General features: G+C 66.9%; 87 protein-coding genes, 3 tRNA genes and 3 pseudogenes (1 of these 93 cut by a window edge). 44 read left to right on the top strand and 49 right to left on the bottom strand.

Annotated features, from left to right (window positions below):
• Window positions 1-109: 109 nt before the first annotated feature.
• Both F7O44_RS26865 and F7O44_RS26860 read right to left on the bottom strand, forming a co-directional pair.
• Window positions 110-268 carry a hypothetical protein gene (locus F7O44_RS26865; RefSeq protein WP_162453400.1) on the bottom strand — a complete coding sequence of 53 codons (159 nt, stop codon included), beginning with the start codon at window positions 266-268 and terminating at the stop codon, window positions 110-112.
• Between the two features lie 300 nt (window positions 269-568).
• Window positions 569-641 (bottom strand) — tRNA-Phe (locus F7O44_RS26860).
• Between the two features lie 118 nt (window positions 642-759).
• On the opposite strand from F7O44_RS26860, the gene F7O44_RS26855 reads away from it, so the two are divergent.
• Both F7O44_RS26855 and F7O44_RS26850 read left to right on the top strand, forming a co-directional pair.
• A complete protein-coding gene (locus tag F7O44_RS26855; protein ID WP_162453399.1) occupies window positions 760-1,041 on the top strand; it encodes a metal-sensitive transcriptional regulator in 282 nt (93 codons plus the stop codon).
• Between the two features lie 79 nt (window positions 1,042-1,120).
• Window positions 1,121-1,327 carry a heavy-metal-associated domain-containing protein gene (locus F7O44_RS26850; protein WP_162453398.1) on the top strand — a complete coding sequence of 69 codons (207 nt, stop codon included), beginning with the start codon at window positions 1,121-1,123 and terminating at the stop codon, window positions 1,325-1,327.
• Window positions 1,328-1,380: 53 nt separating this feature from the next.
• Here F7O44_RS26850 and F7O44_RS26845 read toward each other — a convergent pair whose 3' ends face one another.
• The 4 genes from F7O44_RS26845 to F7O44_RS26830 all read right to left on the bottom strand — a co-directional run bounded on the left by F7O44_RS26845 (window position 1,381) and on the right by F7O44_RS26830 (window position 5,829).
• The gene (locus tag F7O44_RS26845) at window positions 1,381-3,390 is read right to left on the bottom strand and encodes a bifunctional copper resistance protein CopD/cytochrome c oxidase assembly protein (protein WP_162453397.1); all 2,010 of its coding nucleotides are present in this window, start codon (window positions 3,388-3,390) and stop codon (window positions 1,381-1,383) included.
• Window positions 3,391-3,396: 6 nt separating this feature from the next.
• Complete coding sequence (locus F7O44_RS26840; protein ID WP_162453396.1) at window positions 3,397-4,050, bottom strand: copper resistance CopC family protein; 654 nt, start codon at window positions 4,048-4,050, stop codon at window positions 3,397-3,399.
• 47 nt (window positions 4,051-4,097) lie between these two features.
• On the bottom strand, window positions 4,098-4,640 hold the full coding sequence (locus F7O44_RS26835; RefSeq protein WP_162453395.1) for a hypothetical protein: 543 nt from the start codon (window positions 4,638-4,640) through the stop codon (window positions 4,098-4,100).
• Window positions 4,641-4,719: 79 nt separating this feature from the next.
• The gene (locus tag F7O44_RS26830) at window positions 4,720-5,829 is read right to left on the bottom strand and encodes an FAD-dependent oxidoreductase (protein ID WP_162453394.1); all 1,110 of its coding nucleotides are present in this window, start codon (window positions 5,827-5,829) and stop codon (window positions 4,720-4,722) included.
• Window positions 5,830-5,909: 80 nt separating this feature from the next.
• On the opposite strand from F7O44_RS26830, the gene F7O44_RS26825 reads away from it, so the two are divergent.
• The gene (locus F7O44_RS26825; RefSeq protein WP_162453393.1) at window positions 5,910-6,461 is read left to right on the top strand and encodes a TetR/AcrR family transcriptional regulator; all 552 of its coding nucleotides are present in this window, start codon (window positions 5,910-5,912) and stop codon (window positions 6,459-6,461) included.
• Between the two features lie 11 nt (window positions 6,462-6,472).
• On the opposite strand, the gene F7O44_RS26820 is transcribed toward F7O44_RS26825, so the two are convergent.
• Entirely contained in the window at window positions 6,473-7,714 is a 1,242-nt protein-coding gene (locus tag F7O44_RS26820; RefSeq protein ID WP_162453392.1) for a bifunctional alpha/beta hydrolase/OsmC family protein, read from the bottom strand.
• Between the two features lie 156 nt (window positions 7,715-7,870).
• On the opposite strand from F7O44_RS26820, the gene F7O44_RS26815 reads away from it, so the two are divergent.
• On the top strand, window positions 7,871-8,587 hold the full coding sequence (locus F7O44_RS26815) for a class E sortase (protein ID WP_162453391.1): 717 nt from the start codon (window positions 7,871-7,873) through the stop codon (window positions 8,585-8,587).
• 13 nt (window positions 8,588-8,600) lie between these two features.
• Here the strand turns inward: F7O44_RS26815 and F7O44_RS26810 are convergent, their stop codons facing one another.
• Window positions 8,601-9,341, bottom strand: a complete 741-nt coding sequence (locus tag F7O44_RS26810; RefSeq protein WP_222851743.1) for a DUF3152 domain-containing protein — start codon at window positions 9,339-9,341, stop codon at window positions 8,601-8,603.
• A gap of 265 nt (window positions 9,342-9,606) precedes the next feature.
• Here F7O44_RS26810 and F7O44_RS26805 point away from each other — a divergent pair, with 265 nt between their 5' ends.
• The 3 genes from F7O44_RS26805 (at window position 9,607) to F7O44_RS26795 (ending at window position 13,431) form a co-directional block, all read left to right on the top strand.
• A complete protein-coding gene (locus tag F7O44_RS26805) occupies window positions 9,607-10,527 on the top strand; it encodes a hypothetical protein (RefSeq protein ID WP_162453389.1) in 921 nt (306 codons plus the stop codon).
• 227 nt (window positions 10,528-10,754) lie between these two features.
• Entirely contained in the window at window positions 10,755-12,110 is a 1,356-nt protein-coding gene (locus tag F7O44_RS26800) for a dihydrolipoyl dehydrogenase family protein (RefSeq protein WP_162453388.1), read from the top strand.
• 118 nt (window positions 12,111-12,228) lie between these two features.
• Window positions 12,229-13,431 carry a hypothetical protein gene (locus F7O44_RS26795; RefSeq protein ID WP_162453387.1) on the top strand — a complete coding sequence of 401 codons (1,203 nt, stop codon included), beginning with the start codon at window positions 12,229-12,231 and terminating at the stop codon, window positions 13,429-13,431.
• A 69-nt stretch (window positions 13,432-13,500) separates the two neighbouring features.
• Here F7O44_RS26795 and F7O44_RS26790 read toward each other — a convergent pair whose 3' ends face one another.
• Window positions 13,501-14,694 (bottom strand): Gfo/Idh/MocA family protein, encoded by a 1,194-nt coding sequence (locus tag F7O44_RS26790; protein ID WP_162453386.1) that lies wholly within the window; start codon window positions 14,692-14,694, stop codon window positions 13,501-13,503.
• Between the two features lie 266 nt (window positions 14,695-14,960).
• On the opposite strand from F7O44_RS26790, the gene F7O44_RS26785 reads away from it, so the two are divergent.
• The gene (locus F7O44_RS26785; protein WP_222851742.1) at window positions 14,961-16,001 is read left to right on the top strand and encodes a hypothetical protein; all 1,041 of its coding nucleotides are present in this window, start codon (window positions 14,961-14,963) and stop codon (window positions 15,999-16,001) included.
• 66 nt (window positions 16,002-16,067) lie between these two features.
• Here F7O44_RS26785 and F7O44_RS32135 read toward each other — a convergent pair whose 3' ends face one another.
• The gene (locus tag F7O44_RS32135; protein WP_162453384.1) at window positions 16,068-17,069 is read right to left on the bottom strand and encodes a VldE C-terminal domain-containing protein; all 1,002 of its coding nucleotides are present in this window, start codon (window positions 17,067-17,069) and stop codon (window positions 16,068-16,070) included.
• Between the two features lie 293 nt (window positions 17,070-17,362).
• On the opposite strand from F7O44_RS32135, the gene F7O44_RS26775 reads away from it, so the two are divergent.
• The gene (locus F7O44_RS26775) at window positions 17,363-17,710 is read left to right on the top strand and encodes a hypothetical protein (protein ID WP_162453383.1); all 348 of its coding nucleotides are present in this window, start codon (window positions 17,363-17,365) and stop codon (window positions 17,708-17,710) included.
• Window positions 17,711-17,799: 89 nt separating this feature from the next.
• Here the strand turns inward: F7O44_RS26775 and F7O44_RS26770 are convergent, their stop codons facing one another.
• The 3 genes from F7O44_RS26770 to paaI are packed head-to-tail and all read right to left on the bottom strand — an operon-like array spanning window position 17,800 to window position 20,183.
• Entirely contained in the window at window positions 17,800-18,432 is a 633-nt protein-coding gene (locus F7O44_RS26770; RefSeq protein WP_162453382.1) for a TetR/AcrR family transcriptional regulator, read from the bottom strand.
• Between the two features lie 23 nt (window positions 18,433-18,455).
• The gene (gene paaK, locus F7O44_RS26765; RefSeq protein WP_162453381.1) at window positions 18,456-19,793 is read right to left on the bottom strand and encodes a phenylacetate--CoA ligase PaaK; all 1,338 of its coding nucleotides are present in this window, start codon (window positions 19,791-19,793) and stop codon (window positions 18,456-18,458) included.
• Window positions 19,794-20,183: a hydroxyphenylacetyl-CoA thioesterase PaaI gene (paaI, locus tag F7O44_RS26760; RefSeq protein ID WP_162453416.1), complete on the bottom strand. Its 390-nt coding sequence runs from the start codon at window positions 20,181-20,183 to the stop codon at window positions 19,794-19,796.
• A gap of 130 nt (window positions 20,184-20,313) precedes the next feature.
• Here paaI and F7O44_RS26755 point away from each other — a divergent pair, with 130 nt between their 5' ends.
• Together F7O44_RS26755 and F7O44_RS26750 are read left to right on the top strand one after the other, a co-directional pair.
• Entirely contained in the window at window positions 20,314-21,534 is a 1,221-nt protein-coding gene (locus F7O44_RS26755; protein WP_162453380.1) for a thiolase family protein, read from the top strand.
• A 43-nt stretch (window positions 21,535-21,577) separates the two neighbouring features.
• Window positions 21,578-22,471 (top strand): 3-hydroxyacyl-CoA dehydrogenase family protein, encoded by an 894-nt coding sequence (locus F7O44_RS26750; RefSeq protein ID WP_222851740.1) that lies wholly within the window; start codon window positions 21,578-21,580, stop codon window positions 22,469-22,471.
• 77 nt (window positions 22,472-22,548) lie between these two features.
• Here F7O44_RS26750 and F7O44_RS31380 read toward each other — a convergent pair.
• Window positions 22,549-22,886: pseudogene (locus F7O44_RS31380) on the bottom strand (thymidine kinase).
• Entirely contained in the window at window positions 22,886-24,262 is a 1,377-nt protein-coding gene (locus F7O44_RS26740; protein ID WP_162453379.1) for a serine hydrolase domain-containing protein, read from the bottom strand. Before F7O44_RS26740 ends, F7O44_RS31380 begins: the two are co-directional and overlap by 1 nt.
• Before the next feature lie 142 nt (window positions 24,263-24,404).
• Between F7O44_RS26740 and F7O44_RS26735 the strand changes: the two genes are divergently transcribed.
• From F7O44_RS26735 to F7O44_RS26700, 8 genes are all read left to right on the top strand, one after another.
• Complete coding sequence (locus F7O44_RS26735; RefSeq protein WP_162453378.1) at window positions 24,405-24,815, top strand: hypothetical protein; 411 nt, start codon at window positions 24,405-24,407, stop codon at window positions 24,813-24,815.
• Window positions 24,816-24,955: 140 nt separating this feature from the next.
• A complete protein-coding gene (gene paaZ / locus F7O44_RS26730; RefSeq protein WP_162453377.1) occupies window positions 24,956-26,992 on the top strand; it encodes a phenylacetic acid degradation bifunctional protein PaaZ in 2,037 nt (678 codons plus the stop codon).
• A complete protein-coding gene (gene paaA, locus F7O44_RS26725) occupies window positions 26,989-27,936 on the top strand; it encodes a 1,2-phenylacetyl-CoA epoxidase subunit PaaA (RefSeq protein ID WP_162453376.1) in 948 nt (315 codons plus the stop codon). Before paaZ ends, paaA begins: the two co-directional genes overlap by 4 nt.
• A gap of 69 nt (window positions 27,937-28,005) precedes the next feature.
• Window positions 28,006-28,308, top strand: a complete 303-nt coding sequence (gene paaB, locus F7O44_RS26720; protein ID WP_162453375.1) for a 1,2-phenylacetyl-CoA epoxidase subunit PaaB — start codon at window positions 28,006-28,008, stop codon at window positions 28,306-28,308.
• An 8-nt stretch (window positions 28,309-28,316) separates the two neighbouring features.
• A complete protein-coding gene (paaC, locus tag F7O44_RS26715; protein WP_162453374.1) occupies window positions 28,317-29,246 on the top strand; it encodes a 1,2-phenylacetyl-CoA epoxidase subunit PaaC in 930 nt (309 codons plus the stop codon).
• Between the two features lie 5 nt (window positions 29,247-29,251).
• Window positions 29,252-29,770, top strand: coding sequence for a 1,2-phenylacetyl-CoA epoxidase subunit PaaD (gene paaD / locus F7O44_RS26710; RefSeq protein WP_162453373.1), 519 nt, complete (start codon window positions 29,252-29,254; stop codon window positions 29,768-29,770).
• A complete protein-coding gene (paaE, locus tag F7O44_RS26705; RefSeq protein ID WP_162453372.1) occupies window positions 29,771-30,853 on the top strand; it encodes a 1,2-phenylacetyl-CoA epoxidase subunit PaaE in 1,083 nt (360 codons plus the stop codon).
• Window positions 30,854-31,029: 176 nt separating this feature from the next.
• A complete protein-coding gene (locus F7O44_RS26700; protein ID WP_162453371.1) occupies window positions 31,030-31,569 on the top strand; it encodes a GNAT family N-acetyltransferase in 540 nt (179 codons plus the stop codon).
• Between the two features lie 107 nt (window positions 31,570-31,676).
• Here F7O44_RS26700 and F7O44_RS31375 read toward each other — a convergent pair whose 3' ends face one another.
• A complete protein-coding gene (locus F7O44_RS31375) occupies window positions 31,677-32,216 on the bottom strand; it encodes a DinB family protein (RefSeq protein ID WP_162453370.1) in 540 nt (179 codons plus the stop codon).
• Window positions 32,217-32,440: 224 nt separating this feature from the next.
• On the opposite strand from F7O44_RS31375, the gene F7O44_RS26690 reads away from it, so the two are divergent.
• The gene (locus F7O44_RS26690; RefSeq protein WP_162453369.1) at window positions 32,441-36,760 is read left to right on the top strand and encodes a cation-translocating P-type ATPase; all 4,320 of its coding nucleotides are present in this window, start codon (window positions 32,441-32,443) and stop codon (window positions 36,758-36,760) included.
• Between the two features lie 81 nt (window positions 36,761-36,841).
• Here the strand turns inward: F7O44_RS26690 and F7O44_RS26685 are convergent, their stop codons facing one another.
• Genes F7O44_RS26685 through F7O44_RS26670 form a run of 4 tightly spaced genes read right to left on the bottom strand, consistent with a single transcriptional unit; the run spans window position 36,842 to window position 38,653 of the window.
• A complete protein-coding gene (locus F7O44_RS26685; RefSeq protein ID WP_162453368.1) occupies window positions 36,842-37,483 on the bottom strand; it encodes a septum formation family protein in 642 nt (213 codons plus the stop codon).
• A gap of 56 nt (window positions 37,484-37,539) precedes the next feature.
• On the bottom strand, window positions 37,540-37,989 hold the full coding sequence (locus F7O44_RS26680) for an SRPBCC family protein (RefSeq protein ID WP_222851737.1): 450 nt from the start codon (window positions 37,987-37,989) through the stop codon (window positions 37,540-37,542).
• Window positions 37,986-38,300 (bottom strand): ArsR/SmtB family transcription factor, encoded by a 315-nt coding sequence (locus F7O44_RS26675; RefSeq protein WP_162453367.1) that lies wholly within the window; start codon window positions 38,298-38,300, stop codon window positions 37,986-37,988. Before F7O44_RS26675 ends, F7O44_RS26680 begins: the two co-directional genes overlap by 4 nt.
• Window positions 38,297-38,653, bottom strand: coding sequence for a VOC family protein (locus F7O44_RS26670; protein WP_162453366.1), 357 nt, complete (start codon window positions 38,651-38,653; stop codon window positions 38,297-38,299). Before F7O44_RS26670 ends, F7O44_RS26675 begins: the two co-directional genes overlap by 4 nt.
• Window positions 38,654-38,860: 207 nt before the next feature.
• Between F7O44_RS26670 and F7O44_RS26665 the strand changes: the two genes are divergently transcribed.
• On the top strand, window positions 38,861-39,553 hold the full coding sequence (locus tag F7O44_RS26665; protein ID WP_162453413.1) for an N-acetyltransferase: 693 nt from the start codon (window positions 38,861-38,863) through the stop codon (window positions 39,551-39,553).
• A gap of 197 nt (window positions 39,554-39,750) precedes the next feature.
• A complete protein-coding gene (locus F7O44_RS26660; protein WP_162453365.1) occupies window positions 39,751-40,365 on the top strand; it encodes a hypothetical protein in 615 nt (204 codons plus the stop codon).
• Window positions 40,366-40,531: 166 nt separating this feature from the next.
• Here the strand turns inward: F7O44_RS26660 and F7O44_RS26655 are convergent, their stop codons facing one another.
• From F7O44_RS26655 to F7O44_RS26640, 4 genes are all read right to left on the bottom strand, one after another.
• Window positions 40,532-41,203 (bottom strand): GTP pyrophosphokinase, encoded by a 672-nt coding sequence (locus F7O44_RS26655; protein WP_343073926.1) that lies wholly within the window; start codon window positions 41,201-41,203, stop codon window positions 40,532-40,534.
• A 246-nt stretch (window positions 41,204-41,449) separates the two neighbouring features.
• Complete coding sequence (locus F7O44_RS26650; protein WP_162453363.1) at window positions 41,450-42,115, bottom strand: ArsR/SmtB family transcription factor; 666 nt, start codon at window positions 42,113-42,115, stop codon at window positions 41,450-41,452.
• Window positions 42,108-43,415 (bottom strand): MFS transporter, encoded by a 1,308-nt coding sequence (locus tag F7O44_RS26645; protein WP_222851734.1) that lies wholly within the window; start codon window positions 43,413-43,415, stop codon window positions 42,108-42,110. The genes F7O44_RS26650 and F7O44_RS26645 overlap by 8 nt, the downstream gene beginning before the upstream one ends.
• Window positions 43,412-44,770 (bottom strand): MBL fold metallo-hydrolase, encoded by a 1,359-nt coding sequence (locus F7O44_RS26640; protein ID WP_222851733.1) that lies wholly within the window; start codon window positions 44,768-44,770, stop codon window positions 43,412-43,414. Before F7O44_RS26640 ends, F7O44_RS26645 begins: the two co-directional genes overlap by 4 nt.
• Before the next feature lie 280 nt (window positions 44,771-45,050).
• Between F7O44_RS26640 and F7O44_RS26635 the strand changes: the two genes are divergently transcribed.
• Complete coding sequence (locus F7O44_RS26635; protein WP_162453362.1) at window positions 45,051-45,341, top strand: YrhK family protein; 291 nt, start codon at window positions 45,051-45,053, stop codon at window positions 45,339-45,341.
• 66 nt (window positions 45,342-45,407) lie between these two features.
• Here F7O44_RS26635 and F7O44_RS26630 read toward each other — a convergent pair whose 3' ends face one another.
• The 6 genes from F7O44_RS26630 to F7O44_RS26605 all read right to left on the bottom strand — a co-directional run bounded on the left by F7O44_RS26630 (window position 45,408) and on the right by F7O44_RS26605 (window position 51,032).
• Window positions 45,408-46,331, bottom strand: coding sequence for an RNA polymerase sigma-70 factor (locus F7O44_RS26630; protein WP_162453361.1), 924 nt, complete (start codon window positions 46,329-46,331; stop codon window positions 45,408-45,410).
• Window positions 46,328-47,260, bottom strand: coding sequence for an NAD-dependent epimerase/dehydratase family protein (locus F7O44_RS26625; protein WP_162453360.1), 933 nt, complete (start codon window positions 47,258-47,260; stop codon window positions 46,328-46,330). Before F7O44_RS26625 ends, F7O44_RS26630 begins: the two co-directional genes overlap by 4 nt.
• A gap of 141 nt (window positions 47,261-47,401) precedes the next feature.
• Complete coding sequence (locus F7O44_RS26620; protein WP_162453359.1) at window positions 47,402-49,762, bottom strand: ATP-binding cassette domain-containing protein; 2,361 nt, start codon at window positions 49,760-49,762, stop codon at window positions 47,402-47,404.
• A gap of 47 nt (window positions 49,763-49,809) precedes the next feature.
• Window positions 49,810-50,085, bottom strand: coding sequence for a hypothetical protein (locus F7O44_RS26615; RefSeq protein WP_162453358.1), 276 nt, complete (start codon window positions 50,083-50,085; stop codon window positions 49,810-49,812).
• 82 nt (window positions 50,086-50,167) lie between these two features.
• On the bottom strand, window positions 50,168-50,578 hold the full coding sequence (locus F7O44_RS26610; RefSeq protein WP_162453357.1) for a VOC family protein: 411 nt from the start codon (window positions 50,576-50,578) through the stop codon (window positions 50,168-50,170).
• A gap of 10 nt (window positions 50,579-50,588) precedes the next feature.
• Window positions 50,589-51,032, bottom strand: a complete 444-nt coding sequence (locus tag F7O44_RS26605; protein ID WP_162453356.1) for a helix-turn-helix domain-containing protein — start codon at window positions 51,030-51,032, stop codon at window positions 50,589-50,591.
• A gap of 271 nt (window positions 51,033-51,303) precedes the next feature.
• Between F7O44_RS26605 and F7O44_RS26600 the strand changes: the two genes are divergently transcribed.
• The gene (locus tag F7O44_RS26600) at window positions 51,304-51,678 is read left to right on the top strand and encodes a nitroreductase family deazaflavin-dependent oxidoreductase (RefSeq protein ID WP_162453355.1); all 375 of its coding nucleotides are present in this window, start codon (window positions 51,304-51,306) and stop codon (window positions 51,676-51,678) included.
• Window positions 51,679-51,731: 53 nt separating this feature from the next.
• Here the strand turns inward: F7O44_RS26600 and F7O44_RS29800 are convergent, their stop codons facing one another.
• Both F7O44_RS29800 and F7O44_RS29795 read right to left on the bottom strand, forming a co-directional pair.
• Window positions 51,732-52,397: an MFS transporter gene (locus tag F7O44_RS29800; protein WP_343073923.1), complete on the bottom strand. Its 666-nt coding sequence runs from the start codon at window positions 52,395-52,397 to the stop codon at window positions 51,732-51,734.
• Window positions 52,364-53,176: an MFS transporter gene (locus F7O44_RS29795; RefSeq protein WP_222851731.1), complete on the bottom strand. Its 813-nt coding sequence runs from the start codon at window positions 53,174-53,176 to the stop codon at window positions 52,364-52,366. The genes F7O44_RS29800 and F7O44_RS29795 overlap by 34 nt, the downstream gene beginning before the upstream one ends.
• Window positions 53,177-53,268: 92 nt before the next feature.
• On the opposite strand from F7O44_RS29795, the gene F7O44_RS26590 reads away from it, so the two are divergent.
• From F7O44_RS26590 to F7O44_RS26580, 3 genes are all read left to right on the top strand, one after another.
• Complete coding sequence (locus F7O44_RS26590) at window positions 53,269-53,856, top strand: helix-turn-helix domain-containing protein (protein ID WP_162453354.1); 588 nt, start codon at window positions 53,269-53,271, stop codon at window positions 53,854-53,856.
• A gap of 184 nt (window positions 53,857-54,040) precedes the next feature.
• Entirely contained in the window at window positions 54,041-55,024 is a 984-nt protein-coding gene (locus tag F7O44_RS26585; RefSeq protein WP_162453353.1) for an ATP-binding cassette domain-containing protein, read from the top strand.
• On the top strand, window positions 55,021-55,848 hold the full coding sequence (locus F7O44_RS26580; RefSeq protein WP_162453352.1) for an ABC transporter permease: 828 nt from the start codon (window positions 55,021-55,023) through the stop codon (window positions 55,846-55,848). The genes F7O44_RS26585 and F7O44_RS26580 overlap by 4 nt, the downstream gene beginning before the upstream one ends.
• A 16-nt stretch (window positions 55,849-55,864) precedes the next feature.
• Here the strand turns inward: F7O44_RS26580 and F7O44_RS26575 are convergent, their stop codons facing one another.
• A complete protein-coding gene (locus F7O44_RS26575) occupies window positions 55,865-56,635 on the bottom strand; it encodes a thioesterase family protein (RefSeq protein WP_162453351.1) in 771 nt (256 codons plus the stop codon).
• Window positions 56,636-56,784: 149 nt separating this feature from the next.
• On the opposite strand from F7O44_RS26575, the gene F7O44_RS26570 reads away from it, so the two are divergent.
• Both F7O44_RS26570 and F7O44_RS32380 read left to right on the top strand, forming a co-directional pair.
• The gene (locus tag F7O44_RS26570; protein WP_222851730.1) at window positions 56,785-57,207 is read left to right on the top strand and encodes a tyrosine-type recombinase/integrase; all 423 of its coding nucleotides are present in this window, start codon (window positions 56,785-56,787) and stop codon (window positions 57,205-57,207) included.
• A gap of 45 nt (window positions 57,208-57,252) precedes the next feature.
• A pseudogene (locus F7O44_RS32380) lies at window positions 57,253-57,462 on the top strand (type IV toxin-antitoxin system AbiEi family antitoxin domain-containing protein); the annotation flags it as partial.
• Window positions 57,463-57,534: 72 nt separating this feature from the next.
• Here the strand turns inward: F7O44_RS32380 and F7O44_RS30725 are convergent.
• Entirely contained in the window at window positions 57,535-57,972 is a 438-nt protein-coding gene (locus F7O44_RS30725) for a hypothetical protein (RefSeq protein WP_246221487.1), read from the bottom strand.
• Window positions 57,973-58,016: 44 nt separating this feature from the next.
• Here F7O44_RS30725 and F7O44_RS26560 point away from each other — a divergent pair, with 44 nt between their 5' ends.
• Window positions 58,017-58,913, top strand: a complete 897-nt coding sequence (locus F7O44_RS26560) for a nucleotidyl transferase AbiEii/AbiGii toxin family protein (protein WP_162453349.1) — start codon at window positions 58,017-58,019, stop codon at window positions 58,911-58,913.
• A 211-nt stretch (window positions 58,914-59,124) separates the two neighbouring features.
• On the opposite strand, the gene F7O44_RS26555 is transcribed toward F7O44_RS26560, so the two are convergent.
• The 3 genes from F7O44_RS26555 to F7O44_RS26545 form a co-directional block, all read right to left on the bottom strand.
• Window positions 59,125-59,202, bottom strand: a tRNA-Asp gene (locus F7O44_RS26555).
• 54 nt (window positions 59,203-59,256) lie between these two features.
• A tRNA-Glu gene (locus F7O44_RS26550) sits at window positions 59,257-59,329 on the bottom strand.
• Window positions 59,330-59,399: 70 nt separating this feature from the next.
• Window positions 59,400-60,953, bottom strand: a complete 1,554-nt coding sequence (locus tag F7O44_RS26545) for a metallophosphoesterase (protein WP_162453348.1) — start codon at window positions 60,951-60,953, stop codon at window positions 59,400-59,402.
• 99 nt (window positions 60,954-61,052) lie between these two features.
• Between F7O44_RS26545 and F7O44_RS26540 the strand changes: the two genes are divergently transcribed.
• The gene (locus F7O44_RS26540; RefSeq protein ID WP_343073925.1) at window positions 61,053-61,409 is read left to right on the top strand and encodes a metallopeptidase family protein; all 357 of its coding nucleotides are present in this window, start codon (window positions 61,053-61,055) and stop codon (window positions 61,407-61,409) included.
• Between the two features lie 340 nt (window positions 61,410-61,749).
• On the opposite strand, the gene F7O44_RS26535 is transcribed toward F7O44_RS26540, so the two are convergent.
• Both F7O44_RS26535 and F7O44_RS26530 read right to left on the bottom strand, forming a co-directional pair.
• The gene (locus tag F7O44_RS26535; protein WP_222851728.1) at window positions 61,750-62,379 is read right to left on the bottom strand and encodes a hypothetical protein; all 630 of its coding nucleotides are present in this window, start codon (window positions 62,377-62,379) and stop codon (window positions 61,750-61,752) included.
• On the bottom strand, window positions 62,376-63,005 hold the full coding sequence (locus tag F7O44_RS26530) for an MBL fold metallo-hydrolase (protein WP_162453347.1): 630 nt from the start codon (window positions 63,003-63,005) through the stop codon (window positions 62,376-62,378). Before F7O44_RS26530 ends, F7O44_RS26535 begins: the two co-directional genes overlap by 4 nt.
• 123 nt (window positions 63,006-63,128) lie before the next feature.
• Between F7O44_RS26530 and F7O44_RS26525 the strand changes: the two are divergent.
• Both F7O44_RS26525 and F7O44_RS26520 read left to right on the top strand, forming a co-directional pair.
• Window positions 63,129-63,804: pseudogene (locus F7O44_RS26525) on the top strand (response regulator transcription factor).
• 9 nt (window positions 63,805-63,813) lie between these two features.
• Window positions 63,814-65,211 carry a HAMP domain-containing sensor histidine kinase gene (locus F7O44_RS26520; protein ID WP_162453346.1) on the top strand — a complete coding sequence of 466 codons (1,398 nt, stop codon included), beginning with the start codon at window positions 63,814-63,816 and terminating at the stop codon, window positions 65,209-65,211.
• A gap of 48 nt (window positions 65,212-65,259) precedes the next feature.
• Here F7O44_RS26520 and F7O44_RS26515 read toward each other — a convergent pair whose 3' ends face one another.
• Window positions 65,260-66,216 (bottom strand): TAXI family TRAP transporter solute-binding subunit, encoded by a 957-nt coding sequence (locus F7O44_RS26515; protein ID WP_222851727.1) that lies wholly within the window; start codon window positions 66,214-66,216, stop codon window positions 65,260-65,262.
• 198 nt (window positions 66,217-66,414) lie between these two features.
• Between F7O44_RS26515 and F7O44_RS26510 the strand changes: the two genes are divergently transcribed.
• Window positions 66,415-67,950, top strand: coding sequence for an SLC13 family permease (locus tag F7O44_RS26510; protein ID WP_222851726.1), 1,536 nt, complete (start codon window positions 66,415-66,417; stop codon window positions 67,948-67,950).
• Between the two features lie 73 nt (window positions 67,951-68,023).
• On the top strand, window positions 68,024-70,216 hold the full coding sequence (locus F7O44_RS26505) for a DUF6351 family protein (RefSeq protein ID WP_222851725.1): 2,193 nt from the start codon (window positions 68,024-68,026) through the stop codon (window positions 70,214-70,216).
• 78 nt (window positions 70,217-70,294) lie between these two features.
• Here the strand turns inward: F7O44_RS26505 and F7O44_RS26500 are convergent, their stop codons facing one another.
• Entirely contained in the window at window positions 70,295-70,912 is a 618-nt protein-coding gene (locus F7O44_RS26500) for a cob(I)yrinic acid a,c-diamide adenosyltransferase (protein WP_162453343.1), read from the bottom strand.
• 81 nt (window positions 70,913-70,993) lie between these two features.
• Here F7O44_RS26500 and F7O44_RS26495 point away from each other — a divergent pair, with 81 nt between their 5' ends.
• Window positions 70,994-71,524 (top strand): hypothetical protein, encoded by a 531-nt coding sequence (locus F7O44_RS26495; RefSeq protein ID WP_162453342.1) that lies wholly within the window; start codon window positions 70,994-70,996, stop codon window positions 71,522-71,524.
• 80 nt (window positions 71,525-71,604) lie between these two features.
• Window positions 71,605-72,345, top strand: coding sequence for a YcnI family copper-binding membrane protein (locus tag F7O44_RS26490; RefSeq protein WP_162453341.1), 741 nt, complete (start codon window positions 71,605-71,607; stop codon window positions 72,343-72,345).
• Between the two features lie 102 nt (window positions 72,346-72,447).
• Here the strand turns inward: F7O44_RS26490 and F7O44_RS26485 are convergent, their stop codons facing one another.
• The 6 genes from F7O44_RS26485 to F7O44_RS26460 all read right to left on the bottom strand — a co-directional run bounded on the left by F7O44_RS26485 (window position 72,448) and on the right by F7O44_RS26460 (window position 81,242).
• The gene (locus F7O44_RS26485) at window positions 72,448-74,250 is read right to left on the bottom strand and encodes an IucA/IucC family protein (RefSeq protein WP_162453340.1); all 1,803 of its coding nucleotides are present in this window, start codon (window positions 74,248-74,250) and stop codon (window positions 72,448-72,450) included.
• 72 nt (window positions 74,251-74,322) lie between these two features.
• Complete coding sequence (locus tag F7O44_RS26480) at window positions 74,323-75,642, bottom strand: lysine N(6)-hydroxylase/L-ornithine N(5)-oxygenase family protein (protein ID WP_162453339.1); 1,320 nt, start codon at window positions 75,640-75,642, stop codon at window positions 74,323-74,325.
• Window positions 75,639-76,418, bottom strand: coding sequence for a GNAT family N-acetyltransferase (locus F7O44_RS26475; protein ID WP_162453338.1), 780 nt, complete (start codon window positions 76,416-76,418; stop codon window positions 75,639-75,641). The genes F7O44_RS26480 and F7O44_RS26475 overlap by 4 nt, the downstream gene beginning before the upstream one ends.
• Window positions 76,418-78,208, bottom strand: coding sequence for an IucA/IucC family protein (locus F7O44_RS26470; protein ID WP_162453337.1), 1,791 nt, complete (start codon window positions 78,206-78,208; stop codon window positions 76,418-76,420). Before F7O44_RS26470 ends, F7O44_RS26475 begins: the two co-directional genes overlap by 1 nt.
• Complete coding sequence (locus tag F7O44_RS26465; protein ID WP_162453336.1) at window positions 78,205-79,773, bottom strand: pyridoxal-dependent decarboxylase; 1,569 nt, start codon at window positions 79,771-79,773, stop codon at window positions 78,205-78,207. Before F7O44_RS26465 ends, F7O44_RS26470 begins: the two co-directional genes overlap by 4 nt.
• A complete protein-coding gene (locus tag F7O44_RS26460; protein WP_162453335.1) occupies window positions 79,770-81,242 on the bottom strand; it encodes a diaminobutyrate--2-oxoglutarate transaminase family protein in 1,473 nt (490 codons plus the stop codon). The genes F7O44_RS26465 and F7O44_RS26460 overlap by 4 nt, the downstream gene beginning before the upstream one ends.
• A gap of 278 nt (window positions 81,243-81,520) precedes the next feature.
• Here F7O44_RS26460 and F7O44_RS26455 point away from each other — a divergent pair, with 278 nt between their 5' ends.
• The 5 genes from F7O44_RS26455 to F7O44_RS26435 all read left to right on the top strand — a co-directional run bounded on the left by F7O44_RS26455 (window position 81,521) and on the right by F7O44_RS26435 (window position 88,579).
• Window positions 81,521-83,236, top strand: coding sequence for an ABC transporter ATP-binding protein/permease (locus tag F7O44_RS26455; RefSeq protein ID WP_222851724.1), 1,716 nt, complete (start codon window positions 81,521-81,523; stop codon window positions 83,234-83,236).
• Entirely contained in the window at window positions 83,233-85,083 is a 1,851-nt protein-coding gene (locus tag F7O44_RS26450; protein ID WP_222851723.1) for an ABC transporter ATP-binding protein, read from the top strand. Before F7O44_RS26455 ends, F7O44_RS26450 begins: the two co-directional genes overlap by 4 nt.
• A 192-nt stretch (window positions 85,084-85,275) precedes the next feature.
• Window positions 85,276-86,148 carry a nicotianamine synthase family protein gene (locus F7O44_RS26445; protein WP_162453332.1) on the top strand — a complete coding sequence of 291 codons (873 nt, stop codon included), beginning with the start codon at window positions 85,276-85,278 and terminating at the stop codon, window positions 86,146-86,148.
• Window position 86,149: 1 nt separating this feature from the next.
• Entirely contained in the window at window positions 86,150-87,508 is a 1,359-nt protein-coding gene (locus F7O44_RS26440; RefSeq protein ID WP_162453331.1) for an ATP-grasp domain-containing protein, read from the top strand.
• A gap of 171 nt (window positions 87,509-87,679) precedes the next feature.
• A complete protein-coding gene (locus F7O44_RS26435; protein ID WP_162453330.1) occupies window positions 87,680-88,579 on the top strand; it encodes an aminoglycoside phosphotransferase family protein in 900 nt (299 codons plus the stop codon).
• A gap of 114 nt (window positions 88,580-88,693) precedes the next feature.
• On the opposite strand, the gene F7O44_RS26430 is transcribed toward F7O44_RS26435, so the two are convergent.
• The gene (locus F7O44_RS26430) at window positions 88,694-89,854 is read right to left on the bottom strand and encodes a substrate-binding domain-containing protein (RefSeq protein ID WP_162453329.1); all 1,161 of its coding nucleotides are present in this window, start codon (window positions 89,852-89,854) and stop codon (window positions 88,694-88,696) included.
• Window positions 89,851-91,794, bottom strand: a complete 1,944-nt coding sequence (locus tag F7O44_RS26425) for a heparinase II/III family protein (RefSeq protein WP_162453328.1) — start codon at window positions 91,792-91,794, stop codon at window positions 89,851-89,853. Before F7O44_RS26425 ends, F7O44_RS26430 begins: the two co-directional genes overlap by 4 nt.
• Before the next feature lie 221 nt (window positions 91,795-92,015).
• Here F7O44_RS26425 and F7O44_RS26420 point away from each other — a divergent pair, with 221 nt between their 5' ends.
• Together F7O44_RS26420 and F7O44_RS26415 are read left to right on the top strand one after the other, a co-directional pair.
• Window positions 92,016-92,996 (top strand): NAD(P)-dependent oxidoreductase, encoded by a 981-nt coding sequence (locus F7O44_RS26420; protein WP_162453406.1) that lies wholly within the window; start codon window positions 92,016-92,018, stop codon window positions 92,994-92,996.
• Between the two features lie 11 nt (window positions 92,997-93,007).
• Window positions 93,008-94,605, top strand: partial view of a DUF2264 domain-containing protein gene (locus F7O44_RS26415; protein WP_222851721.1) — the 5' portion only. 439 nt of this gene lie beyond the right edge of the window; the window shows 1,598 of its 2,037 coding nt (coding positions 1-1,598); its start codon is at window positions 93,008-93,010; its stop codon lies beyond the right edge, outside the window.

Genomic DNA, 94,605 nt, shown 5'->3' with positions numbered 1-94,605 from the left:
GATGCCACCCGCCGAGACTACCGACCAACCGAATATTTAGTGACCCCTCCACCCCACCCCAGCAACCAAACCCGCACGTCAACACCCCACTGACCCATCGATGAACACCTCAGTGGGTGAACTCGGGGGAGAGCAGCCGCGCGTGAACGTCGATGCGAGGTTGACTGGCGCGGCGGATGAGCCAGCGATTCCCGTCGCGAATCGCTGTGCATGTGTAGACAAGATCACCGTCACCGGAGATCGTGACGGTGTGTAGGTTGGGTTCCACGGCTGAACCTCCTTGCAGGTTCGGTCCAGGCCCCGTCGCGGAGGTTCCAGCTCCCGGCGGGGCCGCCTAGAAGATCACAAGTCCGGGCTCGGACTCGAAGGGGCCGATCGTTAGGCCTTCAGGAGTTCAACGAATCAAGGTGCCACGGCGCCAGGTTCGGCCGGGGCGGCACCGCTCACCGTTCTAGGCCACGTCTCACGGTGGTCCGCGTGCAGCCTGCGTGCAACAACGGTCGGTGAATGGCGGGCAAGGTGGGTAAACGACAGCTGGCCAGCGACAGTATTGCCGCTGGCCAGGCTGTGGACAGGGCCGGCATCGATCCGGCGACCTTCCGCTTTTCAGGCGGACGCTCTACCAACTGAGCTACCTGTCCTGTTGAAGCGTGAAGAGTCTAACGCACGGCTTCGCCTGGGTCGAAATCCACTGCCGCCTGTGTGCGGAAATACGGTAGGGGGGTAAGGTGTTAGTGCTGAAGACGGAGGGATGAGGCAATGGTCGGATACATCAGCGACATGGATGAGCTTCTGGCACGGCTACGGAGGGTCGAAGGGCAGATCCGTGGCCTCCAGCGAATGGTGGAGTCGGAGACATACTGCATCGACATCCTGACGCAGGTGTCAGCCGCCAAGAAGGCGCTCGATGCCGTGGCGCTGGGTCTTCTCAGCGACCATATGAAGCACTGTATGGCTGACGCGGCGAACGAGGGTGGCGAACAGCTCGACGCCAAAGTGAAGGAAGCTGCCGACGCGATCGGCCGGCTGGTCCGCTCCTGACATCTCGCAGCATCGGCACGTGGCGCGCCGGGTGCCGGGTGAACACCTGTAGGCCAAGACGTACGTGAAAGGGATCTCGATGAGTACCGCCACCTACACCGTGCAGGGTATGACCTGCAGTCATTGCGTTTCTTCGGTGACCGAAGAGGTCAGCGAGATCGCGGGCGTGACCGACGTGGACGTGGATCTCGCCACTGGTCGGTTGACCGTCACCAGTGCCCAACCGATCGAACGCGAATCGATCGGCGCCGCGGTCACTGAGGCTGGTTACGAACTCGTCAGTTGAGGATCCGGGCCGGCGGGGCGCGGCAACGACCTCCGTCGGCCCGGTTCTCAGCCTCACGGTGTGCCTGAGCGGCGTTTGCTGCGCTCGTCCAGACTCTGCAGGTATTCGTTGTATGCCAGACGCTCGGCCTCGGCCTTGCTCTCCTTGCGGTCGAATCGACGCGCGTCGCGCTCGTCGGAGCGATACCACTGCACGAAGATAATGCCGATGATCACGAGGGCAGGTAGCTCGCCGAACGCCCACGTGAGTTGCCCTGCCAAGACCTGATCACTCAACGGGTCGGGCAGCCAGCCGATCTCCTCACCCAGCTCGCGGTAGTAGGAGCCGGCGATCAGCCTGGACGACTCCATGATCGCCAAGCCGAACAGCGCGTGGAACACCATCGCCAGGAACTGCAGGACGATGCGTGCGGGGAACGGCGGGCGCTTGGGCAACGGATCGATGCCGATCAGCATCGTGTAAAAGATGTAGCCGACCGTCAGGAAATGCAGGCTCATCAGCATGTGCCCGGTATGGTTGCGCATCGCCGCTTCGAACAGCCCGCTGAAATACATCATGAACGAGCCGGAGATGAACAAGCTCAGGGCCACGACCGGATGCGTCAGAACCTGAGCCACGCGGCTCTGAACACCGGCGATGAGCAGCTCGCGGATACCTGTCTCACCGCGGCGGGCCGGCTTGATGGCCCGCAGCGCGAGCGTGATCGGCCCGCCCAGCACCAGTAGCACCGGGCTGACCATCATGAGGGTCATGTGCTGCACCATGTGCACTGAGAGCATCGTCATGCTGTAGGTCATGACGCCGGAGAGTTCGACGAATGCCACGGTGGCGACGCCGGAAAGCCAGGCGATGCTCCGCCCGACCGGCCAGCGATCACCGCGGCGGCGCAGCCGGATCACCGCGCCGAGATACAACAGGACCGCCGCCAGGCAGCCGATGGCGAACAAGGCGTCCGGGTAGAACTCGGTCACGAGCCGGGACGCGGTGAACTCCGGCGGAATGGGGAAGCCCAGCAGTTCGCGTACCCGGGAGATGCCCGGGATCTCGTCCGGCACAGGTGGTTCGGTGCGGCTGAGCGCTACAGCGAGTCCGAGCGCCACCGCCATGACGAGGATCTCGCCGGCCGCGAGTCGGCGAAACGTCCTCGGCTGGCCCGAGTCGAGCTGTCGCAGCGTTCGCTGCCGATGGGTATGACCGAAGAACCCGAGTGCGACCAGCGCCACCACCTTGCCCAGAAGCAGTAACCCGTATTCGGTGGTGAAGAGCTCGCTGATCGAACTCATCCGGACCCAGGCGTTGAGCACGCCGCTCGAGGCGACCAGGAAGAAGCATCCCAGCGCCACCGCGGAGAAGGCGCGCGCCACCCGGGGAAGCTCGCGGCCACGTTCGCCGGCATACCAGGACACCGCTACCAGGCCGCCGACCCACAGCGCCATCGCCACCACGTGGATCAGGATCGAGGTGGTCGCGGAGTGGTGATAGTCGCCACTGGACGAATGGCCGACGAGCGCCGGCGGCGCCATCGTGGCCAGCGCCAGGCACAACAGCGCGATGGCGCCTCCGTGGCCGAGCGTCAGGCGGGCCGCGGGGATGAGTGCGAGTGCGAGCACCACCACCGCGGCATAGGCCTGTCCCTGGGCGACACTGGCGGTATACGACCTGAACCCTTCGCCGCCCAGGGCCTGCTGTATCGGCTGGCCGATGAGATCGGACAGCGTGAGCAGGTGCACGCCCGCCGTTCCCAGCGCCCATACCAAGGCACTCCAGGAAGCTCCCCTGAGAGCGCGTAACGCGTCTCGTCCGAGCTCACCCTTGTGCGCAGGCAGGATGACGGCCAGCCCGATCAGCCCGACCGTGACCGCGGCGGCGCCGTTCATGACGAGTCTCGCCACCGGCAGACCCCACCTGGTCAGCTCGCCGGGGTCACCCAGCCCGGGAACGGCGAGGGCGGTTCCGCCCCCACCGATTGCCAAGGCGGCCAACAAAGCGAGCAGGGCGATGGCCACGGCGGCGGCACCCCACCGGCTGGTGGCCGGCGGCGCCGCGGGTGTGTTCACGGTCATCGAGCTTCAGTCTCTCTGAGAATCGGGTGCGCCGCCATTCCGGGCCGGATCTGCTGTTTCCCTCCGGCCGCGGCGGTGGCGGATGAAGTACGCGGCGACGGCGGTAACCACGGCGACGATCACGACGACACTGACCAGCGGGCTGATGCCGCCCGTGGTTTCAGGCTCGGCTTCGTCGGCACCGGCTTCCTCGTCGACGGCGGTGTCGTCGTCGTTGTTCGCCGGAGCGACCGCCTCATCTGAATCGCCGGCCGCCATGGTGAAGGTGAAGGTTCCGCTGACCGGATGCCCGTCGGCCGAGATGACCCGGTAGGAGACCGTGTACTCGCCGTCCGGCAGGTCCTCGACGGCCTGGGTGACGGTGTTGTGGTCCACCTCCGGCTCACCGGCGTGGTACGGATTCTCGTCCGCGTCGAGGACGGCCACCTGAGTGAATTGGTCTTGGACGAACTGGTCGTAGACCAGCTCGACCGTTCCGGGCTGAGTGCTCACTGTCGATCCGTCGTCCGGGCTCGTGTCGATGAGCGCGTTGTGTGCCGATGCCTGTGGAGCGGCGATCAGAACCGATCCGGCCAGCGCGCCGGCGACGGCGGCTCCGATCCGGGCACGTGTGGTTCGGGCGCTGTGTGGGCGTGCACGTGTGCGGCAAGAAGTGATCATCTGTCTACCTGTCGTGTTGAGCTGTTCACGGGGCCGTGCGGGTGTCGTCAGAGAACAGCTGCCGACGGCGGCCCACGCCGCGGTGCCGAGGTTGCCACGAACATGGTGCTCAGAGAAGGCGCATCGCACAGCGTGTTCGGTACGCAGCGTTTCGCCGCGGAGATCGGCTGCGAACGCAGGAGCTGACGGGCTCGGCTGAACAGGATGGTCGTGGACAACGCCGCGAATGCCCACACCACAGCCTCGGCGCCACAGAGCAGGACCGCCATGCAGGCGGCGGCCACGATGTGTGCGACCAGCATGGCCCCGGTGCCGACCGCAGTGGGGTGGTCGTGTCCGGCCAGGCTGAACAGGAGATGTAACAGCGGTTGCGTCAGGAACACAACCGTGGTGATCTCGGCGGGATTGCGCCGGCGGTCCGCCAGCGCGACACACGCGATACTCAGTAGCCCGGCCGCGAAAACGAACTCGAGCTGGATGGGTGCGCTGCCGCCGGCCGCCATGTGCGCAGCAGCAGGCAGCAGCAGGCAGGCTGCCGCCATGACCAGCCCGCGTGCCGCGCGTACCTTTCCGCGGCCGGGTTCGTGCACAGCGCCAGAGTATGCGACGCAACGTCGTAGTTGGTGGGCGGCATGGGGCGGAGTGGAACCGGTGACCGGGCCGCCCGGCTCATACGCTCCAGTTCAGGATCGGCGCGAGGGAACGGTAGAAGGACGAAGCCGGCGCCAGCCGCATCGCGGCGTTGCGCAAGACCACGGCTGGCGGCGAGGACCACTGCCCGACCGAGCCGATCCGATCAGCGCTGCGAGCGATCATCTGGGTCCGCGGCCGACGGGCGTGGTCGTACTCCTTCAGGGCGCTCGCGACGGAGTCGCTACCGGCCAGGAGCCCCGCCAGAACCACCGCGTCCTCGAGAGCTTGGCAGGCGCCCTGTCCCAGGTTGGGCGTCATCGCATGCGCGGCGTCGCCGAGCAGAGCGATCTTGTCCGAGACATACGTGGTCAGCGGCGGCAGCGCGTGAATGTCGTGGTGGAGCACTGCATCGTCGGCGGTGGCGTCCAGGAGCGCCGGGATCGGCTCGTGCCAGTCTCCGAAGCGCTGCCGAAGTTCGGCGAGGCCGGTGCTGGACGTCCCCTCGGGCGCGCTCGCCGTGGCGTAGCAGTAGACCCGTCCGTCTGGGAGCTGCGCGTAGCCGACACGCTGCCCGCGGCCCCAAGACTCGACCCCTTCGTCGATCGGCATCGGCTCGGTCACCATCCGCCATGCGGTGTAGCCCGCATAACGCGGCGACGGGGCGTCCGGCCAGACGGACCTGCGCACGATGCTGTGGATGCCGTCTGCCGCGACCACCAGGTCCGCCGTGGAGACACCGTCGGTGTGCAGCACTGTGCCGTCGGGCTGGACCTCGTGAACGGTGACGCCGGCCCGGAGGGAACCGCTGGGTGCGGCGGCGCTCAGGATGTCGAGGATGTCGGCGCGGTGAACCATGGCGAGCCGGCCGAAACGTCGTTCCAGCTCGTCGGTGTCCGTGCGCGAAAGCCATGAGCCGGACGCCGTCCTGATGCCGGCCTGGGCGCTCATGAGGGCCCGTTCCCGGATCGAATCGCCCAGCCCCAGTGCGTCCAGGGCGCGCAAGGCGTTGGGCCACAGCGACAGCCCCGCGCCGACTTCGGTGAACTGTGCGGCGCGTTCGAGGACCTCGACGTCCCATCCGCGCTGGGCCAGCGCCGTTGCGGCACAGAGGCCGCCGATACCGCCGCCGATGATGATCGCCTTCATGTGAACTCCTCTACATCTGTAGCAGCCTCTACAATAGTAGAGGCGATGGGCCGCGCGTAGGCCGGATCAGGGGGTGATGTGTGTCTCGTCGTGTCGAGATCGCGGAAGCGGCTATCACCACGCTGGCCAGGGAAGGCATGCGCGGGCTGACCCACCGCGCCGTCGACCGCACAGCCAGGCTGCCAGAGGGGTCGACGTCGTACTATTTCCGCACGCGCTACGCATTGCTGCGCGCGATCGTGGACCAACTCGTCGAACACGACGCCGTCGAGATTCCCGCGCTCACACCCGGAGACCTTGATCAGTTTGCCGACGCCGCCGCCGTGCTGGTCCATCAGTGGCTGACGGTCGGCCGAGACCGGCAACTGGCTCGATATGAGCTGAGTGTCGAGTCCACCCGGCGCCCGGAACTTCGAGCGCCTTTCGTCGTGGCCGGAGCCAGAATCCGGGCCATGGTAGCCGCCCAGCTCGAAGCCGCCGGCGTCGGCGAAGCCGAAGAAAAGGCCGACGACTTCAGCGCCTTCCTGGACGGTCTGGTGTTCGACGAGATCGCGGGCGCCGGCCGTCGTGGTCTCAGCGTCGACCGGCTGCGGGGCAAGATCCAGGCGATGTTGAACGCCGTGACCAGCTGACCCGGCCGCCGTCAGGGCGCCGCCGACGCGTCGTCTTCTGACGTCTCGATGACGATCTCAGAGTCGAGCGTCCGGTGCACAGGACATTTGTCGGCGATCTCGAGCAGCCTAGCCCGCTGGTCGTCGTCGAGGTCCCCCTCCATGCTGATGGCGCGCGTGATGTGGTCCAGCTTTCCCTGTCTGGTCTCGCAGTGTGTGCAGTCTTCGGCGTGGATCCGGCTGTGCTGGAGCTTGACGGTCGTCGACTCCAGCGGCCAGCCCTTGCGCTGGGCGTACATGCGCATCGTCATAGACGTGCAGGATCCGAGGGCCGCGAGCAGCAGGCCGTACGGCGTCGGACCGAGGTCGTCTCCACCGGCGGACGGCGGCTCATCGGCGATCACGATGTGCTTGCCGGCTTGAATGCGCTGAGTGAAGCCTGTGTCGCTCATATCGGTCACCACGACCGTGCCCGGCTCTGCGTCCGGAACATCGGTGTCCCGGGCCGGAGCCGGTGGGAGATACCGGTCGGCCCATCCGGCGATCACCTTGGCGGCGTACATCGCATCGGCACGGTCGGAGAGCAGGTGGTCTGCGTCGTCAAGGCTGACAAAAGACTTCGGGTGCCGGGCGGTATCGAAGATCTGCCGTGCGTTGTCGATACCGACCAGCTGGTCACCGGGGGCATGCAGGACCAGCAACGCCCGTCCGAGCTCGGCTATTCGGTCAGTTTGCGGCTGGGCAGCGATGTCGGACAAGAACTCGCGACGGACCCGGAAAGACCGGCCGGCCAGGCGCACGGTGGATACGCCGGCCGCCTCGATCTCGGCGTGCTCGGCGGTGAACAGATCGGCTACGTGTGCCGGATCGGCCGGAGCGCCGATGGTGACCACCGCGCGGGACTCCGGGATCTCGCTCGCTGCCGCGATGACGGCGGCGCCGCCGAGCGAATGACCGATGAGCAGACTCGGCGCGGCCAAAGTGGTGCGAAGATGGCTGGCGGCCCGGACCAGATCCTCGATATTGGAGCTGAACGTCGCGTTGGCGAACTCGCCATCGGACTCGCCGAGCCCGGTGAAGTCGAACCGGAACACCGCGATGTCGAGCTCGGTCAGCGCCCGCGAGATCCGAGAAGCGGACACCACGTCCTTGCCGCAGGTGAAACAGTGGGCAAACAGGGCGACCGCGCGTGGCGGACCCGGAGGTAGGTCCAGCCGGCCGGCCAGCTCCTCGCCTCCGGTGCCGGTGAAGGTCATACGTCGCGATTTCGGCATGGGCTGCAACCTCGTGGGGTCGTTGGTGAACAGGTGCGTAGGTGCCGAGCGTACGACGCTTGCTGGCAAGGAACTCGGGCTGCCCAGCGGGCGTTATCCGGACGATTGGTGGGACGTGATCCGAGAGCCGCGTCGCGGAGGAGAGGCAGTGTGGACATGGAACGAGAAACGGAGCCCAAACGACGTGGAGCTCGCCGCGCCGCACCACGCCGGGGCCCCGTGGGCATGGTCGTAGGTTTCTTCGGCGAACTCCTCATGACGGCGGGCGTCGTCGTTCTTCTGTTCGTCGTCTATGTGCTGTGGGGCACCGGCCTCCAGACCGCGGCCGCCCAGAATGATCTGCGCGGTGAGCTCAGCTTCGACGTCGACTCGAGCGAAACCGACGGTGAGGCCCTGGCGCCCGACGACATCGATATCGGCGAGGCCTACGGCGTGATCCGGATTCCGCGTTTCGGCGAGGACTGGGAATGGGTCATGGTGCAGGGTGTCGAAGACGAGGACCTGAAGAACGGCCCGGGCCATTACCCGAACAGCGCGAACCCCGGTGAGCTGGGCAATTTCGCCGTCGCGGCGCACCGGTCCGGGCACGGCGAACCGTTCGCGAAGTTTCCCGAGCTCCACGTGGGTGACATCATCGAAGTGGTCATGGCTGACGGCACCTACGTCTACGAGATAGACGACGCACCCAACGGCGATCCCGATGGCAACAAGATCGAGATTCAAGACACCTGGGTCGTCGATCCGGTTCCGGGTGAGCCACGAAGCACTGAGCCGACCGAGCGGCGGATCACCCTGACGACCTGCTGGCCGCGATTCGGCTCCTCGCACCGGATGTTCGCCACCGGGGTACTGATCAGCGAAGAGGCGAGGTAGGCCAGCTGACGGTTCAGCGTGCCGGCCACGGGTTGGGGGCGCACCCCTGGAGCGACTTCGTCTGCTGAACCATTGTCGGAGCTGGTTCCCCCGCGGCCGGGCAGCTCACATGGCCATGGCCCAATGCGTGCCCGACCTCGTGGTTGATCAAGTACTCCCGGTAGCTGAGGATGTCGGCACCGTATGTCTCGGCGCCGACGCCCCAGCGCTGAGCGTTGATGATCGCGCGCGAGCCGTTCCAGCACGAGACCTCGCCGCGGGTGAGCAAGGGATAACACTGCTCGTCGGTGAGATCGGGACTGGACAGGGACACCCGAAACGCTGCTGAGCTGTCGTCGACTCGTTCGAATCTCATGCTGCCGTCGTGTCCCCAGCCTCTTTCGTCGTTGAGGATCGTATGTACCTGCTCCGCGAACTCCTCAGCCTCGAACGGCAGGCCTTCTTCCACCTCGACCAAGTAGCGGACGGTATCGCCGGACATCCGTTCTGGGGCGGCGTCACCGCCGGGGACCACGAGGTAGTGCCCGCTGGCTGAGTCCGGCGAGTCGACCGGCGCTGGCTGAACGCGGCCGCCGGCCGTCGGGCCGGACACGGTGACCTCGGCAGTAGGTTCGGTGATGGGCTCGCGGTCTCCGCCTGTGCCCCGCGACGGAATGGAGTCGCGGTCGAGGGAATCAGGGCTGGGCTGATGTGCTCCGGGATTGTCGAGGGTGATCGGTTCCGAGCCAACGGGCGCATCCTCGCGGAAAGCCACCACATAGAGGGTCGAGGCCGCTAAAACCGTCGCCGACATAGCCACGGCTAGAGGCCGAAGCCGACGACGTTGGACTGGGCTGCGACGGTAGCGGCCCGTGGTGTTTCTACTCATGAGTGGTCACAGCCTAGTGGCCGGGGACGCCGTGATTCGCAGCGGCCGCTCATATCGCGCTGAGTCCGTGGTCGCCGACGATGTGAATGGTAGGTAATCGTGACTGACGAGCGAACTCACTGGTGAATGAGTTCGGGTACTCTCTTTTCCCATGCCTCGCCAGCTGGAACACGAGACCGCCGATGAGCAGCTGAATCATCCCGGCGCGACGGGCGGTCATACCGGCGTGGACACGGCCGGCCGCCCAGCCGATGGCGGCGACGGCCGCTGGCCGGTGTTGTTCCGCATCCGGCCGCGGTACCTACTCCTGGCCGTCGCGGCTTTTGTCATCACCGCGTGGACTCTGTTCATCGCGGTGGACATCGTCAACGTGAACGGATTCGGCGACCGCATCGCGATGCCGATGTGGACGTACTTGTTCAACGACCACGTGGTCGAGGTCAGCCAATGGGTGATGCTCGCCGTCGTTATCGCCGTCGCTGGGTACCTGGGCGGCCGGTTGGCCGGCACGGCGTATAGGGGGGCTTCGACGTTCTTCTTCCTCCTCGCTGTAGGCCTCGGCCTGATGCTGGTGGAGGAGGCCGGCGATGTCCGCCACGGGATCAGCGGGGCGGTTCGGCTGCATTTCGGCTCGGAAGTGTTCGGCCTGCCATACCAGGTGGTGTCGGACTTCCCGTACTTCGCGGCGCTGGCCGCGATTCCGCTCTACGCCGTCCTCCGGTACGGGCGATACGCCTGGGAAGCCGTGTCCGCCCGGCCGTATCTGGTGGTGGCGGTGGTGCTCTACGGCATGGCTGCGATCGGCTCTGGCCTTCGGCATCTCGGCAGCCTCTACGTCAATCTCGGCTCCGCGGTCGACCAGACCTTCTTCGGAGGGCGATTCCCGCCTTCGCCGGGTATGAGCCAGGAGCGGGCACATTATTTCGTGGTGGACGGACCGATCGAAGAGACTGTCGAGCTTTTCGCGGTGACGTGCATGCTCGCGATGGTGCTCGCCTTCGCGGCGGAGCTGCGCTCGGGGCGCCTCGTTCAGCGGAGCACCGTCGTGGACTCTGCCGTTACCGACGGCTGAGTTCACAGAAAGCCAGCAAGCACCTACTCCCGCGGGTTGTCAGGCTCCGTCGCAGTTACTCGCGTTCGTTCGCGCCGTTGCCGGGTATTGCGTCCTACTACGTGCTTTTGGTGGACGTGGCCGTGCCGCTGGATGCAGCCTGGACATAGCTGATGCCGCTTTCAGCGGTCCGGACCCGAATCGCTGCCGAGACGGCGGCGTCAACCTCTGAACGAGGAGAAGAAGTGATGAGCGAGCAGGCCGACGTTGTTGTGGTCGGGATGGGTGTCGGGGGTGAGAGCGTCGCCGGTTCGCTGGCCGATGCCGGGCTGGACGTGGTGGCGGTCGAAGGCCAGCTCGTCGGAGGCGAGTGCCCGTACTGGGGATGTATCCCTAGCAAGATGATGATTCGTGCCGCTGACCTCTTGGCCGAGGCACGCCGGATCGACGGTATGGCCGGCCACTCTCATGTGACACCCGATTTCGCGGTCGTGGCCGCGCGGATCCGGGAAGAGGCGACCACGGACTGGAACGATCAGATCGCCGCGGATCGGTTCACCGACAAGGGAGGCCGCCTGGTTCGCGGCTGGGGGCGCCTCGCTGGACCCGGCCGGGTGGAAGTCGACGGCACCACTTACGAGGCTCGTCGCGGCGTGGTGCTCGGAACCGGAACCAAGCCGGTTGTCCCGCCGATCGACGGGTTGGCCGATACTCCGTACTGGACCAACCGCGAGGCTCTCGAGACCAAAGAAAGGCCGGGGTCTCTGCTGGTGCTCGGCGGCGGGGCGATCGGGCTGGAATTGGCTCAGGCATTCGCCCGGTTCGGTTCACGGGTCACCGTGGTCGAGGCGGCCGACAGGCTGTTGGCCATGGAGGAGCCAGAGGCCTCCGAAGTCGTGCAGTCTGCGCTGGAAGCGGACGGGATCAGCATCCACACCTCCAACGGCGTGGAACGAGTGCGGCACGGCGATCAGTTCACGGTGACCCTCGCGGATGGCACGGATCTAGCTGTGGACCGCTTACTGGTCTCCGTCGGGCGGCGAGCGGATCTCAGCACGCTCGGCGTGGACTCGGTTGGGCTGGATCCGTCCGCACGGGCGATCGCCGTCGACGACTGGATGCGAGCCGGTGACAAACTCTGGGCGGTAGGTGACGTGACGGGGCTTGGGGCGTTCACGCACGTCGCCACTTACCAGGCGGGCATCGTCACGCGCGACATTCTCGGGCAGATCGGACCGCCTGCGGACTATCGGGCATTATCCCGGGTGACTTTCACCGATCCGGAGATCGGCGCGGTCGGACTGACGGAGGCCCAAGCCCGGGCCAACGGACTCAACGTCCAGGTCGGTACCGCTCAGGTGCCATCCACGGCTCGCGGCTGGATCCACAAGGCGGGCAACGATGGTGTGATCAAACTGATCAGCGACGCTGATCAAGGTGTTCTCGTCGGCGGGACGTCGGCCGGGCCGAACGGTGGTGAGGTGCTCGGCGCACTGGCCGTGGCCGTGCACGGCAGGGTGCCCGTGGAACGGCTGCGGCACATGATCTATGCGTATCCGACATTCCACCGCGGAATCGAAGACGCGCTGCGTGATCTGTCCTGAGCACGAGCGGGCTGTGGGCGCGACTTATCAACAACCTGGTGCCTCCGAGAGGCAGAGTTGTCCACAGTTAGCGTCCGGATGCTTGTGTTTGTGAACTCTTGGGTCGAGCATCTTCTGCATGCCTAAGTCGAAATCTCGCTCTCGCAAGCGCCGCGCGCAGCGGCGGTCCACCCAGTCCCGTCGGGCACCCGACCATCTCGTCGAAGAATGCGCCGGTGGTGCCCATCCGATGTACACCGAGCAGCACCTTCAATTGTTCGGCGAGGCTATGGCTGCCGAGCAACATGGCGATCTGAAACATGCCTTGGCTTGCCTGTGGGGTGTCCCGTGGCTGGGCGGCACCGAGTGGGAAGCCCAACTGATCGACATGCTTGAGCTCGGTGAGGAGGCCGAGTCCTGGCATTGGGCGCGTTTCACCATTGCCGCAGCCGGTCGATGGATCGAAACCCTCCCACTCCCGCTGGTCGCACGGGTGCAAAGGGAGATCGCTGAAGCGGCTGAAGGCGTGGCGGGTTCAATTCATCCAGAATATTCCGGATGGGTGGCGGGTCGGTCGGCGTTGCGGAGCGCGGTGAACGGCTGCTTGCTGTTCGACGAGCTGATGCTCGAAGTGTTTCTTGTTCAGTACGCCCCTGGGCTGGCCAAGTTCGGTGGTGGTGGGCGGTCGTGGGCAGAGACGCCGGGCCGCGTCTACCAGCTGTGCCGCGTCGAAGGCACTGAGCTTTTTGTTCGCGATCACGTCACCGGAGAGGAGAAGTCACTCCGGCACCTGAGCGAGGCCGTCGGGCTCAGCCCTGGCGACCTGGTATACGGCCACCTTATCGAAGTGGCCGGCGACCCCGGCCTGATCTTCGCCGCTCCCCCCATCGTTGTCGACGAGGTGGTCGCCCGCAAGTTGGCCGGTTCGAGTATCGAGGACGCATATCTGCTCGAGCCGCTGGAAGATCGGTGCGCGCGACTTGGCGCCGCGGTTCGCTCCGGCGAGCAATATTGTCAGCCACCGGTGACGTCGGAGCATGAGCCCGCACCACGTATTCGTGAGTTCATGGACGACGGCCTGAGCCGAGAAGAAGCGGAGCAGCTCGGTATTGTCGAGATGGCGACGCTGTCGCCCGACATCACGGAAAGCTCGGCGCCGGTGTTCGCCTACCACGCAGGAGCAGCTCTGCGTGACCCGCGAGTGCGGAGGGAGGCCGCGGATCGTTACACCGAGCCGGAACACGAGCGTGCCTGGCAGTTGCTCGCGGCCGCGGCGGACGGCCGCGACCGGACTCAGTTCCTCGCCCTGGCCGAAGCCTGTCGGGACGAGAACCCGCGCTGAACTCCGCCAAGCGTTCGTCTCCGTATTGCCGTCCGGTTGCTCGCGAACAGCGAGAAAGGCACCCCTGGTTCAGTGCGGCGGAGGCGTCCTCACTTGCCCGCCGTCGAAGTAGTCGACCAGGTCGCTGGGCAGCGGCGCGACCTCCACCGGAGTGCCGCCGCTGCGCAGCGACTCTGTGGCAGCCATGCCGGCGGCGACGGCCTGGCGGGCCGCCACCGGCGAGGTTTCGGTGGCTCCGCCCGAGCGGGCGAAATGAAGGAATTCGCTGACAATGCGTGGATCCGCGCCGCCGTGGCCGCCCGTGGCGGTGTCGACGGTGATCTCCTGATCGGCATCCGGACGGTACCCCGATCGGCGCTTGTTCCAGACCTTGACCACGGCGCCGTCACTGTCGCCGAAGTTCTCCAGCCTGCCCTCGGTTCCGATGACTGTGTAGTTGCGCCAGTAGTCCGGCGTGAAATGGCACTGCTGGTACGTGGCGAGGACACCGTTGTCGAGGCTGAGGTTGACCACGCTGAGGTCCTCCACGTCGATCACCGGGTTCAGCCCCCGGAGGGACGTAGGCGGCCAGTTGCCGTCCGGGTCGAACCAGTCCCGCATCGTGTGCCCGGTGCGGTCGGTCCGGTCGGTGATCCCGCCGTATACCGCGAGATCCCCGAACGCGCTGGTGCGCGTGGTGTATCCCTCCGCGAGGGCGTGGATCACGTCCAGGTCGTGAGCGCCCTTCTGTAGTAGCAGTCCACCAACGTAACGACGGTCGGCATGCCAGTCCTTGAAGTAGAAGTCACCGCCATGACCGACGAAGTGCCGGCACCACACGGTTTTGACCACGCCGATGTCGCCCCGGGCGACGATGTCCCGCATGGTCTGCACGACGGGCATGTGTCGCATGTTGTGCCCGACGTAGAGCCGCGAACCGGTCTCTCGCGCGGCGCGGAGCATCGTGTCACAATCTTCAGTGCTGATGGCCAGCGGCTTTTCCACGTAGACAGCCGCACCGGCCCGCATGACGTCGAGACTGATCTCGGCGTGGGTGTGATCCGGCGTGATAACGAAGACCGCGTCGAGCTCGTCCTCCAGCAGCTTGCGGTGGTCGTCGGTGGCGCGGACGTCGGCTCCGAATGTGTCAGCGGCGCGTTCGGTACGTGCGGCGACCGGATCACAGACCGCGACGACGCGCGAGCCTTCGCCCGGGCGATGCGCGTGGGCGGCTAGTCCGCTGCGAGTACCGAGTCCGATGACACCGATCCTGAGATCCGACATATCTCCATCCTTCTTGCCGCTCATTGGTGAGTGGCCGGGTCGGCTTCGCGTAGCCACGGGAGCCGCCGGCCCGCCCGGCCGGCACAGGGCGACGTTCAGTCGCCACCTTCACGGTACTGTCAGGGGGCTCGATGTCCGCCCAGGGGTGAGCCCGTGGGTTTATGACAGGTGCCGCAGGCGAAACTCGGTAGACAGGCGCGTGTTCGCCGGGTGGGATGGGTTGGGAGAGGCCTTCGCGCATCACGCTCCAGTTGAGGAGATGCTCTTTGGTCACCGGTGCCGTGCCGAGTAGCTGCCTTCTCGAGGTTGCTTGCGACGAGTCCGGTTCGGAGGGGGAGCGGCTCGTCGGCGGAAACACCGACGTGTTCGCGCATTCAAGCGTCCACCTCGGGGCGGAGGCGGCTGCGTGGTGCATTCGGGAGATCCGGGCCCGCATCGGTTCGCCCGCGCTGGAGTACAAGGCGAATCACTTGCTGCGGGAGAAGCACCGCGCTGTCTTGACGTGGCTCCTCGGCCCGTCGGGACCGATCTTCGAGCATGGCCGCGTCTACTTGGCCGACAAGGCGTTCTTCGTCGTCAGCCGAATCGTCGACGTGCTTGTGGTGGGTCGGGACGAGTCATGGCTGGCAGTGCCCGGAACCGATCAGCGCAACGGCTCCGCAGCTGTGACGCTCTATCGGGACGGCGAGCGCGCGTTCGGGCGAGCGCAGTGGCAGGTGTTTCTGGAATCAGGCAACGACCTGCTGCGCGCGAAGAACCGCCCTGGTGTGTTGGCGCCCGTCGAATCGTTCTTCCACATGATCGACATCATGCGTTCGGCCGGTGGATCCGGACGCTGCGCCGAGGTGGTCGAGCTGCTGGGCGCCGCCAAGGAACGGGCCGCGTCTTTCCGGGCGGGCGCCGTCGACGGAACGGCTATGCCGCCAGCAGCGGACCCGCTTGTCCCCGCCATCCTCTGCGCCGTGGCCTTCTGGGGCCGGCACGGACAGCCCATCTCGATCATTCACGACGAGCAGAACGTGTTGAGCCGTGAGGTCGTGGCGCGGCTCCAGCGAATGGCCGGCGGCTCATCCGCTTGTGATCATCTGGTGCCGGGCCGGGGGCGGCTGGCCGCCTTACGGCTGGTCGACTCCCGTGCCGATCCGCGAGTTCAACTAGCCGACTTCCTGGCCGGGGTTGCCCGCAAGATCGCCTCGGACGCGCTCAACCACCGGGCCGACACCGAACTGACCGAGCTGTTACGGCCGTACGTGGACCCGGCGTCGGCCTGGGCGGACGAACGCAGCTGGAGCCAGCTACTGCCCTGATGCCGGCGCGGGCTCCGGCATCAGGGCCGCGGGGCAACCCGGCCTGAACGCACTGTTCGGGTGTGATCAGGTGGTGCCGCGGTCCCCGTAGACGGTCACGTGGACGTGGTCGTAGTGGTTGTCAGTGTCGGACCCGCGGTCTTCCATCGGGCGCCAGCCTTCACTGCTGCGCTGCACCGTCCAGATCCGCTGCGCCCAGATCACTTCACTGACACCGAGCTCGCGGTGGTTGGCCCGCACCCATTCGGCGATCTCGTCGCCGAGGGATCCCCGGACCATGACGTCCAGGGCTCGGCCCTCGCTGTGTGCGCCCCCGCCGGATCGCACGCCGTGGTAGGTGTCGATCTGCGGGAACCGTGCGCACACCGCGCGGTGAACCCGGATGGCGTCCGGTGTGAGTCCGGACTCCACAGCCGACCCGGTCGGGCATTCAGCGGATGAGATGCCGTTGTCGGTGTCATCGGAGCCGGTGTCATCCGAGCCGGTGTCGTCGGTGTCCTCGGAAGGCTCTTCTTCGGACAGGTAGTCACTGCTGACCCACGCCACGGCGCCGTCATGGAGAATCTGGGTCCAGTCGCCGTCTGTCTCCCCGGTGACGTCGACCTCACTACCGGCGGCGAGGATGGTCAGGGAATCGGCGCTGGTAGCCGGACCGGTTCGGACGTTGAGGGAGGTGGTGACGTACATCTGGCCGGCTACGGTGGGCTCCGGCTCGGGTGTCTCCGAGGGTTCCTCGTCCGGCGGCTCGGTGGGCTCCGGCTCGGGTGTCTCAGCCGGCTCTTCCTCTTGCGTCTCGTTGGCCTCGACGTCCGGCGTCGCGGTGAACGCGTCGGGTGTTGCCGAGGGCCTCGGCGTCCGGTCGACCAAGCCTCGCCCCAGGGCGGCCTCCCGGTCGATGTTTCCGTCTCCGGCCCCGAGTTCGATGGTCTCGGGAGCAGTCGTGCTCCCGGGCCACGCGACCAGTGTGGCGGGTACCGAGACCGCCATCGCCACGGGCAATGCGTAGGTGGCGATACGGCGGCTCCGTGGACGTCGCGTCCGGACGTGCTTGTGGCGGGCTTTCGACACCTAGCAATCACCCAAATCGTCGTTATTGTCCCGTTACCATCGAGAAGGGAAACACACGCCCGACCAAGAACGCAACCGTTGCGCTCCGGTCTTTCTCTGGGTCAGTCGCCAGGTCGGAGCCCGCGCTGATCGCCACGCCCGGGCCGCTACGCGGTGCCACGCGAGTGCGCGATGCGATGCGGGACGCCCGGGCTCTGCTCGGATCGAACAGCGCCGCATCCGATGACGAGACGGACCGGGATGCCCCTGGGAACGCAAAGACTGCGCGAGCAGGCCGACGGTGACCTCGGCTGGTGAGAACCGACGGCCACGACGCCGTCAGAGGGGCGGGTGCCGACCGGCCGGGCATCGAGTCTGGGGGCATCGTGGCAGGTCAGTTCGCCGGTTCGGGTGGTGTGCTACCTGTCGCGACGTCCGGTGGGACCGGAGCGGCGGTCGGCGCGTCATCGGTCCCGGATTCTCGTGCCGGCTTCTCCATGTTGACCCGCGCGCCGGCGGAGCTACGGGGCGGACCCGTGCGCGAACTCAGGCAGGCCGAGCCCATTGTTGTGGTGGGTCCTATGTTCACTCGCCGGCATGTCGCTCCCCGGGCGGCGCCCCGGGCTGGCGGCGTTCTCACGTCGCCCACGCACGGCAGGTAGCGGACGCGGCACTGTGACGTAAATCAAACCGGCAGCGGTGGCGCCACGCTTGGCAACGGCGCGCGAATGATGGGTGGCGGCCGCTGCCGTCAATGCTCGCGATCACTACGGGTGGGCCGGACACGCATCCCGTCGAAGGTGATCTTGCAGACGGCATCGGCGAGGTCATCGGCGTTTGTGCCCCGGCCCGGCCGGTACCACTCGATCAGAGAGTTGATCAGCCCGAACAGCAGGCGCGCGGTCATCGCCGGATCGATGTCCGGGCGGATGTCGCCTTCGGCCTCCGCCTGCTTGACCAGTTCGGCGGCAAACCGGTCGAACTCCCGCCGGCGGGCCAACGCGTCGCGCTCCACCTTGGTGTTGCCGTGGACGCGCAGCAACAACGTGACGAAAGGCAGGCGGTCGGTCAGGACACCGACGCTGCCGCGCACCAGCGCCTCGAGCCGTTCGATCGCCGGTCCGGGCATGGACTCCACGTGCCGGGCGACATCGAACAAACCGTCCAGCGCCCGATTGACCGCCAGCCGGAGCAGCTCCTGCTTGCTGGGCACATGGTGATAGATGGCCGACTTGGTGATGCCCAGCTTGCGGGAGAGATCTTCCATGCTTGTGCCGTCGTAGCCGCGTTCGTTGAACAGCTTGGCCGCCACCTGCAGGAGGGATTCGAGATCGTAGCCAGGGCGGCCACGACGCCCGGCTCGGGGCGGCTGCGCGACGGTCATGATGGCGAGTATCCCAACGTCATCTAATCCTCACCGCGAAGGTCTTTGATCCGGCGCAGTTTGCCGGCCGAACGCTCCAGGGTTTCCGGCTCGACGACGTCAACCTCGGTGTTGACTCCGATAGTGTCCTTGACGGTCCGCACCACGTGTGCGGCCGCATCGTGACGGGTGGCTGGTCCGACGCCGGGACTGGCTTCGACCTGCACGGTGAGATGGTCCATCCGGTTATGGCGGGTCAGCACCAGTTGGAAGTGCGGGGACAAACCCTCGGTCCGGAGCACGATCTCTTCGATCTGGGTGGGAAACAGGTTCACGCCGCGCACGATGATCATGTCGTCGCTGCGGCCGGTGACCTTCTCCATCCTGCGGAAGGCTGGTCGTGCGGTGCCAGGGAGCAGCCGGGTCAGATCGCGGGTACGGTACCGGATCACCGGCATCGCCTGTTTGGTCAGCGAGGTGAAGACCAGTTCACCCTTCTCGCCGTCATCGAGCACTGTGTCTCGCAACGGGTCGATGACTTCCGGGTAGAAATGGTCTTCCCAGACGTGTAGTCCGTCCTTGGTCTCCACGCACTCCTGGGCGACCCCTGGGCCCATCACCTCGGACAGCCCGTAGATGTCCACGGCGTCGATGCCGGCGCGCTCTTCGATCTCCTCGCGCATGGCGGGGGTCCACGGCTCGGCGCCGAAGATGCCGACGCGAAGCGAGGAGGTCTTCGGGTCGATGCCTTGCCGCTCGAACTCGTCGAGCAGGGTGAGCATGTAGGTCGGCGTGAGCATGATGACGGTCGGCTTGAAGTCGGTGATGAGCTGAACCTGCCGCGCGGTCATCCCACCGGAAACGGGCACGACGGTGCAGCCCAGCTTCTCCGCGCCGTAGTGCGCGCCGAGCCCGCCGGTGAACAGCCCGTACCCGTAGGCAACGTGGACGATATCTCCGGGCCGGCCGCCCGCGGCACGGATCGACCGCGCGACCACCGTCGCCCATGTCTCCAGATCATCTGCCGTATAGCCGACGACGGTGGGTTTACCGGTGGTGCCGCTGGACGCGTGGATCCGGCTGACCTGCTCTCGCGGCACCGCGAACATCCCGAACGGGTAGTTCTCGCGGAGGGAGTCCTTGGTCGTGTACGGAAACCGGGCGAGGTCGGCCAGCGTCCTGCAGTCGCTGGGGTGGATGCCCGCTTCGTCGAACGTGCGCTTGTAGTACGGCACGTTTTGATACGCGTGGTGCAATGTCGATTTCAGCCGTTCGAGCTGAAGGTCGCGAAGCTCAGCGGAGCTGAGCCGTTCCGCGGCGTCCAGCCCGTCCTGGGCCGGACTCTGGTCGCCGGTCGAGGCATCGTCGGACGTGACGGTCATCTATCCACCTTCTCGCTGGATGGTTCGGCTGCGTCCGCGAAACTCGAGCACGACGTCATGCCCTTGCGGCGTCTCGCGGTATACGGTGACGTCATAGATGCCGTTGCGGCCGTAGCGGGTGCGTTCCTGCGCGACAGCGACGAGTACGTCGTCGACGCGGGCCGAGTCCACGAACGACACTTCGGCGCCCGATGCGACGGTCATCGGGCCGTAGCTGTTGCACGCACAGGCGAACGCGGTGTCGGCCAGCAGGAAGAGGTAGCCGCCATGGGCGATGTCGTGACCGTTGACCATCGTGGGTACCACCCGCATTCGGGCGGTGGCACTGCCTTCCCCAATCTCGATCAGCTCGATTCCGAGGGCCCGAGACGCGACATCGGCGTCGAGCATCTCCACAGCGGGGTTGCGGCTGCTGGATGTCTGTGGCAATGCGCCCACCATCCTTGCTTACTGACCGAATGGCCGGTTAATAATATGGCCAGTAAATGCAGCACCCCAGTCGATGTCAAGAGGGAGCGCCATGCCCGAGGTATACCTCGTCGACGGAGTACGCACACCACAGGGTCGCTACGGCGGTGCCCTCAGCGCCGTTCGCCCCGACGACCTTGCGGCGCTCGTCGTCGGTGAGTCCGTGCGCCGGGCCGGCGTGCCGCCCGAGTCGATCGACGAGGTCATTCTCGGCGCCGCGAATCAGGCGGGCGAGGACAACAGGAATGTGGCCCGGATGGCCGTCCTGCTCGCGGGGCTGCCGGACGAGGTCCCGGGCTTCACGGTGAACCGGCTCTGTGCCAGCGGGCTGACGGCGGTCGCCTCGGCTGCGCAGAGCATCCGGTCCGGTGACGCCGACGTCGTCGTGGCCGGCGGGGTCGAGTCGATGACCAGGGCGCCCTGGGTGATGGCCAAACCAGGCACCCCCTGGGCCCGGCCGGGGGAGGTGAGCGACACCTCGCTCGGGTGGCGGTTCACCAACCCCCGCTTCGCTGCGGCCGACCGGGACGTGCCCGCCGAAGCCGGGCCGGAGACAAGAAAGTTCACCCTGTCGATGGGTGAGACAGCCGAAGAGGTGGCTGTTCTCGACGGTCTCAAGCGGCAGGAGTGTGACGAGTTCGCGCTGCGCAGCCATCAGCGGGCCACGGCTGCCATCGACGCCGGCCGGTTCGCCACTGAGATCGTGCCGGTGCCGGTCAAGGATGGCGAGGTCAGCATCGACGAGGGGCCGCGCCGCGACACCACGTTGGACAAGCTCGGGCGGTTGCGGCCGGTGTTCCGCCCCGGCGGAATGGTGACAGCCGGATCGTCGTCGTCACTGGCCGACGGCGCTGCGGCCCTCGTCCTCGCCAGCGAGGACGCGGTGCGGCGGTACGGCCTGCTGCCCCGAGCGCGCGTGCTGGCTCACGCGAGCGCCGGCGTGGCGCCCAACGTCATGGGGCTCGGGCCGGTGCCGGCCACGGAGAAGGTACTAGCCCGGACCGGGCTGGCGACGGGCGACGTGGGCGCGGTCGAGCTGAACGAGGCGTTCGCCGCTCAGAGTCTCGCGGTGATCCGGCGTTTAGGGCTCGACGAAGACAAGGTGAACGCCGATGGCGGCGCGATTGCACTAGGGCACCCGCTCGGCTGTTCGGGCGCGCGTATCCTCCTGACGCTGCTGGGGCGGATGCAGCGCGAAGGCGCGCGGCGTGGGCTGGCCACGCTCTGCGTCGGGGTGGGCCAGGGCGTGGCGATGCTGGTGGAGGCGGCGTGACCCGGAGCGGTCATGGCGTATTGGAACGCAGGCAGGATGGGGCATGGCGATGACGGCAGCGGAAGAGACGGCAACGGATCCGCAGGTGGCGTCGGCGCCCCGATCGGTGGGTGTGATCGGCGGCGGAACGATGGGCGCCGGCATCGCGCACGTTTTCGCCGCCGCCGGTGCGTACGTCTGCGTGGTGGAAAGTGATCCCGACAACGTGACCGCGGCGCATCGGCGCATCCGCGACAGCCTGAGCCGAGCGGCCGAGCGGGGCAAACTGGACAGCACGCCCGACCAGGTTCTGGGGCGCGTCGCTATGTTGTCCGATATCGAAGAGCTGCCGGCTGACGCCGAGCTCGTGGTGGAGGCCGTGCCGGAGAAAGCTGGGCTGAAAGCCACCGTGCTGGCCACGGCCGAGCTCGCAACCGGCGAAGCGACGGTGCTGGCCAGCAACACGAGCTCGTTGTCGATCACCGAACTGGGCGCCGCTCTGGCGGACCCGGCCCGGTTCCTGGGCATGCATTTCTTCAATCCGGTGCCGGCGTCGAAGCTGGTCGAGATCGTCCTCGCGCCCCAGACCGCGGATCTGGTCCGGGACCGGGTCGTCGCCTGGGTCCGGGCATTGGAGAAGACGGATGTGGTTGTCCGCGATTCGCCGGGCTTCGCCACCAGCAGGTTGGGCGTGATGCTGGGCCTGGAGGCCATCCGGATGCTCGAAGAGGGGGTCGCGGAGGCCGACGCTATCGATGCCGCCATGGAACTCGGCTACCGGCATCCCATGGGCCCGCTCCGGTCGACGGACCTGGTTGGACTCGACGTGCGCCTGGCCATCGCTGAATACTTGCAGGGCACGCTCGGCGAGCGGTTTGCCCCGCCGCAGCTGCTGCGCGACAAGGTCGCGCGCGGCGAGCTCGGCAAGAAGACCGGTGTGGGCTTCTATCGCTGGTGACGACGTGAAGGTGCGGGTCGCCATCGCATAGTGGCGGATTCTCGGTGATCGGCGCCGCCCCGGCCGAGGGTGCGGATCTAGCCATGCCCCCCATGATCGCCAGCGGTCATACGCTTGAACTCGGCGCGGCTGACCGAGATGTATCGCTCGTTGCCGCCGATCTCCACCTGCGGACCTTCGGTGATGGGCCGACCGTGGTCGTCCACCCGAAGCACCATCGTTGCCTTGGCGCCGGTGTGGCAGATGGTCTTGATCTCAGTCAGCTCCCACACCTGCTGCCGGGACAGGAACTGCGCTTCGTCCACCAGGACGCAGTGCAGGATGCCCGAGTTATCGACGTCCTGGCGAGTCAGTGCCACCATGTCGTCGTCTTGCCGGCATTCATCGCCGAGTAGTAGAAGTACAGCTTCGCCATCAGGCACTCCATCCCGCCGCGTCGACACCGCCCGGTACGTCCGCGGCTGGATCGTACGGCGTGCGGGTGAAGCAGAACGACGCGAGGTCGAGGTGCCGCACGGTTCCATCGTCGGTTCGCACCACGCGCAGTGTCTCGCCGGCGTAGTAGCCGCTGAGGCCGGTCCATGTGCCGTCCGCGTTCGGGCGGAACTTCGCCGAACGGGTCGGCCCGGTCAGGCCGCCGATCTCCAGCCACCCGTCCGGCAGCGCCTTGACCAGCAACGGCGCGGGGCCCCAGTACCACGGTCCGACGATCTCGAGAGTGGTGCCGGGGACCGGCGACGGCCGCCACTCGTCGGGCAGCACGGGTTCCTCGGCGGCGAGGATCGCCAACAGATCGGGGGCGAGGTCGCGCCCGAGCGACGAGGTGTTGTTGGTCATCACGATCACCCCGTCGCGAGTGCTGAGATCGACGCGAATGACAGCGAGGAATCCTGGCATCGAGCCGCCGTGGCCGGCGTATCGAGTACCGTCCAGGTTCCACAGTTGGATGCCTAGCCCGTAGCCGGCCTGCCAGGCGGCCTCCGGCGGGTCGTCGACCATCTGCGGCTGCGTCATCTCAGCGAGGGTGTCCGCCGACAGCACGTCGGCTGTGTCGCCGGCGAGGAAGGCCGCCCAGCGGCTGAGGTCTGCCACCGTAGACCACAACTGACCAGCCGGAGCCATCGCACCTGCGTCGTGTTCGGGTTCGGGCAGCAGCACGTCGGCCCACGGGTGGACGGCGTAGCCGCGGGCGGCGGGTGCGACCGGCCGCGTCGTCGTCCGGCGCATACCTAGCGGGTCGAGGATCTCGGTGCGCACGGCATCGTCCCAGCTGGTGCGCCGCATCCTCGCGATCAGTTCACCGAGCACGCCGAAGCCGACGTTGGAGTAGTGAAACCGGCTGCCGGGCCGGTGGCGGGTCGCGCCGTCGCCGAGTTGGACGGCGAGCGAGTCCCAATCGCCACCCGCCGTACGTTCCCACCACGGGCCGTCCGTCTCGGCCTGTAGCCCAGCGGCGTGCGACAAGAGCTGGGCGATCGTCGCTCCTCCGAGCGGTGTGCCAGGCAGATGGTCGGCGATCCGATCGGTCAGGGCGAGGCGGCCCTCGTCCCGGAGTCGCATGACGCAGACGGCGACGAACGTCTTAGTGATCGAGCCCATCCGGTACTGAGTGTCGGCGGTCGGGGCGGACCCGTCGACCGAGCCGCGTGCCGCCGACCACACCAGGGTGCCGTCGCGTACCAGGCCAGCGGCGACAGACGGCAGCCTACTGTCGGCTTGCTCGGCGGCGAGCCGGTTCAGCAGGCGTTCGGCGGTACGTGGGCGGACGGCGTCGGTCACGGCGATCTCCATGGGCCAGGTCGGGGTTCGTCGGCACGAGCCTATGGCGTCGACGCCCTACCCCCCGACGAGACTCACGAACTGCCCGCGAGACATATTCGATGCCTACTAAGAACCGGTTCTGGCGTTCATGCTGGGACTAAACTGCCCCGTCATGGCCGGAAATCAGCTGAACGGCGCGGAGCGCGAGCACCGCCCCGGAGCCGGGCAGCGTTTTTTCGCGGCTGGGTGGGTGCATTTCCTCGCGATCTTGTTCATCGTGCCGGTTGTCTTGCTAAGCCTCCTCGGCCTCCTGCACCTGCTTTCGGTGGAGTCGGAGCAGCACAGTTGCTCGTATGCGCGGACCGGTAGCCACGTGGGGGACGGGCAGAAGGGGTTCGTCGAACTCGAGACCAGTTGGGTGCCGTTGCGTGCGGTGTGCCGTTGGGACGATGGCTACTCGCTGGACAGGGTTCCCTCGTATGTCAACCCCGGTATCGCTACGTCAGCCGCTGTTTCGGTCGCCGCCATCGTCGTGATCACGATCCAGAACCGACGGCTGTCACGAGAGTCCGGCACGCCGTAAGACGAGGAGTCTGCTCTTCTGCACTACCGGCAGCGGAGGGTTCCGTGCGGTGCCGCGGTGCGTTACGATCCACTTCCTGAACGTTCGGTTGGTAATTCGTTAGGATGAAGAGACGTACGACGACGAGGAGGTCGCCTTTGATGACCGCACTACGCAGCTATGTCAGCGGCAGGTGGCAGGCGCCCTCGGTTGAGGGAACGCCCCTGCACGACGCCGTCACCGGGCGCGAAGTGGCCCGGATCTCGTCGGCAGGCATCGATATGGCCGGTGCGCTCGACTACGGACGCCGGGTGGGCGGCCCGCCGCTGCGCGAGCTCACCTTCCATGAGCGCGCTTTGCTCCTCAAACAGCTTGCGATGCATCTTCAAGGCCACCGGGATGAGCTCTACGAGTTGTCGTATCGCACCGGCGCGACCAAGTTCGACGCCAGGTTCGACGTCGACGGCGGCATCGGCGTGCTGTTCACCTACGGCAGCAAGGGGCGGCGTGAGCTGCCCAACGACACCGTTTATGTCGACGGCCCCGTAGAGCAACTCGGCAAGGGCGGCACCTTCGTGGGCCAACACATCGCCACCTCGTTACGCGGTGTGGCGGTGCAGATCAATGCCTTCAACTTCCCGGTCTGGGGCCCGTTGGAAAAGCTCGCCCCCGCATTTCTCGCCGGTGTGCCCACTCTGGTCAAGCCCGCCAGCCAGACCGCCTATCTGACAGAGAAGCTGGTCGAGCTGATCATCGATTCCGGTCTGCTGCCGGAAGGCTCACTGCAGCTGGTCTGCGGTAGCGCCGGCGATCTGCTCGACCACGTGACCGAGCAGGACCTGGTCGCGTTCACGGGGTCGGCCTCCACCGCGCAACGGCTGCGCTCGCACCCGGCCATCGTCCGGCACGCCACCCGGTTCAATGCCGAGGCGGACTCGCTGAACTTCTCCGTGCTCGGCCCGGATGCCGCACCCGGTTCGGCGGAATTCGACCTGTTCGTCAAACAACTCGTGACCGAAATGACGGTGAAGGCCGGACAGAAGTGCACGGCTATTCGCCGGGCATTCGTACCGGCCGAGCGGATGGATGACGTCTCCGAGGCCGTGCACGAGCGGCTGGCCCGCGTCGTCGTCGGGAGCCCGGCCAACCCTGACGTCCGGATGGGCGCGTTGGCCAGCCTGGAACAGCGCGAGGAGGTCCGCAGGTCGCTGAAGGCCTTGATGGACGTGGGCCGGATCGTATTCGGTGATCCCGAGCGGGTGGACGTGGTCGACGCCGACGCCGAACGAGGCGCGTTCGTGTCGCCGGTGCTGCTTCGCGCCGACGACGCTGGTCGGGCGGAGCCACACCAGGTCGAGGCGTTCGGCCCGGTGTCGACGTTGATGCCCTACACATCGGCGGATGAGGTCGTCGAGCTCGCCGCCCGCGGCGCAGGCAGCCTGGTCGGATCCGTCGTCACCGGAGATACAGACTTCGCGCGGGACGTGGTCCTGGGAGTCGCCCCGTGGCATGGCCGGGTGCTCGTTCTCGATTCGGACAACGCCAAGGAATCCACCGGCCACGGCTCACCGTTGCCGATGCTGGTGCACGGTGGACCAGGCCGGGCCGGCGGCGGCGAGGAACTGGGTGGCATCCGCAGCGTCCTGCACCACATGCAGCGCACGGCCGTGCAGGCATCGCCCAAGGTGCTCGGTGCCGTCACCAACCGGTGGGTCAACGGTGCGCCGCACGCCGACATCGAGACGCACCCGTTCCGCAAGTCTCTGGCCGAGCTGCGCGTCGGCGACACCGTGGTTGGTGGCCCGCGGACGGTGACCCGGGAGGACATCGACCATTTCGCCGAGTTCACCGGCGACAAGTTCTACGCACACACCATCGAGGAAGCCGCGGCGGCGAACCCCTTCTTCGAAGGAATTGTCGCGCACGGATACCTGGTGCTGTCGCTCGCGGCCGGGCTCTTCGTGGACCCGGAGCCGGGCCCGGTGCTGGCCAACTACGGTCTGGAGAATCTCCGATTCCTCACACCGGTGAAACCCGGCGACGAGCTCACCGTGACGCTGACCGCCGCGCAGATCACGCCGCGCGTCGATGCCGACTACGGCGAGGTGCGGTGGAATGCCGACGTCGTCAATGCCGACGGCGAGCTGACCGCCCGCTACGACGTCCTCACCCTGGTGGCGAAGGAGTGGCCGCAATGACCCCCGCAGCCCAAGCGCTGTCCGAACCTGAACTCGAACGACACTTCGAGCAGGTCATCGAGCGCGATCAACGGATCGAGCCGCGCGACTGGATGCCGGACGCATACCGTAAGACACTCGTCCGCCAGGTGGCTCAACACGCGCATTCCGAGATCATCGGGATGCAGCCGGAGGCCAACTGGATCACCCGGGCACCATCGCTGCGGCGTAAAGCGATCCTGCTGGCCAAGGTGCAGGACGAAGCCGGCCACGGTCTCTACCTTTACTCCGCGACCGAGACTTTGGGTGCCGACCGCACCGAGCTGACCGAGAAGCTGATCGACAGCAAGCAGAAGTACTCCTCGATCTTCAATTACCCGACGCTGAACTTCGCCGACGTCGGGGTCATCGGGTGGCTGGTGGACGGTGCAGCCATCTGCAACCAGGTGCCGCTGTGCCGGAGTTCGTTCGGCCCGTACGCGCGCGGCATGGTGCGCATCTGCAAAGAAGAGTCCTTCCACCAGCGGCAGGGCTTCGAGCTGCTGATGACCATGATGCGCGGAACGGATGCGCAGCGGCGCATGGTGCAGGATGCGACCGACCGGTGGTGGTGGCCGTCGTTGATGATGTTCGGCCCGCCGGACCACGATTCCCCGAACACCGCTCAGTCGATGGCGTGGAAGATCAAGCGGCACACCAATGACGAGCTGCGCCAGCGCTTCGTGGACATGACGGTGCCCCAGGCTGAGGCGCTGGGCGTCACGCTGCCGGATCCGGAGATCAGCTGGAACGACGAGCGCGGCCACTACGATTTCGGCGAGATCGACTGGGACGAGTTCAAGCAGGTGATCTCCGGCAACGGCCCCTGCAACGCCGAACGGCTGGCGCACCGTCGTGCGGCGCACGAAGACGGTGCTTGGGTGCGCGAGGCCGCGGCGGCATACGCAGCCAAACAACACACGTGATCATGAGCGGATTCACGTCGCTATAGCGACACGAAACCGCTCATGATCACCGATGAAGGGAGAGGTGAGATGTCGGAGACCGGAGGTACACGCGCCGGCTGGCCGCTGTACGAGGTGTTCGTGCGCAGCAAGCGCGGGCTGAACCACGTGCACGTCGGCTCGCTGCGGTCGGCCGACGCCGAGATGGCTCTGCATCATGCCCGCGATCTGTACACCCGCCGCAACGAGGGTGTGAGCATCTGGGTGGTGAAGTCGTCCGATATCGCCGCGTCGAGCCCGGACGAGAAGGATCCGTTCTTCGCGCCGTCGGCGGACAAGGTCTACCGGCATCCGACGTTCTACGACATTCCCGAGCACGTCCCGCACATGTGAGGCCGGAGATGGGTTTCGACAACGCCTACGAGTCGATCACCGAAGGTGTCGACGACGCCAGGTGGGCATTCGGCACCGGGTTCGAGGACCCGCTGTCCGGTATCGACACGACGCTGCCCGACGGGGTCGATGCGGATGAGCTCGCTACCTACTGCCTGATGCTGGGCGACGACGCGCTGATCATGTCGCATCGGCTCCAGCAATGGTGCACCCGCCTGCCCGAGCTGGAAGAGGAGGTCGCGATCGCCAACATCGCCCTCGACCTGCTCGGCCAGGCCAGGCTGCTGCTGGCCCGCTCGGCCGCGGCGTCCGGTGCTGCCGGCGAGGACCACCTCGCGTTCTTCCGCGACGAGCACGAGTTCCGCAACGTCCGCCTGGCGGAGCTGGAGAACGGCGATTTCGGCGAGCTGATCGCCCGGTTGCTGGTGTTCGCCACCTGGCGGCTGGCCGTGTTCAGCCGGCTCACCGGCTCACCTGATCCGGTGCTGTCGGCGATCGCCGCGAAAGGTGTCAAGGAGCTGAGGTATCACCGCGACTACGTCGCTCAGTGGGCCGTCCGACTGGGCGACGGCACGCCGTACTCGCGGCAGCGGATAGCTGCCGGGCTGGAGACGGTCTGGCCGTACGTCGACGAGCTCTTCACCCACCCTGTTGATCATGGGCAAAAACACCCTTCGGAACCGGCTGGAGAAGTTATCGCCCATGATCAACACGGCGGGGGTGTCGGGGTTGGGATTGATCTGGCGTCGGTGCGTGAGGAGTTCGACGAGGTGCTGGCGCAGGTGTTCCGGGCTGCGACGCTTCAGATTCCCGACGTGTCGCCGTTGCCGGGCGTCGGCGGCCGGGCGGGACGCGACGGCGTCCACACCGAGGCCATGGGATACCTGCTCGCCGAGATGCAAAGCGTCGCCCGAGCCCACCCGGACGGAACCTGGTGATCACCATGGCAGGCAGCGCTACCGGCACCCGGCTCGCCGCTGCGCGGCGGGTGGCCGAAGTCGTCACCGATCCGGAGCTGCCCATGCTCACGCTCGCCGATCTCGGTGTGCTGCGTGATGTGTGTCTCGAGGGCGAGCGCGTCGTCGTGACGATCACACCCACCTACACCGGCTGCCCGGCCATGGACACGATGCGTGATGACCTCGTCTACGTCTTGCGCAAGGCCGGTTACCACGACGTCGAGGTGCGCACCGTCCTGCATCCGCCGTGGAGCACCGACTGGATCAGCGACGAGGGAAAACGAAAACTGGCCGAGCACGGGATCGCGCCTCCGGGCGCAGCTCCTCGAGAGCTCGCCGGGCCGGTGCCGTTGACGCTGGGTCCGACCGTGCGGCGAGTCCGCTGCCCGCGCTGCGACTCCGCCGACACGGAGGAGCTCTCCCGGTTCAGCGCCACGGCGTGCAAGGCGCTGCGCCGCTGCCGCGCGTGCCAGGAGCCGTTCGAACATGTCAAGGAGATCTGAATGGCCACCGCGATCAAGGCTCGACTGCGTGGTGAGTTCCACCCGCTCCGGGTGGCCTCGGTGGACCGGCTGTGCGACGACGCCGTCGCGGTGACCTTCGACGTTCCACCGGAGTTGGCGGAGTTGTATGCGTTCCGGGCCGGTCAGTCGTTGACGCTGCGGCGCCGGATCGACGGCCGGGACGAGCGGCGTTCGTACTCCATCTGCGCGGCGGAGGGGGACCGGCCGCGGATCGGTGTGCGGGAAATCCCGGACGGGTTGTTCTCCAGCTGGCTGGTGCGCGATCTCCGTCCTGGTGACGAGATCGAGGTGGGCACACCCACAGGCGGGTTCACCCCCGACGTCGATACGCCAGGTCACCACGTGCTTCTCGCGGCGGGCTCCGGCATCACCCCGGTGCTGTCGATCGTCGGCAGCGTGCTTCGGCACCCGGACGCCACCGTTACCCTCATCTATGGCAACCGGCGCACCAACACCGTCATGTTCGCCGACGAGCTCGCCGATCTGAAGGACCGCTACCCGGACCGCCTGGAGCTGATTCACGTGCTGTCGCGTGAACCTCGCGAGGCGGACCTGTTCACCGGGCGGCTAGCGCCGGAGAAGGTTCAAACCCTGCTGGACCTGCTCGTCGACGTTCCGCGGGTGGATCACTGGTGGCTGTGCGGGCCGTACGAGATGGTCACCGCCACCGAGGAACTACTCGCGCAGGTGGGGGTGGAGAAGGCACGCATCCACCACGAGCTGTTCTACGTGGACGACGTGCCGCCGCCTGCGCTGCGGCACGAAGAAGCCCCCTTGGAGGGTGAGACGAGCGAGGTGTCCATCATCCTCGACGGCCGTACCACCACAACGACGCTGGACCGCGACACCGCCGTCCTGGACGGTGCCCAACGGGTCCGTCCAGATCTGCCCTTCGCTTGCAAGGGCGGAGTCTGCGGCACGTGTCGCGCCAAGGTGACCGAGGGCGAGGTGGTGATGCGGCGCAACTTCGCACTGGAGGATGCCGAGGTCGAGGACGGATTCGTGCTCACTTGCCAGTCGTTGGTGCGCTCGGAGAAGGTCGTCGTCGACTACGACGCGTAGACCCGCCCCGGTCACCAAGCCCCTCAACCAAATGATCATGTTTGGTGGGTTTTCTCGTCCGTCACCATGACTGCAGGCATGGTGACGCACGAGAAGTCCTGGCAGGGCGCGAGCCATAAGGATGGCTCGGGGACGCAACTCGTGCGCCTTGTGCGCATGTGTGGGAGGCTCAACCAGTGTCCGACCTCACCCTTGCGCACACGGCTGACCTGGCGCCGGCTGACCTGACGACGATCCGCCGGTTGCTCGACGACGCCTTCGACGGCGAGTTCGCCGACGAAGACTGGGACCACGCACTCGGCGGCGTCCACGTGGTGGTCCGGGAGGACGGCGTGATCGTCGCACATGCCTGCGTCGTTCAACGGCGCCTGATCCACCGGGGACTGGCCATCCGCACCGGGTACGTGGAAGCCCTGGCCGTCAATAAGGCCCACCGGCGACGTGGTCATGCCGAGGCCGCCATGACCGCTTCCGAGCGCGTCATCCGAGCTGCATATGACCTCGGCGCGTTGTCCGACGGCACCGGAATCCAGGACTTCTACCAGCGACGAGGCTGGCTCACCTGGAGCGGGCCGACCTGGGTCCTCGCGCCGACCGGCATGGAGCGGACGGCCGACGACGACGGCGGCGTCCTGGTCCTGCCGACCCCTACAAGTCCAGAACTCGACCTCGATGATGCGATCACGTGTGACTGGCGGACGGGCGACGTCTGGTGAGCGGCGTGCCGGCTTCCGGATAACCGGTTCCGGTTCGGCGTCGACCAGCCGGGTAGTAGCTCACGAATTCTGCACGCGGCACGGGTGCCCGAGCATCGACGTATCCGCTACTCGCCCGTAAGGCCGTCAACCGACTCGCGGATGAGATCGGCGTGACCGTTGTGCCTGGCGTACTCCTCGATCATGTGGCAGATGATCCAGCGCAGGCTCGGTGTCTCACCGTTGGACCAGGAGCGCTTGGCCAGCTGATCAAGGCCACCGTTGGCCAGCGCTTCGGTGACGAAGGAGCGGGAACGATCCACCGCGTTGTGCCAGAGCTCATGTAGCTGCTCAGGAGTGTCGGCAACCGCGGAGTTCCAATCCCAGTCCGGGTCGGCTTTCCAATCGACGGTGTCCCATGGCGGGTGGCCCTCGTGACCATGAAGGAACCGGGCGAACCAATGGTCCTCGACGAAGGCCATGTGTTTGAGCATCCCGCCGAGGGTCATCGACGACACTGCGACGCGGGCTTGCAGTCCGGCCGCATCGAGCCCGGAGCACTTCCACGCCAAAGTCTCGCGTTGATAGTCGAGGAAACCGAGGAGCGTGGTGGTTTCGTCAGCTGCGATAGGAGGCTCGGTCCGGCCCTGTTCGTCTACGTGAGTCACGAGTGGCGAGAATACCGGGATCGTGGCGAGAACCAGCGGGTCGGAGGACGCCTGGTCGCCAATCGAAACGAGGTCTCTGCGCTGCCGGATCAGCTGGCCGAGGACGTCGAAGCGGTGGCGAGGTGCTCCCTGTGCGCGGATACCTCTGCTGGTCGCGAACCTGAAGAGGCGTAAGGACGAGCGCACGGGGTACCGGAACCGGCATGCTTGGTGCTGCTTGCTCAATGCTCAGCGCTCCGGTACGGGGCGCAGCCAGTGTCGTGCGGACCGGTGCGCACATCGTCTCGCCGGGTGAGCGAGACACAGCCGAGCCACGCGGCGAGCCTGCTGGCGTGGGGCGAGCCGCGGCCGGCGTCGCCAAGCTCGGCGCCGGCGCTGCGATGGCCGGCGTATCTGCGGCGGCGTTCACCGCGGGCCTGGTGAAGGGGACGGTCAGCCAGCTGCCGCAAGCGGCCGTTGGAGTGCTGCCCACCGATGCCGCGCGAGAGTCGGTGGGCGCGGCCCGCGCGTTGCTTGACGCGCACCCCCGGCGGCAGCGGCGGCGGGTCTGGACCGGGCACGGCCGCGCCCACATCGAGGTCCGCGGACTCGACGGCAACGGTCAGCGCAAGCTGACCAAGCAGGTACCTTCGGCGCTACGCAGACTCCATGGGGTGCGCTGGGCGCGGGTCAACGCGGTGACCGGGCAGGTACTGGTCGCTTTCGACGAGCGCCGGCTGAGCGTGGACACGTTGCTCGACACAGTACGCGCCGTCGAGAAAGACCACGGCTCCCGCGAGGACGACTTCTCCTGGCAGCGTCCGACCCATCCGGGCGACTCCGCTTCGATCGCGGCCGTGGCAGCCGAACTGGCGGCTGATTGCGTGGCGACGTCGATGGCGACGGTCCAAACGGTGTTCCGGTTCTCGCCGATGCCTCGTAGCCTCCGGACGGTCACAGCGATGCTGGACATCGAACGAGGGCTGCGCAGCGGGTTGAAACGGCGCATCGGGCCGGTCGAAACCGATCTCGTACTGACGCTGGCCAATGCCGCGGTGCACGGACTTTCCCGGGGGATCGCATCGCCGGCGGTCGACGCGTTGTATCGCACAACTCTGCTGGCTGAGGTGTGGGAACGGCGTCAGGCGTGGAACCGGATGGAACCGGAGCTGTCTGGACGAGCATCTACCGTGCCGGACAGCGGTCCACGACCGCAGCCGCGGCCGGAGCCCCGGCCGGACGGGCCGATCGAGGAGTGGAGCCGGCGGCTCGGACCACTGACCTCGGGGGCCGTGGCAGCGGTTCTGGCCCTGACCCGGAATCCCGGCCGAGCATCAGATGCGTTTCAGGCGGCGGTGCCCAGGGCAGCCCGCTACGGTCGCGAGGGGTTCGCGGCGGCCGTCGGCCGCGACCTGGCCAGACGCGGCGTGGTGCCACTGAACGCGGCGGCATTCCGGCGGCTGGACCGGGTCTCCGTGATCGTGCTCGATGCGCGGGTCTTGGTCACGTCCGATGGAGAACTCGACCCGAAGACCGACGCGGTGCTCGAGGCAGCCCGTGAATCCGGCGCGACGATCCACCTGACCGCCCAGCCCGAGGCGGACGAACTCGTGCCCTGGGCGGACGAGACGGTTGACCAGGCTCTCACGTTGTCTGACCACGTGCGCCGGCTGCAGGCCGAGGGCCAGGGTGTTCTGGTTGTGTCCGCCTCTGACGAGGACGCGATGTCTGCCGCGGATGTCGCCGTCGCCGTCCTCGACGTGGACACCACGTCCTACTGGTCCGCCGACCTCGTGTGCGCCAACGGTCTGGAAGACGTGTGGCGGATCCTGTGCGCCTTGAAACGCGCGCGCCCCGTCAGCCGCAGCGCGGTGCGCCTGGCCCAGGCCGGTTCCGCGCTGGGTGTCCTGAGTGTGCTCACCGCGGATCGCCGAAGCCGGATCGTGAGTGAACTGCCTCCGGTCCAGGTGGCCGCGCTGCTCGCGCTGCTACATGGCACGGTCGCGGGGGTTCGGGCGACGCGTGGCAGCCCGCCGCCGCCGATATCCAGGGTGCCCTGGCATGAGCTGGATGCCCGCGACGCCTACGCCCGGCTGATGCGGACCCGTGCCGGACAACCGCCCCATCCGCCGCCGGTGGGCACTGGCCTGCCCGGCGTCGCCTTCGTGAGCAGGCAGGCACAGGAGGTTGCCGGGCTGGCCAAGGCGGTGTATGAGGAACTGCGCGATCCGCTGACCCCGGTGCTTGCGGTCGGCGCTGCCGCGTCGGTGATCGTGGGCTCGGCGTTGGACGGTGTTCTCGTCGGGGCGGTGCTGACTGGGAACGTGTTGATCAGTGGTGGGCAGCGGCTCCGGGTGGAGCGTGCGTTGCGGCACTTGCTGGCCGAGCAGGAGATCAGCGCGCGGAGACTGCGCTTGCAAGACCTCGAGCGGCTCACTGAGGCCCAGGTCGAGAGCGTGGTGGCGGGCGCACTGGTGCCGGGCGACGTGATCGAACTGCGGGCCTCTGACGTCGTGCCGGCCGACGCCCGTCTGCTCGATGCCGAGGACCTCGAAGTCGACGAATCGACGTTGACCGGTGAGTCGTTGCCGGTGGCCAAGGACACCCTGGCCACGCCGGGGGCTGCGGTAGCCGAACGCAGCGGCATGGTGTTCGAGGGAACCAGCGTGCTGGCGGGCTCCGGGTACGCCGTCGTCGTCGCCACCGGGCGCTCGACCGAGGCCGGCCGCGCCACTGCTGTTGCCGGGCGTGCTCCGCGCCCAGCCGGTCTGCAGGCCCGGCTTCAGGAGGTGACGCGGCTCGCCTTGCCCGTCACCGCGATCGGCGGCGCCGCGGTAACCGGTGTTGGATTACTTCGCGGTCTGCCGTTGCGGCAGGCGATTGCCGCGGGGGTTTCGCTCGCTGTGGCGGCGGTGCCGGAAGGGTTACCCCTGGTCGCGACGGTGGCTCAAGCCGGTGGTGCGCGCAGGCTGTCGCAACAGGGCACCCTGGTCCGGACGTCGAGAGCGCTCGAGGCGCTCGGCCGGGTTGACGTGGTGTGCTTCGACAAGACGGGGACGTTGACGGAGGGGCGGCTCCGCCTCACCCGGCTGGCTTCTGGTGCTGAAGACCTGACGCCGGGTGAACCGGAGTCCGACGTTCTGCTCGCGGCCGCGGGGCGGGCCTGCCCCGCGGTGGGTTCCGACGAGGTCAGCCGGTTGCCGCACGCCACGGACCGTGCTGTGCTGGAAGCGGCGGTGGCCGCGGACGAGGTGCATCGAGCCGGCTGGGAACTGATCACGGAATTGCCGTTCGAGACTCGCCGTGGGTACTTCGCCGCGCTCGGGCGGACCGAGGATGGGCCGCAACTGGTGGTGAAGGGCGCCCCCGAGGTGATTTTGCCCCTATGCGACGCGGCGGAGGGGGCCAAGGACACGGTGGAGCGGCTTGCGGCCGATGGTCTGCGCGTGCTGGCTGTCGCTGAGCGTCGCGATGATGTGCCGGAGCAGACCGACGAACTCGAGTCCCTGGTCAGCGGCCTGCAACTTCTCGGCTTCGTCGGCATCGCCGATGCTCCTCGCGCCGAGGCGGCGGAGGCGGTCAACGAACTGACCGGCGCCGGAACACGAGTCGTCATGGTGACCGGAGATCATCCGGAGACTGCCCGGGCGGTGGCAGCCGCTACCGGCATCGCCAACGGCGCGGTTCTGACCGGAGCCGAGATGGATCGGATGAGCGAGCGGGAGCGGACCCGTCGAGTGGCGCGGTGCACGGTGTTCGCGCGGGTGTCGCCGGAGCACAAGGTACAGATCGTCGACGCGCTGCAGCGTGAGCGCCGCGTCGTCGCCATGATCGGCGACGGGGTGAACGACGCGGCGGCGATCCGGCTCGCCGACGTCGGCATCGGTGTGCGTGCGCAGCGGTCGACGTCGGCTCAGTCGTCGGCTGACCTGGTGCTCACGAACGCCGATATCCGGCAGGTACATCGTGCGGTGCTCGAAGGGCGGGCGCTGTGGCGCCGGGCGCGTGACGCGGTGTCGATCCTCGTGGGCGGAAACGCCGGGGAGGTCACCTTCATGCTGCTGGGAACGGCGTTGGCGGGTCGGGCGCCGATCAACACTCGTCAGATGCTGCTGGTCAACATGCTCACGGACATGTTCCCCGCGTTGGCTGTCGCGCTGGCCGGCAACCATGATGACGAGGACCACAACGGCCCGGTCGGCCCGATGCTGGGGGCGCCGTTGGCGAAGGCGGTTGCGGTGCGTGGCGGGGCGACTGCGCTCGGCGCGACGCTGGCCTGGACCGCCGGGCGATTCACCGGCCGCCGGCAACGTGCGGGCACCATGGGCCTGGCCGCGCTGATCATGACCCAGTTGGGGCAGACGATGCTGGCCGGTCGGCACAGCCGGCTGGTGATCGGCACGTGTGCCGGCTCCGCCGTTGCGCTCGTCGTCGCTGTGCAAACGCCTGGGCTGAGCCAGTTCCTCGGTTGCACGCCGCTTGGGCCAGTCGCGTGGGGCTCCGTGTTCGCCGCGGCGGGCGCCGGTACCGCCGCGGCTGCCGTCGCCCCACGTTTGGTCACCTGATCACATCTCAGCATCCGGAGGGTGCCGAGGGTCAGCTGGGCAGCCAGGGGCCGCCGTCTCCGCAACGTGGCGTCGCGTCTATCACCTGATGCCGCGGTCGGCGAAGGAGCCGACGACCTCGTCCATGTAGGTCTCGACGCCAGGCCCGGAATGCGCGCTGCACACCACCAGTTCGGGCTGCCCCAGGTAGGTGGGCATCGGGTCGACGACGATCGTGGGGGTGTCCTGCTCTTCATACGAGAACCCGAAGTACTCTGCGAAGGCGCCTTCACACAGTTCCCTCTTGGCGGCCGTTTCTTCCTGCAGTTCTTCGAACGTGAGGGGGCCCTCGGACTTGTCGTGATCGAAGTCGTCGAACACACCTACCACCTCGTAGACGTGTGGTTGGTCGCAAGGAATCGGATCTTGCTCGACGCTCTCTTTGAGGCCCCAACACTGTCCTGTCCGCAAAGGGTCGGCTGCGCCCCCGAAATCGCTGAACAATTCGTCGAGGTCGGCTTCGTCTAGTCCGGCGAACAACTCGTCAAAGTCGAGGTCCTCGAGCTCTGCGAGGACCTCCTCCATGTCGATGTCGAGATCGAGGTCACCGAGGTCGATGTCTTCAATGAAGACTTCGTCGGCGACGCCTTGATCGTCGGCGCCCTCGCTGGAGTCATCGCCGCCACACGCGACGAGCGCACCGGCCAGCAGCGCGGCGCCTGCCGTGCGGAAGATCGAACCCATGGCCGTGACCGTACCACCGGTGCCGAGGCCCAGCGCACGGACGTGGCGCCCGGGGGTCAGCCGGCGTTCTCGATCGCCGCCGCGACGCGCCGGCCGATCCCCTTCCAGCCGCTACCCATGATCCGGTGGGACAGTGCCTGCAACGGATCACCCGGGTCGAAGCCGTCGTGGGTCAGGAACAAACGGGTGCCACGTCCCTCCGGTTCCAGGGTGAACGTCACGACGGAATCGAGGGAGCTGCGGTCTTCCGGCGCGGCTCTCCAGGCGATCCGGAGCATGTGTCCGACCTCGAAGGCGAGGACCTCTGAGTGACAGATACCCCCGAAGCCCACGTCCGGCATGGGGCGGGAGCGGAACGTGAACCTGTGGCCCACTTCGAGCTTGAAGTCGTTCGGCATCAGCCAGCGTGCGATCAGCTCGGGCTCGGTCAGTGCGCGCCATACCTTGTGGGGCGCATGCGGAAGGAATTCGTCGAGGTGGATCGTGCCATGGGCAACGTCGTTCACATGTCCTCCAATACCTCGCCCAAGGCCTTCATCCGCTCACGCCAGAACTGTTCGTAGGGGTGTAGCCAGTGCTGGAGTTTCATCAGGGGTTCGGCCTCCAACTGGTAATGGCGTTCCCGGCCCACCTTCTGCTCGGTGACCAGTTCAGCGTCCCGGAGCACCTTGAGATGTTCGGACACACTGGGGCGACGCATGTCGAAATGGGATGCTAGATCGTTCACCGTGCGCGGGCCCGTGAGAAGCAGGTTCAGCAGTTCCCGTCGGGTGGGGCTGGCCAGGGCACCGAAGACGTCGTCGCGCAACGTGGTCATGCCGCGCTCAGCAGGAAGCCGTTGCCGTCCGGGTCGGTGAAGCTTGCCTGCCGTCCCCACGGCTGGTCTTCCGGGCCGTCGACGCTGACGCCCGCCGCCCGTAGTTGTTCGCAGTCGCGGTCGATGTCGTTTGTAGTGAGCAGGATGCCTTGCTGGCTGCCCGGAATCATGTCCGGGTGTGCGCCGAGCACAATGCTGGTGGCAGCGCCGTGCGGCGCGACCTCCAGCCACCGCATCGGTCCCATCGAGTTGTCGACGACGACGTGAAAGCCGAGGGACTCGGTGTAGAAGGCCTTGGCGCGATCTTGGTCGGAAACGGGGACGTTCAACGTCCGTACATGTGTGATAGCCATGGCTGACACGTTAGGTAGGCAATGTCCTACCTGTCAAGCGTAGGCAATCGCCTACCTGTCGGCGGGTATCTGCTGCGAGATCAGTTGCCAGTGATGAAGGAGTGCCGAGAAAAGACGTGTGTGGTATAGAGCAAGCCCTGGCATGCTGACATCGTGCCCAACCTCACGATCACCGCCGTCGCCGAACGCCCTGAACTGGCCGGCCGGATGTACGAGATCCGAGATTCGTGGCCAGAATTCATGGGCCATGACAAACTCGCCAATGCTCTGCTCAACCAGGTCTCGTTGGTCTTCCCGGAGTATTGTGTTGTCGCGACGACGGACGACAACACACTGGTCGCGCGGGGCCGTAGCATTCCATTCGATGCAGAACGGGCCGGACGGGAGCTGTTTCCCGACGGCGGCTGGGACACAGTACTGCAGTGGGGATTCGCCGACCAGCGCAAAGGGCACCGGCCGACGGTTGCCTGTGCGCTCGATATCGTTGTTGACACGGCCTACCTGGGGCAAGGCCTCTCGCACCAGATGCTCGGCGCCTTGCGGGTCGCTGTCGCGGCTCAAGGCCACGAGGCACTCATCGCACCGGTGCGCCCGAATGCGAAACACCTCCAACCGGGTGTGCCGGTCAAGCAATACCTGGCCGACATCCGTCCGGACGGGCTTCCGGCAGATCCATGGCTGCGGGTCCACGTTCGTGCCGGCGGAACCGTCATCAAGCCGGCGCCGGCATCGATGGTGATCGCCGGGTCACTCGCGCAGTGGAGGGAATGGACCGGTCTGCCCTTCGATCACGAGGGTGACATTGACGTACCGGGAGCTCTTGTTCCCGTGCACTGTGATCTCGTACACGGCTACGCGGTGTATGTAGAACCGAATGTCTGGGTGCGACACGACCTCTGACGGACCGGGGTAAGCCCTGCGCGATGCGCTTGTCCAGAAGTCGCTTGAAAAACGCGGCAGCCCCAATCTCCCGCGCGCGTCCCCGCATCGCCCTGAGGTTGCGGCCTACTCGACGACATCCCGGTCAGCGTGGATCCGGCGTGAACTGGGGTTCTCGCCCGGACTCCGTTCGTCTAGGTCCCGCTAGAATCGAGATGGTGAAGACTCGCCTGGCCGTTCTGCTCGGCGGACTTCTTGTGGCGTCTTGTTCGGATGGCTCAATGTCCGACGACGCTCTGCGGGACGCGCCACCGCCGACCGTGCCGGATGTGCGAACCGCGACGCCGGGTGCGGACGAGAACGCCATCATCACGTGCGGTCACACCATCGGCGGCGGCGACCCCGAACCAGACCGTTACCTCACGATTGACGACGCCGTGGCGATGCCGTCTCCAGAACGCCCCGCCCTGCAGGCGGTCTCGGTCGAGGAGTCCGGTGTTCCCGGCTCAGCCAGCGAACTCCCAAGTGGGGGATGGTTCTTCGCGAAAGCAGGTCTGGTCGTCCGCGGTGGGCGCCACGTGGAGCTGCTGGTTCCACCGGAGTATGCGGACGATCTCCGTATCGGCTGGGGCGGACATCCTTCCTCGCCCGGTATATCGGTGCTGGCTGACTGTCCGGGTCATGACTATTGGCTGGCCTTCGCCGGAGGCTACTGGGTGAGCGAGCCTGGATGTTACACGCTCCACATTCGAGTTGACGGCGAGCCCGAAGAAGAAGCAGGAATCGGTATCGGAGCTCCATGTCCCGGCCAGGAGCCGCCGGTCGATACGTAGGCCGCGAATGGGTGCCCAGGTTCAAGGCCGAACGGATCTGCAGGACATTGCGCTGCGTCCTGCACACCGAGCGTCGGGGCGCACTCCCTGCAGGACGCAACGTAACGTCCTGCGGACCCGCCTGCGGAGTGTGTGTAGGCTTGCGCCCACAGGGGCGGGCCGGGCGTCAATCGGAGCGGAGGTGGTTGCGTTGCCGGATCAGCTGGGCGACCACGCGTTCGGACAACTCGAGGCTGCCTGCCGTCGGTTCCGTCGTCAGCCTGTCGTCGCCGTGGATCTCCCGGTGTAGTTGCTCCATGTCGTTGTCCAGTTTGGCCGCCGTCCTGGCAGCCTCGCGCAGGCTGCTCAGGAGCTCGGCCGGTACGTGTTTGTCGTACTTGTAGTAGATCTTGTGTTCAAGGCTGGCCCAGAAGTCCATGGCGATGGTGCGGAATTGGACCTCGACCCGCGCGGTAGTGGGTCCGGCGGACAGAAAGACCGGGATCTCGACGATGGCGTGCAGGCTTCGGTACCCGTTGGGCTTCGGATGTTCGATGTAATCCTTGACCGTGACCACGTGGATGTCATGCTGGCCGGTGAGCAGGTCGAACACCCGATAGGCGTCCGACACGAACGAACACGTGACGCGGACGCCCGCGATGTCGGTGATCTCTTCCCGGATTCGGTCGAACGTCGGCTCGCACTTCTTGCGCTCGACCTTGTCCAGCACACTCTCGGGCGTCTTCAGCCGAGCGGACACGTGCTCGATGGGGTTGTACGCGTGGACGAGGCGGAACTCTTCCTGGAGGATCCGCACTTTTGTGGTGATCTCGTCCATGCCGAACTTGTACGACAGCATGAACCGGGAGAACTCGTCCCGGAGCTGGCGGAACTCGGTCAAGAATTCGGCGGCCTCGCCGACCAGCGACGGGACCTCGGCAGAGTCGTCGGTCAGCCGCGCGGTGTCGTCCACCTTCCCGATGGTATGCGTGGCCTGATGCGCTGTGGGCGGGGAAAGCGATGATGTAACACACATCTACTGGCCACGACGCTAGGTCCAGCCTCAGCCGGAGCACTTGCCGGGTCGACGCTGGGTTTTGCAGGCTCAAGCGGCGCCGGTCTCCACGGGGATTCCGGCCACCCGCCATTCCACGACGCCATCGGCAGCTCGCCGTGCGGGTAGCCCGCGGGCGTTCAGCAGCCGGACGGCATCGTGGGCCAGGACGCAGTACTGACCACGGCAGTAGGCAACGATCTCCTTGTTCCGTGGCAGCTCCTCGAGCCGCTCGGCCAGCTCGTCGAGTGGGATGTGAATCGCGCCCGGAAGGTGCCCGCCGAGATACTCGGGTTCGGGGCGTACGTCCAGGACGACGGTGTCACCGCGGCCGACGCGGCGAAGGAGTTCGTCGGTATCGACGGCGGTGGTGTCCTCAGGGCCGAGATAGGCGCGCCGGGCGAGCTCGGTGTGCGGCCGGTGCAGCTGTGCTACCCGGCGTAGGTGGTTCCAGAGGCCAACCACATCGTCACCGGCGAGGGAGTAGAAGACCCGTTTACCCTCGCGGCGGGTATCGACCAGGCCCGCCTCACGGAGTGTCTGCAGGTGCGCCGAGCAGGTGCTCACTCCGAGGTCGGCCGCCGAAGCAAGGTCGTCCACGCTACGCGGGCTTTGGGCCAGCAGGTCGAGCAGTTCGAGCCGCTTGGGGTTGCCCAGTACTTTCCCGACGGCGGCGAACTCGGCGAACAGCGCATCCTTGACGGCACGTTCACCCATCGCTTGCTCCCTCCGGTGCGCTGCTGGTTGTGGGACGGTGGTGCGTCTCATACATCTTGATGGCGACCACCAGAGCGGAGATCACGCTGATGGCAGAGGCTACCCAAACCGCCGTGCGCAGCTCCCACAGGTCCGCGACGACCCCGCCCATCAGCGCGCCGACGGCGTAGCCGAGGTCACGCCAGACCCGATAGATCCCGACGGCGCGGCCGCGCCAGGCCGGGTGTGCCACGTCGCCGATGGTTGCCAGTAGCGTCGGGTAAACCATCGCGGTTCCGGCTCCGAGCAGTGTGGCGCCGAGCGCCCAGAGCGCGAATGTATCGGCGAGGGCAATGACGGCGAGTGCGGTTGCTTGGGTGAGCATGCCCGCGGTGATGAGGTGCTTGCGGCCCCACCTGTCCGACAGTGCACCGGTGAACAGCTGCCCGAAGCCCCATACGGCTGGGTAGAGCGAGAAGAGCACTGCGATCCGGTCCACCGACAGACCTGCGCTCGCGAACAACAGGGGAAACAGCCCCCAGGACAGGCCGAAGTTGAGATTGTTGACCAAGCCGGCCTGACTGGCCGACGACAGCGCCGGTTCGCGGAAGCTGGTCTGGGTGAACACGTGGCGGCTGTTGAGCTCGCTGTGCAGGTGATCGTGACGCCCGTCGGCGCGGGGGAGGTGGCCGGCTGCCTCGGCTCTGGCGTGGTCTCTGGTCTCCCGCACGGCCAAGGTGGACAGGCCGAGCGCCAAAGCCGTGTAAGAGACGCCGAGCAGGAACGGGGCGGGGCGAAGACCGTACTGGGCGGCGAGGTAGCCGGCGGCCAAGGACGTGACGGCGACCGCTCCGTAACCGGCGGCTTCGTTGAGACCCATCGCCAGACCGCGTTGCCTCGGCCCGACAAGGTCGATTTTCATGATCACTGTGGTGGACCAGGTCAGTCCCTGGTTGATGCCGAGCAGCACATTCGCCGCCACGACCCAGCCCCAGCTCGGGGCCCATATCAGCATCAGCGGCACTGGTAGGGCGAACAGCCACCCGATGATGAGAACGGGTTTGCGGCCGTATCGATCCGACCAGGTACCGGCGACGTAGTTGGCGGCCGCCTTGGTGACGCCGAAGGCGACCACGTAGGTGAATATGAAGGTGTACCCGGACAGGCCGAATTCGCGCTCGGCGAGCAGCGGCAGTACCGTCTGTTGCTGCCCGACCATGCCGCCGACCAGCGCGTTCAGCGCGACGAGTAGTGTGAACTGGGCAGCGTTCGCCCGCAGCCCCAAGACCACGGGGCGGCCATGGCCTTTGGGCCGGCTCACGTCCCCTTCTCCAGGCTATTGCCGGTCGCGGCTGCCCAATCCTGCGGTCCACCTCTGAACACGGCAACGTCGGTGCGACCGGCGCGCGCGAGGAGGCTGGCCGCGCCCATCGCCCGCTCGAAGTGGCCACACATCACGACGATGGGTTGTGCCGGCAGGCCTGTGACGCGGGAGCTGACGGCGCCGAGCTCGATATGGCGGGCGCCAGGCACGTGTCCGGAGAGGAATTCGCTGTCCTGGCGGACGTCGAGCACCTGGGTGTCGCCGAGCGCGGCTGGGGAGACGAGCGGGATCGAGGCCGTCGGCCGGCCGGCTGACGCCCACGCGGCCATGCCACCGTCGAGCTCGCCGGTGATCTGGTCGTAGCCGATGTTACGGGTCTGCCACAGGATCTCCGCGGGGTCCTGGTCTGCGTTTCGCACGATCACGACCGGCTGGTCGATGTCGATCAGCCAGCCGAGCCAGGTCGCGAAGACCGGCCGCAGCGGTATAGACACCGAATCCGGCACGTGCCCGGCCGCGAAGTCGGGCACTGGTCGCACGTCGACCACGACGACACCGGCGGCTTGCAGCCGCGCGAACTCAGCGACCGTGACCGGCGGGAGCGCGTCGCCCCTGACCAGGGCAGGGCCGCGGCGGTTGATCTCGCCCAACCGCATGAAATACGGCGGGAAGGAGCCCAGCGAGTCCAACAGCTGCTTGACGAACGCGTCCTCGTTCTCGGACCGGAGTAGCGTGTTCGTGGCTCGTTCGGTCCCGATCGTGGACATGCGCTCGGTCCCGGGCGGCGCGGAGCAGAACGAGCCTGCCCCGTGGGTGGGCCATACCGCGACGTCGTCGTCGAGCATGGCCAGTCGCTGCAGCGAGCGGTATTGAGCGCGGGCCAGCTCCTCGGTCCGCTCGGGTGAGACCAGGTCGGTGCGGGCAGCGGACCCAACAAGCAACGAGCCGCCGGTGAAGACACCGAGGACCCGCCGACCGTCGAGCACCTCGAACGCGATGTGCTCGTGGGTGTGCCCAGGGGTCGCGAGCGCGCGAAGCGTGAGTCCACCCAGATCAATCTCGTCGCCGTCGGCCAACTCCCGGTGCGGGAACTCGCGATTGCCCGCTGCGGCCGCGAGCACTGTGGCGCCGTCGCTGGCCGCGAGCTGGAGCGCGCCGGTCAGGAAGTCCGCGTGCAGATGGGTGTCCGCAGCGTATGCCACGGTCAGCCCCCGGCGCTCGGCAGCCACGCGCAATGCCCGCAGGTCGAGACTTGCATCCACCGCGAGCGCACGACCGTCGGCCAGGTCCACCAGGTATGCCGAGTTCCCGAGACCTTCATTCACCAACGGGATCACCTTGAAAGCGCCCACGGATCCACCTCCGCTGTCAACGACCGAGAACCAACGGCTTCATAGTAACGTCATTCCATGGAATATTGGAATGATCTCGAGTCGACTGGCCCGACTCCGTGGTCGACAGCGAAGGCAGGACGCGCGCCAGCTCGACATGTCCGGCCGCTCGGCCAGCAACGTGCGGGCAGCCTGGCGGGTGGTCACGTTGCTCCACTCGAGCGCGCCGTCTCCGGTGTTGGCGATGTGGTACGTCGTGAATGCCGAGCGCGGTGACGCGTCCGTTGGTTAGGTTCGGAGCGTGTCTGACAAGGAGAAGAAGTCGGAGCTGTCGATCCGGATCGGCCATGATGAACTCGTCATCCGGCAGCGCTACGAGGCAGCCAGCATCGTCAACGACATCCTTATCGCCGTCTGGTTCATCGTCGGTAGCATCATGTTCTTCTCCGAGGCATGGACCACGGTCGGCACGTGGTGCTTCCTCGCCGGGAGTATCGAGCTGCTGATCCGTCCGCTGATCCGGCTCAGCCGGCAGATTCATCTGCGCCGGATCGGTGCTGCCCATCCGCCCGCGGCCGCCCACGACTTCTGAATATGTTCCGTTCTCGCGCAGGCCGGGTCTTGTCTACCGCCTGAAGACGTCGCAGCTTCTGCGGTTTTAGCCCGTCGATCTGCGCGTTTGTCTGGCCTGACGGGCGAGTGCCCAAGCGTCCCCGACTGGACCGATGTGGCCGAGCTTGTCGGGGTTGATCACCGAGCGGATCATCTGGATCCGCCCGTCAAGTATGTCGACCGACATGGTGTTGATCACCTTGTTCTCCCTATCACGGAAGATCGCGCCCGGCTGACCGTTCATCTCGCGTAGCTCCAAGGTCACTCCGAGTTCGTCGAGCCGGGCGAAGCCCGAGGTGAGAACCCGGGCCACGTTGTCGGCGCCGACGATGCTCTTGGGCAGCTGCGGGGCTTTGCCGCCGCCGTCGCCGACCGCCTGGACGTCGGCGGCGAGCAGTTGGCGAAGGCCGTCGACGTCGCCCTCTCGTAGTGCGTCGAAGAACCGTGCGGCCAGCTCCATCCGCTCCCGGCGGTCCGCCTCGAATCGAGGGCGCCCCTCGTCCATGTGGCGGCGCGCCCGTACCGCGAGCTGGCGGCACGCTGCCTCCGACCGGTCTACCGCCGACGCGATCTCGGCAAAGCCGAATCCGAATACCTCGCGCAGCACGAACACCGCGCGTTCGAGCGGGCTGAGCCGCTCGAGCAGTAACAGGGCCGCCATCGACACCGAGTCGGCTAGTTCCGCGGACCGCTCTGGATCTTCGTAGGGGTCGTCGAGCAGTGGCTCGGGGAGCCATTGGCCGACGTACTTCTCTCGCTGGAAGCGCGCCGATCGCAGTACGTCGATGGATATTCGCGTCACGACGGCGGAGAGGAATGCCTTGGTGGACGTGGGCAGCGTCGAGGAGGTCTCGAACCGAAGCCACGTCTCCTGGACGGCGTCCTCAGCTTCGCTGACGCTCCCCAGGATCCGGTAGGCGATCGAGAACAGCATCGGTCGCAGCTCTTCGAACTCCTCGGTCCGGGTCATGCCAGCTCTTCCTTGAAACCTTCGCGCCATGAGGGATAACGCAGCTGCCAGCCGAGTTCTCGCTTGGCTTTGGCGTTGGAGAATGCGCGCCCATCGGTCATCATCTTCACCGCTATCTCCCCGGCCAGCAGTCGGGCCAGCCACTTTGGCACGCGCACCGGCCGCTTCGCTCCCGCACACGCGGCCACATGGAGCAGCCATTCGCCAACAGGAGCTGGATCGTCGTCGACGATGTTGAATACGCCGTTCGCCTTCTGCTCCATAGCTAGGACGGTAGCGCTGGCCGCGTCGTCGATATGCACCCAGGAGAAATAGCCGGCGCCGCGGCCGACGAGCGGGAACTTCCGCCTATGCACGAGGTCGAGGACATGGTCGGTGGCGCCGGGCCCGTAGAACGGTCCATATCGCAGGACCACGCCGTTAGCCTTGGCGACCCTGTCTTCCACGTAGCGCAGCGCTTCCACCGACTTGCGCATCTTCGGAGCGACCTCCTCCGGCGGCAATGGATCCGCTTCGATCACCCGCCCATGCTCGGGGCCGCCGTACCAGTTGGCCATGCTCTGCGCTACCACGTGGGACACGCCAGTCGCCGCCGCGGCGCCCAGCAGGTGATCCGTCGCCTCGGTGCGGAGTCGGTTGTTGGTGGCGGCCCAGCGGTCAGGGTGTTTCAGATCCGGCTTGCCCGCGTGCGCCATCGAAAGTGCGGTCATCTGGTGCACGATCACGTCCGGCCCGGCCGACGCCACCGTCTCGCCAACCGACATCGCGTCCAAGCCGTTCATGACGACCGCGTGGGCGCCCATCTGCCGCAGCAAGTCCAGCTTGCCGGGGCTCGTCGTCGTAGCCGTCACCTGGTGGCCTCGTGCGACGAGTAACGGCACTAGCCGCCGCCCCAGTGTTCCGGACCCGCCTGCCACGAAGATCCGCATGAACCATCACCTTCTGATCTTCGGAACCCGTCTCTGGAACTGAGACGAGACAGTCCGCCCGGGTGTGACATCGAAGGAGTCCTGCTGCCGACCTAGGCATGCACGGCAGCGACAACGGCCGGCGCACGCCACGTCCCCGCGTCAGGTGCCGACGTAGGCCGCGAGGTGCTCACCGGTGAGAGTGGTCTGCGCGGCGACGAGGTCGGCTGGTGTGCCCTCGAATACGATCCGGCCGCCGTCGTGACCCGCACCCGGGCCGAGGTCGATGATCCAGTCGGCGTGTGCCATGACAGCCTGGTGGTGTTCGATGACGATGACTGACTTGCCGGAGTCGACGAGCCGGTCCAGCAGGCCGAGCAGCTGCTCGACGTCGGCGAGATGGAGGCCGTTGGTCGGCTCATCGAGGATGTAGACATTTCCGTTCTCGCCCATCTGGACAGCCAGTTTGAGTCGCTGCCGCTCACCACCGGACAGCGTCGTGAGCGGCTGTCCGAGCGTGAGGTAGCCGAGCCCGACACTGGCGAGCCGGTCGAGGACCTTATGTGCCGCCGGGGTACGCGACTCGCCCGAGCCGAAGAACGCCTCGGCCTCGGCGACGGACATGGTGAGCACTTGGCTGATGTCCTTGCCGCCGAGTTTGTACTCCAGCACCGAGGGTTCGAACCGCTTGCCGCCGCAGTCTTCGCACGGCGTGGAAACCGTCTCCATGAACCCGAGTTCGGTGTAGACGACGCCGTTTCCGTTGCACGTTGGGCACGCGCCCTCGGAGTTGGCGCTGAACAGCGCGGGCTTCACGCCGTTGGCCTTGGCGAAGGCCTTCCGGATCGGTTCGAGCATCCCGGTGTATGTAGCCGGGTTGCTACGCCGCGAGCCCTTGATGGCGCTCTGGTCGATGGTGACGATGCCGTCGCGCCCGGACACCGATCCGTGGATCAGGGAACTCTTGCCCGAGCCCGCCACGCCCGTGACGACAACCAGCACGCCGAGTGGGATGTCGACGTCGACGTTCTGGAGATTGTGGAGGTCCGCTCCGCGTACCTCGATCGCTCCGCCGGGCTTGCGCGGCTTCGCCTTCAGAGAGGCTCGGTCGTCCAGGTGCCGGCCGGTCACCGTATCGGTCTTGCGGAGCCCCTCCACGGTGCCTTCGTAGCAGATGACGCCGCCTTCGGTGCCGGCGCCGGGTCCGAGATCGACGACGTGGTCGGCGATCGCGATCGTCTCCGGCTTGTGCTCGACCACCAGCACCGTGTTGCCCTTGTCACGGAGCCGTCGCAGCAGGTCGTTCATCTGCTGGATGTCGTGCGGGTGCAACCCGATGGTCGGCTCGTCGAACACGTAGGTGACATCGGTCAGCGCGGAGCCGAGGTGCTTGAGCAGCTTGATGCGCTGCGCCTCACCGCCTGAGAGGGTGCCCGAGGGGCGCTCGAGACTGAGATAGCCGAGCCCGAGTTCCACAAACGAGTCGAGAAGGCCGCCCAGCGACCTCAGCAGCGGCGCCACCGATGGCTCTTCGAGGCTGCGCACCCACTCGGCCAGGTCGTTGATCTGCATGGCCCCCACGTCGGCGATAGTCAGCCCGTTGATCTTCGAGGACCGAGCCGACTCACTGAGGCGGGTGCCGCCGCAGTCGGGGCAGTCCTTGAAGGTAACGGCCCGATCCACGAACGCCCGGACGTGAGGTTGCATCGCCTCCCTGTCCTTGGAGAGGAATGATTTCTGCACCTGCGGCACCAGGCCCTGGTACGTCATGTTGGTGCCGCCGATCTTGATCTTCGCGGCCTCGCGGTACAGCAGGTCGTGCAGCTCGGTCTCGGTGTAATCGCGGATCGGCTTGTCCGGGTCGAAGTACCCCGACTCCGTGTAGAACCGCACCGACCACCCGCCGGCCTTGTACCCCGGGATGAGGATCGCGCCCTCGTTGAGTGATTTGGTCTGGTCGAGGAGTTGTGACACGTCGAGGTCGGAGACCTGGCCTCGACCTTCGCAGTTCGGGCACATACCGCCGTGGTAGATGGCGTCGCGCACGATGGTCTTCTCACCGGTGGCGCTCGTCATCACCCCGCTAGCCTTACGCGCTGGGACGTTGAACGCGAAGGCGGTAGGAGGACCGATGTATGGTTCACCCAGCTTGCTGAACAGGACCCGAAGGATGGCGTTGGCGTCGGTTACGGTGCCGACGGTGGAGCGGATATTGGCGGCCATCCGCTCCTGGTCGACGATGATCGCGGTGGTCAACCCGTCGAGGAAGTCGACCTCTGGCCGGGCGAGAGTCGGCATGAAGCCCTGCAGGAAGGCGCTGTAGGTCTCGTTGATCATCCGCTGCGATTCCGCGGCGATCGTGTCGAATGCCAGCGAGCTCTTGCCGGAGCCCGAGACGCCGGTGAACACCGTCAGCCGGCGTTTCGGAATCTCGACGCTCACGTCCCGGAGGTTGTTCTCGCGTGCGCCCAGTACACGTATCCGATCGTGGCTATCGGCAATGTGCGGCGAATGCGTGCTCATATGTGTCTCCTTGGCCACCGCTGCAGCAGGCGGCTCATCGTGGTTGCTCACTCCGTGCGCGACGCTCGGAGCGCGCCGATGAGTTCGTCGAGTGCCGGCTTCTCGGACTCGGGAATCGATAGAGACATCAATGACGACATCGCAACGATGACGTCGTACCTACCTTCTTTCCCGCGCTTTCCCGGCTTGTGTTTGACCTGCACTTCGCGGTACGTCGAGACAGGGTTACGTGCCGCCTCGTCATTGCCGTTGTGGCGGAACTTGCACAGTGTCGCTCCGTCGAAGAACAGCGACTCGCCCCTGAGACCTTTGACCTCGACCATGGGGTCATCTTAGGGTCGCTCGTCTTTTGGTGGCTCTCGGCTCGGTCTGTCATTCAGAGCCGACTTCGCGGGCTCAGCCGGCTCAGGTCAGTTGCTGGATGCGGACCGTGTTGCCGGCGGGGTCACGGAACGCGCAGTCGCGAGCGCCCCAGGGCTGGTCGGTGGGCTCTTGCATGACCTCGGCACCGCTGGCCTGTACTCGATCGAAGACGCCGTCGACATCGGAGGTGGCCAGCATGATGCCGGCATACGTGCCCTTGGCCATCATTTCGGCGATCGTGCGGCGCTCGTCGTCGGTGATGCCGGAATCGGCGGCCGGCGGCGTCAGCACGATGTTCATCTCTGGCCGGCCGGGCGGACCGACGGTGATCCAGCGCATCCCTTCGTATCCGACGTCCTTGCGGACCTCGAAGCCGAGTGCGTCGCGGTAGAACGCCATCGAGGCGTCCGGGTCGTCATGCGGCAGGAAACTCGCGTTGATGATGATGTCCATGCCAGTCACGCTAGCTGCGGCTGGAGGTGAGCGCTTCTCGATTCCTGATCGGCCTGGTGACTTGTTTGGCGATGCACGGCGGAATTCCCGCTGTCGCGCTCACCGACTGGCGCCGGTAGGCACTAGGCGGCATGCCGACCAATTCGGTGAAACGCGTGCTGAAGGTCCCCAGCGACGAGCAACCGACGCTGAAACAGATCTCGGTGACGCTGAGGTCGCCGCGCCGTAGCAGCGCCATCGCACGCTCGATCCGCCGTGTCATGAGGTAGCTGTACGGCGACTCGCCGTACGCTGCCCGGAACTGACGGCTGAGATGCCCTGCCGACATGTTCACGCCACGGGCGAGCGCCTCGACGTCCAGCGGCTGTGCGTACTCCCGGTCGATCCGGTCGCGAACGCGGCGCAGTCGCGCGAGGTCGCGCAGACGCTGCTCGGTAGCAGGATCGCTGGTCACACCCCCGATGATGCCATGTCGGCGGAGAGGGGCCTAGCGTCCTTTGCCTGTCGGTATCGGAACCGGCTGCTGCGCCTGGACACGGGCCCAGGTGGAGAGTCGAGCGGATCGGAAGGTCACGCTACCCGGCCAGGCACAACGGAAGTCTCTTGACAATCTTACGGGCGTAAGGCCATTCTTACAGGTGTAAGTCGGCCGGTGCATAGGCGGCGCGAAATGCGTGTTGGGCTTAAGGGCATCACACCGGCGCAAAGGAGATGGAGGGAGCGCCATGCCGATGCCGAAGTGGTGGGGGCACGTGAACAAGCGGGTGTTCAACCCACGGGCGATCGCGAGCGGGCGATGGCCGGTGCTGACGCACGTCGGTCGTACATCTGGAGCGACGTACCGTACGCCGCTCGATGCACATCCGATCGACGGCGGGTACATGTTCGTGCTGGTGTATGGGGCGGGCTCGGATTGGGTGCGGAACGTGCTGGCGGCCGACGGTGCGCGGCTCCTGGTCGCCGGGCGGGAGGTGGAGCTCGTCGCCCCTCGCCTTGTCGGGGAGGCCGAGGCGTCGCGCGCCCTGCCTGATGACGCGGCACGTCCGCCGAGGCTGCTCCGTATTACCGAGTTTCTCCGGATGGACCTGGCTCCCAGTTGACGGCCGGCACCCGGCGCGGAGCTGTTGGCAGGGCGGCGTCGCGAACCATGGTGTCATGGCTGACGGTGCCGGATTTCTGTGTCTGCTGGCTCCCCTCCCTGTGTTCTATCTCGGCGCGTCTTGGTCGGCAGCAGCATGAGCAAAGCCGCGCCGACGAAGGCGACGGCCGCCGTGCCGAACGCCCAGCCGTATCCCGCGACGGGGTCCACTTGGCTTGCGGCCACGGCCATGAGTGCGGCGAGGCCAACGGTCGGGCCCAGCTCCATCGCGGTGTTCATGACGCCACCGGCCAGTCCAGCCTGGCGCTGGGGGACATCGGCGGTCGAAAGCACCGCCGAGCCGGAGAACGCGAGTGCAATGCCGATGGCGACGAGGACAAGGCCCGGAACTAGTCCCAACGCGTAGGTCGTGTCGTGGTCAATCCTGACGAGCAGCCCCAACCCCGCCGCAGCGGTCAGCAGGCCTGCGGCCGTGACAGCGATGGGGCCGAACCTTGCGATGATTCGAGCGGCGACCTGGCCGACGCCGATCAGCGCGATCGCGAACGGCAGGAAGGAGATCGCCGTCATCAAGGGGGACCAGTCCAGGACCTGTTGCAGATAGATAGCCAGCACGAAGTTGACGACTCCTGAGCCTGCTGCGGCGAGGAACATGCCGGTCAGGCCCGACAAACGCTGTGGCTGACCTAGGAATCCCGGCGGCAGGAGCGGATCGCGCACGTGACGCTCAAAACGACGACGAAGATGGCGAGCAGGATGAGGCCAAGCCCAAGCGGAAATCGCACCGTGTTCGACGACCATGCATGATCGCCGGTGAAGATCAGGGCCAGACTTGTCAACGAAATGCCAACGGTGGCCAGGATGGCGCCCAGCGGGTCCAATGCCGGCCGCGCGGCACGATCACTCGCGCCGGCCGGCAACAAGCTGCGCGCGCTCGTCAGGCCGATGAGCGCGACGATCAGGGGGACGGCGAACATCCATCGCCACGAGATCCAGTTTGTCGCGATTCCTGATACGACGAAGCCCATCACGGCGCCGAGGACGGATACCCCGCCCCAGGTGGCCATCGCCCGGCCAAAGGCGGCTGGCTCGGGGAACAGCGAACGCAGCACCGCCATAGCGGCCGGCGCCGTTAAAGCGCCGCCAACGCCCTGAGCGAATCTCATGGCGACGAGGACTTCAAAGCTGGGCGACAACGATGCGATCGCTGACGCCAAGCCGAAGATGAGAAGTCCGACGGTGAACATGTGCCTTCCGCCGTATCGATCGGCAAGGCGACCCCCGAACAGCAGCAGGCCGCTGAACGGTAGCCCATACGCGGCCAGCGCCAGCAGCAGTTCCGCGGATGTCAGATCGAACTCCCGCCCTATCTGGGGAAGCGGCACGGTGATCAGCGCGATCGTGAAGATCAGGGTTGCTTGCACGATGATCAACGCCCCGAACGCGGCACGTTCCCGACTGCGGCTGCTGATCAGCAAGTCCTGCGCTGTCTTGTCCATATGGCTCAACCTCCGCGATCACCGTGTCACTCATGTCGCGGTATTCGGGAAATTCGTTGCCAAAACAGGGACGATTCTGTTTGCATGGGTCTGTGAGTGCAACGCCCGCGATCGCCGCTAGCTTGGAGAAGATCGGGGCCCGGCTGCAGCGTATCCGTGCGAAGAAGAACATCTCGCTGGCCGATCTGAGCGCCCAGACCGGTATCTCGAAGAGTACGATCTCCCGGCTGGAGCGCGGCCAGCGCAAGCCCAGTCTCGACCTGCTGCTACCCATCGCGGCCGTGCTGGCGGTGCCGCTGGACGAGATCGTTGCCCCGCCGCGGGTTCAAGATCCGCGTGTGCCGTTGCGATCCAGTAGGGCCGAGGGGCGCGTGTTCGTGCCGCTGTCGCGCCATCACAGTGAGCCGCAGGCGTACAAGGTGACTATTCCCGCCAGTGAGAGTGATCCCTACCTGCGTACGCACGCTGGGTACGAATGGCTGTATGTCCTCAGTGGCAGGCTCCGCGTCATCCTCGCCGAGCACGACCTCACCCTTGGTCCCGGTGAGGTTGCGGAGTTCGATACCCACACACCCCACTGGTTCGGTTCCACCGGCGCCGGCCCCGTCGAGGTGCTCAGCTTGTTCGGCGCCCAAGGGGAACGTATCCACATCCGGGCCCGCCCGAAGCCGGCTCAGTAGTCCGCGAACAGCTGCCAGTTCGAGGCAACGGGATATTCAAGCTTGACTGTATATTCAAGCTTGAATATTCTCGTTGGCGGAGTGTTGCTCGGACGGAAGAGCAGGCAACGCGTCGGCGGCACGGGCTGATCAGGGCGATGTGCGCCGGCCGGTTGCCATGCCCAGCTCTCACCCAAGGACTGTGATGACTGCGATGATCGAGGCCGAAGGCCTCACCAAACGTTATGGAGAGACGACCGCGCTCGGCGGGCTCGACCTCGTCGCCCCGGCCGGTCAGGTGACGGCCGTGCTCGGCCCCAACGGCGCGGGCAAAACCACGTTCGTGCGTGCTGTAGCCACGCTGCTTCGCCTCGACAGTGGCCGGCTACGGGTCGCTGGCGTCGATGTCGCCCGCGACCCGGGTCGGGTACGGCGAGCGATCGGCCTGGCCGGCCAATATGCCGCGGTGGAGCCGGCGATGACGGGTCGAGAGAACCTGCAGATGGTGGCACGCCTGTACGGGCAGGACCGCCGGTCGGCTCGGCGCAGCGCGGACCGGCTGCTGGAGCAACTCGGCCTGACGGATGCGGGCGACCGGCGGGTGCGGACCTATTCCGGTGGGATGAGGCGCCGGCTGGACCTCGGCGCCAGCCTTGTCGGACAGCCGCGGCTGCTCCTGCTCGACGAACCGACGACCGGGCTCGATCCACGTAGCCGCATCGAATTGTGGGAAGCGACCCGTGAACTCGTTGCCAGTGGCACGGATGTGCTGCTGACGACCCAGTATCTAGATGAAGCCGACCACCTCGCCGATCTGATCGTGATCATCGACCGGGGTCGCGTCGTCGCCGCCGGCACACCTGCCGAGCTCAAGCGTCGCGTGGGTGGCAGCGTGATCGACGCGCACGTCCGTCACCGTGCCGACTTGCCTCGTCTCGCCGAGGTGCTGAGTCAACTCGACGACGGCGACGTACAGGTCGAGGCCTCGACTCATCGAGTGAGCGTTCCCGTCGACCACGGGGCCGACCGGCTCGTCGCGGCTGTTCATGCGATCGAGGCGGCCGAGGTCATTCTCGACGACATCGCTCTGCGCAGCCCGACGCTCGACGAGGTGTTCCTCGCCCTGACCGGGCAGAGCGTTGCTGTCTCAACCGGTGCCACTTCGACCCCAGGAGAGCATCCCCGATGAGTACCACCGCAACCACTTACGACGCGGCCCGTCCGGATGCACCATCTGCCGGCCTTTTTACCAGCACCCTCGTCATCACCCGCCGCGCGCTGACTCGGTTCTTCCGGACGCCGCAAGAGGTGATCGCCGGGACCGCCACAACGGCGATGTTCATGCTGATCTTCCTGTATGTGTTCGGCGGCGAGATCGACATCCCGGGCGTCTCTTACGTCGACTTCCTCGTGCCCGGCTTCCTCACCGCCGCCGTTCTGTTCACAGGCATGGGCACTGCCGCAGCGGTCGCCGCGGACCTCGAAGAGGGATTCGTCGACCGCGTGCGGTCGTTGCCGATCTCACGCCTGTCGTTCCTGGCCGGCCGGGCCGTCGCGGATACGGGCGTGCTTGTCTGGAGCCTGTTCGCCGGCATCGTGATCGGCGTCGTAGTGGGCTTCCGGATCCACGGCCCCCTCACCGACGCGCTCCTCGCTGTCGGGCTGCTCGTCGTCATCGGATTCGCGTTCATCTGGCTGTTCATCGTCCTTGGACTGTTCGCAGGCACGGCCAAGGGCGCGCAGGGGCTGTCTTTCATGGTGTTCCCCCTCTCGTTCGTCTCGAGCGCCTACGTCCGCGTCGAATCGCTGCCCGGGGTGCTCCAGCCGTTCGCGGAGCACCAGCCGCTGACGGTGATGATCGACGCCGTCCGGGCGCTGACGCTCGGCCCTGCTGGCGAGGCGTTGCTGGACCACTCCGCCGGCTTCTACATCACACGATCGCTGCTGTGGGTGCTCGGCATCCTTGTGGTGTCGATCCCACTGGCGGTGATCCGTTTCAACCGCGGCAAGTGAGGGGCGCCCGGTGTCGTCAGTTCGGGCGCACGGTGAGGATCTGCGAAACGGTACCGACCGGCCCCCGGATGTCGTAGACGACGCTGCTGGTCAAACCCAGGCCAGTAGGTCCGAAGGATACGGTGGTGTCGAAACCGATCCATTCGCCGCGGGGCTGGGTGAACAAGTGCGCGGTGAGGTCGAGGTTGGGGAAGGCCACGTCGTTCGGCGAGACTCGCACGGCCATGCCGTTGGCGGCGTCGAAGAGTCCGGCGGCGCTGGCCAGCGGGCTGACGTCCTCGCCGTGGATGAGCGCGAGCGGAGTCCGTACCCAGTACGCGGCGCGCCCTGGGGTCGACTCGATGCGGCGCACGTCTGTGGAGGCAATGAAGCCGCCCTGCCACACCGTCAACGGATCCCACACCGGCATGGCGTCCGGCGGTGGGATTGCTGGAAACGCCGACCCCTCGATACCGGCGGTGTCTCCCGGTCGCATAAGCCAGGCCCGCAGCAAAACGGCGTCGCGCCCGTCATGAGCGAGGGCCGCCTCGACGAGTTCTATGGTCCGGCCGGGCCGGACGACCCTGACCGTGATGTCGACGACGTCGATGGGGATGGTGCCGAGGATGTCGTAGGAAAGCCTGCCGATCACCAGGTCGTCGCCGCGTCGGCGATCACGGTCGAGTTCCACGGCATGGGCTAGCAGGCCGAAGGCGGGTGCTATGTGCTGGAACTCGGGGTCCCACGCCCCGCCGACGTGGTCGGTCGCCTGGAAGGTCGACTCGCCGGTCCGCTTGAAATAGGCCATCGTTTCGACTCTTCCGTCTCGTTTGCCGGTGCTACGCGTCAGAGGTTATCTGCAGCAACTCCAGACGGTTGGTGTCGATTCCGGCTACACCCGTTCGGCATGATCGTTGGGATCGGGCCGGCCTCTGGCTTGTCTCGGATGGTGTGATCGTGGAGAAAGGCACGGACGACCCGGTCTTCACCTCGCCACCAGGCGCGGTACTGCTGGTTGTTGGAGCGTGGCGGCCTTGGTTCGACCGCGCCGTCCGAGATGGCGGCGTTCCGAAGGGATTCCACCCGCGCGAACGCCGTCACACCGCCGCGAGTCTCGCCGTCAGCGCAGGCGGCAACGTCAAGGCGGTTCAGCGCATGCTTGGCCACGCCAAGGCGTCCATGACTCTTGACAGTTGCGCCGGTCCATTCGACGGCGACCTCGAAGCCCTCGTGGACCATCTCGACGCTCTCGCGCGACGCTCGAACAGGCGATGTTGTTGGTCAGGAACGTGGGTGTGGTGGTCGATGGAGCACACGGCGGGGCGACCATGTGCGAACCGGCGTGCCGAGGCAGGTGTTGGCCCCTGGGCCGGCAACTAACCTCGTTGCACTACTGCAATATATAGCGGAATCACACGAGAACGCATGGACGCAGAGTGTCTCGACTGCGAAATATGGCGGATTCGCTATAGAGTGAAGCACATGTCTAGCTCGGCTTCGTGGCCTACGGTGCTGTCCATTGCGGAAGAGCAGTGGGGTCTGGTGACCAAGCGGCAGGTCGAGAACGCCGGCGTTGCGTGGTCAACGCTTGTTCGGCAGGTCCGCTCGGGCTCTGTTGAGCGCGTGGCTCACAGCGTGTACCGAATACGTGGTGCTGGTGAGCCTGAGCACTCTGAGCTTCGGGCCGCATGGCTGCAGCTCAGCCCTTCAATCCCAGCATGGGAACGTACTCGGGAGCAAGGCGTCGTTTCTCATCGTTCTGCGGCTGCGCTCTACGGTCTCGGCCTTCTCCCGGCCGATGTCCATGAGTTCACGCTCCCTGTCCGTAGACAGACTCGTCGCGACGACGTACGGCTTCATCGCCGGGTGCTCTCTGACAGCGATTGGCAGAATGTAGGCGGACTTCCGGTCACGCGGCCCCATCGGATCGCGGCTGACCTTCTCGCGGAGAAAGAGGATCCTGGAGCTGTCGGCGAGCTTGTCGCCGATGCTCTGCGTGCGGGTTACGACTATCCCGGCGTTGTCGCCCGCACGGTTGCTCCGCACGCGGCTGCGCATGGTCTGCGCCGCGGTGACGGCGTTGGTCTGTTTCGTTGGCTCCTTGACCTCACCGCAGACCCAGAACGCGAGACGTGGCTGGAACAAGTCGTTTCCGATGCCACTGACGGCAGCGTAGGAGGTGCCACCACGTGACCAGCGATGAGCAGCGCTACAAGACCCCTGAAGCGGCCAGGCGCGCGGTTACTGACAAGCTCAAGGTCGAGGCGGCTGCAAGCTCGTGGCGGCTGGGTGACCTTCAGCGTCAGTATGCCTATGATCAACTCGTTGAGCGGCTTTATCGTGTCGACGATGCTTGGGTGATCAAAGGCGCAACTGCCTTGCTCGCTCGGAGGCTCTCCGTTCGTCACACTGTCGACATCGACGTTTACCGTGCGGGAGCGATCACCGACGTCGAGCGTCAGGTCCGTGAGGCCGCTGCGGCCGACATCGGCGATTGGATGCGCTTTGAGGTTGGTGCCGCCTTGAAGATCACGGCCAATGGGGCTCAGGGGGCCCGGGTCAAGGTCCAGTCGTTCATCGGCGCGAAGCTGTGGGCTGCGTTCCAGATCGACATCGTTGCCGACGGCGTTGTGATGACCGGCTCACCGGAACCGGTGCCGCCCTTGACCGATGCCCATATCGTCGACCGTAAGAAAGCGATGTGGATGGCCTACCCTCTGGTGGATCACATTGCTGACAAGGTGTGCGCGATCCTTGAGCGACACAATGGCAGGCCGTCGACCCGATACAAGGATCTCGTTGACCTCGTGGCAATCACTCGCCGCGCGACCGTGGAAGCTGATATCCAGCGACGGGCTCTGGTGAACGAAGCTGCCCGGCGAGACCTCCCGCTGCCAGCTACGTTCGACGTTCCCGACGGTGCGCTTTGGAAACGCGGCTATAGCGCCGAGGCTCGCCGAACAATCGGTTTCGACGCAGTCGATCTTGAGACAGCGCTGATCGCAGTCCAGCCCTTCCTTGACCCACTACTCGCCGACACCGCCACAGGCTCTTGGGACCCGCACACCCAAGGCTGGGAGGAGTAACACCGCCCGTCGATAGGAGCGAGCGGCCGTTTTGATCACGCACGAGAGGACGTTCGGCCCCACGGCGTAGTCACCGACGATCGGGCCATCTTGATGGCTGTCATGCCGCATGCCTTGGACGAGGCAGCGAGGCGAGTCCGGCTCGTAAGGGCGAACGAGGCCCGGGCATGAAAAAGGTCACGGCCAAAATGGCCGTGACCTGCGATGATGCTGGCGGTCCTGACGGGACTTGAACCCGCGACCTCCGCCTTGACAGGGCGGCGAGCACTCCAGACTGCTCCACAGGACCTTGCTTTGTTCTTACTGCCCGCCACAGTATATGCATACTGCGCCGAACTCCCAGCATCCCCAACGGGATTCGAACCCGCGTTGCCGCCTTGAAAGGGCGGAGTCCTAGGCCGCTAGACGATGGGGACTGGTTCCCATTGACGGTTTGGCCCTTGGCTCGTCGCCGTCGGGGACTCATGAAGCATAGGACGTCGAGCCTCAGTTTTCCAAACCGGGAGTTGGGGCGGGGGTCTCGGCCGCGCCACCCTCTTCGTGGGCGGCTTGATGGCGCTCGATCTGAGCGGTTGTCAGCCCTAGGCCGCCCAGTGTGATGTCGTCCCATGCGATGAGCCGTTTCGTCTCCGGATCGAGATACAGCACGCTGAGCATCACCGGGGTGGGCTCCTCGCCTTGCAGGGCGCGGAGCCCGGCGCCCCCGGTGGAACCCTGCATCATGACCCGCGTGCCCTCGTCCATCACGTACGTGTCGCGGCGATGCCCATGCCCGGCCAGCACTAGAGGTGCCGTGCCGTCCAGAAGCTGGGCGTGGGAAGGGTCGTGGTAGACGAGGATGTCCGGCATCGGGTCCAGTTCCCGGGCTGCCTCAGCTAGCTCCTGCGTGCCCCGGAGGATGTCTTCGCCGGCCGTCCCCCTGGTCGTCTGATCTGGGGTGAAGCGAGGGTCGGGAGCCCCGAAGAAGCGGATGCCGGCAACTTCAACCGGTTCGTAATCCAGCACGATCGAGTTGGGTTGGGCCTCGATGGCAGCGACGGTGGCCACGGAGTCGTGGTTCCCTTTCACGAATACGTAGGGCCGCCCGAGGGTGCCGATCGGACGCACGTAGTTGTTCTCGAGGGGCGTGCCGTGGTCGGCGATGTCGCCGGCGTCGACGATCACGTCGACGTCGTACTGCTGGGCGACCGAATCGATGATTCCCCAGGCCGCCGGGTTGAGGTGCAAGTCGGCAACGTGGAGAACCCGGATGGCCTCGTCGGCGGGGGTGAATGTGGGCAATGACACAGTTGCGTCGTAGAGAGCGCCGACGTTGGTCACGATGCCGGCGAGCTGCTCGGCGTAGACATCGAAATTGGCGGCGATCTCCTCGGCGTTGCCGACGAGCTGCGGCGCTGCTTCGAACAAGCCGGTGTAGGTCGGCGTGCGGACCGCCTCGGCGTTGAAGGTGAGAGCGGCGAGCCCGTAAGAGCCGCCGATTCCGGCGACGGCGATCGCGGCAGCCAGCAAGGCCCGCCTTACCGACCGCAACACCAGGCCGGCGGCGAGCGCAGCTCCGATCACGCCGACGACGGCAGCCCGGATGCCCGCATCGATGATCACCCTTTGCAGGTCGGCAACGAGTCGATCGTCGAGTTCAACGAGCGACATGGGGTCGTCAACGATGTCTTGAATGCCCTGCTCATGGACCGCGCGGACGCTTACATGCACGGAGATGGGGGCCCGGTGAGAATCGACGACCAGCGTGCCGATCGGGTCGACTCGGACGACGGATTCCCCGGCCAGCGAGGGCTGTACCGAGGCGTCCACGACGAGCGGCCCTACGAGGCCCTGCGAAGTCCCGGCGAGGGCCAGTGCCACCCAGGCCCCGCCGAATGCGAGAAAGATGGTCGCCAGGATCGGGATGAATCGCCGTAACCTCGGCGGTAGCGGCGGCTGCCGCCAGTGTGGCTCGAGCCTGGACCGCAGATCTCGGGCGCGACGGGTCCAGGAGCGCCGCTCCAGGGGCGAATGCGTCGGCTCTTCGGTGGACACTCCCACGGTAACGTTGGTAACACATCAATCGCCGCTTCACATCACTGCAGGTCGGGAACCTGCCGAAGTGTCATGCTGCGGCGTCCGGATACCCGGTGGGGGTGAATTGGCCGCGTGCTCGAGGTGACCGAAGCTCAGTTCGAGGCGTTGGTGGCGGATGCACTGGACGGTATTCCGCCGGAACTGGTCGAGGTCATGGACAACGTCGTGATCTTGGTCGAGGACGACGCTCCTGATGATTCGCCGGGCCTGCTAGGGCTCTACGAGGGGACTCCGCTCACCGAACGCGGCGACTATGGCGGCGTGCTGCCGGACACCATCAGGCTGTTTCGCGGGCCGATCCTGAGCGTTTGTGAGACGTATGACGACGTGGTCGAAGAGGTGCTGATCACCGTCGTTCATGAGATAGCTCACCATTTCGGCATCGACGACGATCGCCTGCACGAGCTGGGCTGGGCCTGACGCCCTGCCGAGGTGGCCGGTGTGAAGTGGGGTGTTACGGACGTCGGGCCGGGAACGCCTCTCGGCGCAAAGGCCGCTCGTAGCGGCTGTTAAGTGGGACCCGGGGTTACCGCGGCCCGACGCCCAGCGAGGGCCCGAAGGCTGTCGCCGTATTCGAAACTACCCGACCACGGCATCTATTCCGAAATCGTCAGTGCCCGCTCCATGCGCGTGGTGGGACTCCGCCGGGTTCTCGACAGCGGCCGCGGGTCCATATCCCTAGGACTTCTCGGGCGTCACCATGGCTGGAGTCCTGTTGAGGTACGAGAAAACCCACCGAACATGATCATTTGAAGGAGGGTCAGTGGAGTTCGTTCTTGCGCCATAGATGCGCGGCCTGTTCGAGTTCCTCGGCCATACGCTGGTTGCCACGCGCCAGCCGGGTCTGGCGCTGGCCCTCGTCGTGCTGAGCATCGTCGGCGAGGTGGGCTCGCCCGGTGGCGACGACCCGGCAGAATGCCGCGGCCCGTTCCAGCGCGATGGCGAAGTCGCCGTCGAAGGCCCTGGTCAAGATGGCGTCGCCCAGGTGCGCTACCTCGCGCGGCCCAGGCGGTTCAGGCAGGCCGGCCACGGCGGAAGAGACCTCGGCGTACCGGTGCCCGGCGGTGAAGAGCCGGGAGATCTCCTCGCCGTTGCGATGAACCCAGCTGCGGAGCAAATACAGCGACCACAACGTGCCCGGCAACGTGCCCGGCCCGGATTCCCGCCACAGTTCGGCGAGTTCGTCCAGGCCGATCCGGTCGGCCAGGTTGACCAGCCGCTCCGTCGTGCCGGACGCGGCGTCGTCGGATCGGCCGGCGTGCAGCACTGCAGCGGCCGTCGCATGCGCGAGCGCGATCCGGTCGGCTGGGTCGGGATCGCCCGGCATATCAGGAAGGCCGCCGCTGAGTATCGGGCGGCGTGGACGGGGAGAGCCGTCGTCGTAAGTCAAAGCTTGACCGTGTCTCCGGGCTCGACGGTGCGCAGTTCCATGCCATCGGGGCCGAGTCGCTGGAAATGGCCGTAGTACATCTGAGGCCGGGCGAGCAGGGCCTCGTGAATCGGGACGGCGGTACTGGGCTGCACGGCGCGCAAGAAGTCGATGGCCTCGGAGAGTTTCTGCCACGGAGCCGACGTCGGCATGCCGAGGATCTCGATTTCTACCTCCGGCGGCGTGAACGAGTCGCCGGGATGGAAGAAACGCCCGCCAACCAGGTAACCGACGTTGGGCACGATCGGAATCTCGGGGTGGATGACGGCATGCTGCTCGCCGTGCACGTCCACACCCACACCCAGATCAAGGTGGTCGCCGGCTCGCACGGCAGTGGCTTCGATGCCCGCCCCAGCCAGCACCTCCGCGGTGCCGGTGTCGGTGTAAACCTGTGCGTCCGGGTTCTTCGCGAGCAGGTTGGGCAGACGTTCGAGATCGACGTGGTCGGGGTGCTGGTGGGTGATCAGCACGGCACTCAGACCGGTCAGGGATTCGAAGCCGCTGGAGAAGTTGCCCGGGTCGATCAAGACGCGAGCGTCACCGTCCTCGATGAGGACACAGGAGTGCTCGTACTTCGTCAGTCTCATGGGTTTCGAGTCTAGTGTCCCGGCCCGATGCCGTGCCGGGATGCGTTCGCCGTGCCCGTCGCGGTGCCGCTCACGCTCGGCCCGGGTACGACGCCGTCCGGCGCGGCCATACGATGACTGCTCATGCGGATCCTGGTGGTCGAGGACGACGACCGCGTGGCGCGGGGACTGGTCACCGCGCTACGCAACGCGTCATTCGACGTGACCCGGGTCTCGACGGCAGCCGCGGCGCTCAGCTCGCCGCCGGCCGACCTCGTGCTGCTCGATCTCGGGTTGCCTGATGCCGATGGCATCGATGTGCTGCGTGCGCTGCGGGAACGCCCCGAAACGGCGGTCATCGCGGTCACAGCACGGGCTGAGGAATACGAACGTGTGCGCGGCCTGCGCACCGGCGCGGACGACTACGTGGTGAAGCCTTTCGGTATCGCCGAGTTGCTGGCCCGGATCGACGCTGTGCTGCGCCGCACCCGGGTCGCCCGGTCGGCCGCGGGTGACGGCCCGCCATCGCTGGACATCGGTCCGTTGTCGATCAACATCGCTGCCCGCGAAGCGACGCTGGGGGGAGACCCAGCTGGTCCTGACCCGTAAGGAATTCGATGTGCTCGCCCTTCTCGCCGCGCATGCTCCGGCGGTAGTGACGCGGGAGAAGATTCTCGATCAGGTGTGGGCCGCTACCTGGGAGGCGTCGTCGCGCACCCTGGATACGCACATCGCGGCCTTGCGCGGGAAGCTCGGCACCGCCGTACTGATCAGCACGGTACGCGGCGTCGGCTACCGCCTGGCCGGCGAGCCGGAGTAGCGGGGAGACATGCTGCGCCGGCTGCTCATCGTCCTGATCCCGTTGGCGATCTTGCTGGCTGGTGCGCTCGGGGTGCCGCTGGCGACGACGGTCGCGCAGGGGGAGACCCAGGACATGTACGTCGATCGGCTGAACGACGTCGGCCGCTTCGCCTCCCTGGCGGAGACGGCCCTGTCCACCGGCCGGGTCGAAGCGCTGCAGATGGAACTGGAACGTTATGGCGAGCTCTACCAGACCCCCGTGGCACTGCTCGATCCCGGCGGCGAGGTGGTGCTCAGCTCGGATTCCGGTGCCTCCCCACCCTGGGTGGGTACGCCGGAGGTGCAGGGGGTCCTGATTCAGGCGCTCGCCGGCTACCGCCCCGAGCCGCCCACTGTGCTCTGGCCCTGGTCCGACGGGCCGCTTGTGCTGGCCGAGCCCGTGGGCAGGGACAGCGAGGTGGTGGGTGTCATCGTCACGGTCTGGTCGATCGACGGGCTCGGGGCGACGGTGCTCTCGCGGTGGGGACGGCTGGCGCTGCTGGGCGTCATCCCGACGGTATTGCTGCTGGCGGTGGCCTGGCCGGTCTCACGCTGGGTGCTGCGTCCGGTCCGGGAGCTCGACGAGGCGACGGCAGCCATCGCGGACGGCGACCTGTCGGCGCGCGCCAACGTCAGCGACGGCCCGCCCGAACTGCGCCGGCTGGCAGTCTCGTTCAATTCGATGATCGAAGCCGTGGAGCGTTCCGCGCACCGGCAGCGTGCCTTCGTCTCCGACGCGTCGCACCAGCTGCGCAACCCGCTGACCAGCTTGCGGCTGGCGGTCGAGAACCTGCGGCCGTTCTTGCGCGGCGACGCCGCGCTGGATGCGCACTCCATCGCCATTGACGAGGCGAAGGGCATGAACCGGATGCTCAACGCGTTGCTGGCCGCGACCAGGCTGGAGAGCTTTCGCCGGGCGGAACCGGTTGAACTCGATCTGGTACTCGAGACCCGCGTTGAGCGCTGGCGCGCGCTGGCCGACTCGGCCGGTCTCGACATCCAGATCGAGGTCCCGACGGGGATGGTCTTGCTCGAACCGCCGGGCGGTTTGGGCAGCGTGCTCGACGAGCTGGTCAGCAACGCCCTCCGCCTCTCAGACGGCAGTACCGTGCACATGAGCGCGACCGCCGCCGAGGTCGTGGAGTTGCGAGTGAGCGACGACGGCACCGGACTCGACCCGGAGGAACGAGCCGCGGCGCTCGGCCGCTTCTGGAGAGCGCCGAAGCATCAGAACACCGTGGGTACCGGGCTTGGACTCGCGATTTGCGCCGAGCTCGTGGAGGCGGCCGGCGGAGAGCTTCGGCTGGAGGCGGGGATGCACAACGATAGCGGCGGCGCGGGCCTGGCCGTCGTCGTACGTCTCCCCGCAGTGCCCCATGATCATTGACGGTTGACCACCGAATCCGGTGGTCAACCGTCAATGATCATGGGAAGGTCAGCGCTTTTGGTCTCGGAACCACTCGGCCGCGCCGGGATGCAGCGGGATGGGGCCGGTGGCGATACCGGTGCGGACGTTGATCTGGGTGGCCTCCGGCACGTCGGAGGCGATCGCGGGAGCCTCGGTGAAGACCGCTTCGGTGACCGCCTTCGCCACGTCCACCGGCAGGTCGGTCCGGGCAAGCAGGACGTTAGGGATCGCGAGCGTCGGGCAGGCCGGGACGTCGTGGTAGGCGGTGGCCGGGATCGTTGCCGGGAAGTACGGGCCCGGGTAGGCGTCGGCGAGCGCGTCGGCCTCCTGAGGCATGGGGATCAGCCGGATCGGCCGCCGCTCGGCGAGGTCGCTGATCGCGGGGGTCGGGACGCCGGTGAGCGAGAAGGTCGCATCGATGTCGCGAGCCGCCAGCGCGCGTGCCGATTCCGCCTGGTCGAGCCAGACCGGGCGGAGGCCGATGCCGGTGAGGTCGATGAGCCGCCGCGACGTGAAGTCGGTGCCGGAGTCTTCGGCTCCGTACGACACCCGGCGACCTTCCAGATCGCCAACTGTGCGGATCGGGGAATCGGCGAGTACAGCGAGATGGAGGTGGCTGTCGTAGAGCCGGCAAAGGGCGGCGATGCCGGCCGGTGGCTCTGCGTCGAGTCCGACGGCCGCGTCGAGGTTCGCCAGGCCGAGGTGGACTTCGTCCTCCAGGAGCATGCGGATGTTGTCCGTGGAGGCATGACTGGGCACAGCCGTCACCGTGGCGGACGGGTAGCGCCGGTCGAGGATGTCGGCCAGGCCGCCGCCGATTCGCCGGTAGACCGCACCTGCCGGGCCGGTAGCCAGCCGGATCTCCGTAATGCTGAGTGTCGCTTCCCTGGTGCATGCGCTCAGCAGAGCCGGCGTCGATCCACCGAGCACAACACCGGCCAGCCCGAGCAAGGCTGACCTGCGGCTGACGCGGCGGTTGCGCACGGGCCGAAGCATATGGGATCGCTGAAGTCGGTTCGGCCGCGAATGTCAAGGGAATCCGAAGTTTCCGGCGTTGATCTTGTCCGGCACCGTGTGGAGTGGCCAGGATCACAGGCGCCAGGGGCAACGATCCGGACATCTCGCGGAAACGTGTGCGTATCCGGCTCGTCCCGCCGTTCACCTTCCGCAAGGAGTGTGCCCGTGTCGACGAGGACTGTGGAACACCAAGACGGCCGGCCACCGGGGTCGGGTCCGGCCGAGGCCGTCGAGGAGACGTACAGCAGGCGCAAACGGATCGGCCTCGTCGCGGGGGTTGTAGCCGCGGCCGCTGTTTACTTGTTGCTGCCCGACACGCTTGGCGACGAGGGCAAGACGACTGCCGCCATCGCGGTGTTGATGGCCGCCTGGTGGATGACCGAGGCGATTCCGATCCCCGCCACCGCGCTGCTGCCGCTGGTGCTGTTCCCGTTCCTCGGGGTCGCCGAGATCTCGGATGCGGCCAGCCCGTACGCCAACGACATCATCTTCTTGTTCATGGGCGGGTTCATGCTCGGCCTGGCCATGCAGCGGTGGAACCTGCACCGGCGGATCGCGTTGGTGGTGGTCGCGGCCGTCGGCACGAGCCCCGTCATGCTGATCGCCGGTTTCATGATCGCCACCGGGTTCATCACGATGTGGGTGTCGAACACGGCGACGACGATCATGATGCTGCCGATCGGGCTGTCGGTGCTCACATTGGTGGCGCAGGTACGTCGTGGCGAGGAGGACACCAACTTCTCGACCGCCCTGATGCTCGGTATCGCCTACGCGGCATCGATCGGCTCGGTCTCGACTCTGATCGGCACGCCGCCGAACGCGTTGATGCGGGGGTACCTGTCGGAGAACCACGGCATCACCATCGGCTTCGGTCAGTGGATGGCCGTGGGTGTTCCGCTCGCGGTGGTGTTCCTCGTCATCACCTGGCTCGTGCTGACCAGATTCATCTACCCGCCCAAGATCAAGGAACTGGCCGGTGGCCGCGAATTGATCCGTGGCGAGTTGCGCAAGCTCGGTCCGATGTCCCGGGGCGAGTGGACCGTCCTGCTCGTCTTCGCCTCGGCCGCACTGGCGTGGGTCTTCGTTCCGCTGCTGGCGGACAACGACACCGTTATCGAGACGGCGCCGTGGCTGGACAACATCTCCGATGCCGGTATCGCCATGGCGCTCGCGGTGGCGCTGTTCTTGATCCCAGTCGACGGCCGCCGGGGCGTCCGGGCATTGGACTGGGAGACCGCCGTCAAATTGCCGTGGGGCATCCTGCTGCTGTTCGGCGGCGGGTTGAGCCTGTCTCGTCAGTTCGGTGAGACGGGGCTGTCGGCCTGGATCGGCGAGCGGGTCGGTGTTCTGGACGGGGTGCCGATCTGGGTGCTGATCCTCGTCGTGACGCTCGTGGTTCTGCTGCTGACCGAGCTGACCAGCAACACGGCGACGGCCGCCGCATTCCTGCCGATCATGGGCGGCGTCGCCATCGGGATGAACGCCGATGTGATGATGCTGGTCATTCCCACGGCGCTGGCGGCGACGCTGGCGTTCATGCTGCCGGTGGCGACCCCGCCGAACGCGATCGCGTTCGGGTCCGGCTACGTCAAGATCGGCCAGATGGTGCGGGCCGGGTTCTGGCTGAACATCATCGGCCTCATCCTCGTCCTGGTCGTGATGTACACCTTCGCCGGCTGGGTGTTCGGTCTGAGTTTCTGAACGTATCCGGCGCGATGTTCCACGAGTCCGGGCCGTCTGGGGCCTGGGTCGCCGCTACCGCAGAGGAGAAGTGATGTCGCACCCCCGCTTCGGGCGAAACCGCACCCTCAAAGCACTCGTTCCGCTGACTCTCGTCGTCCCGTTGCTTCTCGGGTCGGGACCGGCGGGCGCCGCGGACCCACCGGCACTGATACCGGCGACGCCGCCGGAGATCGAGGTCAACACGCTGTCCGGGCGGTCGGACATGGTGACTGGTGGGGACGCCTTGGTACAGGTGGAGCTGCCGCGTCAGGTGCCATACCAGACGGTGAGCATCACCGTCGACGGCCGTGACATCACCGGTGCCTTCGATGTCGATCGAGCCGCGAGGACCATGACCGGGCTGGTCACCGACCTGGAGGATGGGGAGAACGAGCTCCTCGTCCAGGTGAAGGGACGAAGCCGTCCGTCGGCGGCGCTGACGTTGGTGAATCACCCGGTTGAGGGGCCGGTGTTCTCGGGGCCGCATCAGCAGCCGTTCGCGTGTGAGACGCAAGCTTTCACTATGCCGGTGCTGGGTGGGGACCTCGGCGAACCGCTGGATGAGGACTGCTCGATAGAGACGCGGGTGGACTATTTCTACCGGACGGCCAGCGGTGGATTCAGCGTGTGGCCGGACGGGGCGTCGTCGTACCCGGAGAATCTGGCGACAACGACGACGCGGGACGGTGCCGAGGTGCCGTTCATCGTGCGGATGGAGACCGGCACGCTGAACCGGGCGATCTATCAGACCAGCATCCTGCACGACCCGCTGGGTGAGCCGGAACCGGACTTCACATCCCGCCCGGCGGGGTGGAACGGTGCGGCGATCTTCACTCTCGGTGGTGGCTGCACGAATGGGTGGTATCGGCAGGGTAACCGCACCGGCGGGGTGACCAACGCGTTCATGCTGGGTGAGGGTTATGCGCTGATGTCGTCGTCGTTGAACGTGTTCGGGGTGAACTGTTCGGACCTGACGGCGGCGGAGTCGGCGATGATGGTCAAGGAACGCTTCGTCGAGGCCTACGGCCCGATCGACCACGTGATCGGGTTCGGCGCATCCGGTGGGTCGTATCAGGGGCATCAGATCTCGGACAACTACCCGGGCATCTTCGACGGGATCGTGGTGGGGCAGTCGTTTCCCGAGGTCGGGTTCGGCACGGTCAACTTCATCACCGATGCGTGGCTACTCGACACCTACTTCACCGGAGCGGCAGTGGAGTGGACCGAGGAGCAACAACGCGCGGTCACTGGGTTCGTCACCTACGCCACCGCCCCGAATGTGGCCAACGGAGCGCGACGGATCTCCCCGACCTCGTTCTGCTCGATTGTCCCGGCTGGGCTGCGCTACCACCCGCAGAACAACCCGGATGGTGTCCGCTGCGGCGTTCATGATCACACCGTCAACGTCTACGGCACCGATCCCGAGACCGGGTTCGCCCGCCGTCCGCTCGACAACGAGGGCATCCAGTACGGCCTAGCCGCGCTGAACGACGGCGTGATCAGTGTCGAGCAGTTCCTCGACCTCAACGAACACGTCGGCGGGTTCGACAACGACGCCAACATCCGCGCCGAACGCACCGTGGCCGACCTCGACGCCGCCCGGGCCGCGTATCAGACCGGGCGGTTGACCAATGGCGGCGGCGGGCTGGCCGAGACGCCGATCATCGATTACCGCGCCTACCAGGACGAGATCCCCACGGGCGACATCCACGTGCGCTATCACACCTTCTCTATGCGCGAGCGCCTGGAGAAAGCCAACGGGACCGCGGTGAACCATGTCAGCCTGCTCGAAGACCGCCGATACGGCGGATTCAGCACCAACAGCCCGTTGTTGCGGCACGGCGTCACTCAGATGGACACCTGGCTGCGCAACCTCGCCGCGGACCACTCCGATCGAGATCAGATCGACAAGATCGCCGACGCGCGGCCCGCCGAGCTGATCGAGGGATGCAACACCCGCGACAACGACCCGATGTTCATCGCCCAGGACCTGAATCGCGATCCGGCCAGCGAATGCGAGCAGCTGTATCCGTCGGCGTCGTTCCCACGCGAGGTCGCTGGGGAGAGCGTCGCGGCTGACATCATCAAATGCCAGCGCAAAGACCCCGATCCGGCCGACTACGACGTGGACTTCACCGACGAGCAGTGGGACCGGCTACAAGCGATATTCGCCGACGGCGTCTGCGACTACTCGAAACCCGGCTTCGAACAGCAGGGCTTGGCCGGCACCTGGCTCCGCCACTGAAACGAATGTTGTGTTGCGTCCTGCAAGGCGTGCGCCCGAGGCCACGCTTTGCAGGACGCAACGGGCGTGCGTATCGCGTTACTCGGGCGCGGCGCGGCCGCCGCCCGGCTGCCACAGCACGTCGCCGGCCTCCCGGTTCGCATAGCGCGCCATGATGAACAGCAGGTCGGACAGCCGGTTAAGGTACTTGGCCGTCAACGGGTTCACGCCGTCGTCGTCCCTGTCGCCATACATCTCCAGTGCCTGCCATGCCGACCGTTCCGCGCGGCGCACGGTGGTGGTGGCGACGTGCAGATGCGCCGCGGTGAGAGTGCCGCCAGGAAGGATGAACGAGCGCAGTTTCGGCAGGTCTGCGTTGAACGTGTCGCAGTCCGCCTCGAGTTCGTCGATCCACTCCTCCTGCACTCGCAGGGGTGGATATTCGTAGCTCGGTTTGAGCGGCATACACAGGTCCGCACCCACGTCGAACATGTCGTTCTGAATACGGGTGAGTGAGGCCAGCGCGTCCGGACCGAGGTCGCCGCCGCCGGTGCCGCCGCGTTCGGCCGCGATGACCACGCCGATGGTGGCGTTGGCCTCGTTGACGTCGGCATACGCCACGAGCCGTGGATCGGTTTTGCTGGTTCGGCTGAAATCGCCGAGCCCGGTGGTGCCGTCGTCGCCGGTACGGGTGTAGATCTTCGTCAGGTTGACCACCCTTCCACCCTACGGCGGGCATCCCGCCGAGCGGCGGGCCGGACGGGGATACCGTCAGCCGGGTTGCTAGGATTCGCGGCCGTGACCAGTCCCGGGCGGGGAATGCTGCGTATCGCGCGCGGCTCGACTCTTGCCGTCTTCTGCCTGGTGATGTCGATGACCGCGCACGCGTCGGCTGGGGGGTCGGTGCATGTGTCGCCGGGCCTGCTCATCGGTGGACTCGCCCTGTCGGTGATATGTATTTCCGCCGCCGACACTCGCCGCTCGTTCGGCGGCATCCTCGCTGTGGTCGTCGTCTCGCAGATCGCCATGCACCTGTTCGTCGGCGCAGGCGGGCATCATGTCGAGCCGGCGTCGTTCGGCTGGACCACCGAGATGGTCGCGTCACACGCTTTGGCCGCCGTGGCGGTGAGTACCCTGCTGGCGCACGGCGAGCGGCTGATCTGGGCTCTGTGTGAGCTTGCTCGGCTGCCGCGAGTGCCGCGGGTCAGCATGCTGGTTCCGGAGGACCGGTCTCCGGCTTTCGTCGATGCGCGTGAGCCGATCCGGCCGTCGAGCCTCGAACCGTGTCTGAGCGGCCTCAACGGGCGGGCTCCGCCGGTGTTCACCTGAACGCTGCGCGTCGCTCTTGTGGGATGGCGGGCAGCTCCGACGTCATCGCATTCTTCTCACGAACCAGCTGGAGCCAAAAGATGCTTTCCAACCGCCTTGCCCGCACGTCGGGCGCCTTTGCCGGTGCAGCGGCACTCTGCCTCGGCCTCCCGGCGCTCGCCACCGCCCACGTCACCATCAGCCCGGACACCGCCGAGGCCGGCTCGTACGCCGTGCTGACCGCGTCGGTGCCACACGGTTGCTCTGGGTCGGGCACCACCGAGGTCGCCATCGAGATTCCCGAGCAGATCATGGCCGTGACACCCACGGTCAATCCGAACTGGGAAGTGGAACAGCTCGCGGCCGACGGTTCGCCGGCCGACGGCGAACCGGTGACACACGTCGTCTATACCGCGCACGAACCGCTGCCCAACGATTTGCGGGACACGTTCGAGCTGTCGGTACGGATGCCGGACGAGTCCGGTGAAGTTCTTGCCTTCCCGGTCGTCCAGACCTGTGAGGAAGGCGAGTCCGCCTGGGTGGAGACCGCGGACGAGGGCCAGGACCCGCACGAACTCGAGTACCCGGCGCCCCTGGTCGAGGTGGCCGAGTCCGTTTCCGGCGGCCACGGTGCTGATCACGGTGCCGGAGCCGACCACAGCGCTGGCGTGCACGATGGTGATGTGAACGGCGACGCGTCCGGGAGTGATTCCGAGATGAGCGCGGCGAACGTCGCCGGGATCGGCACCGGCGCGGCCGGCATCGTGCTTGGTGGTGCTGCGTTGCTGTACGCACACCGTCGCACCCGCGGCGGCGCGCCTCGGGAATCGGCCGACGCGTAAGCCGGGCTGCCGCCCCTCGGTGATCGACAGTGCGGTGTGGTCGCTATGAGGTGATCGACAGTGGGGTGTGGTCGTCGTATGACAGCCACACCCCACTGTCGATCACCGGGGCGGGGCGAGGGGGTTGCTGACGACGCCGACGGCCGTGATGACCGGACGCTCGGGATCGTCGGCGTATCCGCGCTCGAAGAGCCGCAGCCGGTTCAGACACAGTTTCGGGAACGTGGGTGTCTCCAGATCGAACATGGTGAACCGCTCGGACAACTCGCCCTCGAACCGTTCCTGGTAGTCCACGAGCTCCTGACGGGCCAGGCTCCAGAACGTTGCCTCCGGCACCCCCAGCATGTCCGCGCCGATTTCGGCCAGATACCGGTAGACACAAATCAACAGACCGTTCTGCAGGTACTTGATCAGCGTCTCCGGGGCCAGTGTGACGTCGGCCAGTGCGGTGCGCACCTGCGGATCCATGTCGCGTAGTTCCGGCAGCTCCCGTGAGCAGATCGCGACGTCGTCGACGAAGTCTTTCACCACCAGGCGGGTGGGAACACCGTCGTGATGCGCGATCATGCAGTTCTGCCCGTGCGGAGAGAACATCGTGCCGTACTTGTAGAGCATGTGCAGAAGAGGCGGCAGAACGGCGCCGTGTAAACGCTGGAACCACTCGGCGGCGTCCAAACCGCTCTGTTTGATCAGCGAACCGGTGAACGGCACACCTTCGGGATCGACGTGCAGGAGAGCGGCGAGGGAGACCGCCTGCTCACCAGGGCGCAGATGCGGCTGAACCGATTCGCGCCAGATCGCGCCGAGCATTTCGGTGTGCTGGTAGGGAACACCGGGGATCGCCTCGTAGGCCGGATGGGCGATGCTGACCGAGGCGACCTCGCCCAGGAACACGACGCCGGTCTCCTGGAGGAAGGCGTCTGATCTTGCGATCCCGGTGAGCCACTCGGTCAGCGCCGGGGCGGCGAGTGTGCGTTCCCTCGGCAGCCCCCGGTACACCGAGGTGTTCAGGACCGAGACCGGGAGCTTGAGGTAACGACGCTCCGGGTGGTCCAGGTCGGTGAGTGTGCGAATGGCCAGTTGCGGGCGGTAACGCGCCAGTCCCTCTCCGAGCGGGATGAGGGTGCCGCGGGCCAGCTCTCCGGCGTGGAGCGGCAGGATCCGGTTGGTCCATTGCCATGGATGGACTGGCACGTAAACACACGTGTCGGGGTCGAGCCCGGCCAGTTGCGCCAGCGCCCGCATCCGCTTGAACTCGGAGGCGCCGACCTGCTCCAGGACGACCTGATGGTGGCCGATCTCGGGGATGGAGCGAGTAGCCGCGATCGACGGGTCGGCCGCCAGCCACAACAGCCGGAGATCGGATCCGGCCTCCGGGGCGTAGGAGAGGAAGTCGACGGCATCGAAGCCGATCCGCCCTTTGCTGGCGACGATCCACGGATGTCCGCGCAGCTCGCCCTCGACCAGGACTGGTTCGAGTCCGGTGAGCTCGGCAGAAGGACGGCCGCGGCCCACTTGCCAGGTGTCGGACAACAGGGTGGACATGAGTTCGGAAACCAGGCCCGCGGTGGTGGCCGGCTTGACCCCCTGGGCGGTCAGGATCTGGGCGAGCACCTGCGCGGTGTCGGGAAGATCGTCGGCTGCGGCGTCTTCGCCTCGTTGATTCGTGCCCGCGGATCTCCAGGACAGCGACTCCGGATCGACTCGCCACCATCCCATCGAGCGCTGCTTGGCGCGGGCGGTCAGGGTGCCGCCAGGCAGTTCGTAGACCAGCTTCTCATGGCTGATGACGTCCGGGTCGATGATCTCCTCGTACATGAACTCGGTCAGTGCCTTGGCGAGAAGCTCGCGGTTGGCCCGGGTCCAGGGCTGAAGCCGGAGTGCGTCGATGGTCGGGGTATCCATGTTCTCCGCGGTTCTGTGATCTTGGACTGTTGGGACGTTATGCGACGGTCGTTCGGGGCCCATCGCCGGGGATCAGACCGGGGCGCCGAAGCGCTGGAAGACGGTTCGGCTGCGGACGGGGTAGATGTCGCGGCCGGCGACGGCGTTGACGATCACCGAGTTGCGGTGGGCTCCGAGCCCCAGATCGGGTGCGCCGACGCCGTGGGTATGCAGTTCCGCGTTCTGGACGAAAAGGGTCGAAACCCGGCCGGTGTGGTTGCCGGGACGGTCCTCCATTACGCGGAGCCGGTAGTCGGCCGTGACCACCGGTCGCCCCAGCTCGTCGCGGGCGATCATATCGGCGGCCAGCGGTAGCGGGGCCGGCTCGTAGCCCGTTGCGAGCACGACGACGTCGGTGTCCCGGGCGAAGACGCTCCCATCGTCGCGATGTCGCCACGTCAGGCGCCAGCGCCGGCCAGGAACCGGCGACGGCTCGATCCCTTCCAGCTCGCAACGCGCCGCGTAGGTGACGGGTGGATCGTCGCGGTCGATCGTCGCTTCGTACAGCAGGTCGTATATACGTTCGCTGGTTTCGGCGGATAGACCTTTGTAGAGCAGGTCCTGGCCGGAACGCAGCCGGTCGCGGGTGGCGGGCCGCAGGCCGTGGAAGTGGTCGATGTAGTCGGGTGAGAAATGCTCGAGCCCGAGCTTGGAGTATTCCATCGGCAGGAAGCCGGAGCTCCGGGTGAACCAGTCCAGATGCTGCCCGGTCGGTAGCCCGGCCTCCAGTAGGTCGGCGACGATCTCGCCGGCGCTCTGCCCGGATCCGACCACGGTGACCGCATCCGCGTTGACCGCCTTCTCCCGCAGCGCCAGATACTCCGCGGCGTGGAAGATGCCGTCGCCCAGATGCTCGCGGGCGATCTCCGGCACCGACGGCCGGCTCCCCACTCCGAACACCACCGCCCGCGCCTTGACCGCAGATAGCTGCTCTACGCCAGGCGCGAGTGTTCGGAGATGGACGGTCCAGGTGCCGTCGTCGCCGGGTTCGACGGATTCGACGCGCTGACCGAAGCGGCACGACGGCAGCGACCCCGCGACCCAGCGCGCGTAGGCGTCGTATTCCCGGCGGGGCACGTGGAAGCGCTCGTAGAAGTAGAAACGGTAGAGCCGGTTGTGTTCGTGCAGATAGTTGAGGAACGAGTACCGATTGGTGGGGTCGGCCAGGGTCACCAGATCGGCCATGAACGGCACCTGAAGGGTGGTACCCGGCAGCATCAGCCCTGGATGCCACGCGAAGCTGGTCTCGGCCTCGAAGAAGGCGGCGTTGAGGTCGCCGACCGGATCGAGCAGCGCGGCGAGCCCGAGGTTGAACGGCCCCAGGCCGACCCCGACGACATCGAACGTGGTCATGGTGTGCCTCCAGGCGAGCTGACCGGGCCTGCGCGGTGCGCGTCTCCGGTGCGGGGGCGTGCGTCGCCGGGCCAGGCGCGGGTGAAGTCCGTGCGTTCGCAGGCCATCAGCAGCGCCTTCTTGTCCGGCAGCTCGGCTTCTCCGATCGAGCGGAAGCCGAGCTTGCGGCAGTACGCGTGCATGCGGGTGTTGCGGATGTCGGGCTCGCACACCACCCGGTCACCCCGATGACGGTGCCCGTCGCTGCGCGCGTCGTCGTGGACTCCCAGGAGGTAGGCGAGCATGGCCCGCCCGAGTAGCCGGGGTGTCCCGGTGCCGATGAATTCTTGGGGCCCGACGAGAAGATGCCAGCCCACGTCGGTGGGTCGGGCCCGATAGTGCGAGGACAGCGGATCCTCGGTGGCGCGGTACGTCTCGACATACCCGAACGGGACTCCGTCCGCGGCCACTAGCCAGGGCTGGAGGTGGGTCAGGCCGCGCAGATACGCGCGCACGTCGTCGAGTGGACGGTCGAGCTGCCACCAGGGTACGACATGTGGCCGGTTCATCCAGTCGTGGATCAGCTCGGCGTGCCGGTCCACCTCGACGGGGGCGACACCGATCCGCACCGTGGACCCGGGCAGCACCACCGACCAGCTGTGTGGGCGTACCGGCCCCACCTGTGGCAAGGGGAGACGCGACGGAATCTCGGCCCCGCCCGCGGACTCGCTCGTGCCTCGCTCGCCGATGCCCGGAGCCGAGCCCTGGCCGAGATTCCGTCGCGTCTCCCCTTGCATCACTGGTCCTCCCGGAGCGGATTCGGCAGTGTGACGTAGACGGATTGCGACGCGATGTCGCCCACGAGTTCGTCCATGTCATGTGCCCGCGTGAGCAGATTGGCCTTGCAGGGCCACCGCTCGTCGTCGAGCAACCGGTCCAGCAGGGACGCCGGGTACCGGCCGCCGGGAGAGCGTTCGTCGTTCAGCAATCGCCTCACGTCGCGCAGCAGCACGTCTTCGTCCACGGTTGTGCCGAGAGCATTGACGACGCCGAGGGTCAGGTTGACGAACAGGTAGTAGACGAGCCGCTCGTCGGCCAGCGCCTCCGGGAAGATCGACTCGGTGGCTTCGCCGAGGCGCGGGATCACCTGCGTCAGATCGGCGTGGGCCGCCTCGCGATGGAAATAGCCCTGGCTGTCGCGGTAGACACCGTGGACGGGCCATCCGCTGTCGAGTTCGACGAGAGTGTTCTGCTGGTGGGCCTCGAAACACAGCCCGACGTCGAGGTACAGCCGGATGAGGGAACGGACGACGACGTCGCAGAAGCGGGCGAACCACTCGCGGGCGACGTCGGTCTCGCTGCGATGTTCTCGCCGCGCGATGGCGGCGACGATCGCCGCGAGCCGGCTCCGTCCGCCGTATGGATGGTCTTGGCACAGTGTTGTGAGCGCGCTGACGTCGCACGCTGCTCCGGGCTGCCAGCGATTCTCCCGCAGCAGCACCGAGAAGCCGTTGCTGAGCTGGGCGTCGTCGGCGACCGTCAGGTAGGCGGGATCCTGAAGCAGGGTGAATCGAGGTGCCACGGCCCTGACCTGGCGGCCCACGTCAGTCAGCGCCAGGGTGGCCGCCTCCACCGCCCGGTCCAGCTCCTTGGGCAGCGTCACTCGCATCGAGTTGGTGACACGCACGTGCAGCGAGAATTTCAGCTGCCAGGGCGCTTCACGCCGGTAGACGGTGCGCACCGACGTGGTCGGCAGGTACGGCGAGCCGAGTTCGCCGAGATCGACGACGCTGCCGTTGCCGAACAGCCGTGCCGTCGCCGGATCGTCGGCGAGGTGGTCGGCCTCGAAGGGATGCGCCGGTATGAGGATCCGTGGTCCGACGGCGTCGAGCATCGCATCGAGCGCGACGAGGTCGGTCGCGGGGTCCTTGCGAAGCAGGTGCTCGGCGAGCTCCGGTGCCGGCGTCTCGACCGCGCTGGCGTGCCGGACGAGATCAGGCTCTACGGCCAGCCATCGAAGAGAGAATCGGCCGGCTGTCTCCGGCGAGTACGCGAGGCGCTGGCAACTGGTCATCTCGCCGCGGCTCTTCGGGGTCGGGTGCGCCATGTGTCCGAGCAGCAGGGCCTGTTCGGATTCGCCGAAGCTGAGCGGTTCCGGGCTCCACAGCCGGTCTATCTCGGTGGCACGTGCCCGCAGGTGAGCGGCGACGGCTGACGTGCTGTCGAGGATACGGCTGAGCAAGGAGCCGTTCGGGCCCGGCCCGAGTTCGTCGGTGAGCAGCGCCGCCAGCGTCTCGATCCTGATCGGTCGCGGCGGCAGGTCACCGACGACGACGTGGACAGGTGAGCGGAGCTCATGCCGGAAAGTCCGGGATTGCCGGGTCACACCGGCGACGAGCCGTGCGTTCCAGTGCGGAAGTGGAACGACCAGGACGGGTGCGGCGGGTGTCGCGGCCAGCTCCGGGAACCGGGCGCGGGGTTCGAGCGACCAGTTCGTCGTCTCGCGGACCCAACAGGTGAGCAGCGCACGCACACCGGCGTCATCGGCAGCCTGCTTGGCGGCGTCGCCCTTATCCGTGTTGATCATGGGCGATAGCTCCGCTCAACCGGTCCGAAGGGTGTCTTTTGGTGATGATCAACGCGGCTCGGGGGATCGGGTTCGGGAGGCGAACTGGAGTGTGGGCCGGGACGGGGGCGCGGTGACGGGCAGTTCGCGGTGCGGCGTCGCCCGGTGGCGCTGATTAGATCGAGCAGCTCAGCGATGTCCTCGGCGGTGGCCGTCGGATTGACCAGGGTGAGTTTGAGGGCGACGCGCCCGCGCAGCCTGGTACGGCCGACGACGGCTCGCCCCTCGCCGAGGAGCGTGCGCTGCACGTCGGTATTGAGCGCGTCGAGGTCGTCGTCCGTCGTGGTCACGGCCGGGTGACAGCGGAACAGCACGGTGATGCTCTGTGGAGGAACAACGAGCTCTAGCTCGGGGTGGGCATGTATCAGCCGGCCCGCCTCGGCCGCGAGATCGACCAGATGCTCGACGAATCCGGCCAGCCGGTCGCGGCCGGTCGCGCGAAGCGACACGAGCATCTTCAGGGCATCGAAGCGGCGGGATGTGTCGAGTGAGCGATCGACCAGGTTGAGCACGTCGTTGTCCTCGGCCCGGTTGAGATAATCGGCCGGTTCCCGGAGTCCGTGCGTCGAGCCGGCATCGCGGACCAGCAGCATGCTCGCCCCGATCGGCTGCCACCACAGCTTGTGCAGGTCAGCGGTGACTGAATCGGCCTTCTCGATGCCGCGCAGCATCGGTGCCAGCCGGTGGCTGAGTGCGAGTCCGGCGCCGACGGCGGCGTCGACGTGAAACCAGGCACCGCACTGTGCCGCGCGCTGGGCGAGCGCGTCGAGCGGGTCGATGGCTCCGGTGTCTGTCGTGCCGGCTGTTCCGACGATGGCGATCGGTTGATGGCCGTGTCGCTCGGCGGCCCGGAGGGTCTCGTCCAGGGCCTCGAGGCGGATGCGGCCGGAGCCGTCGGTATCGACTGGAACGACGGCATCACGTCCCAGCCCGAGCACGGCGCATGCCTGCCGGACGCTCGTGTGCGCGGCCTGTGACGCGAGGACCCGCCATCCCGCCGCAGCTGGCGGGAGGCCGGTGACGTTGGCCCCGCCCGCGGCCCGATCCCGGGCCAGCAGCAGCCCCAGCAGGTTCGAGGCCGTTCCGCCTGACGTGATCACACCGCTGGCCTGTTCCGGCAGACCGAGTACGCCGGCAATAGTGCGGACCAGATGGTCCTCGGCATACGTGGCCGCCGGCGCTTGGTCGAAGGAGTCCATCGACTGGTTGGTGACTCCGATCGCGAGTTCGGTGGCCGCCGAGCTCATCAGCGTCGGTGCGTGCAGGTGAGCGGCGCACCGAGGGTCCACCACACGGGCGCCGCTGGCCACGACGGTTTCGCCGGCCTCTTTGATGACGTCGGTGAAGGGCACCCCACGAGCCGGCAGCGGATCGAACGCCTCGATCGCCGCGCGCAACTCGGCGGGCGTGCGTGCGGGAAAGGGCTGGTGAGGGCTGTTCGACGCCAGCATGTCGAGTACCGAGGCGACAGCGTCCCGCAGCACCGCAACGGATTCGGCCGTGCCGTCGAAGAATTGAGAGTTCACGACGGAGCCTTCGAGTTGTGGTGCGGCAGTGCTGCCGGCACCGCCCGCAGCGCCGCACCGAAAGCATCGACGACCTGGTCGATCTGTTCCTCGTCGATGATCAGTGGAGGGAGGAACCGGACGACGGCGTCGTCGGTTCCGCCTACCTCGACGATCACCCCGCGATTCATCATCGCGCGCTGTACGGCCTGCGCGAGGCGTCCGTCTGGAGCGGGAACTCCGTCGGCGTCGGCCGCGGCCGGGTCCACCAATTCCACGCCGACCATCAGGCCGGGCCCGCGAATGTCTCCGGCCCGGGCGTCGTCGCCGGCGACGGCACGTAAGCCGTCCGAGAGGCGTTGGCCGAGTTCGCGGGCGCGATCCGCGAGACCGCCCCGCACGACCTCGCGGATTGTCGCCGCGCCGGCGGCCATAGACAGCGCCGAACCGCGGAATGTGCCCGCATGCGCGCCGGGCTGCCAGGCGTCGAGCTCACCGCGGTGGACGATGACGGCCAGTGGCAGCCCGCCGCCGATCGCCTTGGACAACACGAGAACGTCGGGGTCCAGGCCGATCGGGTCGCTGGCCCACAGCGAGCCTGTACGGCCGAGCCCGGTCTGGACTTCGTCGGCCACGAGTACAGCACCGGCTGAACGGGTCGACGCGCGCAGTGTGGCGGCGAATGGAGCCGGCATCGGATAGACCCCGCCCTCGCCCTGGACGGGTTCGGCGATCACCGCCGCAGGCGCGGCGATGCCGCTGTGGTCGTCGGTCAGTGCCCACGTCACGAGCCGGCCCGCGATGTCAGCGTTTGCGCTTGGGCCGAAGGGCGAGCGGTATTCGGTGGGGAACGGCAGGTGATGAACCTCTGGGAGAAGCGCGCCGAGCGGCTCCTTCGCCGACCGACGCCCGGTCAGGGCGAGCGTGCCCTGGGTCATGCCGTGGTAGCCGCCTCCGAAGGCGATGACTCCGGTGCGCCCGGTGCAGGTGCGGGCCAGCTTGATCGAGGCCTCGACTGCGTCGGCGCCGCTGGGGCCGCAGAACAGGATACGGCCACTGGACAATGAGCTGGGAAGGATGGAAAAGAGTTGCTCGACGAACTGATCCCTGACGGGCGTGGAAAGGTCCAGTGTCGACAACGGGGCCCCACTGTCCAGGGTGGCCCGGATGGCGTCGTCGACAGCCGGGTGATGATGTCCGAGCGCCAGCGCACCGGCACCGGCGAGGCAGTCGATGTACTCTCCGCCCCGCGTGTCGCCGACCACGGCGCCGCGGCCCCAGGCCAACGTGATGGGTAGTCGCTGGGGATAGGAACGTGCACTCGATTCGCGCCGGCGCGGCAGGGTTGTCGTGAGAAGGGGGGAGCCACCGTCCGCGCCGGCATCCCGCGAGGTGTACTCCGTGGCGGCGGGGTCCTGCGATCCGTGACCTTCGGTAGATGTGCGCGGCCTATCGTGTTCGGCCAGCGTCACGCCCTCGGACTGAGTCACTGGGCATATTCCTTCCATTCATAGCCATATCCGTGCAAGTTAGGCATGCCTAACTTCATGAAGACTAGGCTTGCCTAAATTGATAGGCGACGCAACCCCTTCGTTCCGCTGGATCCGCCCTCCGGCCCGCCCAATCACCGGGAAGGCGGGGGAGGGTACGGTCGCGTTGGTCGGGACTTGGGGCGGTGAGTTGATAATCATTCTCTGGCTCATCTAGGCTCAAGCGCTGTGAATCGGAGCAAGCGAGCATGATGGTCCAGCGCCAGTTGGCGCGCTTTGTGAGCTATGCGAAGCTTCCACTCGCATTGACGGTGTTCTTCGGCATTGCCGCGTCCGGTGCTGCTGTGGCAGCCGGCTTCGCCCTTGTGGACGTGGTCCGCCGCATCTTCGCCGACGGCTCGTCGGGTGTGTCCGGGGTCTACGGCCCGTTGGCGCTCGCCGCGATCATGACCGTCTTGCGGCTCGTCCTGCTATGGGCTCGCGACCAATGCGCCACTTGGACGGCCGCCCGGGTCAAGGTTCGTGTCCGTGCCCGCCTCGTCGAGCGCGTATTCGACCTCGGGCCGGGGCATCTGGTTCGCCGCCGGGTTGGTGATGTGCAGGCCACGCTCGTCGACGGCGTCGAAGCGATCCAGGCTTACGTAGGCTTCTACCTGCCGCAAGCCGTGATCGCCCTGGTGGTGCCGGGTGCGCTGGTCGCCTTCCTGGTGACGCTCGACCCCTGGGTGGCGCTGGTGGTGGTAGTCGGCGTGATCGTGGTGCCCTTCGCCCGGCAGATGTGGCGCAAGCTCCTGGGTGTGCGCGGCCAGGCGCACTGGGGTATGTACGCCGAGTACTCAGCCAAGACCACCGACGCCCTGCAAGGTATGACCACCCTGGTGGCGCTGGGCGCGGCCCGCCGGCACGGCGAGGCCCTGGCCGAAGAGGCCGAACGGCTCCGGCTGGCTACCACCCGGAGTTTGGGCGCGTCGCTCGGCGTCTACACGGTGACCAGCGCGGCAATGGGCCTCGGCACCGGAATAGCGGTGGTCATCGCGGCATTGCGGCATGCGACGGGGGCGCTGGACGCGACCGCAGTACTACTCGTGCTGTTCCTGTCCGCCGAGTGCTTCCGGCCGCTGAGTGACCTACAGAACTACTGGCACGAGGGTTTCTACGGAATGGCCGCCGCCAACGGCATCTACGCGTTGCTCGAGGCACAGCCCGACGTCAAGGACGCGCCTGACGTGCGTCCCCGGGACATCGCCAGCCCGCCGTCGATCACTCTCGAGGACGTCACGTTCTCCTACCCCGAGTCTGACCGGCTGGCGCTTGACCGCATGAGCGTCGAGCTGGCGGCCGGCTCCACACTCGCGCTGGTGGGGCGGTCCGGTGCCGGGAAGTCCACCGTCGTGCAATTGCTCCAGCGGGTCTTCGACCCCAAATCGGGCTCGATCCGCATCGACGGCACCGACCTGCGTGCGCTCCCGCTGGACCAACTGCGTTCCCTGATCGGCGTCGTGTCCCAGGACGTCGTGCTGTTCCACGGCAGCATCAGCGAGAACATCCGCCTGGCCAAGGCGGACGTTACCGATGCCGAGCTCATGCAGGTGATCCGCGCGGCCCGGCTCGACGACGTCGTCGAGCGCCTGCCGGAAGGCCTGGACACCCAGGTCGGCGAGCGCGGGGCCCGGTTGTCCGGCGGCGAACGCCAACGCGTCGCCATCGCCAGAGCTCTGCTGCGTGACGCTCCGATCCTGGTGCTCGACGAAGCGACGTCCAGCCTCGACGGCGAGAACGAGGCCGCTGTCGCAGCGGCGCTCCAGGAATTGCGGCACGGCCGCACCACCGTCGTCGTCGCTCACCGCCTGTCCACCGTGGCCGACGCCGACGTCGTCGTGGTACTCGAAGCCGGCCGGATCGCCGAGTCCGGCGCGCCGGCTGAGTTGATGCGTGCTCGCGGAGCATGGCGGGATCTGGTCCATGCGCAGGCGGAGGGTGTGGTGGGCTCGTGACAGCTCCGGATTGGAAGCCTGGCCGACTGTACGAGGCGAAGCGGGTCGAGCGCGGCATCCGTGGACTATTCGCCGTGTTGTGGGTCTATCGCCGGCCGTTCTTGTCCAGCCTCACGTGGGCGTCGCTCAATCACGTGTTCGGCATTGCCGCCGTCACCGTTGGTGCCTACGCGGTCGCGTTGTCACTGACCGGAACCGCGGCGGCAGACCTGGTGTGGCTGCTGATCATCCTCGGTGTCCTGGTGCTCGGCAAGGCGCTGGCCGCCTGGCTGGAGAGCTGGATCAGCCACGAGCTGGCATTCCGCATTCTGGCCGAGGTTCGCGGCTGGCTGTATCGGGCCACGGCCCGGATCGCTCCGGGTGGGCTCGCCCGGCGCCGGACCGGCGAGCTGGCCTCGGTGGCTATGGCCGATGCGGAGGCGCTTGAGGTCTTCTACGCGCACACGTCCATCTACATCTTCACCACCGCCATCGTGTCGCCGGTGGTGCTGATGGCTCTTGCCGTGTTCAGCTGGCAGGCCGCCGCCGTGACTGCCCTTGTCCTGCTTCTCGCGCTGGCCCTGCCGCTGGTGTTGCGGCGACTGAATCAGGCTTCCGGGGCGCGGGTGCGGGCCGCCACCGCTGACGTCCACACCCAGGTCATCGAAGATGTGCAAGGTCTGCGGGAGATCTTGGCCTTCGGGTTGAGGACGCGGCGCAGTGCGGCGCTGGCGGCCCTTGGAGGCCGGCTGGTCGCTCGTCAGCAGCGGCATGGCGTCCGGACCGGCTTGGAGTCGGCGCTGACCGGATCGATCGCCGGTATCGGTGTGATCGTCGCCGCGGCGGTTGCGGCCCAGCAGGTGGCCGACGGCACGCTGGATCGCACGCTCTTTCCCGTCGTGGTGGTGCTGGCCGGCCAGAGTGTCATGCCGGCGCTTCAACTCCTCGCCGTCACCAGGCATTGGGGGCTCACGGCTGCGGCGGCGGAGCGGGTCTTCGACCTCTTGGAGGAGCCCAGCCCGGTCGATCGGAGTGGTACCAGGACACTGCCTGAGGACACGGTGCCCGCGATCGAGTTCGACAACGTCACCTTCGGCTGGCCGGATACCGACCACCCGGCGATCGAGCAGGTGACGTTCCGGGTCGAGCCGGGCGAGACGGTTGCGTTGGTCGGGCACTCCGGTGCCGGCAAATCCACCTGTGCGGCGTTGCTCTCGCGGTATCACGACCCCGACCACGGTGTGGTCAGCGTCGGCGGCGTGGACCTGCGCGAGCTGGCGCCGGGCGAGCTCAGTCGGGTGATCGCTCCCGTTCCGCAGGACGTGTTCCTCTTCCACGACACGATTCGGGCGAACTTGCTGCTCGGTTCGCTGGATGGGCGGCCGGTCGACGACGAGGCTCTTTGGGACGTGTTGCGGACGGCCCGTATCGACGAGCTCGTCGCTTCGCTCCCGGCCGGACTGGACACCGTCGTCGGCGAACGTGGTGCGGCACTGTCCGGTGGGGAGCGGCAGCGCCTCGCACTGGCTCGCGCGGTGCTTCGCGACGCCCCGGTTCTTGTGCTCGACGAGTCGGTGAGCCAGCTCGACGTGCTCAGCGAGCGCGAGGTTCGCGCGGCGCTGGATGCCGTGCGCACCGGGCGTACCACGGTGGTCATCGCGCACCGCCTGTCGACGATCCTGGCAGCCGACCGGATCGTACTTCTTGACCAGGGCAGCGTTGTAGACATCGGCACTCATGACGAACTCGTGCAACGTAGCCCCATTTACGCGGCTCTGATCGAAGCGCAGGTGGACGCCGCCACGGACCTCGTCTCGACCCTGGGAGAGGTGAATCCGGCCGGTGAGGAAGGTCGGGCGGCCACCTAATTGATCTTGTCTGTGGATTTCGGTGTTTCTGGCAGCGCGCTCCCCCCTCATTGTGAAAACATGATCGACAATGAACATGAATCTCATAATCACAAACGTCCTCAAGTATCCGATGTGTCCCGGTCTGCCGCGAGGTCAAACCGGTTCGGCCAGCGCTGACGGACACTGCGAATTGAGAGGTGGGTCGAGCAAGTGACCCTGCTTCCGGCCGTCGCGGCTCCGCCTGCCGCGGGATGCGCCGCCACAACTATCTGTGACATCTACCGCGAACTCGACAGCCACCCAGACCTGCGGCCCGGTCCACGCGTGGACGAGTTGTTCAGCCGTCTGGTGCGTTTGGTTATCTCCACGCCGGATGAGCAGGCGGCCGACATCCTCGGTGATCCGGTCGTGCGCGGTCTTACACCACGGTTGCGAGAGTTGTGCGCCCGCGGCGAGTTCGAACTAGAGACCTTTTGGGCCGACACCATCGCGGCCGGTGAGGATCCACATGCCGAGCTGGCCCGGTTCCCGTATCTGGAGAACTACCAGTTGTTGTGCCGGATGGAACTCGACGCTGTCACCAAGGCTGTGCAGCGCCCGATTCGCTCGATGGCCTTCGCCGGGTCGGGTCCGCTGCCGCTGAGCTCGCTGGTCCTGGCTCAGGAGCTCGGCATCACGATTGACAACCTAGATCACAATCCAGGAGCAGTGGATACTTCGCGCCGGCTGGCCGCTCGGTTGAGGCTCGACAACCTCCGCGTTCATGCCGCGGACGTCGCGGCGGCGGACCTTTCGAGATACGACGTCGTCATCCTCGCCGCCTTGGTCGGTTCGAGCCCGGCTGAGAAGGCCGCTGTGCTGCGTCGTATCTCGGTGTCCATGTCGCCCGGCGCGGTGTTGCTCATCCGCAGCGCCCGTGGCTTGCGCACGCTGCTGTATCCAGAGGTAGATCCGCAAGCGATCGACGGCTTCGAAGTCTTGGATGTCATCCACCCGAGCGGCGAGGTCATCAACTCGGCGATCCTGGCCCGGGTCACCGGGACGGCAGCGGTCCCAGGCCCTCGCAACGGAATGGAACACTGACATGGCAACGCTGCTCATGGTCGAGAGCTGGCTGCATTCGACCGGTCTGTGCCTGCCACCGATCATCCGCAGACTCGGGCATGAATACATCTTGTTCACCAAGGATCCGGCGCTCTATCCGCCGATTTCTCCCGGTGAGCCGCATCCGGTGATCCGCGATGCCCGCGAGATCGTCGTCGTCGACACCAATGACGACGACGCCACCTGTGCGGCCGCCAGCGCACTGGCCGGCAAGCGGCGCATCGACGGCGTACTGACCACCTGCGACTATTACCTCGCCACGGTCGCGACGCTGGCCAGACTGCTCGAGCTGCCCGGCGCTCCTCCGGACGTGATGCGACTCGCGACCCAGAAGCACCTAGTGCGGGCCGCTCTGGACGGGGCCGGGTTGCCCAACCCTGCCTTCGCGGTCGCGGCCGACTGGCATGATGCCCGCGCGGCCGCCGCCCGGATCGGGACTCCCCTGATCGCCAAACCGGTGGACCTGAACGCCGGGACGGCCGTGGAGCGGATCTGCGACGAGGCCGGGCTGAAGGACGCCTTCTGGGGTGTCAACAGTGCCGAGCGCAATACGCGTGGCCAGCCGTTGCGGCGTCTGCTGCTCATGGAAGAGCGGCTCGAGGGTGAAGAAGTCAGCGTCGAGGCGCTGACGTTCAAGGGACTGACCACCATCATCGGTATCACTGACAAGAGTCTGACGGCGCCACCGGCGTGTGTGGAGTCAGGACACATGTTCCCGGCACGGCTGAGTCCCGATATCGCCCGGCAGGTCGAGACGTTCGCCGTGGACGCGCTGGACGCTATCGGTTTCACCCACGGTCTCAGCCATATCGAGGTGATGATCACTGCCGACGGCCCACGTATCGTCGAGATCAATCCCCGGCAAGGCGGGGGATACATCTTCGACCTGGTTCACCTGGTCACGGGGATTCATCCGCTGGAGATGCTGGTGGACCTGGCGCTCGGCCAGATGCCGGCACTGGACTCGCGGGTGAACGCCGCATCGCTGGATCGCGTCGCGGCTGGTGACGGCGGGCAGCGCATGGCCGGGAGCGTCGAAGGCGCGACGACGGGGTTGCCGGGGAGCGCGGCCGTGTTCTTCGTGATGTCGCCGAGGGACGGCGTGGTCAGCCACGTTTCGGGGGTGGAGCGGCTGGATGCTGACCCGCGGGTGCATCGTTGGGCTCTCCCGACCCCCGCCACCGCGCGTCGTCCGCGAGACAACGACGCCTATCTGGGGCACGTCCTCACGGTAGACCCGGCGGGCGACGGTGCCCGAGTGCGGGCCGAGGAATTGGTGGCCGCACTCCGCTTACACTTCGCCGACGGTGAAACCACCCCTCCACTCATCGCCCCGTGAGAAAGTTGTGAGGACCCCCATTTGCCCGGTGATCGTCAGGGTGTTGTGGTTGCGAGATCGTGACCACAGCCCACTGACGATCACCGAATCGCGACCACAACACCCTGACGATCACCGAGGTGGGGGCGCGTTTGTGGTCGTGGGAGGTTGTGGTCGTGAAAAGATCGGCGGATGGACACCCCCGCGGCCGAGGTCGATGTCGACGCGGAACTCGTCGAGCGGTTAGTCCGATCGCAGCACCCGGATCTCGCCGGCCCGCTGACTCTCGTCGCACACGGCTGGGACAACGTGCTGTTCCGGCTGGGTAGCGATCTCAGCGTGCGATTGCCACGGCGCCAGATCGCCGCCGACCTGGTGGCGAAGGAACAACGTTGGCTGCCAGAGCTGGCTGACCGGGTCAGCGTGGGTATACCGGGCCCGGTGCGCATTGGTGTACCCGGCGAAGGTTATCCCTGGCACTGGACGATCGGGCCGTGGTTCGAAGGGCAGGCGGCGGCGGACATGCCACCGTCGGAGCGGGCCCCGATCGCCGCGGACTTGGCGAGCTTCCTCGCGGAGCTCCATGTTCCGGCACCGGCGTCCGTGCCCGCCAACCCCGTGCGGGGCGTCCCGCTCAGCGTCCGCGCGGACGCGGTGGAGAAGCGCCTGGACAGTGGCGCCGTCCCGCGCGCCGAGGAGCTGCGGCGGCTCTGGAAGGAGCTCAGCGCGACCGCACCCTGGGCCGGTCCGGCTCTGTGGGTGCACGGGGACCTCCACGCGGCCAACATCGTGATTGACACCGGTGATGGCAACGGGTCCGCGCGGCTAGCCGCCGTCATCGACTTCGGCGACCTCACGAGCGGCGATCCGGCGACAGATCTGGCGGTCGCCTGGATGGTCTTCGAAGCCGACGCCCGCGCTGACTTCCGGGCGCATGTGGATCGGCTTTCCGGCGTCGACGACCACACCTGGAAGCGGGCGCACGCCTGGGCGCTCTGCCTGGGTACGGCGTTGGCCGCACACTCCGACGACAACCCACGTATGGCCGCGATGGGTACGCACGCGCTGAAGCAGGTATTAGCCGGAGACTGACATCAAGTACGGCCGGCTGGCGATCACGACTTCAATACCGCCAGGTGGCTAGAACCGGCTTGAGAGCGCGGTTTTGCCACCTGGCGGTATTGAAGTGCCATAGTTTCGGGCTGCTCAGTCCATAACCGGGGCGGCGGTGGACTCACGCACCACGAGCTGGGGGCCGATCACCACGCGGTGGAGCGGCCGGTCCGCGGCAGGGTCCCGCAACCTGGCCATCAGCAGGGCGATCGCCGCGTGGCCGATGGCTTCTCGATGTGGGCGCACCGCGGTGAGCGGCGGATCGGACAGGCCAGCGACTTGGTCGTCGTAAGCGACGACGGAGAGGTCGCCGGGAACCTTGATACCGCGTTCCTGGCACCGTTCGACGATGGAGATCGCCTCTGGATCGGAGTGCACGAGCAACGCGGTGGTGCCGCTCGCCAGGCAGGCGTCGATGATCTGGTCGACGGTGGCCGGCCAGCCGGCATCCCGGTGATCCGCGGTGTGCAGGTCGGGTGTGGCATCGCTCGAGAGTCCGAGTTCTTCGGTCGCCTTGCGCCAGCCACGCCGCACGTGTGGTGCAGTGGGGCTACCCACGGACGCAGCCAGCCCTATCCGGCGATGCCCCAGGCCGGCCAGGTGCCTGACGGCCACCTCGGCTCCGAGGGTGTGGTCGCTGACCACGGACTCCATTGGCTCGTTGTACGGCCCGACCACAGCTGAGCGCTCCACCAGCACCACGGGGGTAGTGGTGGACTCCAGCCACCGCACGAGTTCCTGTCCTTCCGGGCCGGTGGTGGTCGGCGCGACGAGGAGGCCGTCCACGCCGACCGCCTCCACCAGGCGATCGAGTTGGTGGCGTTCGTCGGCCGCCTCGTATGTCGCTCCGCGTAGAACGACCCGCGCATGCGCGGCTGCCGCCGCTTCACGGACGCCGCGGATCACGTCCGGCCAGTAGTAATCGAGCGACGGCACCACCATGCCGAAGGTGAGCTGTGCCGACGTCCCGCCGGATTGGTCGGGCGGCGGCTCACCCGCCGCGACGCCGGAGTTCTGCGCGTGGGCACGCGAGGTTGTGTCGGGCCCGGCGTCGGGAACCGTGGCGCCACCGTGAATGCGCCGGAGCAGGCCTTGCTCAGCCAGCATCGCGATATCGCGGCGAACCGTGATGGGCGTGACACCCAGGATCTGGGCGAGGTCGTTCACCCGGACCGTCCCATGTCGATGCAGTACCTCGAGGACGTGCTCACGGCGCTCGTCCGGTAGGAGCACCGTCGGCTCGGATGACGTCATGCGCGTACCTCCGCCGTGATCACGAGTGTGCCCTGTACGTCGTCTGGGACGCGCAGCTCGAGTCTTCTCACGCGCTTTCCCCATACCCCCGTGAGCATCGGATCGTGCAGTTCGGCGGTGCTCACATGGCTTGTCGCGTGGGCGGGATCCCAGGTGAGGAGGATAGTGCGGGCTCCCCCGAGGGGACGGATGACGAGTCGCCCAGGCGCGGGCGTCTCGACGTCACCAGCCAGCAGATAATGCACGACGGTCGGCGCCTGCCCCTCCGCGGCGCCCACCGGAGATGTCCGGGACATCTCGCCCCCCGCGAAGGTCCAGGCGTCCTCGATGGTCACCCGCTGGCTGTGGCGGTCGAGGGTCGCTGTCCGCCACCAGCGCTCGAGCCCTGTTGCGGGGTAGGCGGCGCTGAGATCGAGGCGCACCTGGTCGAGCCGGCCGTCGTCAACCCGTGTCATGTCCCGCGCATGGAACGCACGGCCTTGAGATTGAGGTGTTCCGCGGACCTCAGGCACGTTGTGCCAGCTACTTTGCATGGTCCAGATCGAGTAGCGGTCCGGGCTGAATGTCTGGGCGGTGTAGGTGGGCCTTCCGGCGTCGATCAGAACTGGCACGCCGTCGACCGCGACGACCACCGAGCCGACGTCGTTGTGGTTGTGGTTTTCGTCGTTGTGGCCACCTTTGACAGCGAGGGTGAGCCCGCGCGGGCTGCCGGCCGTCTCGCGGGCCAGGCTGACCTGGGTGCCGGGCAGCCACACGCTGGCTACCAGGGGCGGCGACGCCGGTTCGGCATCCAGCCAGTCGGCATCGGTCAACGCGCCGAGCAGCCGTCCAAGCCCGTACTCGGCATATGCCGCCGGCCCGGGCACGCGATGCGACGCTGCGTGCCGCGCGGCCTCCTCGTTGCCGATCCGGAGCGCCCACCGGTGCAGGACGTGCCAAGGCTGGTTGCCCGGTGGCCGGGCGCGCGCATCGGCGAGGTTGAGGTACCACTCGCCGCCCAGATGCATGCGATGCGGAAACGCGATGGTCTCGCGCACCGTCGGTACTCGCGTTGCGTCGAGTGCCCCGGAAGTGGCGTAGGCGAGAACATCTAGAGCCTCTAGCGCTCGGCAGGCGCCGTTCCACCAGTATTCGTATCCCTCGTCTACCGAACCGTCGGTGGGTAAGGCGGCGAGATAGCGGTCCACGCCCTCGAGTGCTCGTACGACGACGCGCGCCCGGCGGTGTTCGTCGTCTATGAGGCGCAAGCCGGCAACGAGCACGTTGCCGCAGATCCACGGACACCAGTTGTGTACGTTGCCGTCCCAGCCGAGCCAGTGCCAGTCGTCACGTTGCAGGAACGGCGCCAGCACCCGTTGTTCGACCTCTCGGCGGATCCGCGCCCGCAGCCCGGGCACGTGGTGGTCGAAGGCCGTGCCCAGGGTGTGGTCGGCCCAGGCCAGCTGCGCGGCAACCTCACCTGCACCGAGGTCGAGATGAGGGTCGTCGGGATCAGGCAGGACGGTGCCGTTCTTGCGGGGCGAATGGTCGTGTGCCGCCCAGCACCACGAGCTCTGCTCACACAGCAGGACTACGCCGTCGGCGGCCTCGTCCACCCAAGCATCCTCGCCGGTCACGGCGGCCATGACTACCGCACGTGTGAGCCGATGCTGCCGCGCGAAGACCCGGTCCTCGTGTGCCGTCCGGACACCGTCGCGGAAGTAGCGCGCGTAGTGGCTGGCAAGTGGTTGCGGCCACGGTGTGCCACGTTCGGCTTCGGCTTCAGCGCTGAGCATGCTGAGGGTGCTCGCGGCAGAACGGTGCCAGTCCGCCCCGCCCAAGTCCAGAGTGGGCAGCGCGTCCGGTGGAGGCAGCAGTTGCCGCTCCACCGCGTCGACCGTGGCGGCTGAACCCCACGCGGCCAGCAGTGGACCCGGGGTGTGGAGCTGTGTGTGAGACATAACCATCCTGACCGGAGTGGAAGTGCTAGCCCGATCATCGCTGATCGCAATTGATTGTTTCAAGGTCTTGACGAGAAGATGTCCACCGAGTTTACTGTTCCAACACGTTCGAACGAACAGAAATGATCGATGCCGATCACGTCTTAACGAGTCGGAACAGCATCATCGACGAGGAGGCCCCACTGTTGAGAAGCCGACCACGGCCGCATGCGTTGCTCTTGATGGACCAGCGCAGCTTCGCCATGCAGTTCAGCGAGTCTCAGCTTCGGCGGCTGCGCTTATTGGCCGAGGTGGGGGAGCCTTTGCATGCTGATCATTTGGATTCGCCCTCGGTGCTTCGGCGGTTACGGGAAGTCGAAGTCCTGATCACCTCGTGGGGATGTCCGGAGCTGACGGCTGATCGCCTTGCCGGCGCTCCCGCGTTGCGGGCCATCTTCCATTGCGCCGGCACCGTGCGCCCGTTCGTCAGCGAGGAAGTATGGAGGCGCCAGATTCTCGTCACGAACGCGGCGGAAGAGAATGCGGTGCCGGTGGCCGAGTTCACCTTCGCTGCCGTGGTCTTCGCCGGGAAGAAGGCGCCGTTCCTCGGTCAGGATGCACGTAAGTACCGGGCCGACTGGTCGTTCGTCGACCGGCGTGGCGAGTTGTCCAACCGCGGGCGCGTGGTGGGTGTGGTCGGCTTCTCCCGAGTGGGTCAGCGAGTGGTCGAGCGGCTGCGGACTCTCGACGTCGAAATCTTGGTGGCGGATCCGCATGCGGACAAGGCGGCGGTGGCCGACGCCGGTGCTCGCCTCGTGGAGCTTCCTGAACTCCTGCGTGCCTGCGACATCCTGACCCTGCACGTTCCGGCGCTGCCTTCCACCCGGCATTTGATCGGTGCCGCGGAGCTTGCGCTGCTGCGCGACGGCGCGACGGTCATCAATACCGCGCGTGGTGCCGTCATCGACACTGACGCGCTAGTCAAGGAATGCGCTTTCCGTCGGATCGACGCGATCCTGGACGTCACCGATCCAGAGCCGTTGCCTGGTGACTCTGTGCTCTACGAGCTGCCGAACGTCATGATCACGCCGCACATCGCCGGCTCTCTCGGCTCCGAGACACAGCGGATGAGCGAGAGCGCGCTCGACGAGTTGGAGCGCTATGTGACGGGACAACCGCCGCGTGCGGCTGTCACGGCTGACGAACTGGAGGTCAGCGCATGAGGAGCGATGCCATGACATCGTCGCCGATCACCGGTTGGACCCGGGAAACCTGGGCGGCACTGGCGGACCGGATGTTGCTCGGCGTGCGCCCGTACGCCTCCGCCGGTCATGCCCGCATCACCCTTCCCGGTGCCGCGGGTGGCTATGGCTCCGACGTCGACGGGCTGGAAGGTTTCGCCCGGACGTTCCTTCTCGCCGGGTTCCGGCTGGCTGGTGAACACGGGCGTGATCCAGAACGCCTCCCTGGTCTCGCCGAGTGGTATGCGGACGGGATCGCGGCGGGAGTCGATCCGTCGTCGCCGGAACGCTGGGTGCGTCCGGAGGAACACGCTCAGGCGAAGGTGGAGGCCGCCTCGATCGCGCTGATCCTCGACCTGACCCGGCCGTGGATCTGGGATCGGCTGTCGTCGAGTGTCCAGGAGCGGGTGGTCGACTACCTCGGCTCGGTGGTCGGAGATTCGGGATATCCGCGCTGCAACTGGGTGTGGTTCCGGATTGTGGTGGAGACCTTCCTCAGGTCGGTCGGCGGACCCTGGTCGGCGTCGGACATCGAGGACGATCTGGCGACCCACGAGTCGTTCTACCGCGAGGACGGCTGGTATGCCGACGGTGACGAGCGGTCCTTCGACCACTACGTCGGCTGGGCCATGCACCTGTATCCGGTGCTGTGGTCCAGGATGCGCGGCGCGACGGGCGACTCGGGCGGGCCGGGCGTGCTGGATCTGGCCGCGAGCAGGCAGGACGTGGACCGTGCCCGGCTCGAGCGATTTCTGCAGGACTATCTCCGCCTGGTCGGTGCCGATGGGTCGCCGCTGATCCAGGGGCGCAGCCTCGTGTACCGGTTCGCCGCCGCGGCGCCGCTGTGGCTCGGCGCGTTCGCTGGTGTCGGGAAGCCAGGTCAGCTGCGCCGGGCCGCCTCGGGGATTGTCGCGCACTTCGCGGAGAACGGTGCGCCGGACGGCAGAGATCTGCTGACGCTGGGGTGGCACGGCGAGTGGCGGCACCTTGCTCAGAGCTATTCCGGACCGTCGTCGCCCTACTGGGCCACGAAGGGGATGCTCGGGCTGGCTCTGCCGGCTGAACACCCGGTGTGGACGGCAGCCGAAGAGCCCCTCCCGGTGGAGCGGGCCGACGGCGTCTCGGTCGTCCACGCGCCCGGTTGGCTGCTCAGCGGTACAAAGCGGGACGGAACTGTGCGGGTGATCAACCACGGCACCGACCATGCCGTCGAGGGGGCGCAAGTCGGGGATTCTCCGCTGTACGCCCGGCTCGGGTATTCGACAGCCACCGCCCCGCTGCTGTCGACTCGCGCCTGGGGAAATCCCGTGGACCAGAGCGTCGCGCTGCTCGACGTCGACGGACGGGCGACGCACCGGGCCGGCATGCACACGCTGCGGATCGGTGTCGTCGGAGATGGCGCTCAGCGCGCTGCCGTCGGCGCGTCGGTCGCCCGAGCCCGTTGGGTGAGTGCCGACCATGAGCAGCGCGACCATGGATCCGGTCGCCCGGGAGAGACCAGGGATGCCGCGGCGATCACCGTCGTGTCGATCTTGCGCGGGTCCTGGGAAGTGCGATGCGTCCGTGTCGACTCGCTGCCGGACCAGCCTGG

This window comes from Phytoactinopolyspora mesophila, from assembly GCF_010122465.1.
GTDB lineage: Bacteria > Actinomycetota > Actinomycetes > Jiangellales > Jiangellaceae > Phytoactinopolyspora > Phytoactinopolyspora mesophila.
This window is presented reverse-complemented; position numbering and strand designations above follow the sequence as displayed.

Coding starts and splice junctions, on each gene's coding strand:
- paaZ (WP_162453377.1), top strand. CDS start 24,956: ATGACCGCACTACGCAGCTATGTCAGCGGCAGGTGGCAGGCGCCCTCG.
- F7O44_RS26470 (WP_162453337.1), bottom strand. CDS start 78,208: ATGATCAACACGGATAAGGGCGACGCCGCCAAGCAGGCTGCCGATGAC.
- F7O44_RS26490 (WP_162453341.1), top strand. CDS start 71,605: ATGCTTTCCAACCGCCTTGCCCGCACGTCGGGCGCCTTTGCCGGTGCA.
- F7O44_RS26575 (WP_162453351.1), bottom strand. CDS start 56,635: ATGGCCTATTTCAAGCGGACCGGCGAGTCGACCTTCCAGGCGACCGAC.
- F7O44_RS26665 (WP_162453413.1), top strand. CDS start 38,861: ATGTACGAGATCCGAGATTCGTGGCCAGAATTCATGGGCCATGACAAA.
- F7O44_RS26505 (WP_222851725.1), top strand. CDS start 68,024: ATGTCGCACCCCCGCTTCGGGCGAAACCGCACCCTCAAAGCACTCGTT.
- F7O44_RS26755 (WP_162453380.1), top strand. CDS start 20,314: ATGCCCGAGGTATACCTCGTCGACGGAGTACGCACACCACAGGGTCGC.
- F7O44_RS26430 (WP_162453329.1), bottom strand. CDS start 89,854: ATGACGTCATCCGAGCCGACGGTGCTCCTACCGGACGAGCGCCGTGAG.
- F7O44_RS26600 (WP_162453355.1), top strand. CDS start 51,304: ATGCCGATGCCGAAGTGGTGGGGGCACGTGAACAAGCGGGTGTTCAAC.
- paaA (WP_162453376.1), top strand. CDS start 26,989: ATGACCCCCGCAGCCCAAGCGCTGTCCGAACCTGAACTCGAACGACAC.
- F7O44_RS26440 (WP_162453331.1), top strand. CDS start 86,150: ATGGCAACGCTGCTCATGGTCGAGAGCTGGCTGCATTCGACCGGTCTG.
- paaB (WP_162453375.1), top strand. CDS start 28,006: ATGTCGGAGACCGGAGGTACACGCGCCGGCTGGCCGCTGTACGAGGTG.
- paaC (WP_162453374.1), top strand. CDS start 28,317: ATGGGTTTCGACAACGCCTACGAGTCGATCACCGAAGGTGTCGACGAC.
- F7O44_RS26805 (WP_162453389.1), top strand. CDS start 9,607: ATGCCTCGCCAGCTGGAACACGAGACCGCCGATGAGCAGCTGAATCAT.
- F7O44_RS26620 (WP_162453359.1), bottom strand. CDS start 49,762: ATGAGCACGCATTCGCCGCACATTGCCGATAGCCACGATCGGATACGT.
- F7O44_RS26685 (WP_162453368.1), bottom strand. CDS start 37,483: ATGGGTTCGATCTTCCGCACGGCAGGCGCCGCGCTGCTGGCCGGTGCG.
- F7O44_RS26790 (WP_162453386.1), bottom strand. CDS start 14,694: ATGTCGGATCTCAGGATCGGTGTCATCGGACTCGGTACTCGCAGCGGA.
- F7O44_RS26435 (WP_162453330.1), top strand. CDS start 87,680: ATGGACACCCCCGCGGCCGAGGTCGATGTCGACGCGGAACTCGTCGAG.
- F7O44_RS26770 (WP_162453382.1), bottom strand. CDS start 18,432: ATGACCGTCGCGCAGCCGCCCCGAGCCGGGCGTCGTGGCCGCCCTGGC.
- paaK (WP_162453381.1), bottom strand. CDS start 19,793: ATGACCGTCACGTCCGACGATGCCTCGACCGGCGACCAGAGTCCGGCC.
- paaI (WP_162453416.1), bottom strand. CDS start 20,183: ATGCTCGACGCCGATGTCGCGTCTCGGGCCCTCGGAATCGAGCTGATC.
- F7O44_RS26585 (WP_162453353.1), top strand. CDS start 54,041: ATGACTGCGATGATCGAGGCCGAAGGCCTCACCAAACGTTATGGAGAG.
- F7O44_RS26650 (WP_162453363.1), bottom strand. CDS start 42,115: ATGGGTGAACGTGCCGTCAAGGATGCGCTGTTCGCCGAGTTCGCCGCC.
- F7O44_RS26530 (WP_162453347.1), bottom strand. CDS start 63,005: ATGAGACTGACGAAGTACGAGCACTCCTGTGTCCTCATCGAGGACGGT.
- F7O44_RS26690 (WP_162453369.1), top strand. CDS start 32,441: ATGCTCAGCGCTCCGGTACGGGGCGCAGCCAGTGTCGTGCGGACCGGT.
- F7O44_RS26740 (WP_162453379.1), bottom strand. CDS start 24,262: ATGGAGATCGCCGTGACCGACGCCGTCCGCCCACGTACCGCCGAACGC.
- F7O44_RS26675 (WP_162453367.1), bottom strand. CDS start 38,300: ATGACCACGTTGCGCGACGACGTCTTCGGTGCCCTGGCCAGCCCCACC.
- F7O44_RS26425 (WP_162453328.1), bottom strand. CDS start 91,794: ATGTCTCACACACAGCTCCACACCCCGGGTCCACTGCTGGCCGCGTGG.
- paaE (WP_162453372.1), top strand. CDS start 29,771: ATGGCCACCGCGATCAAGGCTCGACTGCGTGGTGAGTTCCACCCGCTC.
- F7O44_RS26855 (WP_162453399.1), top strand. CDS start 760: ATGGTCGGATACATCAGCGACATGGATGAGCTTCTGGCACGGCTACGG.
- F7O44_RS26520 (WP_162453346.1), top strand. CDS start 63,814: ATGCTGCGCCGGCTGCTCATCGTCCTGATCCCGTTGGCGATCTTGCTG.
- F7O44_RS26840 (WP_162453396.1), bottom strand. CDS start 4,050: ATGATCACTTCTTGCCGCACACGTGCACGCCCACACAGCGCCCGAACC.
- F7O44_RS26610 (WP_162453357.1), bottom strand. CDS start 50,578: ATGGACATCATCATCAACGCGAGTTTCCTGCCGCATGACGACCCGGAC.
- F7O44_RS26655 (WP_343073926.1), bottom strand. CDS start 41,203: ATGCTGTCGTACAAGTTCGGCATGGACGAGATCACCACAAAAGTGCGG.
- F7O44_RS26820 (WP_162453392.1), bottom strand. CDS start 7,714: ATGCCGAAATCGCGACGTATGACCTTCACCGGCACCGGAGGCGAGGAG.
- F7O44_RS26795 (WP_162453387.1), top strand. CDS start 12,229: ATGCCTAAGTCGAAATCTCGCTCTCGCAAGCGCCGCGCGCAGCGGCGG.
- F7O44_RS26830 (WP_162453394.1), bottom strand. CDS start 5,829: ATGAAGGCGATCATCATCGGCGGCGGTATCGGCGGCCTCTGTGCCGCA.
- F7O44_RS26735 (WP_162453378.1), top strand. CDS start 24,405: ATGGCCGGAAATCAGCTGAACGGCGCGGAGCGCGAGCACCGCCCCGGA.
- F7O44_RS26800 (WP_162453388.1), top strand. CDS start 10,755: ATGAGCGAGCAGGCCGACGTTGTTGTGGTCGGGATGGGTGTCGGGGGT.
- F7O44_RS26625 (WP_162453360.1), bottom strand. CDS start 47,260: ATGCGGATCTTCGTGGCAGGCGGGTCCGGAACACTGGGGCGGCGGCTA.
- F7O44_RS26475 (WP_162453338.1), bottom strand. CDS start 76,418: ATGCAAGGGGAGACGCGACGGAATCTCGGCCAGGGCTCGGCTCCGGGC.
- F7O44_RS26485 (WP_162453340.1), bottom strand. CDS start 74,250: ATGGATACCCCGACCATCGACGCACTCCGGCTTCAGCCCTGGACCCGG.
- F7O44_RS26580 (WP_162453352.1), top strand. CDS start 55,021: ATGAGTACCACCGCAACCACTTACGACGCGGCCCGTCCGGATGCACCA.
- paaD (WP_162453373.1), top strand. CDS start 29,252: ATGGCAGGCAGCGCTACCGGCACCCGGCTCGCCGCTGCGCGGCGGGTG.
- F7O44_RS26630 (WP_162453361.1), bottom strand. CDS start 46,331: ATGACCCGGACCGAGGAGTTCGAAGAGCTGCGACCGATGCTGTTCTCG.
- F7O44_RS29795 (WP_222851731.1), bottom strand. CDS start 53,176: ATGGACAAGACAGCGCAGGACTTGCTGATCAGCAGCCGCAGTCGGGAA.
- F7O44_RS26750 (WP_222851740.1), top strand. CDS start 21,578: ATGGCGATGACGGCAGCGGAAGAGACGGCAACGGATCCGCAGGTGGCG.
- F7O44_RS26850 (WP_162453398.1), top strand. CDS start 1,121: ATGAGTACCGCCACCTACACCGTGCAGGGTATGACCTGCAGTCATTGC.
- F7O44_RS26815 (WP_162453391.1), top strand. CDS start 7,871: ATGGAACGAGAAACGGAGCCCAAACGACGTGGAGCTCGCCGCGCCGCA.
- F7O44_RS26420 (WP_162453406.1), top strand. CDS start 92,016: ATGGACCAGCGCAGCTTCGCCATGCAGTTCAGCGAGTCTCAGCTTCGG.
- F7O44_RS26670 (WP_162453366.1), bottom strand. CDS start 38,653: ATGGCTATCACACATGTACGGACGTTGAACGTCCCCGTTTCCGACCAA.
- F7O44_RS26845 (WP_162453397.1), bottom strand. CDS start 3,390: ATGACCGTGAACACACCCGCGGCGCCGCCGGCCACCAGCCGGTGGGGT.
- F7O44_RS26480 (WP_162453339.1), bottom strand. CDS start 75,642: ATGACCACGTTCGATGTCGTCGGGGTCGGCCTGGGGCCGTTCAACCTC.
- F7O44_RS26615 (WP_162453358.1), bottom strand. CDS start 50,085: ATGGTCGAGGTCAAAGGTCTCAGGGGCGAGTCGCTGTTCTTCGACGGA.